We start from the raw sequence: 112,698 nt of genomic DNA on the forward strand, positions 1-112,698 counted from the left end.
CCCCCGGACGGACGTACCGTTCCGCCGGGCGCGGGTAGATCTCCGAGCCACGGGGCCCGGGTGCGGGGTCGCCGGCCGTCGCCGGACGGACTCGGCCCCGTCACCGGGGCCGGGCCGTCTCAGTCGTTGAGGTGCTGGCGGAGATAGGACTCGACCTGGTCCAGGGCCACGCGCTCCTGGGCCATCGAGTCGCGCTCGCGGATGGTCACCGCCTGGTCGTCGAGGGTGTCGAAGTCGACGGTGATGCAGAACGGCGTGCCGATCTCGTCCTGGCGGCGGTAGCGGCGGCCGATCGCGCCCGCGTCGTCGAACTCGACGTTCCACCGGCGGCGGAGCTGGGCCGCCAGGTCCTTGGCCTTGGGCGACAGGTCCGCGTTGCGCGAGAGCGGGAGCACCGCGACCTTGACCGGCGCGAGGCGGTGGTCGAGGCGCATGACCGTGCGCTTCTCCATGACGCCCTTGGCGTTGGGCGCCTCGTCCTCGGTGTAGGCGTCGATCAGGAACGTGAGCGTGGCCCGGTCGACACCGGCGGCCGGCTCGATCACGTACGGCACGTAGCGCTCGCCGCTGTCCTGCTCGAAGAAGCTGAGGTCGGTGCCGGAGGCCTTGCCGTGCGCGGTCAGGTCGAAGTCGGTGCGGTTGGCGACGCCCTCCAGCTCACCCCACTCGGTGCCGGTGAAGTTGAAGCGGTACTCGATGTCGACGGTCCGCTTGGAGTAGTGGGAGAGCTTGTCCTTGGGGTGCTCGTACAGGCGCAGGTTGTCCTTGGTGATGCCCAGGTCGGTGTACCAGCGGAAGCGCTCGTCGATCCAGTACTGGTGCCACTCCTCGTCGCTGCCCGGCTTGACGAAGAACTCCATCTCCATCTGCTCGAACTCGCGGGTGCGGAAGATGAAGTTGCCCGGCGTGATCTCGTTGCGGAACGACTTGCCGATCTGGCCGATGCCGAACGGGATCTTCTTGCGCGCCGACTGCTGCACGTTGAGGTAGTTGATGAAGATGCCCTGGGCGGTCTCCGGCCGGAGATAGGCCAGGCCCGACTCGTCCTCGACCGCGCCGAGGTAGGTCTTGAGCAGGCCGCTGAACTGCTTGGGCGCGGTGAAGGCGCCCTTGTTGCCGCAGTTGGGGCAGGTGATCTCGGCCAGGCCGCCCGCCGGGGGCTTCCCGTGTTTTTCGGCGTACGCCTCTTCGAGGTGGTCGGCGCGGTAGCGCTTGTGGCAGGACTGGCACTCGGTCAGCGGGTCGGTGAAGGTCTCCACGTGGCCGCTGGCCTGCCACACCTCACGGGCCAGGATCACCGAGGAGTCGAGGCCGACGACGTCGTCACGCCCCTGCACCACGGTCTTCCACCACTGCCGCTTCACGTTGTTCTTGAGCTCCACACCCAGCGGGCCGTAGTCCCACGACGCGCGCAGGCCGCCGTAGATCTCGCTGGAGGGGTAGACAAGACCACGTCGCTTGGCGAGGCTGACGATGGTGTCCATGATGTCCGTGCGGCGTGCCATAAGGGAAAATCTCCATCCGGCTGGAGGTCGGCGAGGAAGTGATGGAGCCTCCAGCTTAGGGGAGACGGGCCGTCCGGACATTCGCATGACCCATCCCGCCCACCTCCCCGGGCAAACCTTGCCCGCTGCCGGGCGCCGCGTCCGGCCCTTGGCTGCCCGAGCCTCCCGCCTCCCCGCCGGGCAGGGCTCCGGCCGCTCCCGGAGGGGAGCACCGGCTCCCCGCCGGGGCGGAGCCGCCGCACGGCCTCAGGGACGGGCGACGTCCTCGAAGGCGCTGGACTCGTTGATCATGAGGGTCATCAGCGGATACATCGCCATCCGTGCCGCGCCCAGCGCCCTGCGGTAGAACCCGGCCCCCTGCCACTCGCTCACCAGGACCCACAGCTCCGGTTCGTCCACCGACCTCGACACCCGGCCGCGAAGATAGCCGGGCTGCCCGGCGAGCGTGTCCACGATCTCGTGGGCCCGGACCAGGAACTCCTCGGCCTGGGCCGGTGGCACCGAGTAACGGATGAGAGCGAGCATCCGCCCAGCATGCCATGCCGGCCCCATGCCGGCCCCACGCCCGCCCCCGGCCCGTTCCCGCCCCGTTCCGGCCTCGCCCCCAGCCCCGCCCCCCGTCCCCGGACCCGTCCCCGGCACGTTGCCGGCGAGTTGCCGGCGAGCTGCCGCCAGGAGCGGGGATACGGCGTCACGCCGGGGGTGTGTCGTCCGCGGGCACCGGCGCGTTAGGCTCGGCCCGTGGCCGACAAGCGCGGGGAACGTCCCGTACACCCTCTGGCGCAGTCCCGTCCCCAGCGGAGCAAGCGCCCGCTGCCCCCGGGCGAGCAGTTCTTCACGCCGGGGGCGACCGGACTGCGGCAGAAGGTCGAACAGCGCAGCGCGGCCCCGCTCGTCTTCCTCTTCCGGCTTCCCCGGTGGATCGCCCCGGTGCTGCTGGTGGTGCTGATGCTGGCCGGCTTCGCCGTGTCCTCCTTCTGGGGCGGGATCGCCGTGCTCCCGGTGATCGGTTTCGTCGGCTGGCTCGCCTACATGTCCTGGCCGTCCCTGGGCACCGGGGGCCGGCTCATGCGCGTCGCGCTGCTCACCTTCCTGATCCTGCTGGCCGCCGACCGCTTCGGCGCCTTCTGAGACCACCCTCCCCCGAGCGTCTCCCCGAGGCCGTTCCCACCCCCGCACCGGCCGTCCCGTCCGCCTGTCGCCGCCCCCGCCCCCGTCGGCGATCTTTCGCGCACGGGCGTTTTCCCGGCGATTTTGACAACCATTTTCATTTACCGGCATACTGTCGGCATGATGTCCGAGTCCTCCCGACGTATATACATACGTAACGCCAGCCTGGTCGCGTCCGCCGCCTTCCTCGCCGCCACCACCGCGTGCGGCGCCGAGGCCGGTTCGACAGGCTCCGCCACCGGCGGCTCGTCCGGGGGGGCACCGAGCGTTTCCGCGGACGGGAAGCCCGGCGTCACCGCGGCCATGTACCCCCTGCAGTGGCTCGCCGAGAAGGTCGCGGGCGCCGACGCGGCCGTCACCGGCCTGACCGAGCCCGGTGTCGAGCCGCACGACCTGGAGCTGTCCCCCGCCCAGGTCGCCGGGCTGTCGGAGACCAGGCTCGTCGTCTACATCAAGGGCGTCCAGCCCGCCGTGGACGAGGCCGTCGAGCAGCACGCCGCCGATCGCGGCTTCGACGTGGCCACCTCGGTCACGACCCTCCCGGCCACCGAGGAGGAGCACGCCGAGGAGGAGGGACACGCGGAGGAGGAGGGACACGAGGGCGAGGAGCACGCCCACGAGGTCGAGTACGACCCGCACCTCTGGCTCGACCCGTCCCGCTTCGCGACGGTCGCCAAGCAGCTCGGCGAGAAGCTCGCCGCCGTCGACCCCGCGCACGCGTCGGCCTACCGCAGCCGTGCCGCCCTGGCCGCGACCGATCTCACCACGCTGGACGGCGAGCTGACCAAGGGCCTGGCCACCTGCGCCTCGCGGTCGATCGTCACCAACCACTCCGCGTTCGGCTACCTCGCCGGCCGCTACAAGCTCCAGCAGATCGGCATCAGCGGCCTCGACCCCGACGCCGAGCCCTCGCCCGCCCGCCTCGCAGAGGTGGCAAAAGTGGCGAAGGAGCAGAAAGTAACTACCATTTTCACCGAGACTCTCGTCAGCCCCAAGGTCGCCGAGATCCTCGCCCAGGAAGTCGGCGCGAAGACGGCGGTTCTCGACCCGGTCGAGAGCCGGCCGGAAAGCGGCGACTACCTGTCCGCAATGCGCCAGAACCTCACCACCCTCCAGGCGGCGCTCCGCTGCTCGTAAAGGTCTCACGTGACGTCCAGCACAACGGTTTTCACCATGAACGGCGGCCAGGTCGACCTGGACCGCCGTCCGGTGCTTCGCGGGATCGACCTGTCCGTGGAGCCAGGGGAGGCGGTGGCGGTGCTCGGCGCGAACGGGTCGGGGAAGTCCACCCTCGTCCGCGCCCTGCTCGGCCTCGTCCCCCTGTCCGCCGGCCGGACCCTGCTGTACGGCAGGCCCCCCGCCCGTTTCCGCGAATGGTGGCGGATCGGCTACGTCCCCCAGCGGCTCTCGGTGGGCGGCGGCGTGCCGACCACGATCCGCGAGGTCGTCGCCTCCGGCCGGATCTCCCGGCAACGGCGCCTGCGGCCGACCGGCGCGGCCGACCGCGAGGCGACCATGAGGGCGCTGGAGACGGTCGGCCTGGCCCACCGGGCCGGTGACCCGGTGCAGGCCCTGTCCGGCGGGCAGCAGCAGCGGGTGCTGATCGCCCGCGCCCTCGCCGGTGAGCCCGACACGTTCGTCATGGACGAGCCGACCGCGGGCGTCGACTCCGAGAGCCAGCACCTCCTGGCCGAGACCCTGTCCCTGCTGGTCGAGCAGGGCAAGACGGTCCTGCTGGTCGCGCACGAGCTGGGCCCCCTGGAGTCGCTGATCACCCGGGCGGTGGTCCTGCGGCACGGGTCCGTCTGCCACGACGGCCCCCCGCCGCGGGCGGTCGGCACGCACGCGCTGCCCGGCCACGACCACGTGCACCCGCACGCCGCGCAGGTGCCCGCGGGCCCGCTCGACTGGAGGCCCACGTCGTGATCGAGCTTCTGCGGTTCGACTTCATGCAGCGGGCGCTGATCGCCGCCCTGCTGGTCGGCCTGGCCGCCCCCGCGATCGGCACGTTCATGGTCCAGCGACGCCTGGCCCTGCTGGGGGACGGCATCGGGCACGTCGCCCTCACCGGGGTGGCGCTGGGCTTCCTCACCGGGACCGCCCCGGTGCTGACGGCCGTGCTGGTCTCGGTGCTCGGCGCCGTGGCCATCGAGCTGGTCCGCGCCCGCGGCAGGACCAGCGGGGACGTGGCGCTCGCGCTGCTGTTCTACGGCGGCATCGCCGGGGGCGTCCTGCTCATCTCGCTGGCGCCCGGCGGCAGCAACGCCACGCTGATGTCGTACCTGTTCGGGTCGATCAGCAGCGTCTCCGTCCAGGACGTGTGGGTGATCGTCGTGCTGGCGGTGGCGGTGCTCGCCGTGGTGGCCGTCTTCGGGCGGGAGCTGTACGTGCTCTGCCAGGACGAGGAGGTGGCCAAGGCCGCCGGCCTGCCGGTCCGCTTCCTCAGCCTGCTGATCGCCGTCACGGCCGCGCTGACCGTGGTGATCGCCATGCGGGTCGTCGGCCTGCTCCTGGTCAGCGCCCTGATGGTGGTGCCCGTGGCGACCAGCCAGCAGCTCACCCGGGGGTTCATGAGCACGATGCTCCTCTCCATGCTCTTCGGTATGATCTCCACGGTCGGCGGCCTGACCTCCTCCTTCTACGTCGAGGTCCCTCCGGGTGCGATCATTGTGATCGTCGCCCTGGTGGGATTCGTCCTCGCCCTCGGGCTCGGTAGATTCGTACGCCGAAGCCGACCTCAGGAGTCCAGCCCATGAGCAACAGACGTGATGCCGTCCACGCGGTCCTCCGCCGGAGCGAGGGCTTCCGCAGCGCGCAGGACGTCTACGCGGAGATGCGCGCGGAAGGCGCCAAGATCGGACTGACCACCGTCTACCGGGCACTGCAGGCGCTCGCCGACACCGGTCACGTGGACATGCTGAGGACCGACGACGGCGAGTCGGTCTACCGGGCCTGCGCCAGCGGTGACCACCACCACCACCTCGTCTGCCGCACCTGCGGCCGTACGGTCGAGGTGGCCGGTCCCGCGGTGGAGCGCTGGGCCGAGACGATCGGCTCCGAGCACGGTTTCACCGACGTCACCCACACGGTGGAGATCTTCGGTACGTGTGCCTCCTGCGCGGCCGCCGTCACCGCCACGCCGGCCCGGGCGTCGAGCCGCGCCTGACCCCGCCCGCCCCCTCCCCCGCCCCGTCGCACGCCCCCGTGCCCGCCCGCGCGCGGGGGCGTGCGACAGGGCGGGCGGGGACGAGAGGTACGGTGCGGCGGGCACGGGCGCGCACGGAGCGTGCCGGGTGCGGCACGCCGGGTGCGGGCGAAGCCGGGCCCGCGAGAGGGCGCCACGGGTCCGCCGGGGGGATACGCTTCCGACACGGCGAGACGCCGTACGCGTTCTCACACCGCAACCCGCCTTCTACTGGAGTCAACATGCCATTCGGACATGACATGGTGCACTCACTCGCCACCGCGGTCGATCTTGTCAACACCTCCCCCGCCACCGGGGGGCGGGACACCCTGGCCGACCTGCGAGAGCTCGGCGACTTCGTGGCACGCTGCGACATCAGCGGGGTCGGTGAGGTGAACGCCACCGATCTCGCCGAGGTGCGCGCCCTGCGCGAGGCCTTCCACAAGGTCTTCACCGCCCCCGACCAGCCCACCGCGGTCATCCGGCTGAACACCCTGCTCAGCGGGACCCGGATCACCCCGCGCCTGACCGAGCACGACGGTCACGCCCTGCACGTCCACTACTTCGCGCCGGACGCCGCGCTTCACGAGCACCTCGCGGCCGACATCGGGGTCGCCCTGGCACACCTGCTGGTCGAGGGGGAGTGGGAACGCCTGCGCACCTGCTCGGCCCCGGACTGCGACCACGTCTTCGTGGACGAGTCCCGTAACCGCTCCAGGGTCTACTGCGACAGCCGCACCTGCGGCAACCGGATGCACGTCGCCGCCTACCGGGCGCGGCGACGGGTCTGACGACGCGCCGCGGCCTACGGGGCCCGGGTTCCCGGCAGGTCGCGGGGCCCGTCGTCGGGCACGACGTTGGGCACGGCGCCGCCGTACCTGCGGTCGCGCTTGGCGTAGGTCTCGCAGGCCTCCCACAGGTCACGGCGGTCGAAGTCGGGCCAGAGCCGGTTGAGGAAGACCATCTCGGCGTACGCCGTCTGCCAGATCAGGAAGTTGGAGATGCGCTGCTCTCCCGAGGAGCGCACGAACAGGTCCACGTCGGGGATCTGCGGCTCGTCCAGGTAGCGGGCGAAGGTCTCCTCCCTCACCCGGCCCGGCTTGACCCGCCCGTCGGCGATGTCCTGGGCCAGGCGCAGCGCGGCGTCGACGATCTCGGCGCGGCCGCCGTAGTTGACGCAGAACTGCAGGGTCAGCGTGGAGTTGCGCTCGGTCATCTCCTCGGCGTCGCGCAGCTCCTGGATCACGCTCCGCCACAGCCGCCCGGGGCGGCCCGCCCAGCGGACCCGTACCCCCATGGCGTGCAGCTCGTCCCTGCGGCGGCGGATCACGTCGCGGTTGAAGCCCATCAGGAAGCGGACCTCGTCCGGGGAGCGCTTCCAGTTCTCCGTGGAGAAGGCGTAGGCCGACAGGTAGGGGATGCCGAGCTCGATCGCGCCCTCGACCACGTCGAAGAGCGAGGCCTCGCCCGCCTTGTGGCCCTCGGTGCGGGGCAGGCCCCGCTGCTTGGCCCACCTGCCGTTGCCGTCCATCACGATCGCCACGTGCCGGGGCACGAGGCCCGGGGGGATCGGGGGCGGGACGGCGCCGGAGGGGTGGGGGACGGGCGGGCGGACGTTCACGTGACGGGCTCCCTCTCTACGTGTCGAAGAGAGCGTATGCCGTGTTCGAGGTGCCACTGGAGATAGGCGGCGACCAGGCCGCTGCACTCGGCGCGGTGCCGGCCGCGGGAGGCGTCCGCGGTGGACCAGTCGCCCCGCAGCAGCGCCGCCATCAGGGCCAGGGTCTCCGCCTCGGGCACGGCCGCGCCCGCGGGGCGGCAGGTCCCGCACACCACGCCGCCCGCCACGATGGCGAAGGCCCGCACCGTGACGGCCCTGCACCGGGCGCAGGCCTCCAGGGCGGGGGCGTAGCCGGCCACGGCCAGGGAGCGCAGGAAGTAGGCGTCCAGCACGAGCCTGGCCTCGTGCTCCCCCGAGCCGAGCGTGCGCAGGCCGCCGACGAGCAGCAGGAACTGGCGCAGCGCCGGCTCCTTCTCCCCCATGATCAGGCGGTCCGCGGTCTCCAGCATCGCGGTGCCGGCCGTGTAGCGCGGGTAGTCGGTCACCAGCGGCCCGCCGTAGGAGCGGATGGTCTCGGCCTGGGTGATCACGTCGAGCGTGCGGCCGGTGTGCAGCTGGAGATCGACGTGGGTGAACGGTTCGAGACGGGCGCCGAATCGTGACATGGTGCGCCGGACGCCCTTGGCGACTCCACGGATCTTGCCCGTCCGCCGGGTCAGCACGGTGACGATGCGGTCGGCCTCTCCCAGCTTGTGGGTGCGCAGCACGATGCCGTCATCACGGTACAGACTCACCCGCACAGTGTAGTGGGGCCGCAGAGGCGGCAGAGGTGGAAGCATGGGTGAACGACACGGTCGGATCACCGGTGCGTGTTGTTCACCCAAAACTCACTAAACTTTGGCCCCTGGCGAAATGCCACCCCCGGTACACCGCCTCACACCCGTCTCCGCACGAAAGGGTGCCATGCCCCGCGTGGTCCTGCTGGGCTCATCGCCCGGCCCCGACGCCGTTCCCGGTCAGGCGACGCCCGCCGCCCTGACCCTGCCCGCGCTGCCCGGCTGCCCCACGGTGATCGGCAAGCTGCACGGCCAGCTCGCCTCGCTCGACCCCGACCCGGTCACCGTCGTCCGCGCCGGCGACGCCGCCGCCCACCGCGGGTTCCCCGGCCGCCTGGTGGAGACCTCCGACCTGGCCGGCGACCTGCGCGCCATCGCCGACGCGGTCGAGGGCGCCACCGAGAACCTGCTCTTCCTGCCGGCGAACGCGCTGATCCACGACGAGCTGATCTACCAGATCACCAAGTCCAAGCGCGGCGCCCTGGCCCTGATCACCAAGGAGCCCAGGGAGGAGGACGAGAACGGCGACACCGTCGTGGCCGACGTCCCGATCGAGGAGGCTCAGCCGGAGATCGGCGACCGGTGGCTGGAGGGCCTGCCCGTCCGGGTCCGCGCCCGCAGGTCCCGCGTCATCTCGGTGGGCTCGGCCTTCCACGCGGTGACCCGGCCCAACGCCGTCCTGCTCGGCCCGCTGCACCTGCACCACAAGCACGCGCCGGTGCTGGCCGAGGCCGCCCGCGAGCTGGCCGACATGGCGCACCTGCTGGGCCCCGAGGACGACCTGGTCCAGCTCCTGGTGCTGGGCCTGGTGCGCAAGGGCGTCTCGGTCGGCATCCGGGGCCGCCGCGACCTGTTCTTCCGCCGGGTGACCGACCCCGAGCAGGCCGCCGAGGCGGTGGCCGAGATGTCCACCTTCGACGAGGACCGGGCCCGGCTGAACAACGCGGTCAAGGGCGCCGACGGCTTCTTCACCACCTACTTCGTCAGCACCTACTCCCGGTTCATCGCCCGCTGGGCGGCCCGCAGGGGGCTGACCCCCAACCAGGTCACGCTGATCTCGATCGCCCTGGGCGTGGCGGCGGCGCTCTGCTTCGCCGTCGGCGAGCGGGTCTGGATGGTCACGGGCGGCGTGCTGATCTACTTCGCGTTCGTGTTCGACTGCGTGGACGGCCAGGTCGCGCGGTACGCCCGCAAGTTCGGCGTCCTCGGGGCGTGGCTGGACGCCACCTTCGACCGGTTCAAGGAGTACGTGGTCTTCGCCGGCCTCGCGGTCGGCGCGGCGGTCTCCGGGGTGGGCGACGTCTGGACGCTGGCGCTGATCGCGATCGGCCTGCAGTCCGTCAAGCACCTGCTGGACTTCTCCTACGGCGCGGCGAACCGGCGCAAGGCCCCCTCCCCGCTGCCGTCGGTGTCGCTGTCGGTCAGCGCCGACACCGGCCTGCGCCAGGCCCTGGAGCAGCGCAAGAGCGCCCAGGTCGGCGCGGTCCGCAGCCTGCTGAGGATGTGGGGCAGGGCCGGCAGGTACCGGGCCGTGCACTGGGCCAGGAAGATGATCGTGTTCCCCATCGGTGAGCGGTTCGCCGCCATCGCGATCGTCAGCGCCCTGTTCGACGCCAGGATCACCTTCCTGACCCTGATCATCTGGGGCGGCATCGGCGCCGCCTACTCGCTCACCGGACGCCTGATGAGGTCTTTCGCATGATCACCCAGCCACAGACCGTCCCCGTCCCGGACCCGTACGAGGAGCGGCTGCGCATGCAGACCGCGCGGCTGCTCGCCTACCGCGACGACGGCCCGCTGGTGACGCTGCTGCGCGGCAGGGTCGGGCCCGGCCTGCCCGCGGTGCCCGCCGCGCTCGCCGCCCTGGTCGCGATCGTCGCCATGGCGCTGGCCGGGATCCTCGACGACGGGCCGATCCTGCTCGTCCCGGTGCTGGTCATGATCGTCCTGGTGCTGCCCACCGCCGCCCGCGACCACCTGGGCAGGCTCGACTGGCTGGTGCCGCCGCTGATCCGCGGGACCGAGTTCCTCACGATCATCCTGATCGGCCTGGCGGCCGACGCCCCCAAGTGGCTGCTGTACGTGCTGATCTACGTGATCGGCTACCACACCTACGACACGGTGTACCGGACGCGGCAGAGCATCTGGCCGGCCGCCTGGGTGTTCAAGGCGGGCCTGGGCTGGGAGCTGCGCCTGCTGATCATCGGTGTCGGGGCGGCGCTGGGCGTGCTGACGTGGGTGCTGGCCGCGCTCACGCTCTACCTGGGCGTGCTGTTCGCGATCGAGAGCATCACGAGCTGGGTCGGCCTGGACAAGCAGACCGCGCTCGCCCAGGCGGGCGACGACCTGGAGGCCTCCCCCGAGGAGGCGCAGGAGCAGGCCACCGGCGAGGCCGAGCAGACCTGACCCCCGCACCCCGTGCCTCGTGAGGGCCGCCGGACGGATCATCCGCCCGGCGGCCCTCGTCGTCTCCGGGACCGGTGCCCGTACGGCCCGGCCGGGGAAGGCCGGTGTCCCCTCCCCGGCCGGTGTCGCACGGCCCCGCCGGGGGAGGCCGTGTCCCCCCTGCCCCCTGCCCCCTCCGTGCCCCGTCCCGGCCCGGTGCCGCACGGCCCGGAGCCCGTTGGCTGTATACAGGTCTGCGTGGAACTGGACAGGCTTGATCGCGACATCATCGGGGCGCTCGTCGAGGACGCCCGCGCCACGTACGCGGAGATCGGGCAGCGGGTGGGTCTGTCGGCGTCGGCGGTGAAGCGGCGGGTGGACCGGTTGCGCGAGACCGGGGCCATCACCGGTTTCACCGCCCGGGTGGAGCCCGCGGCGCTCGGCTGGACCACCGAGGCGTACGTGGAGCTGTTCTGCGCGGGCAAGACCTCCCCGTCGGAGATCGGGGTGGCGCTCGGCCGCCATCCCGAGGTGGTGTCGGCGTGCACGATCACCGGTGAGGCCGACGCGCTGCTGCACATCAGGGCCACCGACGTGCGGCACGTGGAGAGGGTGATCGAGCGCATCGCCGCCGAGCCGTTCGTGGTGCGGACCAAGAGCTCCATCGTGCTCTCCCGGCTGATCGAGGCGCCCCTGGTGACCTCGCGCGGCGAGCCGTTCCTGGGCCCGCACAACGAATCGACGTTCTTCACCTGACAGACGCGGCAAAACTGTGCCGTAACGCAAGAACGACCCCTTGGCCTGCGGTAACGCCCTTCCTAGGCTGATGACGCCGCCGCCGGGAATCCGGCGGCGCCCGCCACCACGACCTTTCGTAACGGGGTTACCGATGACGAGGCATTACCTGATGTGCCGACCGGACCACTTCGCGGTCGAGTACGCGATCAATCCGTGGATGCACCCGGAGGCCGGTGCGGACCGGGAGGTCGCGATCAGGCAGTGGGAGACGCTCAGGAGCGTCTACCTCGACCTCGGGCACCGTGTCAGCCTCGTCGAGCCGGTGGAGGGCCTGCCGGACATGGTCTTCTCCGCCAACGGCGCGCTGGTCGTGGACGGGCGGGTGTACGGGGCGCGGTTCGCCTACCCCCAGCGCGAGGCCGAGGGGCCGGCGTACCTGAGGTGGTTCACCGAGAACGGTTACGACCGGGTGCACGAGGCGGCCTTCGTCAACGAGGGCGAGGGCGACTTCCTCACCCTCGACCACCTGGTGCTGGCCGGCACCGGCTTCCGGACCAACATCACCGCCCACAAGGAGGCGCAGGAGTTCCTGGGCCGGCCGGTGGTGACGCTGCAGCTCGTGGACCCGAGGTTCTACCACCTGGACACGGCGCTCTTCCCGCTGGACGGGCACAACGTCGCCTACTTCCCGGGGGCCTTCTCCCCGGGGAGCCGCGAGGTCCTGGAGAACCTCTTCCCCGACGCCGTCCTGGCGAGCGAGGACGACGCCCTCACGTTCGGCCTCAACTCGGTCAGCGACGGGGTCAACGTCGTGATCAGCTCCGAGTCCGGCGGCCTGCAGCTCGAGCTCAAGCGCCGGGGCTTCGAGGTCGTCCCGGTGGACCTGTCGGAGCTGCGCAAGGCCGGCGGCGGGCCCAAGTGCTGCACGCTGGAGATCAGGGAGCGCGTCGCGGGCGCGACGGTCCCGAGCCCGGAAGGGGTGGACGCATGACCGGCACGGACGAGTTCATCGAGCTGAGCGAGCGCCGCAGCGCGCACAACTACCACCCCCTGCCCGTCGTGATCAGCGAGGCGCACGGCGCCTGGGTCGTCGACGTGGAGGGCCGGCGCTTCCTCGACTGCCTGTCGGGCTACTCGTCGCTGAACTTCGGGCACGGCAACGAAAAGATCATCGAGGCCGCGCGGGAGCAGCTCTCCCGGCTCACCCTCACCAGCCGCGCCTTCTTCCACGACCGGTTCGCCGCCTTCGCCGCGGGCCTGGGCGACCTCACCGGCAAGGACATGGTCCTGCCGATGAACACCGGCGCCGAGGCCGTGGAGACCGCGATCAAGGTGGCCCGCAAGTGGGGGTACGAGGTCAAGGGCGTGAGGCCCGACCGGGCCAACATCATCGTGATGGAGGACAACTTCCACGGCCGCACCACCACGATCGTCGGCTTCTCCACCGACCCCGACGCCCGCGGCGGCTTCGGCCCGTACACCCCGGGCTTCCGGATCGTGAAGTACGGCTCGATCGAGGCGGTCCGCGAGGCGATCGACGCCGACACGGTCGCGGTGCTGCTGGAGCCCATCCAGGGCGAGGCCGGGGTGCTTGTCCCGCCGGACGGCTACCTCACCCAGGTCCGCGAGCTGTGCACCGCGGAGAACGTCCTGATGATCGCCGACGAGATCCAGTCCGGTCTCGGCCGTACCGGCGAGACCTTCGCCTGCGACCACGAGGGCGTCGTCCCCGACGTCTACGTGCTGGGCAAGGCGCTGGGCGGCGGCGTGGTCCCGGTCTCGGCGATCACCGCGAACGAGGACGTGCTCGGCGTGATCGGCCCCGGCCAGCACGGCTCCACCTTCGGCGGCAACCCGCTGGCCTGCGCGGTCGCGAGCACGGTCGTCGAGATGCTCGCCACCGGCGAGTACCAGGCCCGCGCCAGGGAGCTCGGCGCGGTCATGCACGAGGAGCTGGGCGCCCTGGTCGGCCACGGCGTGGTGGCCGTGCGCGGGCGCGGCCTGTGGGCCGGCGTCGACATCGACCCGACGCTGGCGAGCGGGCGGGAGGTCTCCGAGGCGCTGATGGCCCACGGTGTGCTGGCCAAGGACACCCACGGCTCGACCGTCCGCCTCGCCCCGCCGCTCGTGATCTCCGAGGACGACCTGCGCTGGGCGGTCGGCAGGCTCGGCGCGGTCCTGGAGGAGCTCGCGCGCTGATCCCCGGGCGCCCCTCCGCACCCCGGGCGCCCTCCGGCACTCCCCCGGGGTCCCCTCCGACACCTTCCGGGCACGCTCGGGCGCCCGGTTCCGTACCGGGCGCCTCCTGGTGGCGCGGAAGCCGCCCCGGGGGCGCGCCCGGTCACCTCGCGGCGCGTCCCACCCGGTGGGGCTCCGCCTCGCGGGGAGTGGTCTCCTCCAGCTCCACCGTGGTGATCTCGGTGATCTCGGTGCCGGTGGCGGTGTCCCAGCGGACCGAGACCGGGGAGGTGTCCAGCAGGAGGACGGCCACCGCGTTGGAGAACCACGGGCCGTTGGTGATCCGCCACTTGAACGGGGGACGGGGGATCCTCGCCAGCTTGGAGAGCACCCGGCCGATCAGGCTGGCGACGCCGAACTGGGCGATGATGTTGGCGAACCGGAGGGTGCGGCTCAGCGGGTTGCGGATCGGGGAGCAGACGAGCTGGTGGATGGGCAGGTCGACGGCCTTGGCGACGTAGGAGTAGTGCACGTCGCCGGAGAGCATGATCACCGGCTTGCCGAGCCCCGCGAGCAGCTTGGACAGGTCCTCGAAGGAGCGGCGGAAGGCCGCCCAGTGCTCCAGGTCCACGGCCTGGCGCAGCATCTCCGACACGCGCGCCACGGGCCTGCCCCAGGCGCCCTGGGCCAGGGCCTCGTTCCAGTTCTGGATGTGGTGGATGCCGGCGGGCAGCAGGAACGGCACCGACGAGCCGATCACGAAGCGCTCCGCGCCCTCCCTGGCGAGCTGCTCGGTGAGCCACTCCCACTCCACCGGGTCGAGCATGCGCCGGTCGGAGGGGTCGAGCTGCCGGGAGCAGCGGGAGTCGAGCATGATCAGGCGGGTGGACCCGAGGTCGCGGGCGTAGCTCCACCGGCTGTCGGCGGGCACGTCGTAGGCGTGCTCGGCGAACGCGTCGAGGATCTCGGCCCCGTCCCCCTCGGCCGCGCACACCTTGCTGAGCACCTCGTCCGTGGCGCGCTCGTCCGGTGACATGTTGCCCAGGTGCTGGTAGACCCAGTAGGCGCCGAGCCCGGCGACCACCCGGTGCCGCCACCACGAGACCTTCTCCATCGCCGTACGCCAGGAGATGGAGGTGTTGAAGTCGTCGCGCAGGTCGTGGTCGTCGAAGATCATCGCGGTGGGCACGGTGGAGAGGATCCAGCGGATCTCCGGGTCGGTCCACGCGATCCGGTACAGCTCGGCGTACTCCTCGAAGTCGGCGATCTCCTTCTTGGGATCGGTGTCCCTGCGGTTCGCGATGAACTCCAGCATCTCCGAGGACGGCTCGTCGGCGTAGACCTGGTCGCCCAGGAGCAGCACCATGTCGGGCCAGCGCTCCTCGGGGGCGTCCATCAGCGTGCACCCGTACGCGCGCAGCACGTCCACCCCGTGGGAGATCGTGTGCAGGGTGTCGTGCGGCACGCTGGTCCGGCAGGAGCTGAACATCACCTTCTGCGGCCCGTCGGGGCCGAGCAGGCGGATCCGGCTCGGCGGGTGGTCCGGCAGCGGCCAGACCGGCCTCTCGTCCAGGCGCACCTCGTAGGTCCCGCCGTCGCGGACGTCCACGATCGCGTAGTGGTGACCGTGGACGGTGAACGTCCGGGCCTGCGAACGCACACCGGCGACCTCGACCGTCACCTGACAGGGCTCGCTCGTCTCCATCCACACCGACGCGCTCGTCTCGTCGACGTAGCGCAGCATCGGCCCGACCACAAGTTCCGGCACGTTCATCCCCTCAGTCACCACGGGACGGCAGGCGCCCCTCGTCGAGCCCTGCCGGATCTGCGCGTTCCTCCCCGATTGCCCTGAGGCGCCGGTCGATAACAACGTATCTCCGGACGGGGGGTCGCGACGCGCCCGGGGAGCGGTCACGAAGGCGGAACACGACCCGTCACCCCTCACCGATCGTCGCCCCGGCCCGGCCCCGCCGCCGGACGGCCGGATGGACGTCGCCCAGGGGCCTCCGGGTGCACCACCACACTACCCGCGACCTGGCGAAGAGTGGCATCCGCTCCATCTCCCCCCACACACCCGCAAGATCACGTCATTGGGACGACACGTCACCTCCACGCCGACTTTAACTACTTTTGGGCGTTTTGTCCTTTTCATCCGTTTCTTTCGGTTTTTTAGCGGTATGGCACTAGGGAGACAACAGGGGGAGAAAAAAGAATGATTACCAAAGAGCAGATCCCGATGGTGATCGACCACCAGCTCTACGACTCGGAGGGGCAGAAGGTCGGCGAGGTCAAGCACGTCTACCTCGACGACAGCACCGGAAAGCCCGAATGGCTGTGCGTGAAGACCGGGCTGTTCGGGATGAAGGAGACGTTCGTCCCGATCCAGAGGGCGTCCCTGGTCGGCGACCACGTGGAGGTCGAGTACGACAAGGCCCGTATCAAGGACGCCCCCAACGTCGACGTCGAGTCCGGCGGGCACCTGTCACAGGAGGAGGAGCGCAGGCTCTACGAGTACTACGGCGTGAGCTGGGGCGGGAACGGCGGCCCCGGCATGGGCGACAGGAGCCACGCGGGCATGCGGGGAGGCACCGGACGCGGTGACACGATGTCCGGCTCGCAGGGACGCGCCGGACGCGCCCCCGTTCCCGGCCCTCCGGGAGGCACCCGGCGCGGCGGCGAGAACACGATGAACCGCCCGCAGGGGCGGAGCGGGCACGGCGACGACGCGATGACCCGTTCCGAGGAGAAGCTCGACGTCGGCACCGAGTCCCACGAGACGGGACGGGCGCGGCTGCGCAAGTACGTGGTCACCGAGGAGGAGCAGGTCACCGTACCGGTCACCCGCGAGGAGGTGCGCATCGAGCGGGAGCCCGTCACCGACGCCAACCGGGCCGACGCGATGAGCGGTTCCGACATCACCGAGGCCGAGCACGAGGTCACCCTGCACGCCGAGCGGCCGGTGGTCACCACCGAGGCCGTGCCGGTCGAGCAGATCAGGATGAGCAAGGAGCAGGTCACCGAGCAGGAGAGGGTCTCGGGGAAGGTCCGCAAGGAGCGTGTCGAGGTCGACCTCGACGGCGAGGGGGACGGCCGGCCGGGCCGCGACCACTGACGCCGCCGCCGTCCCGGGCCAGGCACCCGGGACGGCGCGCCACGGCCCCGGGCCACCGGAACCCGTCCGGGCTCAGGCCGCCGGTCCGCCCGCGTGGCGCGCACCCTCCCCGGCGCGGTCCCGCTCACGGCCGGCCGCGACGGCCGCCTCGAGTTCGGCCGGGCCGGGCGGGCGGGCTCCGGCCCGCCCGCAGGTCAGGGCCCCCGCCGTCACCGCGCGGCGGATCAGGCGTTCCAGGGTCTCCCGATCGGCGGGCAACCGGGGTCGCCCGTCGTGGAGAAGGCCCGCCAGGAGGGACGCCTGGAAGGCGTCGCCCGCGCCGATGGTGTCGACGACCCGGACCGGCGGGGACGGGACCGACGTCTCCGTCCCGGCCATGAAGACGTGCGCCCCCTCGGCCCCGTCGGTCAGCACGACGAGGCCGGGGCCCAGGCCGAGCAGGTCGCGTGCCGCCGCGGACGGGGAGCGTCCCGGATACAGCCAGGCCAGGTCCTCCGCGCTGGCCTTGACCACGTCGGCGACGGCGGCGGACCTCTCGGCCGAGGCGCGGTAGGCCGCCCGGTCGGCCAGGACACGGGGGCGGACGTTGAGGTCGACCGCGACCATGCCGGCGGGACGCGACCGGAACGCCGCGCACGTCTCGTGGACGCGGCTCGCGCCGGGTTCCACCGCGATCGCCAGGGAGCCGGTGGCCAGCAGCGTCGTCTCCCCGGGGACCGGCAGGTCCAGCGGGTCCCAGGAGGCGAGGAAGTCGTAGTCGGCTCCCCCGGTCGCGGCGTCGATGTGGGCCAGGGCCAGCGCGGTGCGTCCCGAGGCCGACCGCGCCCGCACCACCGGCAGGCCGGAGGCGCCGAGGTACTCGGCGACCAGGGCGCCGGGCACGTCGTCGCCCCAGCAGGTCAGGAGGGTCGTGGGGACGCCGAGCCGGTGCAACCCGACCGCGAGGTTGGCGGGGCTGCCTCCGGCCAGCGGCGTGACGACGGCCGCGTCGGAGCGCCATACGAGGTCGACGAGGGTCTCGCCGATCACCGTGACCGTCATGACGCGCGCCCCGCTTCCCCGGACTCGTCCCGGACCCCCAGTGTGCCCGGGTCCGGGGCCCCCACACGACAGGACACCGAGGGCGCCGGCCGTCAGGTCGCGGCGGCGACGATGTCCTCGCAGATCGCGTGGGTGGCCAGGGCGTCGCCCGCGTCCACGACGACGCCCGAGCGGACCGCGTCGAGGAACTCGTGACAGGCCTGCTCGATGCCCCGCTGCCGGGAGACCGGGATCCAGTCGCCCCGCCGGGTCAGCGTCTCGCCGCCGGAGCGGCCGGGGGAGTGGTCGACCACCTCGGCCAGGTTGACCACCCGCCGCTTGGTGCCGCCGCCCATCACCTCCACGACCTCCTCGGCCGAGCCGCTCATCCTACTCATGATCCCGAAGGCGGTGAAGCCGTTCCCGGAGAGCTCCAGCGTCACGTGCTCCAGCAGCCCGTCCCCGACCCGGACGCGGATGCCGGTCCGTTCGACCTCGCCCGGCACCAGGAACCTGAGGGTGTCCACGACGTGGATGAAGTCGTCGTAGACGACCGTCCGCGGGTCGGCCCGGTGACGGGCACGGTGTTTCTGCATCACCACCAGGTCGCGGGGAAGGTCCCGCAGGGCGGCGTAGCCCGGTGCCCGGCGCCGGTTGAAGCCGACGAACAGCGACCGCCCGCACTCCCGGGCCAGCCGCACCAGGCGCTCGCACTCGGCGAGGGTGGAGGCGATCGGCTTGTCCAGGTAGACGTGGACCCCCGCGCGCAGCAGCGGCTCGACGACCTCCGGGTGCGCCGCGGTCGCCGCGTGGACGAAGGCCGCCTCGACGCCCGCGCCGAGCACCTCCTCCACCGAGGAGAACCGCGGCCAGATCCGGTAGGCGTCGCCGAGCAGGTCGAGCCTGGCCCGGTCGCGGGTGCACAGGTGCAGCTCCAGGCCCGGCGTGGCGCCGAGGACGGGCAGGTACGCCTTCTCCGCGATGTCCCCCAGGCCGATGACAGCGATCCTCATGCTCCGAGCGTACGGCGCGCGGCCTACGCCGCGACGGCAAGGCGCTCGCGCCACCATGCGAGCGTCGCGGACAGCGCCTCGTCCATCGGGGTCGGCTCGATCCCGAACGCCTCCCGGGTGGCGGTGGAGTCCAGGACGAACGGGCGGACGAACTGGTAGCGCAGCTCCTCCAGCTCCCTGAGCATCGGCGAGAAGACACCGGCGGCGCGCAGCAGCACGTGGGGCACGGCCCGCACCCCCGGGTCGCGGACCCCGGCGAGCGCGCACAGGCGCGCGGCGACCTCGCGTGCCGTCATCGGCCCGTTCGTCGGGACGTGCCACGCGCGGCCCCAGGCGCGCTCCCCCTCGCCCGCCGCGACCAGGGTCCGCGCGACGTCGGGCACGTAGGTCCAGCTGTGCGGCTGGGAGGGGTCCCCGGCGAAGCGGACGGGCCTGCCCGACAGCAGCGCGGGGACGAACCTCTCCCCCAGGTGCGACTGGTCGAGGCAGCCGGGGCCGAAGTAGTCCGAGCCGCGCACCTCGGTGACCCTGGACCGGCCCGCCTCGTGCGAGGCCAGGGCCTCGCGCCACACCCGGGCCCGGATCCCGCCCTTGACGCTGGGCGCCTCCAGCGGGTCGTCCTCCCTCATCGGCCGGTCGGGGGCCGCGTAGACGTAGAGGTTGCCGAGGATGACGTACCCCGCGCCGGTGGTCTCGGCGGCTCCCAGCATCGACGCGGCGAGCGGCGGCCAGTCGCGCGCCCACTCGTGGTAGCGCGGGTTGACGCAGTTGTAGAGGACCGAGGCGCCCCGGGTCAGGGCGGTCAGCCGCTCGCGGTCGCTCACGTCCGCGGCGACCCTGCGGACGCCCGGCAGGTCGGGCCCGGAGCCCGAACGGCTGAGGAGGACGACCTCGTGCCCCTGCCCGGCCAGCAGCCGGGCGACCTGCGAGCCGACCTGACCGGCTCCGGCGATGACGTGCTTGGCCATGATCTTCTTCCTCCACCGATCGTCGACGTGCCGGCTCCGGAGGGAACCGGCCGGCTCCCCGGGCGGGAAGACCGCCAGAGATTACCGTTCCGTTCTGTGAGCAATGCTCTCTCATGAGAGCATCGATCGTCAAGAGCAGTGCTCTCATTTATTTCAGGTGCTCTGATAAAGTCGGGGCATGAGTTCGAGCCTCACCGCACGAGAGAGGGTCAGAGCCGAGCTGACCCGCGAGATCGCCGACGTCGCCCGCAGGCAACTGGCCGTCGACGGCGCCGGCGGCCTGTCCCTGCGCGCCGTCGCCCGCGAGATGGGCATGGCCTCCTCGGCGGTCTACCGCTACTTCCCCTCCAGGGACGACCTGCTCACGACCCTGATCATCGACGGTTACAACGCCCTCGGCGAGGCCGTGGAGAACGCCGACGCGGCCGTCCCGCACGACGACCACGCGGGCCGGTGGATGGCGGTCTGCCACGCCGTACGGGACTGGGCGCTGGCCCACCCGCACGAGTACGCCCTGCTGTACGGCTCCCCCGTCCCCGGCTACAAGGCGCCGCAGGACACCGTCCCCGCCGCGGTCCGCGACACCGTCGTCTACGGCCGGATCGTCTCCGACGCCCACCGGGCCGGAGCCCTGAACCCCCCGGACGCCCACCACCCGCCCGTCCCCGCGTCCTTCGCCGACGACGCGGCGCGCGTGCGCGCGATCATGCCCGGCGTCCCCGACGACGTGATCGTCCGCGGCCTGATCGCCTGGACCGGCCTGTTCGGGTGGGTCAGCTTCGAGATGTTCGGCCAGTTCGCCCACACGATCCTCGACCCCGCGGCCGCCTTCGACCACGCCATGCGCTGCCAGGCCCGCACGGTGGGGCTGTCCGCGTAGGACGTCGTAATACGTCTCATAACTCCTGACACACCACCGGTGATCTGGCGGAGATGCCGGCGCAGATGTCCCAGAGCGAGGCGCCGCTGGAGATCACCGGCAGGCACCTCGCACGGCTCGTCTACTCCTGCCGATGAGTCGAACCGGCTCACGGCTGCCGCGCCGGCTCTCTGAGCACCTCCGTGAGGGCCGAGATGTTCTGGTCGCCGTAGCCCGCCTCAACCGCCCGCCTCACCAGGTCATGGAGCGGGGCGAGCCAGGCCGTGTCGACGTTCGTCTCCCTGGCCAGGTCATCGTCGTGGGCCGCCCCCGCCAGGAAGAGGTTCACCGAGGAGACGGCGTCGGTGTAGTCACCGCTGTCGATCTCCTTGGCGTAGACCGGCAGCAGGGATTTGATCATGTCCAGCCACTTGCCGGAGAAGCGCGCCATCGTGCTCACCTCCAGCCCGCGCGCCTGGACCGCGGCGGCGCCCTGGAAGAAGCCGACGAGAGCCGGCAGCAGCATGGCACCCACCGCCATCTCGTACAGGGCGGCCAGGTCGGCCTCGTCGCCGAGGTGGACGGTGTCGCCGCCCAGCACCCTCAGGGTCGTCCCGAACTCCTCGAAGACCGTCTTGTCACCGCTGTAGTACAGCAGGGTGTCCGGCGCTCCCACGGCCGAGGGCACGTTCTTGACCGCGCCGGCCAGGAACCGGGCGCCGTGGTCGATGGCCCAGGCGGCCGTCTCGCGGGCGCCGGCGGGGGAACCGCTGTTGAGGGTGACCAGGGCCCGTCCATGCAGCGACGCGGCGGCGGGCCGCAGTGCCAGCCGGGTGTCATCGAAGGCGGTCAGGCAGGTGATGACCAGGGGACTCGCCGTCACCGCGCCCTCAATGGCCTCCGCATGCCTGGCTCCCATGGCGATGAGGGGCGCGGCTCTGGCGGCGGTTCTGTTCCAGACGGTGGTCGGGTGTCCGGCCTTGACGAAGGCCTCGGCCAGTGCCGTGCCCATCGAGCCCAGTCCGATGACGGTCACGGGTGTCATGTTCTTTGCAGTCATGTGCCTACTCCAGCCAGAGAGATAAGGAGACGGGCGCGCTGTCCTGGAAACCGTTGTGGTCTGACGCGGGCCTGGTTCATGCTGGCCGGAGCGCCTGCATTCCCTCAAGTACCTACATTTTTGCCGGGTACTGACATAAGTGTAAGTATGGGTTGGTGAAGGAGACGAAGAAGCGGACGTTCACCTGCGGTCTCGACGCTGCCATCGCCGTCATGGGGGGCAAGTGGAAGGGACTGATCCTGTTCGCGCTCCAGGAGGGTCCCCTGCGCTTCGGGGAGCTGCGGCGCGCGGTACCCGGCATCAGCGAGCGGGTGCTGATCCTGCAGTTGCGGGAGATGGAAACCACCGGGCTGCTGCATCGTGAGGTCTATCACCAGGTCCCGCCGAAGGTGGAGTACTCGCTCACCGAGTTTGGCCATTCGCTCAACACCGCGATGGCACCGCTCGGGGAGTGGGGCGAGGAGCACGTCGAGCGCATCGAGGCCATCCCGTGGGGCCAGGTGGGGTGAACTGGCGCGGATGGATCGGCAGCAGGCGGACGGATACGGCCAAGGTCATTGTTTTAGGAGTCGTTAGTACGACGTAGTACGTCACGATGTCATCGCGACCGGTAACGTCTCTTCACCTGTCGGGATAAACGAGGTGAATCTGCTCTCAACGAGCACCCAGAGGCGAGAGGCGCTCCCGACTCCATGGTGGACAGCCCCATTCACGGCGAAGGCGTGACGGTACGCGCCCTTTTCGAGCGGAACTCCTTCGCCCTGGACTACTACCAGCGGGAATACACCTGGACGCGGCACGAGGTCGGCACGCTCATCGACGACCTGGCCCAGAAGTTCCTCGACCAGTGGGACATACTGCACGATCGCGACGAGGTCGGCCACTACGCGCCGTACTTCCTCGGCCCGTACGTCTACCACGAGAGCGGCGGCCGCACCTTCCTGGTGGACGGCCAGCAGCGGGTCACCACCCTGCACCTGGTGCTGATCTATCTCCGCCAGCTCCTGCTCGACCAGGACATGGGGATCTACGCCAGCGAGCTGGAGCGGCTCACCTACACCGCGCGGCACGGGAAGCGGAGCTTCAAGGTCGGCGGCCCCGAGGAGCTCGCCCGCGCGCGACTGCTCAACTCCCTGGTCGGCGACTGGAACGGCCTGGCCGGGTTCACCCTGCCCGACGACGCCCACGTCTCGGTCCGCAACCTGCACGACCGCAGCAGGGAGATCGACGGGGAGTTCCCCGAGGTGCTGCGCGGCGAGGCCCTGGTGCCCTTCGTCCGCTGGCTGCTCGACAGGGTCTGCCTCGTCGGCATCCGGGCCCTCGGCCAGGAGAACGGCCGCGAGATCTTCGTCTCGATGAACGACCGGGGGCTCCGGCTCAACCACGTGGACCTGCTCAAGGGCCACCTGTTCCGCCGGGTCGGCCCCCAGGCGCGCAAGGAGCTGGGCGAGGCGTGGGCCGGCATGCTCGCCCGCCTGACCACCGCGGACACCGACTCCCCCGAGACCGGCACGCCCAGCGCCTACGTCCGCTCGTTCCTGCTGGCGCGGTACGCGCAGTTCGACGACACCTCCGCCGGCGCCGCCCCCGCGGGTCCCGCCTCCACCGACGCGGCCGAGATCGGGCGGGCGGCCCACGAGTGGATCCTGCGCAACGACCTCCAGCTCGGCCTCGGGCACCCGGCCGGGGCACGGGACTTCGTCCGCAGGCTCACCGACACCTCGAAGCGCTACTGCGAGCTGCTCGGCGCCCGCCGGAGGTACCGGCCCGACCTGGCCTCGGTGTACTTCAACGGCCACAACGGCATCGACGACCAGTTCACGCTGCTGCTCTGCGTCGTCTCCCCCGACGATCCCGACGAGACGTTCGCCCGCAAGTGCTCGATGGTCGCCTCGTTCCTCGACCTCGTCTACGTGCGCAGGTGCGTCAACAACCTGCCGGTGCAGCGCCGCGACCTCGACGAGATCATCCACCGGCTGATCCCCCTCCTGCGCATCTGCCGGACGGTCGAGGACGTCGCGGTCGTCCTCGGCCGGGAGACGTCCCTGCTGGAGTACGACTTCCGGGAACTGGCCACCTTCGGGATGCGGGCCAACAACCGCCGCCTGGTCCGCTACCTGCTCTCCCGCATGACCGCCCACGTGCAGCGGGCGTGCGAGGGCGGGGACCACGAGTACGGCTTCCTGCGGGGGGCGCGCGACTACGAGATCGAGCACGTCTGGGCCAACCGCTTCGAGCGCCACCGGGACGACGTGGAGACCCGGGCGGAGTTCTACATCCGGCGCAACCGCCTCGGCGCCCTGCTGCTGCTCCCCAAGTCCGTCAACGCGAGCTTCCGGGACGACCCCTACGAGAAGAAGGTCGAGCACTACTACGCCGAGAACCGGCTCGCGGCCTCCCTGCACCCCAAGAGCCGCCGGCGCAACACGCCGTTCACCCACTACCTGCGGGAGTCCGGCCTGGAGCGGGCGTTCCGGCCCTGCGAGACGTTCGGCGTGCCCGAGATCGAGCGCCGCCAGCACCTCTACCGATTGCTCTGCGAGGAGGTCTGGAACCCGGCCCGGCTCGGCTTCCGCCTGCCCGCGATCGACCTGCCGGCCCCCGCCCCGGAGCCGTCCGCGTCACGCCGCCGCTACGGCGTCGAGCTCGTCGACCTGATCAGGGTCGGCCTGGTCGCGCCCAACACCAAGATCTTCCGTACCGTCAAGGGCGAGATCCACTTCGCCACGGTCGAGGAGGACGGGAGGATCAGGGTGGCGGCGACGGGCCAGGCGTACCACTCCCTGTCCGCCGCCGGCATCGCGGTCGCCGGGACGAAGGCGTGCGCGGGCTGGGACGTCTGGCGCGTCGAACGCGAGGGAGCCGTGATACCCCTGAAACGCCTCCGCGAGGAGGCCCTCACCCGCGGCCTGATCCCCCGCTCCTGACACGAGAGATCTCTCCGGCCACCTTCACGTTCTTCCCGGTCACCGGAGAGGATCGCTCTTCTCCAAAGAGGCCGAGCGCGTCGATCAGCTCGTCCCGCGGGCTTTCATCGTCAAGCTCACCCGACCGAACAGCCAGGTCGAGATCCCCGGTAATTTTCGCCTTGTCCAAATTGTGTCGAGGTGACCGAGGTGTCAGGTGGTCGTAAAGGTGTTCGCGACGGCAAGAACCCGTCCGGCCCGGTGTCGGTGTTCACCTCCGCCGAACGGGCGGCCTTCGCCGGCGGGGTGAAGCGGGACGAGTTCGGCTGAGTTCCGCTCTCGTCAATGCCCTGACCTTCACCTCCTTGAATGGATTGATCGGCTTTAGGCGTCAATCACTAACATGCCCTGGATGCCGACCATTAGTGAATCGCCGCGACGGACCCGGGGACGCCTTGAATGGCTCGACGCCCTGCGTGGCGTCGCCGCCATGGCCGTGGTCTTCACGCACACGTTCAAGCCGTTGCTGCCCGAGGCCCGATTACCGGTCAAGGAGGTCATCGAACCGGGTTGGTACGGGGTGATGGTCTTCTTCCTGGTCAGCGGTTACATCGTGCCCGCGTCGCTGGAACGGCGCGGCAGCGTGCGGGCCTTCTGGACATCGCGCGTCTTCCGGTTGTACCCCCTGTTCGGCGTGTGCGTGGCGGGCACGGTGCTGCTGGTCACGGTGATGGGCTGGGAGGGCCTGCACATCTGGTGGAGTGCGCGACCGGCCTCCCTGGCGCTGGGGCACCTGACGATGCTGCAGAACCTGCTGTCCATGCCGAACCTGGTCAACGTGCTGTGGACGCTCTCCTACGAGATGGCCTTCTACCTGCTGCTGACCGCGATGTTCGTCCTCGGTGTGAACCGAGGGAGTGGTCCCGCTGGCCGGGATCTGGCTGGCCCGGGACGAGTTCGGCGTCCAGACGGCCACGGCCGCCGCGTGGCTCACCTTCGCCGCCGGGATGGCGCTGCGGCACCGCCGGGTGCCGCGGGCCCTGACATGGCTGGGCCTGGTGAGCTACTCGATCTACCTGCTCCACCCGCTGCTCATGGAGAGCGTCGAACGCCTCTGGCCCGACCCCCTGGCCGTGCCGCTGGGGGCGCGGCTGGTGGCCCTGGCGGGTGTGGTGGGGGCACTGCTCGGGCTCAGCGCGCTGACCTGGCGCTTCGTGGAGGCCCCGGCGCAACGGCTCGGCAGGCGGCTGGCGTCACGGACGGACGAGGCGGGGACGCCCCTCTCCGATCGACAGCCGTGACCCCTGGTCATCCGGGTCATCCGGGACGGCACGGCCTCCTCCTGTCCGGGGAAACCGTGCCGTCCCGGCCGAGGGTGACCCGGCGCGGGCAGGGTGCCCGCCCGCGAACCCTCGTCCTACTTCGTGAACGTCTTGCGGATGACGCCCCGGAGGACCTCGCCGGGCCGCTGCTGCTCCCCGTGCAGGGAGGTCAGGACGAGAAGCGTCCCGGTGACGGCCGGGAGGACCCACTGCATGACGCGCAACTGCTGCTGTGCCTTGGCGACGTCCTGCGGGGTCTCCTTCTCGGGCTTCACCCCGCTCTCCACCGGCACGTCGCCCGCGCTCTCCAGCTTGGTGCCGAGCGCCCCGCTGTAGGCGGTCGCGGCCAGCGCCGCGAGGGTCAGCGCCCCCTTGACCGTGGTGCTCGCCCCCACCCCCTTCTGGTGCGCCACCCGGTTGCTGTTGGCCGCGAGCAGGCCGACGGCACCGACCAGGTGCATGCCGATGGTCAGGGCGTTCACCGGCTTCCACCGCATCCAGCCGGAGTTGGCAACCCGCAGCCGCTCGTTCCTGTCGCTGACCACGCCGGAGGCGCCGTTGAGGCCCACCGCGCCCATCAGCGAGCCCCCGAACCACGCGGCCAGTCCGACGTCGTGCATCGCCCGCACGACGGTATTGCGTTTCATGCGTTTCCCCCTCGTCACACGTGTTCTTTCGCGATCTCTATGGTGGATATCGCGCTGTTACCACCGTGATGGGAGTTAGCTACCCGAATCTGCTCATGCGATCCGCTGATGCACCGATGCGCAGATCAAGGTTGTGGCTGTGACCGGTCAGGAACCGGTGAAACCCGAGCGGGACGCCCGGGACCGCGCTCAGGAGGGGAGCTCGCCCGCGAAGACGTGATCGTCCAGGAACGGGTTGCGGAACTTGCCCGCCGGGTCGAGGCCGGCGGCCAGCTTCCGGAAGTCGGGCAGCCGCTCGTACAGCGAGGCCAGGCGGTCGGGGGGCGTGAGGAAGAGCTTGCCCCAGTGCGGGCGGGCCTCGAACGGCTCCAGCGCCTCCTCGACCACGGCGAGCACCCGGCGCACCGCCGGCCAGTCCTGCTTCCAGGTGAAGTGGACGGCGACGACGTCCCGGCCGTAGGAGGGGCTCAGCCAGAGGGCGTCCGCGGCGACGGTGCGGATCTCCGAGATCTGCAGGACCGGGGCCACCGTCTCCCTGATCCCGTCCAGCGCGCGCAACGCGTCGAGCGCGTACCGGCGCGGCAGGAGGTACTCCGACTGGAGCTCCTCCCCGCTGCTCGGCGTGAACCCCAGGCGGAAGTGCGGCAGCCGGTCGTACCAGGGGCCGGGCACGCCCATCTGGGCGGTGCAGTTGACCGCGGACATGTCCGGCAGGGGGTGCCGGTCGGCCGGGGCCGCCACGGCGCCGAGCCAGCGCGGCGAGGGCTCCCACGCGCCGGGGTCGTCGTCACGCCGTTTCACCCACACCTGGTCGATCACGGGGCCGTTCCACCCGGTGAACATGCTCACGCTGTACGCGGCCGAGGTGATCTCCTCGAAGTGCTCCTCCAGGGCGGCCCAGGGCAGGTTCTCGTAGACGTACTGGCGCACCTCGAAGGCGGGGACGACGTCGAGGACCACCCGGGTGACGATGCCGAGGGCGCCGAGCCCGACGACCGCGCCGGCGAAGCGGTCGCCGTCCCGCTCCCGGTCGAGGAAGGTGATCTCGCCGTCCGCGGTGACCAGTTCCAGGCCGGCCACCGCCGTGGCCAGGTTGCCGTTGGCGTCGCCGGAGCCGTGCGTGGCCGTGGCGCAGGCGCCCGCGACCGAGATGTGCGGCAGCGATCCGAGGTTGTGCAACGCGTACCCCTCGCCGTGCAGCCACCGGCTCAGCTCGCCGTACCGCACGCCGGCGCCGACCGTGACGGTGCCGCGCGCCGGGTCGAGCTCCGGGGCGCCGGGCAGGTCCTCCAGGGAGACGAGGTCCCCGCCGGGACGGTCGGCGATCTCGTTGAAGGAGTGCCGGGTGCCGAGTGCCCGGACGGCGTCGCTCGAGGCGACCAGCTCCTGGAGCCGCTCGACGTCGGCGGGACGGTGGAACCGCGCCGCCCCGTAGGTGATGTTGCCCGCCCAGTTCGTCGGCCGCCCGGTCACGATGTGCCCCTCTTTTGACTCCCGCCAGGCTATGCGCGACCGGCCGGTGACGCGAGCGCGGGGGTGCCTCGGGCGCGTGTGACCGGAGAAGGCCCCGGTAGGAGGGACGCCCCCGCGGGAGGCCCCGGCGGGACGCCTCCGAGGACGCTCAGCGCCGGCGTGCCGCGCACTCGATGCAGGTGCGCGCGATCGGGCGTGCCCGCAGGCGCTCCGGCGCGATGGGCCGCCCGCAGCCGTCGCACACGCCGTAGGTGCCCCGGCGGAGCCGCTCGGTCATCTCGTCGAGATCGCCGAGGTGGGCGCGGGCCCGGTCCAGCATGGACCGCAGGTGGGAGCGCTCGAAGGCTATCGTCGCCCCCTCGGGGTCGTGCTCGTCGTCGTTGGCCACCATCGCCGAGGCGGCGACGAGATCGTCCCAGTCGCGCGTCAGCGCCGCGATCTGGGCGATCGTGCTCTCCCGGTCGGCGGCCAGGAGGTCGCCTATGGCCGCCCGGTCCGAGGGCGGCAGCGCCGACGCGGAAGGAGGTTCCTCCGTCACCGTCTCACCCCCGTCCCGATCCCGATGCCCGTCCCGGTTCCGACGCCCGTCCGGCTCCCGGCCCGGAGTGCCCCGGTCCCGGCGGGAAAGCCGCTCACCTGCGACTCCCTCCAGGCTACGGCCTTCCGGGAGCCGTCATCCCGCCGCGGGAGTGAGCCCGCGCTCGAAGACGGCCCGCTGCTCGTCGAGGTAGGCGGCGTCCCCGAGGTACTGAAGGTGGTGCCCGTCGGCCAGGTGACCCGCGAACGCCGCGTTGCCGGCGGCGGCCTGGGTCCGCATGAAGTCCACCAGGGCGTGCAGGCGGGCGATGACGGTGTCGACCAGACCGGCGCGGCCCGCGGCGTCGAGCCCGTAGTGATCGCAGAACAGGCGGGCGCGGCGGGCCTGCTCCGCCGCCGTGCCGAAGCCGTCGGTGTTGGCGGGCGCGGTGGTGGGGGCCCAGCGGTAGACGGCGTAGGCGACGTCCCAGAGCCGGGGGCCGGGGTGAGCGGTGTCGAAGTCGATGATCCCGACCACCCTGTCACCGTCGAGGACGCAGTTGTGCGGGGCGTAGTCGCCGTGGCAGATCACCTCGACGGGCTCGCGGGCGGGCAGCATCCAGCCGCCGGTCACGTCCCGGGCGTGTTCCACGGTGGTGTCGTGGTAGGAGCGCAGCAGCTCGGCGGCGCTCCTCAGCGCCTCCTCGGAGGCGGCCGCCGGGGTGACCGGATAGTTGCCGACCTCGCCCGGCAGGAAGTCCAGGATCTCGAAGCCGTCGCCGGTCGTTCCGTGGACCCCGGGCGACGCCGTGAAGCCCCGCGTCCGCAGGTGCCGCAGGAGGCCGTGCACCGCGGGTGACCACGGTCCGGTCGGACGTCGCACGGTCGTGCCGATCCTCACCACCTCGTTGACGCCGCCGCCGGTCAGAACCTCTCGATCGGACATCCGCCGCCTTCCCCCGTGTCTCGCTCCCCGCGTACACGGACGATTCTGCGGCAATCGGACCGATCACGCCGGATGTTCTCGCCTGCCCTTCGCGGAGAAGGCCACCGTGGCGGCGAGGACGCCCCGCCGCCACGACGGCCCGATCACCGGCGAGCGGACGCTAGAAGGCGAAGACCGCTCCGGTCGCCGCGTACATCTCGCACTTGTTGCTGAACGTCCTGGAGTAGCGGATGTAGCGGCCGTTCCAGGTGCCGGTCGCGGTCGCCGTCACGGCGTCGTAGTACTGCGGGCACCCCCGCCACGGGAGCCGGATGGAGCCCGGGTTCCCACCGGCGAGGCTCAGCACCCCGCACGCCTCGGCCGCGCGAGGATGCGTGCCGTAGATCGGCGCGCACCCGAGCCGGGCGCGCCGTGTCCTGCCCATCTCCGAGACCGTCAGCGCCAGCTCCCTGCGGTACGGCCCGACGACCGGTCCCACCGGCGGGACGAAGGGCGGGACGACCACGGGCGGGGTCGGACGCGGCGGCCACGGGTTGGGACGCGGAGGCCACGGCGGCCTCGGGCGCGGCGGGGTCGGCTGGCCCCACGTCGGCCCCGGGTCGGGACGGGGCGGCCACGGCCTGGGCGGCGGCGGGGGCGGAGGCGCCGGACGCACCCACGTCGGCCCCGGATTCGGACGAGGCGGCCACGGCCCGGGCGGTTCCGGAGTCGGGGGCTCCGGACGCACCCACGTCGGCCCCGGATCCGGACGGGGCGGCCACGGCCTGGGCGGCGGCGGCGGGGGCGGGGGCGGGGGAACGGGCCGCACCCACGGGTCCTCGGAGACCGGCGTCCCCGGGGCGGGGCGCGGTGGCCACGGCCTGGGCGGCGGCGGGACCTGGACCGTCGACGGGCCGGCGGGCCGGGCGGCCGGTGAGCCGTCCCCGTCACCCGCCGGTTGCGCGTCCGCGACGGCCGTGCCGCCCAGGAAAAGGAACCCGGCGGCGGCCAGGCCAACAACACATCTCATTAATTCCCCCGATAGTACGAATATCGTAAATAACCGAAGTGAGAATTCGGATTGTCCGGGGGGAGAGATCCAGGCCTGAACTGCGAAGATGTTACGCCGGAGACGTGGGGATGTCTCGCAGTGACTCACCACGGAACACAACGAACCAGTCGATCGTCAGAGCCGTGGCCGATTCAAGTGGAAAACGCCCCGGCCGCGCTCGCGCGGTTCTCGCGGTGAGCGCGGCCGGGTGAGCCACATCATGTCCGAGGGCGGTCACCCGGTGCGGCACGGCAGATCATGTCGTACGCGGCACCGGGCCGCCGGGGCACCGGGGTCCGGGCGGGACCGTGCGGGCGGACCTAGCCCCGGCCGGCGCGGTTGACCGCGGAGATGACGGCCTTGAGCGCGGCGGCCGTGGTGTTGGCGTCGATGCCGGCGCCCCACAGGGTCCGGCCGCCGATCTCGCACTCGACGTAGGAGGCGGCCTTGGCGTCGGTGCCGGAGCTCATGGCGTGCTCGGCGTAGTCGAGGACGCGCACGCCGACGCCGATCGTGGTCAGCGCGTCGCAGAACGCGGAGATCGGGCCGTTGCCGACCCCCTCGACCTCGCGGATCTCGCCGTCGACGCGCAGGTCGGCGCCGATGGCGTCCTTCCCGTCGCCCCGGGAGGCGGTGCGGTGGGCCAGCAGGCCCAGCCGGCCCCACGGGGCGGCCGGGTTGGGCAGGTACTCGTCGGTGAAGACCTCCCACATCTGCGCCGCGTTCACCTCGCCGCCGAGCGCGTCGGTGCGGGCCTGGACGGCGCGGGAGAACTCGATCTGCAGGCGCCGCGGCAGGTCCAGGTGGTGGTCGGCCTTCATGATGTAGGCGACGCCGCCCTTGCCGGACTGGCTGTTGACCCGGATGACCGCCTCGTAGGTGCGGCCGATGTCCTTGGGGTCGATCGGCAGGTACGGGACGGCCCAGGCGAACTCGTCGACCGGCACGCCCGCCGCCTTCGCGTCGCGCTCCAGGTGCTCGAAGCCCTTCTTGATGGCGTCCTGGTGGGAGCCGGAGAAGGCGGTGTAGACCAGCTCGCCGCCCCAGGGGTGGCGCGGGTGGACCGGCAGCTGGTTGCAGTACTCGGTGACCCGGCGGACCTCGTCGATGTCGGAGAGGTCGATCTCCGGGTCCACCCCCTGGGAGAACAGGTTCATGCCCAGCGTGACCAGGCAGACGTTGCCGGTGCGCTCGCCGTTGCCGAACAGGCAGCCCTCGATCCGGTCCGCCCCGGCCATGTAGCCCAGCTCGGCGGCGGCGACGGCGGTGCCGCGGTCGTTGTGGGGGTGCAGGGAGAGCACGATCGAGTCGCGGTAGGCCAGGTTGCGGTGCATCCACTCGATCTGGTCGGCGTAGACGTTGGGCGTGGCCATCTCGACGGTGGCGGGCAGGTTGACGATCACCTTGCGGTCGGGCGTGGGCTGCCAGACGTCGTTGACGGCGTCGCAGACCTCCACCGCGTACTCCAGCTCGGTGCCGGTGAAGGACTCCGGGGAGTACTGGAAGTAGATCTCCGTGCCCTCCAGGTCGTCGGCCAGCTTCTTGCAGAGCCTGGCGCCCTCGACCGCGATCGCGGTGATGCCCTCGCGGTCCTGGCCGAAGACGACGCGGCGCTGGAGGGTGGAGGTGGAGTTGTACAGGTGGACGATGGCCTGCCCGGCGCCGCGTACCGACTCGAAGGTCCGCTCGATCAGCTCGGCCCTGGCCTGGGTCAGGACCTGGATCACCACGTCGTCGGGGATCAGGTCCTCTTCGACGATCTTCCGTACGAAGTCGAAGTCGGTCTGGGAGGCGGCGGGGAAGCCGACCTCGATCTCCTTGTAACCCATCCTGACCAGCAGCTCGAACATCTTGAGCTTGCGCTGGGGGTCCATCGGGTCGATCAGCGCCTGGTTCCCGTCGCGCAGGTCGACGGCGCACCAGCGCGGGGCCCGGTCGATGACCTTGTCGGGCCAGGTGCGGTCGGTCAGCCTGATCGGCTCGAAGGGCTGATAGCGCCTGAACGGCATGGGGCTGGGTTGCTGCTGCGGGTACATGCAATGGCTCCTCGACTGGGAAAACAATCGTGGCCGACGCGCATGGCTCGCTCCGCGACGAGGGAGCCGGCCTCTACAGGCCCTCGTCGCGGCAGCTAAGAAGCAGGCCGCGCAGCATGCACAGCACGTTAGCAGACGGTCCCGAATGCCTGGACATCGATCTCACCAGGCAAGACGGGTGATTCTCCCCGAATCCCCGTAGCGGCCGGGACCTGGGCCGATGCGGCCTTTTTCCGATCGGATACAGTCCGAAGGGACGCCGACAGGGACAGTACGGGGGGTACGGCCATGAAGGACGGCGACATTCTCGCCCATATCAACGAGCTCATCGCCGAGGAGAAGGAACTCCGGCAGAGACTCTCCGCGCACTCCATCTCCTCCGGCGAGGAGAACACCCGGATCAGGCATCTGGAGGAGGCCCTCGACCAGGCGTGGGACCTGCTCAGGCAGCGCCGGGCCCGCCGCGAGTTCGGCGAGGACCCGGACACCGCGGCCCCCCGCCCGGTCGACGAGGTCGAGGACTACCGCCAGTGACCTGATCCGGCGGCGCTCCGGCGGGGAGCGACGGGCGGGGAGCGACGGGCGGGGAGAGGCCCCGGAGCCATCCCGTGGCCCTGCGAAGGTCCGGGAGACGGTCCGGCCGAAGGTCACGCGCGGCGCCCCCGGAGCCGCGCGTGACCTTCGGCCGGAAGATCAGAAGATGGCCGCCGTACCGGTGGGGTTGCCCAGCCACGGTGTGCCGTAGGCGTAGTGCCCGCCGGTGGTGGAGACCATCACGTATCCGTGGGTTCCGTCCGTCCGGTAGCTCACGTCGGAGATCTCACCGGTGACTCCCCCCGGGGAGCCGCCCAGGTACGGGGCGTTGCCGTAGGCGTAGACCTGGCCGGCCTTGCTGACCATCACGTACCCCTGGCCGTCGCGCGTGGGCGACATGGCGACGACGGCACGGCTGAACCCGGTCGGGCTGCCGCCCAGGTACTGGGCGTTGCCGTAGGCGTAGACCTGGCCGGCGGAGGTGAGCAGCCAGTAACCGCCCCCGTCCGGCGTCATCTCCACGTCGACGAACCTGCCCGCGTAGCCGGTCGGGCTGCCGCCCCGGTAGGCGGCCGAGCCGTACGCGTAGACCTGACCGCCCGCGCTCATCATGACGTACCCCTGGTCGTCGGGCATCGCGGCCATGGCGACGATCTCCTGCTGGTAACCGGTGGGGCTGCCGCCCCTGTACGGGGCGTTCCCGTACGCGTAGACCTGGCCCGCGGAGCTCAGCAGCCAGTAACCGCCCCCGTTCGAGGTGACCTTGGCATCGACGAAGCGGCCGGAGTAGCCGGTGGGGGAGCCTCCGTGGTAGCCGCCGTTCCAGGCGTAGACCTGGCCGGTGCTGGAGACGTCGGTGTAGGAGTTCGGGCCGGTGACGTGGACGCCGCCGCCGTTGGCCACGGCCTCCGGTGTGGAGGGGGCGCCGATGCTGATCGAGGTCGGGGTGAGGCCCGTGATGGACGTGCCTCGGCCGGCGTTGGCGGGGCACTGCATCACGCCGTTCCTGCGGATCTCGAAGTGGACGTGCAGGCCCGTCGAGCTGCCGTTGACGGCGGTGTGGCCGATGAGCTGGCCGCGGGTGACCGTGGCGCCGTTGGGGACCAGCGGGCTGGTCGGCGACTCGGCCAGATGCGCGTAGCGGGTCGACCAGCCGCCGGGGTGGACGACGTCCAGGTAGTTGCCGTACCCGCCCGGGTCCACGGGTCTCCAGGCGACGGTGCCGTCGTAGGAGGCGTGGACGGGTGTGGAGGGGGTGCGGGCGATGTCGACGCCCGCGTGCGTGTGCGTGGGACGTGACTCGCCGCAGGCGCCGCTGACGACGCCGTTCGCCGGCCACCACAGGTAGCCGTCCGGGGCCGCGTGCGCCGGCGCCGTGACGGCCGTCATGGCCCAGGAGAGGGCGAGCGCGATCGCGAGGACAACGGCCTTTCGCAACCGGGTCAGGCTCCGGCGGGAGCGGGCCGCCGCTGAATCCGATCTCTCCGGGAACCCGGGAAATCCGGTGTCGGTCATCGGGTGACTCCTTCGGGAGGTGCCGCGGCGGGGCGCGGCGAGGGGACGTGTTGACGAAGGGGGCGGGAGGGCGGGCCGTGGCGGGCGGGCCTCGAGGGACCGGCCGTGGCCGCGGTCCGCCCCGGGCACCGGCGGGGGTGCCCCTGTGGTGCCGGGCGGGAGTGTCAGGCGCGTTCCCAGATGGCGACCCAGTCGATCTGGACGTTGCCCTTCGCGGTGTCGGCCGGCCCGGTGGGGGTCGTCTCGGTCTGCAGCACCCAGTGCATGGGCCGGTTCGGGATGAACGCGGTGTTCGTGCTGGTGCCGATGGTGGTTCCGTCCAGGAGGAACCGCACCGACTGGGGGGTCCATTCGATGACGGCGGTGTGCCATCCGCCGTAGGTGGCGGTGGTGGGGAAGGGGTCCTGGTCCCGGGGGGCGCCCCGGTGGTGCATGAACGCCTCGATGCGGCCGTTCAGGTTTCCCTCCGGGAAGTCGATCTCCCCGTCGGACCAGTTGTCGGAGTCCGGCCACAGCAGCCAGGCCGTCTTGTAACCGGCCACGGCGTCGGCGCGGAAGCGCACCGCGTAGCGGCCGTAGGTCAGCCCGTGGTAGGCGTTGGCGTGCCCGGGGATGATCGGCAGCGGCGCCGAGACGAGGTGCCTGCCGCCCTCGGTGCGCAGGTGCATGTTCATCACGCCGTTGCCGACGCTGATCACTTTCCTGGGGTCGTACCAGCCGTTGCCGGAGGTCTCGGAGCCGTTGTCGTAGGCGGTCCACCTGCTCGCCACCGCGGCGGGGAAGCTTCCCAGCGGTACGGGGGTGGCGAAGTCGTCGGTGAAGACCTGTCGCCATCCGGTCAGGTCACCCTTGGGCATGGCCTGTCCGGAGGGGTCGGGCGTGCCGGCGGGCACCTGCCAGAGCTGTGCCGGGCCGGCGTCGCAGGTGTGGACCCAGATCGGGTTCCCGTCGGCGGTGCCGGCGTTCTTGGAGGCCAGGCAGAGGCCGGAGTGGACGTTGACGAGGGTGCCGTTCGGCCGGGGGGTCCAGATCTGGGCCGGGCCGCCGTCGCAGGCGTACAGCCATACCGGGGTGGTCGAGACGGTGCCGGCGCCCTTGACCGCCAGGCAGTGATCGCCCTGTACCCGGATCGTGCCGTCGCCGGGCAGGGTCCACCGCTGCTGGGCGGCGCCGTTGCAGGTCCACAGGACGATCGGGTTGCCGTTGGCGGTGCTGCCGGTGGCGTTGTCCAGGCATTTGCCGGCGATGCCCTTGACCGGGCCGGGCACCGTGGCCGCGTGAGCGCCGGACGGTACGGCCGTCGCCGTCGCCGTCGCCACGAGTACCGCGGTCACCGCGGCGAGCCTTTTCCAGTGCGTCGCTCTTCCCATGAGGTCTCCTTCTCCTCCGTCGTCGGCGTACTGCCTCAGAGATTCCGGAAACCCCGGCCCGCGCGGAACCGGTCAACGTCCCGCGTAACGTTTCAGCCCCTTCGCCTTCACGGATACGGCCCGATGTGGAACGTTTCATGAAGTGGGTAACCGGCCGATCACAGGGAGGGAACATGAGCCAGGAGGTACCTCGCCGCCGTAGCCCCGGTCAGCTCGGAGATCTACCGGCGGATGTTCCCCCGGCGCGTGCGGCCTTGATCCAGGAGATGCGCAGGGGGCGGGAGAAGGCGAATCTGAGCCTGAACGACCTCGCCCGGGAGATGTTCTCCTCCAAGGCGACCGTGAGCCGCTGGCTCAACGCCCGAGCCCTGCCGGACGAGAAGCAGGTGATCCGCTGGGCCGAGCTGTGCGGCACCGAGGTGCCGCGCATGACGGACCTGTGGCGGCGGGCGCACGCCCTGGAGCCCTCCGCCGCGCTCCGGGACGCGCCCGCCCCGCCGGAGCCGAGGAGGGGTCGCGGGAGGACGGCGGTGATCCTCTCGATCACCCTTCTGGCGTGCGTCGCCGGGATCTCGATCGCGGTCTGGACGAAACGCTCCACCACGCCGCCGTGTGCGGTGGACTATCCGGTGTCGCTTCACGTGCCGCCGCAGAGCGGAGAGGTCATGGACGTCACGGCCGAGGTGAAATGCGGGCTGGCACCGGACCGGAAATACCTCGTCGTCGAGGAGGTCCCCAATGTCGATCCTCGAAACCCGCACCCGGCGTATTACGTCAAGTCCCAGATCCTCAAGACCCGGATCGGGGAATCCTCCGTGGCCCGCCTCGTTTTGAAGGAACCCGTCGGGATGCGCGCCAAGTTCTACGTCATCAGCGTGGACGCCGCCGGCGAACGGCAGATGGAGCAGAACCACATCGTCGACAACGGCCTGCTGAACCTGCCCGACGGCACCCGGCAGGAGTCACCGGTGAGCTGGCATGTCAAGGCGTGGCAGTGAGGGCCTCCCGCGCTCCCGGCCGGTGCGCCGTCCCGGCGGGTCCTGCCGGGACGGCCCCCTGTACGGTTCCGCGGTATGGAACGAGAAGTGGTGGATCAGGGACGTACCGGCTCATCCTCGGGGATGAGCGATCCTTTGCACGAGCGTGACCAGGCGGCGGCCGCGCTGGACGCGGTGGCCCGGGCCGCGGGCCCCTACCTCGACTCCCTCGACGACCGCCCGGTCCACGACCACGGGGCCGACGATCTCCTCGACCTGCTCGACCATCCGCTTCCCGAGCACGGCGAGGGCACCCTGGACACCGTCCGGCGGCTGCTGCACGTCGGCACCGGCGCGGCCACGCACTCCTCGGGGCCCCGGTTCTTCCACCTCATCGTCGGCGGTTCGACCCCGGCGGCCCAGGCCGGCGACTGGACGGCCACGCTGCTCGACCAGGTCGGGGGGCTCTGGCTGACCTCGCCGTTCGCCACCCGGGCGGAGACCGTCGTGCTGGGGTGGCTGAAGGAGCTGTTCGGCCTGCCGTCGTCGTACGGCGCGGTGCTGACGCCCAGCGCCACGTTCGCCAACCTCACCGGCCTGGCCTGCGCCCGGCAGTGGTGGGGCGAGAGGCACGGCGCCGACGTGACGGCCGACGGGCTGGCGGGGTTGCCGAGGATGCCCGTGCTGGCCGGGGGGTACCTCCACCCGAGCAGCCGCAAGGCGCTGCAGATCCTCGGCTGCGGGCGCGACGCCGCGCGGATCCTGGCCGCGGACGAGACCGGGCGGGTCGACCTGGCGGCCATGGACCGGGCGCTCGGCGAGATCGACGGCCCGGCGGTGATCGTCGCGAACGCGGGCGAGGTGAACACCGGGGACTTCGACCCCATCGCCGACCTGGCCGACCTGGCCGAGCGGCACGGCGCCTGGCTGCACGTGGACGGGGCCTTCGGGCTGTTCGCGGCGGCCTCACCGCGCCTGTCGCACCTGGTCGAGGGGGTCGAGCGGGCCGACTCGGTGGCCTCCGACGGGCACAAGTGGCTGAACGTGCCCTATGAGAGCGGGTTCGCCTTCGTCCGCGAGCCGGAGCTGATGGGCAGGTCGTTCGGCGCGTGGGGCGCCGCCTACCTGCCCTCCGGGAACGATCCGCACGTCAACTACAACATGCTGGGGCCGGAGTCCTCCCGGCGGGCGCGGGCGCTGCCCATCTGGGCGACCCTGCGGGCGTACGGCAGGCAGGGCTACCGGCAGATGGTCGAGCGCCATCACGGCCTGGCCCTGCGGCTCGGCGCGGTCGTCGAGGAGGCCGACGACCTGGAACTGCTGGCTCCGGTACGGCTGTCCGTGGTCTGCTTCCGCTACCGGCCGCCGGGGGTGCCCGAGGAGGAGCTGGACGCGCTGAACGCGTGGATCGGCGCGGAGCTGCTTGCCGACGGCCGCGTCTACGCCGGGACCACGACCTACCGGGGGGTCACGGCGCTGCGCCCGGCCATCTTCAACTGGCGCACCACCGAGACCGACGTGGACCTGCTGATCTCGATCATCCGGGAGATCATCGCCCGCCGCCCGGTCTGAGCTCGGGCCCGTCCACCCCGGGCCGGTCACCGGCCGGCTCGGGCCGGTCACCGGCCGGTTTCGTCCCGCTCCCGCCCGGTTCCGTCCCGCCCCCGCCCGGCTCGGCCGCGTCCGGAGCCGGGCGGCCCTGGCAGCGCGGGTCGGCCGGCGCCCGGGTCGAGGCCGGGGCCGGGGCGAGCCAGGAGATCACGCTCTGCTCGACGTACCAGCCGTGCAGGTTCACCCACGTCCTGGGCACCTCCCCGGGGTCGGGGCAGAGCACCTTCGACCGCAACCGGTCGTTGCGGACGAAGCTCACCGCGCCGTCGCGGCGCAGCACCGTGGACATCTGGTCGTCGGTGGCGACCAGGTGGCCGACCACCACCTCGGTGGAGCCCTCCCCCTCGATCTGCACGGCGACCAGCGGCAGGATCGGCGCCCGCATCACGACCACCCCGACCAGGAGCGGCGTGAGCACCGCCATCGCGATCGCGATGCCGTGGGTCAGCACCCGCGCGGGCGCCGACGGCACCGGGCCGGTCAGCAGCGCCGCCAGGCCCGGGGGGAGCGTCAGCAGCAGCGCGGTCGCCACGTCCCGCTGCGTGAACGCGGCGGCGATGGCCGGCCACAGCAGCACGTACGACAGCGCCCCGGCGACCACGGGCAGCCCGTAGCAGACCGCGGCGCGCAGCCCGGCGTGGTCGGGGAAGCGGTCGCGCACGGTCAGGCCCGCCAGCGCGAGCGAGAGCATCATCAGGGTCGGCAGGAAGCGCAACTGCCAGGTGCACACGCCCACCACGACGGTCAGGACCACCACCCATCCGGGCAGCCGCCGCGCCGAGCGCACCAGCCACGAGGAGCGGCCCGTGCTGATCCAGTGGAGGGTGCCGAGCAGCCTGCCGCCGACGCAGGCGACGGGCAGCACCCACATCGTGGTCAGCAGGACCGCGCTCAGCAGGCCCAGCGGGCTGATCGTCTGCACGAGCAGCAGCAGCGTCTGGGTGTCCTGCCTGCTGGCGTACCAGAGGCGCATCACCAGCAGGACGATCGGGAAGACCGGCAGCAGCGTGAGGAACCACTCCTGGTTCCTCGGCGCCTCCCTGGTCCGTGCCCCGGCCCGCACGGTCCGCGCGTCGGTCTTCAACGGGAGGGGCAGTCCTGGACGGGAAGGGTCCGCTCCCACGGCCAGCGGCGCACCGCGGGCGGCAGGGCGCACGGCTGCTCGGCCTGGGCCACGTTCACCCGGGGGCTGGCCGACAGCAGCGGGTCGATGTGGTCGCGGTACGCGTCCTCCCAGCGCCGGTCCTGCGGGTCGGCGTAGGAGCGGTAGAGCGAGAGGTCGACCAGGGTGCGCAGGGCCGCGTTGGCCCCGGCGTTGACCGCCCACATCTCGGTCTTCTCCAGCGCGATGTCGTGGTGGCGCAGCTTCCCGCCGGAGGCGGCGACGAACCCGGCCAGCAGGGCCGCGTCGGTGGTCACCGCGTCGTAGTCCCCGCTCTCCAGGCCGCTCACGCAGTCGCTGATCAGGTTCTTGCCGGTGACGACGGCCCTCGTCGCCCTGGCCAGCTCGCCCTCGGAGGTGGAGGTGCCGAGCGTGCAGACCTTCTTGCCCCCGAGCTGGCCCAGGGAGGTGATCGAGCCCGGGTACTCGGACCTGGTCACCACCGACTGCTCGGTGAACAGGTAGGGGGTGGAGAAGCCGACCGAGGGGTCGGCCTTGCGGGAGGGGGTCACGCTGAAGGTCGCGACCACCAGGTCGACCTTGACGAACCGGCCGTTGTCGTCCTGGGCCTGCATGCGCGCCCTGTCCTCGGTCTCGATCGCCAGGAACTCCACCTGGTCGGGCAGGTAGCCCAGATCGGCCGCGATCATGTAGGCGATGTCGATGTCGAAGCCCGCGAAGACGCGCCTGCCGGTCCGCTCCTGCAGGGCGATGCCCGGGGTGTCGACCTTCACGCCGATCCGGATCCTGTCCCGCTCGAACAGGCCCGCCTTCTCCCGCAGCTCGGCCTCGGTGGGAGGCCCGTTCACCCAGGCCACGGACGCGGCGACCACGGCGGCTGCGACGACCAGCGCGATCCAGGCGACCAGCCGGAAACGGCGGAAGCGGCGGACCCGGGGCGGGGGGCCGGCGTACCCCCCCTCCGGGGCGCCGGGATCGCCCGGGTCGCCGTGGGCGGCGTGGTCGTCACGGTCGCCGGGCGCGCCGTGAGTGCCACCGGCGAGGTGCTCGCGGTCGTCGTCACCGGATCGGACGGTGCGATCGGGCCCGGCGCCCCCCGGCACCGCCGCCCGCCGGCCCGGCCGGCGGCCGAGCCGGCGCTCACGCCCTCCCCCGTCCGCAGGTCCCTGTGCCATCACACCCCCGGACTCCCTTTTCCGAGTAGGTTATGCCGCCGTCATGCGCGGTGGGAGCTCCTTCACCAAGAAGAGATCAAATGCCCTTTTTCCGGGTGGAGAACGGTGAGAAATTCCCGGGAGGGGATCGGGAGAACCCCGGGGGAACCCCCGGACCGGGCCGGGAGGAATCCCCCGGACCGGGGTCGCGGGAAAGGCGCGGCTCAGACGGCGAGAAGGCGGTGAATCCCCTCCTCGCGCAGTTCCGCGGCCTCACCGGAATGGACGACGTGCCCGGCGTCGAGAATGACGAACCGGTCGGCCAGCCGCAGTGCCAGGTCCAGGTACTGCTCGACCAGCAGGATCGACAGCCCCGTCGCGTGCAGCCGCTCGATCGCCTCCTCGATCTCGATGACGATCGACGGCTGGATGCCCTCGGTGGGCTCGTCCAGGATGAGCAGCTTCGGCCGGGTGACCAGGGCCCTGGCGATGGCGAGCTGCTGCTGCTGGCCGCCGGACAGGAACCCGGCGCGCCGCCTGAGCAGCGGCTTGAGCCGGGGGAAGGTCTCCAGTGCCTCCTCCAGCGCCTCCCTGGGCCCCCTGGCGGCCTCCAGCGTCACCTGGAGGTTGTCGAGCACGCTGAGCTGCGGGAAGGTCTCGTGTCCCTGGGGGACGTACGCCATGCCGAGGCGCACCCGCTCGTGCGGCGGCAGGCGCGTCACGTCGCGGCCCTCGAACAGCACCGTGCCCGCGGTGGCGGGCAGCACGCCCGTCACGGTGTTGAGCAGGGTGGTCTTGCCCACCCCGTTGCGGCCCATCACGCACATGAGCCGTCCGGGTTCGACCTCCAGGGACACCCCGAACAAAACCCGGGCCCTGCCGTACCCGGCGTCAAGTTCCCGTACCGACAGCATCGCTCCGCCTCCTTCCCAGGTAGACCTCCTGCACGCGCGGGTCGTCGCGGACCTCGTCCACCGACCCCTCGACCAGCACCCTGCCCTCGTGCAGGACGGTGACCTGCGAGGCGTACCTGCGCAGGAACTCCATGTCGTGCTCGATGACGATCACCGTGTGGTCGTTCGCCACGGACGTCAGGAGCTCGCCGGTGCGTTCCCGCTCGTCCTTGGACATCCCGGCCACCGGCTCGTCCAGCAGGAGCAACCTGGGGCGCTGGGTGAGCAGCATGCCGATCTCCAGCCACTGCCGCTGGCCGTGGGAGAGCACCCCGGCCGGGCGTCCGGCCAGGTCCTTCAGCCCGGTGGTCTCCAGTGCCTCGGCGACGGCGTCCGGCACGCCACGCCCGCGCCGGGCCAGCGACCAGAGCGGGCGGCGGAAGGAGGCGGCCAGGTCGAGGTTCTCCGCCACGGTGAGCTCCTCGAAGACCACCGAGGTCTGGAAGGTCCGCCCGACGCCGAGCCGGACGATCCTGTGCTCGCGCAGGCCGGCCAGGTCTCGGCCGTCGAAGACGACCTCGCCGGTGGTGGGCCGGGTCAGGCCGGTGATCACGTCGATGAGCGTCGTCTTGCCGGCGCCGTTGGGGCCGATGAGGAAGCGCAGCTCCCCCTCCCGCACGGTCAGGTCGACGCCGTCGATGGCCCGGAAGCCGTCGAAGACCACGCTCAGCCCGCGTACCTCCAGCATCGGGCTCATCGGACCTCCTCCATGATCCTGCCGCCGGGGACGTCCGCGGGCGGGGCGGCCGGGGCCGGTGGGCGCTTCGAGCGCCGGGCCAGGGCGTCGCGGGCCGAGGACGCCAGGCCCCAGATCCCCCGCGGCGCCAGCGTCATGACCAGGATGAACAGCGCGCCCTGCAGGTAGAGCCAGCCGTCGGCGAACTGCTCGCTGAAGGTCGTCTTGGCGTACCCCATGACGACGGCGCCGAGGACCGCCCCGGCCAGGGCGTACCTGCCGCCCACCGCGACGGCGACGACGAGTTCCAGGGAGGGCACCACGCCCAGCAGCGCGGGCGAGATGATGCCGACGACCGGGACGAACAGCGCCCCGGCGAGCCCTGCCATGCCCGCCGACAGCGCGAAGACGACGGTCTTGACCAGGGCCGGGTCGTAGCCGAGGAACCTGACGCGGTCCTCGCCGTCCCTGATCGCGACGAGCAGCCGCCCGAAGCGGCTGTTCACCAGGTGGCGGGCGCCCAGGTAGAGCAGGCCGGTGACGACGGCGACCACGACGTACAGGCCGCGCTGGGTGGAGTCGGCGGCCAGGTCCTGGCCGAACAGGTCGTAGAAGTTGGTCAGGCCGTTGGTTCCGCCGGTCAGGCCCTGCTGGCCGATGAGCAGGATGACGAACGCGGCGGCGAGCGCCTGGGTGAGGATCGCGAAGTAGGCGCCGCGCACCCGCTGGCGGAAGACCAGCAGGCCCAGCGCGGTGGCGATCAGCATCGGCCCGAGCACGACCATGACCAGCGCGAACACCGGGTTGGCGAACGGCTTCCACAGGGCGGGGAGCTGCTCGACGCCGCTCCAGACCATGAAGTCGGGCAGATCGCCCCGGGCGTCCACCAGCTTCAGGTGCATGCCCATGGCGTAGCCGCCGAGGCCGAAGAAGACGCCCTGGCCCAGGACGAGCATGCCGCCCTGGCCCCAGGCCAGGCCGATGCCCAGGGCGACGATCGCGAAGCAGAGGTACTTGGCCAGCAGGCCGAGGCGGAAGGGCTCCAGCAGGAGCGGCGCGACGACCAGGGCCGCGACGGCCACCGCCGCGAAGACCCCCGGCCCCCTGAGGCGTGCGAGATTCACGTGAGTGCCCTCGATCGGAGTACGAACAGGCCCTGCGGCCTGAACTGGAGGAAGGCGATGACGGCGGCGAACACGACGACCTTCGCCAGGCTGGCGTCGGTCCAGAACTCGGCGTAGGAGTTGAGCAGCCCGAGCCCGGCGGCGGCGATCACGGCGCCGCGGAGCTGGCCGAGCCCTCCGGCGACGACCACCAGGAAGGCGTCGACGATGTAGTAGGTGCCCAGGGCCGGCCCGACCGGGCCGATGAGGGTGAGGGCCACCCCGGCGACCCCGGCCAGGCCGGAGCCGATGAAGAACGTGCGCCGGTCCACGCGCGCGGTGTCGATGCCGCTGACCGCGGCGAGCTGCCGGTTCTGCATCACGGCCTGCATCCGGCGGCCCTGGCCGGTGCGGTTCATGTACGCCCAGACGCCGACCACGGTGGCGATCGCCAGGCCGAAGATGAACAGCCGGTTGTAGGGCAGGGACGCGATGCCGCCCTGCAGCCAGGCGGGCGCCTGGACCTGCACGTTGGGCGCCCCGAACAGGTCGCGGGCCAGTTGCTGGAGCACCAGGCTGACGCCCCAGGTGAGCAGCAGGGTGTCGAGCGGGCGGCCGTAGAAGTGCCGGATCGCGAGCCGTTCCAGGACGAGCCCCATCAGCCCGGCGACCAGGAAGGCCACGGGCAGTGCGACGATCACGGCCGTCCGGCCGGTGAGGTCCTGGAGCAGGTAGGCGGTGTACGCGCCGGCCATGATGAACTCGCCGTGGGCCATGTTGATCACGCCCATCTGGCCGAACGTGAACGTCAGGCCGATGGCGATGAGCAGCAGCACGGCGCCGATGGACAGGCCGATCGGGAGCTGGTTGAGAAACGCCTCCACCGGGAGGTCCCCTTCCTGCGGGTGTCTGGCTCCGGGCCGGGCCGGGCCGCGTCCGTGCCGTCCCGTACCGCCGCGGTGGGTGCGGCACGGCGGTACGGTGCGGGACGGGCGCGTCACGGTGCTGTCCGTGATCCGGTCACGGCCCGGTCCGGAGCCGGTCTGTGGGGTCAGCCGTCGGCCAGACCGCTCGCCCAGGGATAGCCCTTGAGGTAGGGGTCGGGCTTGATCGGCTCACCCGAGTTCCAGACCTCCTTGATGAGGCCGTCGGGCTGGATCACGCCGATCCGGGCCGTCTTGTACATGTGCTGGTTCTCGCCGTCGATGGTGACCAGGCCCTCGGGGCGCTCCAGGGCGATGCCTCCGGCGGCCTTCCTGACGGCCTCGACCTCGACGGTGCCGGCCTTCTTTGCGGCCGCGGCCCACAGGTGGACGGCGTTGTAGCCGGCCTCCATCGGGTCGGAGGTGACCTTGTCGGCGCCGTACTTGGCCTTGAAGGCGGCGACGAACTTCTCGTTCGCCGGGGTCTCGGTGGTCTGGTAGTAGTTCCAGGCGACCGGGTGGCCGGCGATGTTGTCGACGCCGATGCCCTTGACCTCCTCCTCGGCGACGCTCACCGAGAGCACGGGCATGTCCTTCGCGGTGACCCCGGCGCTGGCGAGCTGCTTGAAGAAGGCGACGTTGCTGTCGCCGTTGAGGGTGTTGAAGACGGCGTCGGGCCTGGCCTGGACGACCTTGTTGGTCAGCGTGCTGTACTCGGTGTGGCCCAGCGGGGTGTACTCCTCGCCGAGCACCTCCATCCCGTTCGCGGCCGCGTACGCCTTGATGATCTTGTTCGCGGTGCGCGGGAAGACGTAGTCGCTGCCGACCAGGAAGATCTTCTTCTTGCCCTGCTCCCTGAGGTAGTCCAGACCCGGGATGATCTGCTGGTTGGTGGTGGCGCCGGTGTAGAAGATGTACGGCGAGCTCTCCAGGCCCTCGTACTGCACCGGGTACCACAGCAGGGCCTTGCCGCGCTCGAAGACCGGGAGCATCGCCTTGCGGCTGGCCGAGGTCCACCCGCCGAAGGTGACGGCGACCTTGTCCTGGCGGATGAGCTTGGTGGCCTTCTCCGCGAAGGTGGGCCAGTCGGACGCGCCGTCCTCCACCACCGGGATCAGCTTCTTGCCGAGCACTCCCCCGGCGGCGTTGATCTCCTCGACGGCGAGCAGCTCGGCGTCCCTGACCGTCACCTCGCTGATGGCCATGGTGCCGCTCAGCGAGTGCAGGATGCCGACCTTGATGCCGTCCGCCCCCGCGCCGCCGACGGAGGCGGCGTTCGTCCCGGCGGGGGCTTCACCGCCACAGGCGGTCAGGGCTGTGGCCAGCGCCGCGGCGATCGCCGCGGAACGCCATGCTGTGTTCCTCATTGACTGTTCCTCCTTGCCGGTACGGCCCCGCACCGATCTATCTGCCGCCAAGGTGACCGAGTGAGGTTTCCCGGTGAGTTCACGATTGTTAATTGCGGATGGCCGGGATTTCACCGTCGTGACAGGAGATGGCGGCGCGCGATTCACCGCTCCCGCTCCACCGGTCACGCCATTTCGTGATATCTACGTCGAAAGACACCCGAGGACCTTCCACGATGGGCTTCCGGCGGTCGGTTCCACCCGGTCCGGACCGCTCCCGCCACCTGGAAACCGGCACGACATCGACGTGCAACACCGTGGAAACCACCGGTTCCTATGGTCCGGGAATGCGGCTCACACCACACGAGCAGGAACGCCTGCTCATCCACGTCGCCGCCGGGGTCGCCCGTGACCGCAGGTCACGGGGCCTCCGGCTCAACCACCCCGAGGCCACCGCGATCATCGCGTCCTTCCTGATGGAGGGGGCCAGGGACGGTCGCAGCGTCGCCGAGCTGATGGAGACGGGCCGTACGGTGCTCTCCCGCGACGACGTCATGGAGGGGGTGCCCGAGATGCTGGCCTCGGTGCAGATCGAGGCCACCTTCCCCGACGGCACCAAGCTCGTCACCGTCCACCAGCCGATCCCGTGAACCCCGGCCGACCCTGTGAGGCCCCCGTGAACCCCGGCCGACCCCGTGAATCCCGGCCGATCCCGTGAACCCGAGAAACGGTGAGTCCCGATGAGACCCGGTGAGATCCTGTACGGCGACGCGCCCGTCCCGCTGAACCCGGGCCGCGAGCGGATCGTCGTCCGCGTCGTCAACGTCGCCGACCGGCCGATCCAGGTCGGCTCGCACTACCACTTCGCCGCCTGCAACCCCGGCCTGGAGTTCGACCGGCGGGCCGCCTGGGGCACCCGCCTGGACGTACCGGCCGGAACCGCGGTGCGCTTCGAGCCCGGCGTGGAGCGCGACGTGACCCTGGTGCCGATCGGCGGATCGCGGATCGTCCCCGGCCTCCGGCCCGAGTGGGCCGGACCTCTCGACGGGAGCCCTCGTGTTCGTTGAACGATCCCGCTACGCCGCGCTCTACGGCCCCACCGTCGGGGACCGGATCAGGCTGGCCGACACCGATCTGCTCGTCGAGGTCACCGAGGACCTGTCGATGGGTCCCGCCGGGGCCGGCGACGAGGCCGTGTTCGGCGGCGGCAAGGTGATCCGGGAGTCGATGGGGCAGGCCAGGACCACCCGGGCGGAGGGCTCGCCCGACCTGGTGATCACCGGTGCGGTGGTCCTGGACCACTGGGGCGTGGTCAAGGCCGACATCGGGATCAGGGACGGGCGCGTCGTCGCCCTCGGCAAGGCCGGGAACCCCGACACCATGGACGGCGTCCACCCCGACCTGGTCATCGGCCCCTCGACGGAGATCCTCGCGGGCAACGGGAAGATCGTGACCGCCGGGGCCATCGACTCCCACGTCCACCTGATCTGCCCGCAGATCCTCGACGAGGCCCTCGCCGCGGGCGTCACGACCGTCGTGGGCGGCGGCACCGGGCCCGCCGAGGGCACCAAGGCCACCACCGTCACCGGCACCTGGTACCTGGCCCGGATGCTGGAGTCGCTCGACTCCTACCCGGTCAACGTCGCGCTGCTGGGCAAGGGCAACACGGTCAGCCGCGAGGGGCTGCTCGAACAGCTCCGCGCCGGCGCGTCGGGCTTCAAGCTGCACGAGGACTGGGGAACCACCCCGGCCGCCATCGACGCCTGCCTGTCGGTCGCCGACGCCACCGGCACCCAGGTCACGATCCACACCGACACCCTCAACGAGGCCGGGTTCGTGGAGTCGACGCTGGACGCCATCGGCGGGCGGATGATCCACGCCTACCACACCGAGGGCGCCGGGGGCGGTCACGCGCCGGACATCATCCGGGTCGCCTCCTACGGCAACATCCTGCCGTCCTCGACGAACCCGACCCGCCCGCACACCGTCAACACGCTCGACGAGCACCTCGACATGCTGATGGTCTGCCACCACCTCAACCCGTCCATCCCCGAGGACCTGGCCTTCGCCGAGTCCCGGATCCGGCCCTCCACGATGGCCGCCGAGGACGTCCTGCACGACATGGGCGCGATCTCGATGATCGGCTCGGACTCGCAGGCGATGGGCAGGGTGGGCGAGACGATCATCCGGACCTGGCAGACCGCGCACGTGATGAAGCGCCGCCGGGGCGCGCTGCCCGGCGACGGCCCCGCCGACAACCTCCGTGCCCGGCGCTACGTCGCCAAGTACACGATCTGCCCGGCCGTGGCCCACGGCCTGGACGGCGAGGTCGGCTCGGTGGAGCCGGGCAAGCTGGCCGACCTGGTCCTGTGGGACCCGGCGTTCTTCGGCGTCAAGCCGGACCTGGTGGTCAAGGGCGGCGTCATCGCCTACGCCCAGATGGGCGACGCCAACGCCTCCATCCCGACCCCGCAGCCGGTGATGCCGCGCCCGATGTTCGGCGCGGCCCCGGTCACCGCCGCGGCCACGTCGGTCCACTTCGTCGCCCCGATGGCGATCGAGGACGGCCTCGCCGACCGCCTGGCCGTACGCAGGCGCCTGCTGCCGGTGGGCGACGTGCGCCGGCGGGGCAAGGAGAGCATGCCGCTCAACGACGCCATGCCCAGGATCGACGTGGACCCCGACACCTTCGCGGTCAGCGTCGACGGCGACCTGATCGAACCCGCCCCGGCGGAGACCCTGCCGATGACCCAGCGCTACTTCCTGTTCTGACCGCCCTCCTCGATCGTCCCGCCGCCTTCGACCGTCCCGTCGTCCCCCACCACCCGTCCTGCCCGATCGTCACCGCTCCGTCCGGCCGCGAAGGAGGCCCCGGCACATGAACGCCGCCCTGCTGCTCCTGGCCGACTCCCGGTTGCCCGCGGGAGGCCACGGGCACTCCGGAGGGGTGGAGGAGGCCGTCAGGATCGGCGCGATCCAGGACCTCCCCGGCCTGGCCGCCTTCCTGCGGGGCCGCCTGGCCACCGCGGGCCTGGTGACGGCCGCCCTGGCCGCCGCGGCCTGCGAGTACGCCGCCGTTCCCGGCGCGTTCGCGGACGGTGCCGGATGGGCGCGGCTGGACGCCGAGGCCGACGCCAGGATCTCCTCGCCCGCGCAGCGGGAGGCGAGCCGCACCCAGGGCAGGTTGCTGTTGCGGACCTCGCGGAGGATCTGGCCGTCACCGGTGCTCGACGCGCAGGCCCGGGCCGTACCGCAGGGGGTCCATCATCCCCTCGCGCTCGGCGCGGTGGCGGCGGTGGCCGGATGCTCCCCCGCCGAGGCCGCCCTCGCGGCGGCGTACACCTCGGTCACCGCGCCCGCCACCGCGGCCGTCCGCCTGCTCGGCCTCGACCCCGTCGCCGTCCACCGGCTGCTCGCCGACCTCGCCCCGGCCCTGGAACGGGTCTCGGCCGGCGTCCCGGCCGCTCCCACCCTCCCGACCGGCCCGACCGGCCCGACCGGTTCCGGCGGCTCGGCCCGTCGTGCCGGCTCGACCGCCCCTGAAAGCCCCGGGCACCCCGAGGACCCCGAGGGCTGGGAGGCGTTGCCCGCGCACGCCGCCCCCGCCCTCGACCTGCTCGCCGAACGCCATGTCCGCGCGGATCTACGGCTTTTCGTCTCCTGACGACCACCTGGAAGGACGGTGACCCCCGTGGGCGCCAACCATGACGACCACCACCACGCGGCCGACCCGCACGGCCGTGCCCTGCGCCTGGGGATCGGAGGCCCCGTCGGCAGCGGCAAGACCGCTCTGACCGCGGCGCTGTGCCGCACCCTGGGCCCGACCATGCGCCTGGGCGTGGTGACCAACGACATCTACACCACCGAGGACGCCGACTTCCTGCGCAGGGCGGGCGTGCTGGACCCGGAGAGGATCACCGCCGTGCAGACGGGCTGCTGCCCGCACACCGCGATCCGCGACGACATCGCCGCCAACCTGGACGCGGTGGAGACCCTGGAGGAGCGGTTCGGCCCCCTGGACCTGGTGATCGTGGAGAGCGGCGGCGACAACCTCACGGCCACCTTCAGCCGGGGCCTCGCCGACCGGCAGATCTTCGTGCTGGACGTGTCCGGCGGCGACAAGGTCCCCCGCAAGGGCGGCCCCGGCGTGACCACGGCCGACCTGCTGGTGGTCAACAAGACCGACCTGGCCTCGATGGTCGGCGCCGACCTGACGGTCATGTCACGCGACGCGGCGGCCGTACGGGAGGGCAGGCCCGTGCTGTTCACGTCGATCAGGGAGGACCCGAACGCGTACGCGGTCTCCGAATGGGTCAGCGGCCTCGTCGAGTCCTGGGCCCACGACCACTCCCACGCCTGATCCGGTGACCGATCCCGAGCCGGTCACCGGCCCCGCCCCGGCAGAACACCCGGGGCGGTCGGAGCGACCCGTCCCGCCGGAGCGGCCCGTCGCGTCAGGACGGCCCGGGCGGCGGTCGATGAGGGCGCGCGCGGCGATCGCCACCGAACGCGCCGCCGACGGCCGCACCGTTCTGGCCGTCATGCGATCCAGCCCTCCCCTGACGGTACGGACGACCGCGCCGGGCCGGGTGCACCTGGTCTCCACCGCGGCGGGTCCACTGGGCGGGGACGATCTGGCCCTCGACATCGAGGTCGCGCCGGGCACCGCGCTGGAGGTGCGGTCGGTGGCGAGCACGCTGGTCCTTCCCGGCACCACGGGGGCCGAGTCCCTGATGACGGTCACCGCCAGGGTCGGCGCCGGCGCCTCGCTGGTCTTCGCCCCCGAACCGACGGTGCTCGCGGCGGGCTCCCTGCACCGGCTGGTCGTCCGGCTGGAGCTGGCCGGGGACGCGCGGGTGCGCTGGCGCGAGGAGATCGTCTTCGGCCGGTACGGCGAGCGGCCCGGCCGCTGTCACTCGCGCTTCGACGCCGTGCTCGGCGGGGCTCCGCTGCTCCGGCAGGAGTTCGTGGTGGGCGACCCGGAGATCGACGGCAGCTCCGCCGTCTACGGTGACGCCCGCTGCGTGGGCAGCACCCTGATCACCGGGAGGGCACCGGAGACCGTGGTCGGGGACGGCTGGGCCGTGCTCCCACTGGCCGGTCCCGGCACCCTGGTCTCCGCCCTCGGCCGGGACGCGGTCGAGCTGCGCAGACGGCTGGAGGACGGCGAGGACGCGGCCACCGCCCCCGGCGGACCCGGCGACCCGCTGAACCCGCTGAAGCCGGTGAACGCGGTGATCCGCTGAACGCGACGACCCGGTGAGCACGAACCGGCACCACCGGGGCAGGCCGGGAGCGCCGGCGGACCCTCAGTCGTAGAAGCCCAGGCGGCGGAGCTGCTTGGGGTCGCGCTGCCAGTCCTTGGCGACGCTGATCCGCAGGTCGAGGTAGACGCGGGTGCCGAGAAGCGCCTCGATCTGGGCGCGGGCGCGGCTGCCGACGTCCTTGAGCCGCGACCCCTTGTGCCCGATCACGATGGCCTTCTGGGACGGCCGCTCGACGAACATGTGCGCGTAGATGTCCAGCAGGTCGTCGCGCCCCTCCCGGGGCAGCATCTCGTCGACGACGACCGCGATGGAGTGCGGAAGCTCGTCACGGACGCCCTCCAGCGCCGCCTCGCGGATCAGCTCACCCACCAGGACCTGCTCGGGCTCGTCGGTGAGCTGTCCCCCCTCGTACAGGGGAGGGCTCTGCGGGAGGCGGCGGACCAGCACGTCGGCCAGCACGTCGAGCTGCTCACCCGACTGCGCCGAGACCGGGACGATGTCGTCGAACTCGGCGAGCCGGGAGACCGCGAGCAGCTGCTCGGCGATCTGCTCGCGGGTCGCCAGGTCGCACTTGGTGACCACGGCGACCACCGGGGTCTTCTTGACGCCCGCGAGCTTCTCCGCGATGAACCGGTCGCCCTTGCCGACGGGTTCGTTCGCGGGCACGCAGAAGCCGATCACGTCGACCTCGGTGAGGGTGGAGAGCACCAGGCTGTCCAGCCGCTCGCCCAGGAGCGTGCGGGGCCGGTGCAGACCCGGCGTGTCGACGATGATGAGCTGGGAGTCGGGGCGGTGCACGATCCCGCGGATGGCCCGGCGGGTCGTCTGGGGCTTGGAGGAGGTGATCGCCACCTTCGTGCCGACCAACGCGTTCATCAGCGTGGACTTGCCGACATTGGGCCGGCCGACGAAGCAGGCGAAACCGGCATGGAAATCAACAGCTGAGGAACTCACACCGTCCATTGTCCCCGATGACGGACTCAGCTCTGACGCGGCGTTCCGTCGGGACCCGCCACCAGCAGGGTCCGGCCGCCGAGCTCGCGGACCAGCCGGCTGTCGGCGTCGGAGGGGCCCTCACCGGCGGTGACCAGGGCGGCGGCCTCCAGCGACTCCGCTCCGCCGGACACGGCCATCGCCACGGCGACCTGGAGCGCCGACAGCGTCAGGGACGGCAGCGCCACGTTGGTCGCCGAGTAGGTTCTGCCGGTCTCGTCCCGTACGGCCGCGCCCTCGGCGGCGCCGTTGCGGGCGCGGGCCGAACGGGCCAGCACGATGATCTTCTTGTCCTCGGGGTCGAGGGTCGCGTCGCTCACGGAACAAGGGTATTCAGCCCCCGGCGTCCGGGCGACACGGGACCGCCGATCCGGGTCGGGCGGCCCCGCGACCCACGGGGATCAGGCCACGACCTCGTCGACCAGCAGGCCGGCCAGCTGCCGGGTGCGCGCGGCGTCGACGTCCCGGACCCCGGCGTGTACCAGGGAGACCAGGGTGCGGCCGCTGAGGGCGAAGACCAGGTGGATCTCGTAGGGGTAGCCGTTCAGCCTGCCGCTCAGTCTCCTGGCCTGGATCCCGCCGTCGATCCCCTCCAGGTCCAGGTCGGAGACGCGCAGGGCGGTGCTCCTGCCCGCCGTCCGGGCGCGCGCCACCGGGCAGTCGCCCAGCGCCTCGACGAGCGCGCCGAAGTGGCCCGCGGCGTCGTCGCCCCGGTAGGAGGCCAGCGCGAACCCGGCCAGTTCCCCGAGCCCGTCACCCTGGTAGGCCACGGCCGCCCGCGCTCCCGGCGCGTGTTCCGGCGGCCTGCCGCCGGCGGCGTCGAGGACGAGCCTGCAGTCCTCGTCGACCGGCTGGAACGGGGCCTGCCAGCCGTCACGCGGGCGGGCCGAGAAGCCCTCCGGCAGGTCGCGGACCTCGTCGAGCAGTCCGCGCAGCCGTCTCAGCTCCGCCGCGCCGTCACCGGCCCCGTCGGCGCCGTCCTGTCCCTGACCGGCACACCCGGTCACCATCCCCGACAAAAGGCTATATATGACTATAAAAGACGCAACAATCGTCCCCCGCGCCATGACCGTTCCCCCGAATGTCATGTACGGGGCGTATCCGTCCCCGTCGACCCGCTTTCTTCCCCGTCGGCAAAAGCGGCAATCATCTAGAAACGCCTAAGGGTGTCCTCAACCGCATTTCACGGTCGAGAACACCCTCAAGCGAGCAGCGCAGGGCAGCCTCGGAGCCCTGCGCGGCTCTTCTCCCCCGGGGCCGTCCCCGGCGCCACGAACCCCTCCGGGCGCCGGTACGTCCCCACCGACTCCCGCGCGACCGGGTGCCGTACGCGAAGCATCGCGCGACGCACTTGCAGAACGGTTGTCATCGGCTTGAGAACCGCGGCGCGCTCCCGTGGCACGCGCCCCCGGAACGCCCCCGGCCACGGACCGAGGGGCCCGGACGCGTCACGGGCCCGGACGCGTCACGGGCTCAGGCACGTCACGGGCTCGGGCACGCCACACCGGGCGCGTCACAGTCCGGGCGCGTCACAGTCCGGGCGCGCGCAGGCACGGGCCCGGGCGGGTCACTGGTCGGCGGGAGCCGGGACCGCGTCGTCCTCCGCGTCGGCGGGCACGAACCTGGTGACCAGGACGGTGCCGATCCTGTTGCGCCGGCCGGCCAGGCTCTCGGCCGTCAGGCTGAGCCCCCCGACCACGGCCTGGGAGCCCGCGATCGGCACCCTGCCCAGCGCGTGCGCCAGCAGGCCGCCGACGGTCTCGACGTCGTCGACCTCCAGCTCGATGCCGAACAGGTCCTCCAGGTCGCCGACGGGAAGCCTGGCGGTCACCCGGACCGCGCCGTCCTCCAGCGGCTCGACCCGGGGCGCCTCCTGGTCGTACTCGTCGGCGATCTCCCCGACGATCTCCTCCAGGATGTCCTCGATCGTGACCAGGCCGGCCGTGCCGCCGTACTCGTCGATGACGATGGCCTGGTGGATCTGCCGGGCCTGCATCTCGCGCAGCAACTGGTCGATGGGCTTGCTCTCCGGCACGTAGGTGGCCGGGCGCATCAGCGACTCCACCGGTTCGGCGCGGCCCTCGTCGCCGGTGTCCTGCACCCGGCGTGCGATGTCCTTGAGGTAGGCGATGCCGATGACGTCGTCCTCGTTCTCGCCGACCACCGGGATCCGGGAGAAACCGCTGCGCAGGGCCAGTGAGAGCGCCTGGTTCAGCGTCTTGCCGCGCTCGATGAACACCATGTCCGTACGGGGCACCATGACCTCGCGGACCAGCGTGTCCCCCAGCTCGAAGACCGAGTGGATCATCTCCCGCTCGTCGGGCTCGATGACCCTGCGCTCCTCGGCCAGGTCGACCAGGTCGCGCAGCTCGGCCTCGGAGGTGAACGGCCCCTCGCGGAAGCCCTTACCGGGCGTCACGGCGTTGCCGAGCAGGATCAGCAGCTTGGGCAGGGGGCCGAAGATCCGGGTCAGGCCGTACACCAGGGGCGCGCTGGCGAGCGCGATCGGCTCGGCGTGCTGGCGGCCCAGGGTGCGCGGCGAGACCCCGACGATCACGTAACTGACGACGATCATGACGGCCGCGGCCGCGGTGTAGGCCCAGCCCCGGTCGCCGAGCCAGTCGATGAAGAGCAGCGTGGCGATCACCGTGGCGACCAGCTCGCAGCTCAGCCGGAGCAGCAGCAGCAGGTTCAGGTAGCGCGGCGGGTCGGCGACGATGGTCTGCAGGCGCCCCGCGCCCCGCCGCCCCTCGCGGACGAACTCCTCCGCGCGGACCCGTGAGATGCGGGTCAGGGCCGTCTCCGCGCTGGCGATCAGCCCGCCGACCACGACGAGCACGACGGCCGAGAACAACCACCCGTTGGCGAGGTTCACCGCTGGGGGCGCACCTCCCGCCATGACTCGAGGATCTCTCCCTGCAGGGAGAACATCTCCTTGTGCTCCTCGGGCTCGGCGTGGTCGTAGCCGAGCAGGTGCAGGATGCCGTGCGTGCACAGCAGCTCCAGCTCGGCCTCGGTGCCGTGACCGGCCTCGGCCCCCTGCTTGGCGGCCACCTGCGGGCAGAGCACCACGTCTCCCAGCAGCGCCGGGTCGGTGGGCGCGTCGCCCTCCTGCCGGGCGCCCGCGCCCGGGCCGGGGCGCAGCTCGTCCATGGGGAAGGCGAGCACGTCCGTGGGCCCGGGCTCGCCCATCCACTGCTCGTGCAGCACGGACATGGCCTCCTCGTCGACCACCAGGATCGACAGCTCGGCCAGCGGGTTGATGCCCATCCGCTCCAGCACGTACCCGGCCAGCGAGACGACGAGCCCCTCGTCGATCTCGACGCCGGACTCGTTGTTGACCTCGACGCTCATCGGCCGTCTCCCGCCGCGTGACCGCCGCCTGTCGTCGTGCCGGCCGCCGTTCCGGTCGTCATGCCGGCCGTCGCGCCGGGCGCGCCCGCGCTCACGTCCGTTCCCGGGGACGCTGCTTGCCGGCCACGCCCTTGATCTGCTGCGGCGTGTTCTGGCGCTGTGCCTCGTCGTAGCGCCCGTAGGCGTCCACGATGTCGCCCACCAGCTTGTGCCGCACCACGTCGGCGCTGGTCAGGCGGGAGAAGTGGATGTCGGGGATGTCGTCGAGGATGTCCTGGACGACTCGCAGACCGCTCTGCGTGCCCCCGGGCAGGTCGACCTGGGTGACGTCACCGGTGACGACGATCTTCGAGTTGAAGCCCAGCCGGGTCAGGAACATCTTCATCTGCTCCGCCGAGGTGTTCTGCGCCTCGTCCAGGATGATGTAGGCGTCGTTGAGCGTACGGCCGCGCATGTAGGCCAGGGGCGCGACCTCGATCGTGCCCGCGGCCATCAGCCTGGGGATCGAGTCGGGGTCGAGCATGTCGTGCAGCGCGTCGTACAGCGGCCGGAGATAGGGGTCGATCTTCTCGTACAGCGTGCCGGGCAGGAAGCCCAGCCGCTCGCCCGCCTCCACCGCCGGGCGGGTGAGGATGATCCGGTTGACCTTCTTCTCCTGGAGGGCCTTCACGGCCTTCGCCATGGCGAGGTAGGTCTTGCCGGTGCCCGCCGGGCCGATCCCGAAGACGATGGTGAACCGGTCGATCGCGTCGACGTAGCGCTTCTGGTTCACGGTCTTCGGGCGGATGGTGCGCCCCCGCGAGGAGATGATGTCGAGCGAGAGCACCTCGGCGGGACGGTCGGAGGTCATGCGCAGCATGGCGATGCTGCGCTCGACCGCGTCCGCCGTGAGCTGCGCGCCTCCCTGGACGAGCTCGGACATCTCCTCGAAGAGCCGCACCACGGTGCTGCTCTCCTCGGGACTTCCGGTGATCGTGATCTCGTTGCCCCGGACATGGATGTCGGCGCGGAAGGCGCCCTCGATGACACGCAACAGCTCGTCGCGCGAGCCCAGGAGGCTGACCATCGACTGACCGTCCGGAATCACCACCTTCGCCTGGGTGCGGCTGGAGCCCCTGGACTTGGACGGTGTTCTGCTGGAATCGTTTGTCTCGGACATGAGCGGGCCTTACGGCCTGTTCGCCTCCAGATATAGGCGCGGAACTTCACCGCCATGGTATCCGCCCCCGCGACGATCGCGGCTACCGGTTTTCAGCCGGGCGGCCAGTTCAGCCCGCGCCCGCCGATCACGTGTCCGTGCACGTGGAAGACGGTCTGGCCGGCCTCGGGGCCGGTGTTGAACACCAGCCGGTAGCCGGTCTCGGCGACCCCCTCCCGCAGGGCGACCTCGTGCGCGGCGGCGAGGACCTCCTCGGCCAGGCCGCCACCGGCGGCGGCCAGGGCCGCGACGGTCGGGTGGTGGTCCCTGGGGATCACCAGCACGTGGGTCGGCGCCTGGGGGTTGACGTCGCGGAAGGCCAGGGTGCGGTCCGTCTCGTGGACGATCTGCGCGGGGATCTCCCCGGCCACGATCCGGCAGAAAAGGCAGTCGGCTTCGCTCACCATGCAGGCACCTTACCGCCGAGGACGTTGTGAATCGGTGATGGTTCCGGTCCGCAAACAAAGATCCACCCGGATATGGTGGATGTGCAAAACTTCAACCACGACAGCCCTTTGCGCGCAGCACCATATGGCCGCCTGGCGAGGACACGACTGGGTCATGCCCCCTAATGAACCGGAAGAGCGTAAACCCTCTGGGAAGGCCAAGCGTCCCACTGATGTGACCACCGAGACCCTCGTGGCCGACAGGTCGCTCGGGGCGGTGCCCGTCGGATGGGATGCCGACATGGCCGTTACCGCGCTCTACAGCGCGCACTACCGGTCCCTTGTCCGGCTCGCCGTCCTGCTCGTCCGCGACATGGCAACCGCGGAGGAGGTCGTGCAGGACGCGTTCGTCGCCATCCATGGCGCCTGGCGTCGCCTGCGCGACACCGACAAGGCACTGGCCTACCTGCGACAGTCGGTCGTGAACCGATCACGTTCGGTGCTTCGGCACCGGGCGGTCGTCGAGAAGTACGCGCCCAAGGGCATGCCCGACGCGCCGAGCGCGGAGAACGGCGCGATCGGCGAGTTCGAGCGTTCCGCCGTCATCGAGGCGCTCCGCGGGCTGCCCGCACGCCAGCGGGAGGCCCTTGTCCTGCGTTACTACGGAGATCTGTCCGAGGCTCAGATCGCCCACGCGATGGGCATCAGCAAGGGCGCGGTCAAGAGCCACACGGCTCGCGGCATGGCCGCCCTACGAACCTCACTGGAGCAACTGTCATGACCGACTCCCCGGATGAGTACGGCGAACTGCTTCGCCGTGCGCTCAGCGCGGAGGCGAACTCGGTCGTTCCCTCCCCGGACGGGCTGGAGATCATTCGCGCCCGCATCGAGCGGCGCGGGATCCGCGGGCTGATGTGGTGGCGCGCCGGGGTCTCCGTCGCGGGCGCCGTCCTCGTCGCGTCCACCGTCGTCATGGTGGTGCCCGAGATCCGCGAGCGGGTGATCCCCTCGGTGGACGCCGGGAAGAAGATCAACTTCACCGAGTCGCCCCCGCCGGACGGATCGGCCACCTCCCGTCCCCCGGCCCCCCCGACGCCGGGCCCCTCGAACCCGGCTCCGCTCCCGATCGTCTCCCGGCCGGGGACGGACACGTCCGCGCCGGAGCCCACGTCCTCCAGGAGCGCCCCGGCGAACCCGAGGCCGTCCACCAGGCCGACCTCCGCGACGGCGGCGGCCAGGCCGACGCCGACGCCCCCGTGCCCCACCCCGCTGGAGGGCGAGCCCGTCGAGGCCGACGAGACCCCCGAGTGGTGCGAGGAGGCGACGTCCACGCCGTCGAGACCGGCGACGCCCACGCAGAGCCCCTGCTCGGCCGAGGACTGCACGCCGACCAGCGAGGTGTCGCCCCCGCCGCCGCCGACCGAGGCGGTCACGCCCGCGCCGACGCCGACCGGCACCTGAGCCGCCGCCCGGGGTTCCGGGGCCACGGCGAGGGTTCCCCGCCCGGGGCTTCGGAGAGCCACCGGGGCGGGTTCGGTCCGGAAGGCTCCGGGGAGCCGCCTGCGAGGGACGGGCGGCGCGGGGGTTCGCGGGAGCCCACGGCGAGGACTCGGCTCCCCCGAGGGGGTTCACAGGGGGTGTACGGTCACCCCGGAGGGACGCCGCCCCCGGGAGTCACCAGCGGCCGCTGCGGGTCTGGAGCACCGCCGCCGCCACGACCCCGGCCGTCGAGGTGCGCAGCACCGTCGGGCCGAGCAGGGCCGGTGAGGCGCCGGCCTCCCGGAAAGCCGTGATCTCCTCCGGGGAGATCCCGCCCTCCGGGCCGACCACCACGACGATGTCGCCCCCGTCCGGGAGCGGCAGGCCCGACAGCGGGGAGGCGGCCTCCTCGTGAAGGACGACGCCCAGCTCCGCCGCCGACAGCAGGCCGGCGACCGTGGCGGTGGTCGCCGGCTCCGCCACCCGGGGCAGGTGGAAGCGGCGGGACTGCTTGCCCGCCTCGCGGGCGGTGGAGCGCCAGCGGGCCAGCGCCTTGGCCGCGCGCTCCCCCTTCCACTGGGTGACGCACCTGGCGGCGGCCCAGGGGACGATCACGTCGACGCCGGCCTCCGTCATCATCTCCACGGCCAGCTCTCCCCTGTCGCCCTTGGGCAGCCCCTGGACGACGACCAGCCGCGGTGCGGGGGCCGGCAGGTCGTGACGGCGCAGCACCCGGACCCGGAGCGATTCCTTCCCGGCCTCGGCCACCACGCACTCGGCGACGGAGCCCTCCCCGTCGGTCAGGTCGAGCCGCTCCCCCGCCCGCAGCCGCCTCACGGCCGCCGCGTGGCGCCCCTCGGGGCCGCAGAGCGTGAACTCCGCCCCGGCCGCCCCGGCCAGGTCGGCCAGCTCGGCCCGCTCGGCCAGGAAGACCGGAACGGTCATGGGACACCGGGCCGGGTCACCGGGCGGGTCATCGTCCGGGTCATCGTCCGGGTCAATGTCCGGGGCATCGTCAGCGGCCGTTGAAGGCGTCCCGCAGGCGGGAGAAGAAGCTCTGCTGGCCGGGGGCGAACTTACCCGGCGGGCGCTCCTCGCCCCGGAGCCTGGCGAGCTCCTTCAAGAGCTCCTCCTGGGCCGCGTCGAGCCGGGTGGGGGTCTCGACGTTGACGTGGATCAGCAGGTCACCGCGGCCGCTCTCGTTCAGGCGCTGCACGCCCCGCCCGTAGAGCGGGATCGTCTGCCCCGACTGGGTGCCCGGCCGGATGTCCAGCTCCTCGGCGCCGTCCAGCGTCTCCATGGTCAGGATGGTGCCGAGCGCCGCCGCGGCCATCGGGATCTGCACGGTGCAGTGCAGGTCGTCGCCACGCCGCTCGAAGGTCTCGTGGGGGCGCTCGACGATCTCCAGGAACAGGTCTCCGGGCGGGCCGCCGCCGGGACCGATCTCACCCTCGCCGGCGAGCTGGATGTGGGTGCCGTCCTCGACGCCGGCCGGGATACGGACCTTGATGGTCCGCCGGGTACGGACCCGGCCGTCGCCCGAGCACTCCTGGCAGGGGTTGCGGATGATCGAGCCGAAGCCTCCGCACTGGGGGCAGGGGCGGGAGGTCATGACCTGCCCCAGGAAGGAGCGGGTCACCTGGGAGACCTCGCCTCGTCCGTGACACATGTCACAGGTGTCGGGGTGGGTCCCGGCCGCGGCCCCGGAGCCGGTGCAGACCTCGCAGATCACCGCGGTGTCGACGACCAGCTCGCGGGTCGTGCCGAAGCCCGACTCCTGCAGGTCGAGCTCCACGCGGATGGTGGCGTTGCGCCCGCGGCGGGCGCGCGAGCGCGGCCCCCGCCCCCCTCCGGCGCCGGCGGCGCCGAAGAAGGCGTCCATGATGTCGCTGAACGGGAACCCCGCGCCGAAGCCTCCGGCTCCGGGGCCACCCGAGGCGAACGGATCGGCGCCCATGTCGTACATCTGCCGCTTGCTGGAGTCCGACAGCACCTCGTAGGCCTGCGTGATCTCCTTGAAGCGCTCCTGGGTCGCAGGGTCGGGGTTGACGTCGGGATGCAGCTCTCGCGCCAGGCGGCGGTACGCCTTCTTGATCTCTTCCGCACTGGCGTCACGGCGCACCCCGAGGGTGCCGTAGTAGTCGCTCTTAGCCACTTTTCGTTGACCTCTTAGGATGCAGCCAGGATCTGGCTGACGTAGCGTGCCACCGCGCGCACCGCGCCCATCGTGACCGGGTAGTCCATACGCGTCGGGCCCAGCACACCGAGCCGGGCCAGTTGCTTGTCCCCAGAACCGTATCCGGCGGCGACGATGGACGTGCCCTGGAGTCCGGTATAGGGGTTCTCCGAGCCGATCCGCACGGTCAGCGCCGACAGGTCGGAGGTCTCGCCGAGCAGCCGCATGAGCACGACCTGCTCCTCCAGGGCCTCCAGCACGTCGCGGAGGCCGACGGTGAAGTCGGCTCCCGCCAGGTTGGCGGCCCCGGCAAAAACGATCTTCTCGTCGTGCCTCTCCACCAGGGACTCCAGCAGCACCGACAGGATCGTGGCCGCGAGCGGCCGGTCCTCGGGCGACAGCCGCTCGGGCAGATCGGCGACCCTGTCGGGGACGCCGCTGAGCCCGCACCCGTCGAGCGAGGTGTTGAGCACCGCCCGCAGGTGGGCCACCCGCTGCTCGTCGGCGACCTCGGGCAGCTCGACCACCCGCTGCTCGACCCGGCCGGTGTTGGTGATCAGCACGAACATCAGCCGGCGCTCGCTCAGCGGCACCAGCTCGACGTGGCGGACCGCCGAGTTGGTCAGCGTCGGGTACTGCACCACGGCGACCTGCCGGGTGAGCTGGGCCAGCAGCCGCACCGTCCGCATGACGACGTCGTCGATGTCCACGGCCCCGGCGAGGAAGCTCTCGATGGCCCTGCGCTCCGCGCTGGAGAGGGGCTTGACCTGGGAGAGCCGGTCGACGAAGAGCCGGTAGCCCTTGTCGGTGGGGACCCGGCCGGCGCTGGTGTGGGGCTGGGCGATGTATCCCTGCTCCTCCAGCACGGCCATGTCGTTGCGGATCGTCGCCGGCGAGACCCCCAGGTTGTGCCGGTCCGCCAGCGCCTTGGAACCCACCGGCTCGTTGGTGGACACGTAGTCCTCGACGATGGCGCGTAGCACGGCGAGCTTCCGGTCGTCGACCAACGTGGTCACCTCCCTGCCTGCGTCCTCTGGGAGACACGAGGCCTGGCACTCTGTGTTCCCGAGTGCCAAGTGTACGGCCCCCGCGCGAAAGGTGCGATAAGCAAGACCTGTGGACGGTCCCGCCCGTCGTCGTCGGGTCAACGGCTATCGCGACCCAAGCCGCAACCATCACAATCCGTATATGTCCAAAGATTTTGGTTCTTTCCCGGAGGGCGCCGGCGGTGACCCCGGTCACGGCGCGTCCCCGCAGTACGGTCAGCCCGACCGGCAGACATATGGCCAGCCCGGCCCGCAGCAGTACGGCCAGCCAGGCCAGTACGGCCAGCCCGGACACCCCGGATATCCCGGTCAGCCCGGTCAGCCCGGTCCTCAGCAGTACGGCCAGCCAGGCGGGCAGCCGTACGGCCAGCCCGGTCAGCCCGGTCAGCCCGGTCAGCCCGGTCAGCCCGGTCAGCCCGGTCAGCCCGGACACCCCGGTCAGCAGCCCTACTACCAGGGCGGGCAGGGCCACTCGCCGTACCAGGGCGGCCCGCAGCCCTACCAGGGTGCCCCTCCCCCCGGCTACGGGCCCCCCGGGTACGGCCTCCCGCCGGGAGCGCCGTCCGCGGGGAAGATCAAGCCCGGTGTCGGGTGGATCGTGGGGGCCTGGCTGATCGCCCTGGCCTGTGTCGTCGTCGGGATCGCCGGGCTCGTCTCCGGTCTCTCCGGCGCGGTCGACGCCGCCCCCAAGACGTCGTTCCTTCCCGGGCAGGTGACGACGGTCAGGCTCGACCCGGCCGAGAGCCCGGCCATCTACGTCTTCACGGCCGGTCCCAGGCGCTTCACGTGCGGGATCACGGGCGGCGCCGGTCCCGCCCGCCTGCAGGAGCCGGCCGGGCGGACGCTCATCACGGGGACCAACGGGGTGCGCTGGGAGCTCGGCCTGCGGGTGGGCGTGGACAGGGCGGGCGACTACCAGGTCACCTGCAACGCCGACAGGGCCGCAGGCGTCAGGTTCGGTGTGGGCCGGGAGGTCGCCGCCGGAGCGGTGGTGGGCGGGGTGGTCACCCTGATCGGGGTTCCCGCCCTCGGCATCCTGCTGGCCGTCGTCGTGACGATCGTCGTGCTGGGCAAGCGCAAGGGCGCCCGCAGGCGCCGGCAGGCCGAGGCGAGCCAGGCCGCGGCGGCGGGACAGTGGGCGCCGGGACCGTACGGCGGGTGACGGCGGTGTTTGCTAGCGTCCCACGTGATCTGTGGCGAGAGAGGGTGGGCGGTCGCTGATGTACGAGCGTGACGTTCTGGCGGAAGACTGGCGGCGCCCCCGCCGGGGGACGATCCCCCAGGTCCCCGCCGACCTCGACCTGGTCGTCGAGGACGCCGACGGCGGCTTCTGCGGCGCGGTGGTGGCCTGCGACAAGGAGGCCGTCACCCTGGAGGACCGGTTCGGGCGCCGGCGGGTGTTCCCGCTGGAGCCGGCCGCGTTCCTGCTGGAGGGCAAGGTGGTGACCCTGGTGCGACCGGCCGCCGCGCCGCGCGGCCCGAGGCGGAGCGCCTCGGGGTCCATCGCGGTGGAGGGGCTGCGGGCCCAGGTCGCCAGGGAGAGCCGGATCTACGTCGAGGGCGTGCACGACGCCGCCCTCGTGGAGAAGGTCTGGGGTCACGACCTGCGGGTCGAGGGCGTGGTCGTGGAGTACCTGGAGGGGGTCGACCACCTGCCCTCCATCGTCGAGGAGTTCGCTCCCGGCCCCGGCCGTCGGCTGGGGGTGCTGGTCGACCACCTGGTCCCCGGCTCCAAGGAGAGCCGGATCGCCGCCCGGATCGCCTCGCCGCACGTGCTGGTCGTCGGGCACCCCTTCGTGGACGTCTGGCAGGCGGTCAGGCCGCAGGTGCTCAGGATCCCCTCCTGGCCCTCGGTGCCGCGCGGGACGCCCTGGAAGGAGGGCGTCGTCGCCGCGCTGGGCTGGAACGTGGAGACCGGCGAGGCGTGGCGCCGCATCCTCGGGTCGGTCACGACCTACGCCGATCTGGAGCCCGCGCTGCTGGGACCGGTCGAGGAGCTGATCGACTTCGTGACGGACCCAGGCGAGGGCGAGCGGGCCGGAGCACCCGGGCGGGCGTGAAGGGCCCCGGCCGCTCACCGCGGGGCCGGCCGGCAAGACCCGGGCGCCCCGGGTGCCCTGGGTGCCACGGACCGCCCGCCCGGAGGTGACACGGCGCCCCGGGGGGCGTGAGCGCCCGCCCGAGGGGCGGCCGTCGCGCCGGGGCCGGGTCGGACCTCAGGTCAGATCAGGTCAGATCAGGTCAGGTCAGGTCAGGTCGCGGACGAGCGCGTCGGCCAGCAGGCGGCCGCGCAGGGTGAGCACCGCCCTCCCCGCCTTGAACGGTTCCACCTCCAGCAGGCCGTCGCCGAGCGCGCGGGCCACCACGACAGGACGTTCCAGCTCGCCGAGAGGGAACCCCCGGGAGAGCCGCAGCTCCAGCATCAGCCGCTCCACCGCCCGGTCCCGCGGGCCCAGCACCTCGCGCGCGTGCGCCGGGGAGGCGCCCGAGGCCAGGCGCCGCGCGTAGGCGGCCGGGTGCTTGACGTTCCACCAGCGGGTGCCCCCGACATGGCTGTGCGCCCCCGGACCGACGCCCCACCAGTCGCCGCCGGTCCAGTAGAGCAGGTTGTGCCGGCAGCGCCCGGCCTCGGAGGTCGCCCAGTTGGACACCTCGTACCACGTGAACCCCGCCTCGGCCAGCATGGCGTCGGCGATCAGGTAGCGGTCGGCGGCCACGTCGTCGTCGGGCATCGGGAGCTCGCCGCGCCTGATCCTGGCCGCCAGCCTCGTCCCGTCCTCGACGATCAGCGAGTACGCCGAGACGTGGTCGGGCCCCGCCTCGATCGCGGCGGCCAGCGACGCGCGCCAGTCGTCGTCGCTCTCGCCGGGGGTTCCGTAGATCAGGTCGAGGTTGACGTGCTCGAACCCCGCCTGCCTGGCCTCCCGTACGGCGTGGGCGGCACGGCCGGGGGTGTGGCGGCGGTCGAGCACCCGCAGCACGTGCTCGCGGGCGCTCTGCATCCCGAAGCTCATCCGGTTGAAGCCGCCGGCGCGCAACCGGGCCAGGTAGGCGGGGTCCACGGACTCGGGGTTGGCCTCGGTGCTCACCTCGGCCCCGGGGGCGAGGCCGAACTCCTCCTCGATCACCGCCAGGACGCGCACCAGGTCCTCGGCGGGCAGGAGGGTCGGGGTGCCCCCGCCGAAGAACACCGTCTCGACCGGCAGGGACACGGACCCGAGGACGGCCCGCGCCCGCCGCACCTCGTCGACGGCGGTGTCCGCGTAGTCCCTCTGCGAGGCGCCGGGCCCGAGCTCGGACGCCGTGTAGGTGTTGAAATCGCAGTAGCCGCACCGGGTCACGCAGAAGGGGACGTGGACGTAGAAGCCGAAGGGCCGCTCGCCGAGCCCGGCGAGCGCGCTCTGCGGCAGCTCGCCCGAGGCGGGCACCGGATCACCGTCGGGAAGTGTGGATGGCACGCCCCAAGTCTGCCGTCCCCCTCCCGATGCCCGGTACGTCCGGGCGGCGCCACCGCGCCGGGGCACCGGGGGAACACGCTCGGCCACCGCGCGGACACCGCGCGGCGGGTCGCCCGGGGTCAGATCTCGTGATCGTCCCGTTCCGGCAGGCCGTACCGGCGGGCGAGGGGGTTCCACAGCTTGAGGAAACCGCGCTTGGCCGTGGTCGCCTCCTCGGAGAGGGCGAGGCCCCGGCGGTAGTCGTCGTCGCCGCTCCAGGCGCGGTCGCAGCCGACGTCCTGGCGGACGGCCCAGGACAGGAAGGCCTCGTCCGCCTCGAAGGAGGCGGTCAGGGCGCGGGTCAGGCGTTCCTTGACCTCCTGTCCGCCGTCGAGCGCCCCGGTGCCCAGCGCGTTGACCTGGATCACCTGCTCGCGCCGGGAGGCGGTGATCCGCTGGAGCGCCGCCAGCCCGCCCGCGGTGTCCTCGCAGGAGCGGAGCCCCTCCAGGGCGGCGCCCAGGCCCGACCGGGAGCCGCCGCTGTCGGCGAGCAACGCGTCCAGCACCCTGGCCTGCGCCTTCGCCTCCTCGGGGCCGCCGTGGGGGCGTCCCGCCACGGGAGCGCCGATCTCGGCCTCGGCGCGGGCACCGGTCATCGCGACCGGCACGCCGCCGGTCCCGGGCGGACCGTCGCGGCGCGGGACGAGCCAGGCGGCTCCGGCCGCGACCGACGCCGCGGTGACCAGCGCGGCCACCGTGACCACGGGCCACACCCGGCGGTCGGCGGGGGGTGTGCGGCGGGCGCCCCGCTCCGGGCGGGGCGCCCAGCCGCCGGGTTCGGGCGTCCGGGCCCGGTCGGCCGTGTTCCCGGCCGTTTGTCCGCCCGCGTGATCGGACGCGTGCCCGCTCCCCTGCCCATTCGTGTGCCCATTCGTGTGCCCGGTCGTGTGCCCGGATGTGTGCCCGGTCGCGTGGCCGCCCGTGTGCAGGTGCCGCTCCTCCCGGGGGAGGTGCTGCTGCCAGTCGGCCGGATCCTGCCGCCACTCCTCGGGCGGGATGCGGGCACCCCCCGTGGAGCCGGACGACGAGGGCCGGGCGGGCGGGTGCGGGGCCGCCGGCGCCCCGCACCGGGGGCACCGGCGCAGCCCTTCCATCGGGGCGCCACATCGGTTGCAGAACGCCTGCTGCTCCATGCCTTACAACGGTAGTCGAGAGATCCGGCCCGCACCTGTCAAAACGCCGCTCACCGTTGACGCCCCGATCGCCCAGGTCTACGATCCGGTGAAACTTAAAGGAAAGTTTCCTATAAGTTACTTCCCAATCAGTGGAGAAGCCCGTGCAGAGACTCCTCCGGCACATGATCGCGGCGGTTCTCGCCGCGGGTCTCGCGGCGGTCGCCGCGCCCGTCCCGGCCAACGCGCACGCCCAGGCCACCCAGGAGAGCGGTGACCGCTTCAAGCGGGTCGCGTACTTCATCCAGTGGGGCGTCTACGGACGCAACTACCACGTCAAGGACATGGACACCAGCGGCGCCGCCGCCAAGCTGACCCACGTCAACTACGCCTTCGGCTTCGTCAACCCCGAGGGGGACTGCTACTCCGCCGACCCGTGGGCCGACTGGCAGCGTCCGGTCCCCGCCGAGCAGAGCGTGGACGGCGTCGCAGACGTCGAGGGACAGGCACTGAGCGGCAACCTCAACCAGCTCAGGAAGCTCAAGGCCAAGCATCCCGGCCTCAAGGCGCTGATCTCCCTCGGCGGCTGGACCGGCTCGAAGTACTTCTCCGACGCCGTGCTCACCCCCGAGGGCCGTGCCCGGCTGGCCTCCTCCTGCATCGACCTGTGGCTGAAGGGCAACCTGCCCGGCGCCGCCCCCGGCGCGGGCGCCGGCGTGTTCGACGGCATCGACCTGGACTGGGAGTGGCCCGGCTCCTCCGGCAACGACGGCAACGTCATCCGTCCCGAGGACAAGCGGAACTTCACCCTGTTCGTCACCGAGCTACGCCGCCAGATGAACGGGTTCGACCGGCGCAGCGAGCTGACCGCCTTCCTGCCCGCCGCCGCCGCGAAGATCGACGCCGGCTTCGAGGTGCGCGACGTCTTCAAGCAGCTCGACTTCGCCACCGTCCAGGGCTATGACCTGCACGGCCCCTGGGAGACCGTCACCGGCCACAACGGCAACCTGTTCAACGACCGGCGCGACCCGAACCCGGTGAAGTACAGCGTGGACCAGACCGTCCGCGACTACCTGAAGCGCGGCGCGCCCGCCCGGAAGCTCGTGGTGGGCGTGCCCGCGTACGGCCAGGGCTGGACCGGCGTCACCGGCGGCAGGAACGGCCTGTACGGCACCTCCACCGGCCCCGCCCCCGGCACCTTCGCCGCCGGCACCGAGGACTACAAGATCCTGGTGAACAAGCCGGGCAAGCGCTACCGCGACCTGCTGACCGGGTCCGTCTGGCTCTACGACGGCAACGAGTTCTGGTCCTACGACGACCCGGCCTCGCTGGTGCAGAAGGCGGCCTACATCCGCCTGAAGGGCCTGGGCGGATCGATGATGTGGTCCATCGACCAGGACGATGCCAAGGCCTCGCTCACCACGGCGCTCTACCGCGTCCTGCGCTGACGCGCCCCTCTCACCCGCTTCTGCGGGAGGGGCCGTACGGGATCTCGGATCCCGTACGGCCCCGTCCGCCGTCTCCGCGCGACCAGGAGACGGCCGTTACTTCTTGGGCGCCGAGGACTCGGTGGAGAGGGCGGCCACGAACGCCTCCTGGGGCACCTCGACGCGTCCGACCATCTTCATCCGCTTCTTGCCCTCCTTCTGCTTCTCCAGCAGCTTGCGCTTACGGGAGATGTCGCCGCCGTAGCACTTGGCGAGGACGTCCTTGCGGATGGCGCGGATGTTCTCACGGGCGATGACCCGGGCGCCGATGGCCGCCTGGATGGGCACCTCGAACTGCTGCCTGGGGATGAGCTCGCGCAGCTTCTTGGCCATCTCGACGCCGTAGGCGTACGACTTGTCCCGGTGCACGATGGCGCTGAAGGCGTCGACGGCCTCACCCTGGAGCAGGATGTCGACCTTGACCAGGTCGGACTCCTGCTCGCCCGAGGGCTCGTAGTCCAGCGAGGCGTACCCGCGGGTGCGGGACTTGAGCTGGTCGAAGAAGTCGAAGATGATCTCGCCGAGCGGCATGGTGTAACGGATCTCGACCCTGTCCTCGGACAGGTAGTCCATCCCCTGCAGGTTGCCCCGGCGGTTCTGGCAGAGCTCCATGATCGCGCCGATGAACTCCGAGGGGACCAGCACGGTCGTCTTCACCATCGGCTCGTAGACCTTCTCCACCTTGCCGGTGGGGAACTCCGAGGGGTTGGTGACGACGACCTCCTTGCCGTCCTCCATGATCACCCGATAGACCACGTTGGGCGCGGTGGAGATGAGCGAGAGGTTGAACTCCCGCTCCAGCCGCTCGCGGACGATCTCCATGTGGAGCAGGCCCAGGAAGCCGCAGCGGAAGCCGAAGCCCAGCGCCGCGGAGGTCTCGGGCTCGTAGTCCAGGGCGGCGTCGTTGAGCTGGAGCTTGTCCAGGGCCTCGCGGAGCTCGGGGTAGTCGTCGCCGTCGATCGGGTACAGGCCCGAGAAGACCATGGGCTTGGGGTGCTCGTAGCCGCTGAGCGCCTTCAGCGCCGGCCGCGTCACCGAGGTCACGGTGTCGCCGACCCGGGACTGGCGGACGTCCTTCACACCGGTGATCAGGTAGCCCACCTCGCCGACGCCCAGACCCTGGTCGGCGATCTTCGGCTCGGGCGAGATGACGCCGATCTCCAGCGTCTCGTGGGCCGCGGTGGTGGACATCATCAGGATGCGCTCGCGCTTGCCCAGGTGGCCGTCCATGACCCGGACGTAGGTGATCACGCCGCGGTAGGTGTCGTACACCGAGTCGAAGATCAGCGCGCGGGCGGGCGCGTCGGCGTCGCCGACCGGGGCCGGGACCTTGTCGACCACGTGGTCCAGCAGCTCGCGGACGCCCACGCCGGTCTTGCCGGAGACCCGCAGCACGTCCTCGGGCTCGCAGCCGATGAGGTGGCAGATCTCGGCGGCGTACTTCTCCGGCTGGGCCGCGGGCAGGTCGATCTTGTTGAGCACCGGGATGATCGTCATGTCGTTGTTCATGGCCAGGTAGAGGTTGGCCAGGGTCTGCGCCTCGATCCCCTGCGCGGCGTCGACCAGCAGGATCGCGCCCTCGCACGCCTGCAGGGACCGGGAGACCTCGTAGGTGAAGTCGACGTGCCCGGGAGTGTCGATCATGTTGAGCACGTAGTCGGTCTCACCGACCTTCCACGGCAGCCTGACGGCCTGCGACTTGATCGTGATGCCGCGCTCGCGCTCGATGTCCATCCGGTCGAGGTACTGGGCCCGCATGGAACGGGCGTCGACCACCCCGGTGATCTGCAGCATGCGATCGGCCAGGGTCGACTTGCCATGGTCGATATGGGCGATGATGCAGAAGTTGCGGAGCACAGCGGGGTCGGTCTGGCCAGGCTGAATGCGCACCGGGGTCCGTTTCAACAGATTGATGACGATCATACGGCTGGCATGCCAGCCGTCTTCCATGGTGACATGTCCGGGTGATTGCCCGGACCAGAGCACGGCGCGGCCTGCGGTTTCTCGCTACGGTGGCGGCCCTGCTCCTTGCGCTTCCCGGGGTGGCCGTGGCCACCCTCACCCTGCAGTTTACCGGGACCCCGGCCCGCTGGGCCAAGACGACCGGTCACGACGCCCTCTGGCTCGGTCACGCCTGGGTCGACGGCCGCAAGACGGCCCGGGACGTGCGGGCGCTCGCCGCCCGGCTCCGCAGGACCGGGATCAGGGACGTGTACGTCCACTCCGGCCCGTTCGAACGCGACGGGACGCTCTCCGCCGCCAAGCACCCCAAGGCGGCCGACTTCCTGAGGTGGTGGCGCAAGGAGTCGCCCAGGATCAGGGTCTCGGCCTGGCTCGGCCAGAAGGTCAACGGCGTCCTGGACCTCGACGACGCGGCCTCCCGGCAGCGCGTGCTGGAGGGCGCGCGGGCGATCAGGGCGCTCGGCTTCGACGGCGTCCACTACAACTTCGAGCCGATCGGCGACGGCGACACCAGTTTCCTCGACCTGCTCGTCAGGACCCGCGCGATCCTGGGCGACGGCCTGCTGTCCACCTCGACCCCGCAGATCGAGCCGTTCCCGCTCGTCCGCCCGGTCGCGCGGGCCGTCATGGGCCACGACAAGTACTGGTCGCCCGGCTACTTCGGCCAGGTCGTCAAGCTCGTCGACCAGGTGGCGATCATGACCTACGACTCCTACCTTCCCTACCCGGCCGTCTACGGCGGCTACGTCGTGCGGCAGTCCTCGCTGGCGCTGGGGCTCGTCCCGGCGGACAAGACGCTGCTGATCGGCGCCCCGGCCTACCACGACCACGGCGTCTCCTGGGCCGACTCCGCCGAGAGCGTGGAGAAGGCGGCCCGGGGCGCCCGGCTGGCGCTGACCACGTACGGAAAGCCGCGCGAACGGTTCGGGCTGGCGCTGTACGTGGACTTCGCGGCCACCAAGGAGGACTGGGCGGAGTACGACCGGTTCTGGTTCAAGCCGTGAGGATCACGGCGATCGTGGTCCGAGCCGCCGTGACCACACGCTAAACTGATCAGGCATCCCTCTGCCTGGCCTGTCGATTTGAGCGACGACCTCGGCAGTTGGTAGCCTAGTCAACTGCGTGTGGCGCGCCCTCTCTGCCCGCGCGCCCCATCCAACGACATTCACCGAGGCTTCTTCGTGGCGAACATCAAGTCCCAGATCAAGCGCAACCGGCAGAACGAGAAGGCCCGGCTGCGCAACAAGGCTGTCAAGTCTTCCCTGAAGACGGCCATCCGCAAGTTCCGCGAGGCCGCCGACCAGGGCAACATCGACGACGCGGTCGCGCTTCAGCGCGCCGCCGCCCGCCAGCTGGACAAGGCCGCCAGCAAGGGCGTCATCCACAAGAACCAGGCCGCCAACCGCAAGTCGGCGATCGCCCAGCGCGCCGCCGCCCTGTCGACGGCCGCCAAGTAGTCCCAGTAGTCTCAAGGTTCCGCGAACGCCGCACTCCGTCCGGGGTGTGGCGTTTCTGCGTTCCAGGGCGTTCTCGCGGCCACCTTCCGGCTCACGCCGCCCCGGGCGGGCCCGCCCGCATCGTTCCTCTAACGCCCGGTGCGGTTGGCGACCACGGTCTGGACCATGTGCTCCAGCGCGTACGCGGGGTCGGTGCCACCGCCCTTCACCTGGGCGTCGGCGGTGGCGGCGGCCTGGATCGCCCGGGCGAGCCCCTCCGGCCCCCAGCCGTTCAGCTGCCGCTGGACCCGTTCGATCTTCCAGGGCGGCATGCCGAGCCTTCCGGCGAGCTGGGCGCCCCGCAGGTTCCTGGGGGCGCCGCCCACCTTCGCCAGCGAGCGCAGACCCCCGGCGAGCGCGCTCACCAGCAGGACCGGGGCCGTCCCCGTCGACAGGGCCCAGCGCAACTGCTCCAGGGCGTCGCCCAGGCGTCCCTCGACGGCCGAGTCGGCCACGGTGAACCCGCTGACCTCGGCCCTGCCCCGGTGGTAGCGCGCGACGGCGGCCTCGTCGATCGTCTTGCCGGGGGTGTCGAAGGCGAGCTGGCTGCAGGCGGCGGCGAGCTCGCGCAGGTCGTTGCCGACCGCGTCGAGCAGCGCGGCGGCGGCGTCGGCCCCGATGGTGCGCCCGGCCCGCTTCAGCTCCGCCTTGACGAACGCCAGCCGCTCGGCCGGCTTGGTCACCTTGGCGACCGGGACCACCCGTGCCCCGGCCTTCCTGACCCCGTCGACGAGTGCCTTGCCCTTCACTCCCCCGGGATGGACGAGGACGAGCACGGTCTCCTCGGCCGGACGGGCGGCGTACGAGACGACCTCGGTGATGACGTCCTTGACGAGATCCTGGGCCGAACGGATGACCACCACGGACCTCTCGCCGAACAGCGAGGGCGAGGTCATGCGGGTGAGTTCTCCGGGCTCCACCTTGGCACCGGGAAGGTCGTGCACCTCGGCGGTCGGATCGGCCGCCCTGGCGGCCGAGGTCACCTCGCCGACCGCGCGGTCGGCCAGCAGTTCCTCGTCGCCGAGTATCAGGATCACCGGTGCCGGATCGGTTGCCGCCATGCCGAGCAGCATGCCACGTATCCGCGACGGTCGGCCAACGCATGACGTCCTCCCGGCCCCCAAGGACCGGGATTCCCCGGGTCGCCGCCGCGCTCACGGTCGTCCGGCACGCTCACGGTCGTCCGCCGCGCTCACGGTCGTCCGCCACACTCACGGTCGTCCGGCGCGTCAAGTCGTTCGCAATCGGAATGCAGGCGCCCCGGGGCACCCTGGTGACATCGAAGGAGGTGAGAACCATGACAAACTCCACCATTCGCCGTCACGCCTGCCCCCGCTGCGGAACGGCCCTCGACGAGGGGCCGATCATGTACCGCTGCGCACGCTGCAGCCGGTCGGTCTACGCCGCCGACGTGGACACCGAGTTCCGCCACCCGACCGGCCCCCAGGCCTGATCCACACCGGCCACCCGGGCCGGACGCCCGACCTGTGACGATCACCAGGTCGGGCGCCCTCCCCGCTACGACCATCCGGGGCAGGTGCTCGACCCGCCCGCACGTCGCACCGCCCCCGCCGGTCAGGCGTTCGCCGGCGCCTCCTTCCAGGCGTCGGCCCATCCGCCCTGCACCATGGTCTGGAAGACCCACCTGCCGCCCGACTTCACCAGCAGGTCCGCGTAGCGCATCCCGTACGTGTGGCCGTTCGTCGTCACCGTCGCATCGGTGATCACGATGACCAGGTTCGCGGTCAGGAAGTGCGGCGTGCGGACCGAACGCATCTCGATCTCGCCCTGCTCCCCCCCTCCCATGACCTCGGCCATGGTGCTCGTGAACCGCTCCCTCGTCCAGCGCGCGGCCAGGCCGTCGCCGTCGGGGCCGTCGGTCACCACGTTGAGCGGGAACATCGCCATGTCCGCCATCCGCTCGACGTCGACCTTCGCGCTGTGCGCGTCGTACAGGGCGAACCACTCCTCGACGCTCTGCCGGTCCTCTGCGGTCGGCGTGAAGGCACCGCCACCGAATGGGGATCCCTGAACTTCCGACATCTGCCTGCTCCTTCGTCGACGACACCTGGCGGGCCCCGGCGGCCGTTGCCACCGCAAGAGGGCCGTCCGGTGACACGCCATTAATCGTACATCATACCGTACGACGTACGGTTCATCTGCCGAACGGTCGCCGCGGTGATCGACGGTCGACGACGCGCCTCTTCGCCGGTCTCGCCGATGACGAGCGAAGAGACCTGACCGGACCGGCGGGCACGCGAGGTTCGGAGGACTCGCGAGGTTCGGAGGACTCGGAAAAGGCTCTGACGGCCCGGCCCTCGTCGCCGGGTCCGCGTGCCTCCGGACGACGACCGCCGGCGCTCCGTCGTGGACCACCACCGCCAGATCCCCCGACTGGTCCGTCCGGTAGACGCGCGCGCCGAGCCGGTGCAGCGCGGCCAGGGTGGACGGCGCCGGATGCCCGTAGTCGTTGCCCGCGCCTACGCTGATCAGTGCGGCACGAGCCCCGACCGCCGCGAAGAAGGCCGGGTCGTACCTGCCCGATCCGTGGTGGGGGACCTTGAGGATGTCGGCGGGGGGCAGGCCACGCCGGAGCAGGTCCGCCTGGGCCTCGGTCTCGATGTCGCCACTGAGCAGGGCCGACCCCGCGGCCCAGCGGACGTGCACCACGACGCTCGCGTTGTTGACGGCCGCCCCCTCTCCTGCACCGGGCGGAGCCCTCTCGGCCTCCGGGCCGATGACGGTGAGCTCGGAGGGCCCGAACCGCCAGCTCGCTCCCGGTGCCGCCGCCCACTCGGTCACCCGGCGACGAGCGGACCCCTCACCCACGTGGTGAAGCCCGCCGCCCGCCCCCGCCCCCTCGCCCTCCGCGGCACCGTGCGGTGTCACCACCACCGCTCCGACCTCGCGCCCGCGGAAGACACCGTCGATTCCTCCCGTGTGATCGAAGTGCGGGTGGGTGAGGATGACCAGGGGCACCTGCGTGACCCCCACGGAACGAAGGCAGCGGTTCATGCTCACCGGATCGGGCCCGGCGTCCACCACGACGGCCCGCCCGGGCCCGGCGGCCACCAGCAGGCCGTCTCCCTGCCCGACGTCACAGGCCACCAGCAACCAGCCCGGCGGCGGCCAGCGGGCCACGATCGGGGTGACCAGTGTCGCGGCGAGGACCAGCCCGGCGACGGCCGCCAGGGCGATCCCGCGGGATCGCCGGCGTCGGAGGACCGGCACGGCGAGCGGGACGGCGACCGCCAGCAGGAGTAACCCGGCGACCCCGCCCGGCCACGGGATCGTGCCCGGCGAGACCACCGCGGCGCGCTCCGCCACCTCGACGATCCATCCGGTGGCCAGCCCGGCGGGCCGGACCAGCAACCGGGCCGTCTCCAGGTGCAGGGGAGCGATCAACGCGACCACGAAGCCGATCAGGGTGGCGGGGGCGACGGCGGGACCCGCGAGCAGGTTGGCCGGCACCGCGACCGGCGTGAGCTGCCCCGACATCAGGATCAGCACGGGAGTGACGGCCGCCTGCGCCGCGGCCGCCACCGCGGTCGCCTCGGCGAGCCATCGGGGCAGGTGGGCCGCGAGCCGGTCACGCCAGCGCGGGGCCAGGACCAGGATGCCCGCCGTGGCGGAGACCGAGAGGGCGAAGCCGTAGGACCGGGCCAGGTCCGGCACGAAGAAGACCAGGCCGAGGACGGTCGCCGACAGGGCGGTGACACCGTCGCGGGAACGGCCCGTGCCCAGGGCGGCGGCGGCGACCCCACCCATCAGAAGCGCCCGGAGCACGCTGGGCGAGGGCCGGGCGACGACCGCGAAGGCGACCATGGCCGTCGACGCCAGCACCGCCCGCACCGCGAGCGGCAGCCCGGCCGCCCTGGCCAGTGCCACCGCCGCTCCCGCCACGACGGCGAGGTTCGCCCCCGAGACGGCGAGCAGGTGACTCAGGCCCGCCGTCTTGAAGTCGGCTCTGACCTGCTCCTGCATCCGGGACACGTCACCGACCACCAGGCCCGGCAGCAGCCCGCGCTGCTCCGGCGGCAGCACATCGGCGGCATCCCGCAACCCCGCCCTGATCGCCCCGGCGGCGCGCTGCTCCCACGAGGGACCGCCCAGCATCCGCGGCGCCCCTCTGACCAGCACCACGGCGGCGAGCAGCTCACCGGGATCGGCCGGCCCGAAACGCCCCCTGATCCCGACCCGCTGGCCGGGCAGCAGCGGCCGCCATTCGGCACCGGAGACGAACAGCAGCACCGAGGCCCTCACTCTCACCCGCCCCTCCCCCGCTCCGACCGACTCGACCCGGGCGGGCACCACGAAGCTCTCCCGCCGGAACGGCCCCGCGGACCTCGGCAACTCGCGTGGATCGTCCGTCGTCACCACCTCCGCCACGGCCGACGCGTGCCTTCCGGCGAGCTCCGCCACCGGCCCCGTACCGGCCGCGTGCACCCGGAAGGCGACCGATCCCGCCACCGCGGCCGCGCACCCCAGGACCGCGATCAGTGCGTTCCCCCGGCCCGCCGTCCTGCCGGCGCGGGACAGAACGGCCGCGGCCCCCGCCCCCGCGGCCAGGAGGACGGCCGTCGCGGCCCCGGTCGCGGCCGGGTGGCCCAGCAGGACGAGCGCGGTCACCCAGGAGGCGACCGCGGGCAGGACCAGATGCGCGCCGTACGGAGAACGCCCCTGCCTTCGGGCTTCGGGGCTCTCGGCGGCGGAGGCCGCGGTGACCGACATGGCGGCCGCGGTGGACGACATGGCGGTCGCGGCGACCGGCGTGACGGTCGCGCACCGGGACACCAGCCAGGACGTCGCCCGGAGGACGGGCCGGAAGACGGAGAGGACGGACGGGAGGGCGAACCGGCGCGCGGACCGGGGAAAGGACCGGGGAACGAGTCGTCGTGTGGTGCGGGCGGCGGGCCGGGGCTCGGTCGCCGTACGACGTGGGCGGCGGTTCACACCCGGACCTTGTCCCGCATCTCCGCGTACTTGCGGTCCCCGATGCCGCTCACGTCGCGGAGTTCCTCCACGGCGCGGAAACCCCCGTGGGCGTCCCGGTACTCCGTGATGCGCCGGGCGAGCACCTCGCCGACGCCCGGCAGCAGTTCGAGTTGTTCGGGCGTGGCCGCGTTCAGATCGACCACGGCGGAGCCGGGATCCGTCGGGGCCGCAGGAGGTGCCCCCGTCACCGTGATGGGGTGACTCGGAGCGCCGACGACGATCTGCTCGCCGTCCACGAGCCTGCGCGCCAGGTTGAGCGACCCCGTGGTGGCCGGCCCGCGGGCGCCTCCGGCCGCCCGGACCGCGTCGGCGACCCGGGAGCCGGCGGGCAGTGTGATCACCCCGGGGCGACGGATCTTGCCGGTCACGTGGACGGTCAGCTCCGCGACCGGGGCGGAGGGCACCCTCGCGCCCCCTGGAGCACCGGCAGCACCGGCAGCACCGGCAGCACCGGCAGCACCGGCAGCACTCGGGACACCGGGGGCACCGGGGGCACGGAGCGGGGCGCCCGAGATCGGCACCGGCGGCGTCAGGGGCTCGGGCTCTGGGCGGGACCACCAGGCGTAGACACCGCCCACGAGGGTGGCCGTCACCGCGACGAGCAGCAGCAGGCGCAGCCCCGCCCGGCCGGGACCGAGCGCCGGCGCCTGGGTGGCCACGGCCTTTCTGAGCGCTTCGAAGGAGGGGGGAACCGGCGCCCAGCTCGTCCGCGCGGCGGGCTCGGCTTGGGGAACGGACCGGTCCTGCGGATCCCGCCGGTCCGGCCGGGACGCGCCGGTTCGGCCGGCCGGCCCGTGCCCGGGGAGCGGGTCACCGGTCGTGGCCGCTCTCTCCCTCTCACCGGGCGGGGGGTGGGGGGCGTCGGCACGGGTCGGAGCGACCTGCCCGGAGGCGGAGAAGGGCTCGACGGGTCGGAAAGGTGGAGGCGGGTCGGTGAGAGCGTTCGATCGGGGGCGGCCGGTCGATCGAGGGTGATCGGCTGAGCCGGTGGGATCGGCTTGCCGAGGACGATCGGTCTGCCGAGGGGGGTCGACCGGTTGAAGGTGATCCGCCCGGTGGGGCGGGGAGGGCGGGCGAAGCGGGAAGGACGGGCCGGGTGAGGTGGGCGGGTGGGCTGGACGGTGTCGAGGGAGCCCCGGGACGGGTGATCCATGCCCCGTCAGCGTCCGCAGCCGTGACTCGGCCCGGAAGCGCTCGATGTTCTGACCTGTGGTCCGCACCCGCAGGACGGTACGGCGGTGGTGCCGGAGGCCGTCGTGGCGAACGGGATTCTGGGGATAACGGGATGCCGGGGATGACGCGGGGACGGTGAGGCGGGCCGCGGACGGCGGCCCCTGACAGGCCGGGGAACCGCGCCGGGGAACCGCGCCCAGGAATCGCGCCCAGGAATCGCGCCGGAAGACCGGGACCGGAGCACCGCGCCGGAGGACCGGGGATGCCCGGGGCGCGTCAGGGGAGCCGGGGGCTCCGGGACCGGGCGTCACCCGCGGGGGGCGACGGCGAGACGGTGATGCCGAGCATGCCGGGCCCGACGTGGGCCCCGATGACCGGCCCGACCTCGACGACGGTGAGGCGGGTCAGGGCGGGCAGCCGGCGGGACAGGCGCGCGGCCAGTGTCCCGGCCCGGGCCGCGGCCCCGAGATGCTGGACGGCGATCTCCGCCGGAGCGTCCCCCGCCGCCGTGACGGCCAGGTCTTCGAGACGGCCGATGGCGCGGGCCGCCGTACGGACCTTCTCCAGGGGGACGATCGTCCCGTCGGAGATGTGCAGGATCGGCTTGATCATCAGAGCCGAGCCCAGAAGGGTGGCCGCCGCCCCGATCCGGCCTCCCCTGCGCAGGTACTCCAGCGTGTCGACGTAGAAGAAGCTGCGGGCCGACTCCGCCGTGCGGCGGGCGGCGTCCGCCACCTCCGAGCGTGCCGCGCCCGCGACGGCGGCAGCGGCGGCGGCGAGGACGGGGAATCCCAGCCCCATGGCGATGGATCGGCTGTCGACGACATCGACCGGGATCGGGGAGTCCTCGGCTCCCGCGCGTGCGGCCTCGACCGTGCCCGACATCTCCGACGACAGGTGGACCGAGACGACGGCGGTCGCCCCGCCGGCCGCCGCCTCGCGGTAGGCCTCGGCGAAACGATGCGGCGCGGGCCTGGAGGTGGTCACCGGAACCCACTCCCTGAGCGCCTCGCCCACGCTCACACCGTCGATCTGCGCGATGTCGTCGAACGGCCTGCCTCCGACCACCACCTGGAGGGGCACCACCCTGATCCCCAGACGGGAGATCTCCTGGGGCGGCAGGTAGGCGGTGGAGTCGGTGACGACGGTGACCGGTGGTGACATGTCCCGAAGTTACCCGGAGGAGGTCACACGAAGGAGACGGGGCCGCAGGTGAAGCGTGGACGCGGACGACGGAAGGCCGGCCCCGCCCGGCGGACGGCCGGACGTGGAGCGGGGACGGCGGACGTGGGAGGTGCGGAGGGCGGGGACTACTGGACGGGGGTGCCGCCGCGCCAGACCTTGCGGGGCTTGAGCCCGAAGGCCCAGGCGAAGGCGCCCTCGTGGTCGGCGTCCCACTGGACGATGTCGGCCAGGCGCCCGGGGGCGAGCACGCCGCGGTCCGGCGCGCCGAGGACGGTGGCGCCTCCGAGCGTGGCGGCGCGCAGGGCGTCGCCGACGCTCATGCCGAAGGCCGCCACGGCGAGGCTGATGACCAGCGACATCGAGGTGATGCCGCAGTGGCCCGGGTTGTGGTCGCTGCCGAGGGCCACGGTGACCCCCTGGGCGAGCATCCGGCGGACCGGGGGCAGGCTGCCTCGCTGCAGGGCCGTTCCCGGGCACACCACGGCGGGGACGCCGTAGCGGGCCAGGATGGAGATGTCCTCGTCGGTGGTGTGGTGGAGCAGGTCGGCGGAGGCGCAGCCGAGTTCCGCGGCGAGCTGGACGGCGCCGCGCCGGGTGTAGGCGCCCGCGTGCACGCGCGGCAGCAGGCCCACGTTGCGCCCGGAGGCCAGGACCCAGCGGGCCTCCTCGGCGGTGAAGTGACCCTCGTCGCAGTAGACGTCGACGCCGTTGGCCCCCGCCGCGGCCGCGTCGGCGCACCAGGCGCCGACCGCCTCGACGTAGTCGCGCTGGCGTCCGAAGTACTCGGGCGGGACGACGTGCGCGGCCATGAAGGTCACGTGCACGCGCGGCATCATCGGCTCCTTCTCCAGCTCGCGCAGGAGCCGCACGTCGGCCAGCTCCCCGTCGCGGGTGAGGTGGTAGCCGGTCTTGGCCTCGACGGTGGTGGTGCCGTTGAGCAGCCATTCGCGGAGCCGCTCGCGGACGCCGTTGCAGAGCGTCCAGGGGTCGGTCCCCCGGGTGACGGTGACGGTGGAACCGATCCCGCCGCCCGCCGCGGTGATCGCGGACGGGGTGGAGCCGCCGGAGCGCATCGCCATCTCGGCGTAGCGGTTGCCCGCGTAGACGGGATGGGTGTGCGCGTCGATCAGGCCGGGGGTGACCAGGGCGCCGCCCAGGTTCTCGACGTGGTCGACGTCGACGATGTCGTCGACGACGCCGGGCACGCTCTGGGGCAGGTCGGCGGCGCGGCCGATCCAGGCGATCCGGTCGTTGTGCACGAGGATCGCCGCGTTGCTGAACACATCGTTCCCGGTCCAGAGCCGGCCGATGTTGGTCAGAAGGCGGACCGTCATCGCATCACCGCCTTGTGTTCGGGGGAGGACACCCGGTGGGGGACCGCACCCGGGCGGGCCGCGCCGCCGTGGACGCTGCCGGGCACCGTGCCCTTCGAGCCCGCTGTGAGTCCGGACGGCATCGGGGGTCTCCTGCTCTCATCCGCATACCAGTGGTGCGGTGACAGTATCGTCAGGATCATGATCGGGCGATTTCAGTTCAGTTACGTTATTTCACAAGTCAGCCCGCTGTACAGGCTAATTGGGAAGAACGCCGCTTCGCCGCGAGGGCGCCTCGCCCGCGGGCATGGCGACCGGACCCGGCGCTGAGCACCTTTCCACAGCTCAGACTACTTCCTCATCCTGCGTAACAGTAGTCACCGGAGCAACTTGCGTCATAACATCTCGCTGGATTTGCCTTATGGTAGCAATCCAAACCTTGGCCGACCACTGTCGCCTTTGCGAATTTTGTACGGTTTGAGGCTTCCCCAGTGCATCCCACATCCGCCCTCCGGCGCAAGTACCGCCATTGAAACGGTCTCGCCGATCCCACTAAGGTGTGTCGCCGTCGACCGGGCCCCGCGCTCCGGCCGGAGCGCGGGCAGCACGCCGTCACCCCGGCGTCGCCCCGGCCGGTCCGGGCCGGCCCGGGCCACCGAAGCGGTCGCGGCATCCCGCGAGCCCCCGCCCGCCTCACGGAAGCGGCCACCGGCGGAACGCTCCCTGTAACCTTTCGAACGAGTTGTCTACAGGTAGCGACGCAGGGAGTTCTCTTGTCCGTCCACGCGGACGCCGGTCGGCGTCGCATCGAGGAACTTTTTCAGGAACACCAGGACCGTGTCTTCAAGCGCTGGCTCGAGGTCGCCGGTTCGTCGGCGGGTGGCCAGTCGGACCGCGTCGAGCTGAACGACCAGCTCCGCGAGCTCTACGGTGCGGTGCGCCGGTCGTTCGAGGACTCGGGCGACCTCAGCGACCTGCGCGGCCTGCTGGCCGAGCTCTCGCGCACGCGCGCCCGCCAAGGGTTCACCCCCACCGAGACCGCGCTCCTGGTGTTCGGCCTGAAGGAGGCGCTCTACGAGACCGTCGAGGAGGACGGCTCCCCCGAGGCCATGCGAGGTTTCATCTGGTTCTCCCGGGTAATCGACGACCTCGGGCTCTTCACCATGGAGAGCTACGCGTCGGCCAGGGAGAAGATCATCATCGATCAGGCGGAGCAGCTCCTGGAGCTCTCCACCCCGGTGGTCAAGCTGTGGGAGGGCATCGTCGCGGTGCCGCTCGTCGGCACGCTCGACTCGGCCAGGACCCAGGTCGTCATGGAGAAGCTGCTGCAGACGCTCGTCGACACCGGTTCCGAGCACGCGGTGATCGACATCACCGGCGTGCCCGCCGTGGACACCGAGGTCGCCCAGCACCTGCTCAAGACCGTGGTCGCGGCCCGGTTGATGGGCGCCGAGTGCGTCATCTCCGGCATCCGCCCCCAGATCGCCCACACCATCGTCACCCTGGGCATCGAGTTCGGCGACATCGTGACCAAGGCCACCCTCGCCGACGCGCTGGCCCACACGCTGCGCGCGAGCGGTGTCACGTTCACCAAGGGCGGGACCTCCCGCATCGCCGTACGGACGGTGGAGGCCTGATGGATCGCGTTCCCATTCTCAAGCTCGGCGACATCCTGATCGTCTCCATCCAGATCGACCTGCAGGACCTGAGCGTGCTCGCGCTCCAGGAGGACCTGTCGGAGAAGGTCGTCGAGACCGGCGCGCGCGGGGTGATCATCGACATCACCGCCGTGGAGATCGTCGACTCCTTCATCGGCCGGATGCTGGCCACCATCGCGGCGATCTCGCGGATGCTCGACGCCGAGACGATCGTCGTGGGCATGCGGCCCGCGGTGGCGATCACCCTCGTCGAGCTCGGCCTCTCGCTCGGCGGGGTGCGCACCGCGCTCAACCTGGAGAAGGGTGTCGCGATGCTGAACCAGCTCGAGGGTTCCCAGGCCGCGGCGGCCTCCCTGTGACGAGCGCCGAGGACCTTCCCATCAACGTCAACGGCGACGTCGTGCTGGTCCGCCAGCACGTCAGGACCGTCGCCGTGAAGGTGGGACTCTCGCTGGTCGACCAGACCAAGGTGGTGACCGCGGCCAGCGAGCTGGCCCGCAACGCCCTCGTCTACGCCGGGGGCGGCCAGGTGCGGGTCGAGGTCGTCCACAAGGGGATGCGGCAGGGCCTGCGGATGACCTTCAGCGACAACGGGCCCGGCATCCCCGACATCGAGCAGGCGCTGACCGACGGGTGGACCACCGGTGGCGGCCTCGGTCTGGGCCTGAGCGGTTCACGCCGCCTGGTCGACGAGTTCGCCCTGGAATCGACTCCCGGTGAGGGCACGCTGATCACGGTGACGAAATGGGCACGCTGATCCGTTCCCGGCACGACGTCTGGGTCAGGGCCGAGGACGCCAGCGCCATCGGCGCGCTCCGCCGCAGCGCGGTGGCGCTCGCCGAGAGCAGGGGGTTCGGCGAGGAGGACACCGGCCGGGTGGCGGTCGCGGTCAGCGAGGCCGCCTCCAACCTGGTCAAGCACGCCGTCGAGGGGGTCATGCTGATCCGGCCCCACCCGGAGCTGGACTCGGCGATCGAGGTCCTCGCGATCGACAAGGGCCCGGGGATGCGCGACGTCTCGCGCGCCCTGCGCGACGGCTACTCCACGACGGGCACCCTGGGCATCGGGCTGGGCGGCATCGCCCGCATGGCCAGCGGGTACGAGGTGCACTCCGTGCTCGGCCGCGGCACCGTGCTCGGCATGTACTTCACCGCCCACGGCGCCGAGCGGCCCCCGTCCCGGGTGAGCGGCCTGACCCGCCCGATCGGCGAGGAGAGCGTCTGCGGCGACGCCTTCGTGATCACCGAGGCGGGCCCGGTGACGACCGTGATGCTCTGCGACGGTCTCGGCCACGGCCCCGCGGCCGCCCAGGCCTCCTCCGAGGCGGTACGGCTCTTCCTGCTGCACTCCGAGCACCCCCCGCTCACCGTCCTGGAACGCGTCCACCTCGGCCTCGGCCACACCAGGGGCGGCGCGGTGGCCGTGGCCCGCGTCGACGGGGCGACGGGCACGGTGAGCTTCGCCGGCCTGGGCAACGTCTCCGCGTGGATCGTCCACGGCGACGGCCGCCAGGGCATGATCTCGGTGCCGGGCATCGCCGGGCACAAGGCCAGGACGCTGCGCCAGTACGAGTACACGGCGCCGAGACACGGCGTGGTCCTGCTGCACTCCGACGGGTTGTCCGAACGCTGGGACATCACCAACTATCCCGGGCTCGTCGCCCGGCCGCCCTCCGTCGTCGCGGGTACGCTGCTGCGCGAGGCGGGCACCCGTAGGGACGACGCCTGTGTGGTCGTCGTCAGGCCCGGCGTATGAACGGGGACGAGTTGATCCGGATCCTCGTCAAGGACGACCAGGACGTCTTCGCCATGCGCAAGCTCGGCCGCGAGGTGGCCGAGAGCGTCGGCCTGGAGACCCAGGACCAGATCCGGGTGGCCACCGCGCTGAGCGAGATCGGCCGGGAGCTGCTGGAGGCGGGCACCGGCGCCTCGTTCGCCTTCCGCCTGGGGCAGGACGCCCTGACGGTCACGATCGAGTTCTCCGCCACCACCGACTTCCGTCCCGCCGACGGCGTCACGCTGGCGGGGCGCCTGGTGGACCTCATCGAACTCGATCCCGCCGAGGGAAGAATAAGCATGGTCAAACGGCTCCCGCAGGGCCGGACGCCGAGGCGCTCGGCCGAGGAGATCCGCGCGGGTCTCGCCGCCGTGACGCCCACCACGGCCCTGGAGGAGCTGCGCCGGCAGAACCGCGAGCTCGCCGAGACCCTGCAGGAGGTCCTGCAGCTCAACACCGAGCTGCAGGAGACCAACCAGGGTGTGCTCGCGCTGTACAACCAGCTCTCCGAGGAGCTGGAGGAGACCAACCGCGGCGTCGTGGCGCTGTACGCCGAGCTGGACGAGAAGTCCGCGCAGCTACGGGCCGCGGGCGAGGCCAAGAACAGGTTCTGGGCCACGGTCAGCCACGAGCTGCGCACCCCGCTGAACTCGATCATCGGTCTGGTGCGCCTGCTGGTCGGCCCCGGCGGGGAGCCCCTGGCCGAGGAGCAGCTCCACCAGATCGACCTGATCGGCTCCTCGGCGCAGACCCTGCTGGCGCTGGTGAGCGAGCTGCTCGACATGGCCAAGGCCGAGGCCGGCCGGCTCGTCCCCCAGCCCACCGTGGTCGACCTGGTGGCGCTGGTCGAGCGGCTGCGGATGACCCTGCACCCCACCACCGGCAACGACGCCGTGAGGCTCACCGTGGAGGTCACGCGGGCGCCCGGGGAGATGCTGGTGGACGAGGTGATGCTCACCCGCATCCTGCGCAACCTGCTCTCCAACGCGCTGAAGTTCACCGAACGGGGCGAGGTCAGGCTGGAGGCCGCGCTCGACGCCGTCACCCACACCGTGGTCTTCACCGTGACCGACACCGGGATCGGCGTGCCCGAGGAGCACCTGGAGCGCGTCTTCGAGGAGTTCTTCCAGGTTCCCGGGCCGATCCAGGTGCGCAGCAAGGGGACCGGCCTGGGCCTGCCGTACGCCCGCCGGCTGGCCGAGGCGCTCGGCGGCACGCTGCACCTGGCCAGCGTCCCCGGCTCCGGCACCACCGCCACGCTCAGGCTGCCCTACCGGCACGGCAGCACGCCCGTGGTCGGCCGGGTGCTCGTCGTGGACGACGACGACGAGTTCCGCGCCACGGTGCGGCGGATGCTCACCGGCGTCGCCGAGCACATCGACGAGGCCTCCGACGGGCTGATGGCCCTGGAGGTGATGGGCGAGCACCCGCCCGACCTGGCGCTGGTCGACCTGCTGATGCCCCGCCTCGACGGCAGCGCGCTGATGGCGCGGATGTCGGACGACGAGCGGCTGCGCGAGGTCCCGGTGATCATCGTGACCGTCGCCACGTCCTACCAGGTGCCGGAGAGGACGCGCATGGTGGTCTCCAAGCAGGGGCTCCGCCGTGACATCCTGCTGGGGGCGATCGAGAGTGTTCTCGGGCGGGCCGGTGAGTGAGGACGGGGCGACGGTGCTCGTCGTCGACGACACGCCGACCAAGCTGTACATCCTCTCGAGCTGGCTGCGCCGCTCGGGGCACCGCGTCGTGCAGGCGACCGGCGGCATGGAGGCGCTCGCCAAGGTCAGGGAGCTCCTGCCGGACCTGGTCGTGCTCGACGTGCGACTGCCCGACATCAGCGGGTACGAGGTCTGCGAGCAGATCAAGGCGGACGCGTCGACCTCCTCGATACCGGTCATCCAGATCTCCGGGGCCGCGATCACCCCCGCCGACCGGGCCCAGGGGCTCGAACGCGGCGCGGACGCCTACCTGGCCGAACCGGTCGAGCCGGACGAGTTCGCCGCGACGGTCGCGGCGACGCTGCGCTACTACCGCGCCCGCAAGCGCGCCGAGCTCATGGCCAAGCGGCTGGCCGCCCTCACCGAGGTGACGCTCTCGATGAACTCCGCCGAGACGTTCGACGAGCTCCTCAGCACGGCCGTCGAGGGGACCGTCCGCATCCTGGGCAGGCAGGCCGGCACGCTGGCCCTGCCGCCGGACGGCCGGACCCGCAGGTTCGCCGCCCTGCCCCCGGAGGGCCGCATCGTGGCGAAGGTCGCGGCGCCCGACACGCTGTCCCGGCTGAGCGCGATGTCCCTGGGCAACGCCGCCGGCACCGAGGTCTTCACCGTCCCCGTCGCCGAGTGGATGGAGCTGATGCCGGACGCGACGATCGACGCCGACGTCTCGGCCGTGGTGTGCCGCACCAAGCTGGGCAGGCCCCCGGTCTACCTGGGCGTGGAGGGCGCGCCGTCGCTGGACTCCGACGAGTCCAACGTGCTGCGCCAGCTCGGCCAGGCCCTCGCCCTGGCCGTGGACGCGCTGCGCGCCTACGCCGAGGAGCACGCCATCGCCCTCACCCTGCAGCGCAGCCTGCTGCCGTCGCGGATCCCCGAGATCGGCGGGCTCTCGATCAGCTGGCGGTACCAGCCCGCGGTCGACAACGTCGAGGTCGGCGGCGACTTCTACGAGGTCCTGCGGATGGGTCACCGGGTGCTCATCGCCATCGGCGACGTCCAGGGACACTCCCTGCTGGCCGCCACCGTGATGGCGGAGCTGCGCCACGCGCTGCGCGCCTCGGTCATCGGCACCTCGGACCTCGGCGCGTCCATGGCGCTGCTCAACGAGGTGCTGCGGCGCTACCACCCCGGAATGACCGCCACGGTGTGCCTGCTGCTGCTCGACCCGGCGACCGGGGAGATGGAACTCTCCAACGCCGGCCACATCCCGCCCCTGTTCATCGGCGACGGTCACTCCCATTACCACCGCCTGGGCAACCTGCTGCTGGGCGTGGCCCAGGAGACCTACCGGGTCGACCGCGTGCAGGTGCCCGCGGGCAGCTCGGTGCTGATGTTCACCGACGGGCTCATCGAGGACCGCGACAAGCTGCTCGACGAGAGCCTGGAGATCGTACGGCGGCTGGCCGAGGAGCCGCGGGAGGACCTGGAGGTCTTCTGCGACCGGCTGATCGAACGCTTCGGCGCCCGCGAGGACGACGTGGCGCTGGTGATGTTCCGGCGCGACACCTGATATTGAAACAGGTTCTATTTTCGTTCTAGGCTCCGTTGATGGTCTACAGAGTCATGCAGTGGGGCACAGGGAACGTCGGCCGTAACACGCTCGCCGGGATCCGCGCCCGGCCCGATCTGGAACTCGTCGGCTGTTACGTGTTCTCGCCGGACAAGCGGGGCCGGGACGCGGGTGTCCTGGCGGGGCTCTCGCCAATGGGGGTGGCGGCGAGCGGCGACGCCGAGGCGTTGCTGGCGCTGCGGCCCGACTGCGTCGTCTACACCGCGATGGCCGACACGCGCGTCTTCGAGACCCTGGACGAGCTGGGGACGATCCTGCGCGCGGGGGTCAACGTGGTGTCCAGCGGCCCGGTCCCGCTGCAGTTCCCCGACGGCTCGCTGGACGCCCCGGTGCGCGAGGCGGCGCGGGAGGGCGGGACGTCGATCTGGGTCAACGGGATCGATCCGGGCTTCGCCAACGACTGGCTGCCGCTCGCGCTGACCGGTATCAGCGAGCGGATCGACGAGGTCCGGTGCGCGGAGGTGCTCAACTACGCCACCTACCATCAGCCCACCGTGTTGTTCGACGTCATGGGGTTCGGCGGCGACCTGGACGACGTGCCGCCGCTGCTGCGGCCGGGCGTGCTCACCATGGCCTGGGGAGGGGTGGTGCGGCAGATCGCCGCCGGGCTGGAGGTGACCCTCGACGCGATCGAGGAGTTCCACGTCAGGCTGCCCGCGCCCGAGCGTTTCCGGATCTCGGCCGGCACGATCGAGCGGGGCACCGCGGCGGCCCTGCGGTTCGAGGTCAGGGGCGTGCGGGACGGCCGGGCGGTGATCGTGCTCGAACACGTCACCCGCCTCCGGGACGACCTGGCCCCGGACTGGCCGCGGCCGGCCGGGGCGGGATGCTACCGGGTCACGGTCCGCGGGGAGCCCGACTACACCCTTGACCTGCGGCTGCTCGGCTCCGACGGCGACCACAACACCGCCGGCCTCAAGGCGACCGCGATGCGCCTGGTGAACGCGGTGCCCACGGTCGTCGAGGCCCCGCCCGGCCTGCTGACCGCGCTGGACCTGCCGCTGATCACCGGGCGCGGACTGCTGCGCTGAGCCGCCGGCTCCACCACCGCTCCGCCGGTCCGCCGCCGCTCCGCCGCCGGCCCGCGCTGTCACCCGGACGCGGCCCGTCACGCCGGACGCGCCGGGGGCGTGTGCCCCGGCGCGTCAGGCGTGCTCAGGCGTGCTCAGGCGTGCTCAGGCGACGGTCTCGACCGGCTTGGCGCTCTTCTCCAGTTCGGCGAAGAGACCGGGCAGCACCCTGGCGTGCAGGACGGTGCCGTCCCCGGTGTGCTCGACGTCCAGCACCTCGCCCTCCCGGTGCGCCCGGGAGATCAGGTCGCCGCGCTCGTACGGCACCAGCAGCTTGACCTCCTGGTCGAAGCGGGGCAGTTCCCGCTCGATCACGGCCCGCAGCTCCTCGATCCCGGCGCCGGTGCGGGCCGAGACCACCACGGTGTGCTTCTCCCGCGCGGTCAGCCTGGCCAGCACCACCGGGTCGGCGGCGTCGGCCTTGTTGATGACCACGATCTCCGGGATGTCACGGGCGTCCTCGATGTCGCCGATCACCTCGCGTACCGCGGCGAGCTGCGACTCGGGGTCGGGGTGCGAGCCGTCGACCACGTGCAGGATCAGGTCGGCGTCGCCGACCTCCTCCAGGGTCGAGCGGAACGCCTCCACGAGCTGGTGCGGCAGGTGCCGGACGAACCCGACGGTGTCGGCCAGCGTGTACAGGCGGCCGTCAGGCGTGTGCGCCCTGCGGACCGTCGGGTCCAGGGTGGCGAACAGGGCGTCCTCCACCAGCACCCCCGCGCCGGTCAGCCGGTTCAGCAGCGAGGACTTGCCGGCGTTGGTGTACCCGGCGATGGCCACGGCCGGCACCTCGCGCTGCACGCGCCTCGACCGCTTGGTCACGCGGGCGGTGGTCATCTCGCCGATCTGGCGGCGCAGCTTGGCCATCCGCTCGCGGATCCGCCGCCGGTCCAGCTCGATCTTGGTCTCACCGGGGCCACGACCGCCCATGCCGACGCCGCCGGCCGCGCGGCCGCCGACCTGGCGGGACAGGTTGCCGCCCCAGCCTCGCAGGCGCGGCAGCAGGTAGTTGAGCTGGGCGAGCTCGACCTGCGCCTTGCCCTCGCGGCTCTTGGCGTGCTGGGCGAAGATGTCGAGGATCAGCATGGTCCGGTCGATGACCTTGACCTTGACGATCTCCTCGAGCTGGCGGAGCTGGCCGGGGCTCAGCTCCCCGTCGCACACCACCGTGTCGGCGCCGGTGGCGGAGACGATGTCGGCGAGTTCCTGGGCCTTGCCGGAACCGATGTAGGTCGCAGTGTCGGGCTTCTGGCGGCGCTGGATGACGCCCTCCAGAACCTCTGAACCCGCGGTCTCGGCCAGGAGCTTGAGCTCCAGGAGGGAGTTCTCGGCGTCGATCGCCGTACCGGAGGTCCAGACGCCGACCAGGACGACCCGCTCAAGCCTCAGCTGGCGGTATTCGACCTCGGTGACGTCTTCCAGCTCCGTGGAGAGGCCCGCCACCCGGCGCAGGGCCTGGCGGTCGGCCAGGTCCAGATCCCCGGTGTCGAGAAGGTCGTCGAATCGGTCGATGTCCAGCGGCTCACGAGTGTCTATGTCGTCGCTCCGTTCAGATGGTCGTTCCGTGGGCGTTCTCTCCCTGTGAGGAACGCTCGTATAGGTGAACGCCCGAACACCCCGGGTCTCTTCCCCCCGATGGTGCCACGGGAACCTCTCCGTCATCACCTGGTTATCCGCTGCTTCGTCCGGGGTCCGGCAGGAGCGCGACGGGGCCGGGTGGCCCCGGTCTCAGGGGAGCAGGACCCCGGCGTCGCCGGAGCCGGTCCTGACCGTGATCCTGCGGGACGAGGAGGGGTCCCTGGTCACCTCGACGGTGGTCTCCCCGGAGCCGGTCTCGCTGGTCACGTTGTAGCCGCCCGCGGGGACGTGGGCCGCGACGTCGCCCGAACCGGCCTCGATCTCCACGCTGTCGGGCGCGACGGTGAACCTCGCCTCGACGTCCCCGGATCCGGCCTCGGCGGCGAAACGCTTGGAGCCCAGGCCGGCCGCCTCGATGTCCCCGGACCCGGCCACCGCCTTCACCTGCCCGGTCAGCCCGCGCAGCGTGATGGTGCCCGACCCGGCGTCGAGGTCGGCCGACACCCCGCGCGGGACCTCGACCTTGTAGTCGACCGAGCAGCTGTGCCCGTCACACCGGTAGCGCAGGGTGAGCGTGCCACCGTTCACGGGGTGCTCGGTGGCCGGTCTGTCACCGCGCCAGTGGACGGTCTCGGTCACGTGGACGCCGGAGCGGTCCGACTCGGTCACCACGATGTCCCCCGAGCCGGAGTCGACGTTCAGGGCCTTCACGTCTCCGGCCACGTCGTAGGAGACGACGTCCTGCTGGCGCTCGCGGAAATCCAGGGCGAACTCGCACCCGGAGAGCACGAACACCGACCCCAGGAGCGCTCCGGCGACGAGTGTGTTCCTCTTCATGGGGGCAATCCTCGGCTTTCCGGGAGGTCTCGCCTCCCCTCGCACCGTCCGCTCCCCCGTTCCGCCGAGGGCGCCGATCCGGCTGATCCAACTCTGGCCCGGGACGGGCGCCGAAGCTATCGGGGTATCCCCCGGCTCTCCCCTGAGGATCCGCCCTGAGACGGCTCCCCGCGAGGGTTTTCCGGTCTCTCCCCCGACGTTCTCCGGTGTTTCCCGGGGACCCCCTCGCGCCCGCCGCGTGCCCCGCCGCGTGCCCCGCCGCGTGCCCCACCGCGTGCCCCACCCCGCCTTTGACCGGTTCGGGAGCCGTCGCATACGCTGGTTTCCACATTTCAGAATTACTTTTCCATGATATGGAAAATGCGGAAAGAGGGCTCATGAACGGTGTTGAGATCGGCGGTCCCTCACAGGAGCGCTTCGACGAGATCCTCACGCCGGAGGCGCTGGCCTTCCTGGCCACCCTCCAGCGCGAGTTCGACGGACGACGGCTGGAGCTGCTCAAGGCCCGCCAGGACAGGCAGGCCGAGCTCTCGGCGGGCGCCACCCTCGACTTCCTGCCCTCGACCAGGCACGTGCGCGAGTCCGAGTGGCACGTCGCCCCGCCCGCGCCCGGACTGGTGGACCGCCGAGTGGAGATCACCGGCCCGGTCGACCGGAAGATGACGATCAACGCGCTGAACTCCGGCGCCAAGGTCTGGCTGGCCGACTTCGAGGACGCCAACTCCCCCACCTGGGAGAACACCGTCGGCGGCCAGCTCAACCTGCGCGACGCGCTCGACCGGACCATCGACTTCACCGCCGGTGAGAAGACCTACACCCTCAAGCCGGACGCCGAGCTGGCCACCGTCGTGGTCCGTCCCCGCGGATGGCACCTGGACGAGAAGCACCTCACCCTCGACGGCGCCCCGCTGTCGGCGTCCCTGGTCGACTTCGGCCTCTACTTCTTCCACTCGGCACAGCGGCAGATGGCCAAGGGCAAGGGTCCCTACTTCTACCTGCCCAAGATCGAGTCCCACCTGGAGGCCCGCCTCTGGAACGACGTCTTCGTCCGGGCGCAGGAACTGCTGGACATCCCCCGGGGCACGATCCGGGCGACCGTGCTCATCGAGACCTACCCTGCCGCGTTCGAGATGGAGGAGATCCTCTACGAGCTCCGCGAGCACTCGGCCGGCCTCAACGCGGGCCGCTGGGACTACCTGTTCAGCGTGATCAAGAAGTTCCGCACCCGCGGCCGGGAGTTCCTGCTGCCCGAGCGGAACGCGGTGACGATGACCGCCCCGTTCATGCGCGCCTACACCGAGCTCCTGGTCAGCACCTGCCACCGGCGCGGCGCCCACGCCATCGGCGGGATGGCCGCCTTCATCCCCTCCCGCCGCGACCCCGAGGTCAACCGCGTCGCGCTGGAGAAGGTCACCGCGGACAAGACCCGCGAGTCCGGCGACGGCTTCGACGGCTCCTGGGTGGCCCACCCCGACCTGGTGCCCGTCTGCCGCGACGTCTTCGACGCGGTCCTGGGGGACCGGCCCAACCAGCTCGACCGCCTGCGCGAGGACGTCACCGTCTCCGCCGCCGACCTGCTCGCGGTCTCCAAGACCCCCGGTGACATCACCGAGGCCGGACTGCGCAACAACGTGGACGTGGCGCTGCGCTACCTGGCCGCCTGGATGGGCGGGCAGGGCGCGGTGGCCATCCACAACCTGATGGAGGACGCGGCCACGGCCGAGATCTCCCGTTCCCAGATCTGGCAGTGGATCCACAACGGCATCGAGCTGTCCGACACCGGGGCCGTGGTGACCAGGGAGCTGGTCGAGCGGATCATCGACGAGGAGCTCGCCGGGATCGCGGCGGAGCCCGGCTACGACGAGGCCCGCTACGCGCAGGCCACCGCGCTGTTCAAGGAGGTCGCGCTGGACGACGCGTTCGCGGAGTTCCTTACCCTCCCGGCTTATGCGCGTATGCCGTGACATGACCGATCCGACGGTGAGGAATCCTCATCCCCGGGGCGGGATTCCTCACTCCGGACGACCGGCGCCGACGGGTGCGGCCACCCGGCCCAGTGGATACTTTGCGTGCATGACCGATGACAGGAACGGCGAGGAAACGGGCCGTGGCGACTACGGAGCGTTGCTCGACGCCGTCAAACGCGAGATCGCGGGCAGCCGGGGGCGGGTGGCCCTGCTCACCACCGACGCGGAACTGATCCGGCAGTACTGGCGGATCGGACGTCACCTCCTCGACCGGCAGCCGGACGACGAATGGGGCCGGCAGGTGGCCCCCCGGCTCTCGGCCGACCTGCGCGCCGCGTTCCCCGAGGCCATGGGGTACTCGCGGACCAACCTGCTCTACATGCGGGCCTTCGCGGCGGCCTGGCCCGACTCTGTGCCGAGGACGGGACGGCCTATACCGTGGGGGCACCACATCGTTCTGCTGGACATGCTGGACACCCGGTCGACGAGGGAGTTCTACGCCCGCAGGACCGCCGAGGAGGGATGGGCCAGGGGGGTCCTCATCACGATGATCAAAGGCCGGCTGCACCTGCGCCTGGGGCGCTCTCCCCGCGGCGGCGGGCGGAGCGCGCCGTCGGCCGACTGCCGGTCCCTGCAGCGGGCGCCCGCCGAGTCCCGGCCCCCGGGCCCCTCGGGACCTCCCGCTCTCCCGGCCCCGCCGGCCCCGCCGGTCCCCGAGGACGAGGCCCCCGGGCCGGGCCGGAGCACCGGCGCCCACGCGCGGCGCGAGAATTCGAGACGGGGATGACGGTCCCGATCGGCCGGCGGGGACCGGGCGGCGAGCGCGGCGGTGCCGCCCCCGTCGCGGATCCCCCCTGACGCCGGAGGAGAGACGATGCCAGAAGCGACGCCAAGACCGGGGACGGTGCCGGGAACGGTGCCGGGGACGGTGCCCCGGGCGCGACCGGTGGACCTGGACGAGCCGGTCCGCAGGTTCGCCGAGCTCCTCGGCCCCGGGTCGGTGATCACCGATCCGGTGCGGCTGCGCACCTACGAGTGCGACGGGCTGACCCACCACCGGGTCACCCCAGGCGTCGTGGTGCTGCCGGAAAGCGCCGAGCAGGTCGCCGCCGTGGTGCGGATCTGCAACGAGTACGGCCTGCCGTTCGTGGCCAGGGGCGCCGGGACCGGGCTGTCGGGCGGGGCCCTGCCCCGATCCGACGGGGTACTGGTCGTCACCTCGAAGATGCGGCGGATCCTCTCGATCGACCTGCCGAACCGGCGGGCCACGGTGGAGCCGGGGGTCACCAACCTGGCGATCACCGAGGCGGTGCGCGACCGGGGCCGCTACTACGCGCCCGACCCCTCCAGCCAGCAGGTCTGCACGATCGGCGGGAACGTGGCCGAGAACTCCGGCGGCGCGCACTGCCTCAAGTACGGCTTCACCGTCAACCACGTGATCGGCCTGGAGATCGTCACCCCCGACGGCGACCTCGTCGAACTCTCCGAGGCCGACCCCGGCTACGACCTGCTGGGGGCGTTCGTCGGCTCGGAGGGCACCCTCGGCATCGCGACCAAGGTCGTCGTCCGGCTGAGCCGCCTCCCGGAGACCGTCACGACGCTGCTCGCGGCGTTCACCGACATCGAGGGGGGCGGGCGGGCGGTGTCGGCGATCATCGGCGGCGGCATCGTGCCGGCCGCGATCGAGATGATGGACGCGCTCGCCGTCGAGGCGGCCGAGGCGGCCGTGGCGTGCGCCTACCCCGAGGGCGCCGGCGCGGTGCTCATCGTGGAGCTGGACGGCCCCGCCGAGGAGGTCGCGCACCAGTTCGCCGAGGTCGTGCGCATCTGCCGGGACAGCGGCGCGTTCGAGCTGCGGGTGGCCGACGACCCGGCGGAGCGGGCCGCGATCTGGCGGGGCCGCAAGTCGGCGTTCGCCGCGGTGGGCCGGATCAGCCCCGCCTACATCGTGCAGGACGGCGTCGTGCCCAGGACCGCGCTGCCCGGGGTGCTGGCCGGCATCGACGCCCTCTCGGCGGAGTACGGCATCCGGGTGGCGAACGTCTTCCACGCCGGCGACGGCAACCTGCACCCGCTGGTGCTCTTCGACGACGCCGAGCCCGGCGCGGCCGAGCGGGCGGAGGCCGTCTCGGGCAGGATCCTCGACCTGTGCATCGAGCACGGCGGCTCCATCACCGGCGAGCACGGCGTGGGCGTCGACAAGTCCCGGTACATGACGAGGATGTTCTCGGGCGACGACCTCGACACCATGCAGCTGGTGCGCTGCGCCTTCGACCCGCGCGGCCTGTCGAACCCGGGCAAGATCTTCCCGACCCCCCGGCTCTGCGGTGAGGTGCCCGGGGTGCGCAAGGGCGCCCACTCGCTGGTCGAGTCCGGACGGGCGGAGCAGTTCTGATGGGATCGCCACGGGAGACGCCGGAGGCGCTGAAGGCGCCGGAGGCGCTGGAGGCGCTGCGCGGGACGGGTGTGACGATCAGGAACGCCGGCCCCGACGACGCGGTGGGCGGCGTTCCGCCGCGCTGGGTGGCCCTGCCGGAGAGCACCGCCGAGGTCGCCGCGCTGATGCGCGTGTCGGCCGCGCACGACCTGGCCGTGGTCTGCGCGGGCGAGGGCACCAGGCTCGACCGGGGCGCTCCCCCGGAACGCTGTGACCTGCTGCTCGACACCTGCTGCCTGCTGCTCGGCGACGGGTCCGGCGTCGAGCACTCCTTCGGGGACCTGGTGGCGCGGACCGGCGCGGGGATGCCGCTGGACGCCCTGGCCGCCGTGCTCGCGCGCGCCGGGCAGGAACTGGCCCTGGACGGCGTCCGGCGTGACGGCGTCGTCGGCGGGACGGTGGGCGGCACGCTCGCCACCGGGGACGCCGGCCCTCGCAGGTTCCGCCACGGCACCCCCCGGGACCTGCTGATCGGCGTCACCGTCGTGCTCGCCGACGGCACGGTCGCCGTCTCGGGCGGGAACGTCGTCAAGAACGTCGCCGGCTACGACCTGGGCAAGCTCTTCACCGGCTCGTACGGCACGCTGGGCGTCATCACCGAGGCCGTCTTCCGCCTGCACCCGCTCTCTGCGGACCGCCGCTGGGCCGGCGTCTCCCCGCCCGCCGCCGCGCTGCCCGCGCTGGTCGCCGAGCTCGCGTCCTCCCAGGCCGAGCCGAGCGCGATCGAGCTGGACTGGCCCGATCCGGCCGGCGGCGCGCCCACCGTGTGCGTGCTCCTGGAAGGGGTCGCCGCCGGCGCCCGTGCCGAGGCGCTGCGCGCGTCGATGGACGCGTACGGGACGGCGTGGGTCTCCTCGGACGCCCCGGCCTGGTGGGGGGAGTCACCGGGCGAGGAGGTGCTCGCCGAGGTGCGGGTGCCTCCCGCCGCCGCCTACCCGGCGCTGCACGCGGTCGCCGCCCGCGGGCTGCCGGTGAGCGTGCGCGGCTCGGTGGCCTCGGCGGTCCTGCGCCTCGCCCTCCCTCCCGGGACGGGCGAGGCCGAGTTCACCGGGTTCGTGACGGGCGTGCGCGAGGACCTCGCGTCTCTCGGCGGCGGGCTCACCGTGCTCGCCGCGCCGCCGGAGCTCGCCCGGGAGGTCGACCGGTGGGGCCCGTCGGGCGCGCTGGGGCTGATGCGCCGGGTCAAGGAACGGTTCGACCCCGGCCGGAGGATGTCCCCCGGCCGGTTCGTGGGAGGGATCTGATGGACCCGGAGCTCATCAACGACTGCGTGCACTGCGGGTTCTGCCTGCCCTCGTGCCCGACGTACGTCCTGTGGGGCGAGGAGATGGACTCCCCGCGCGGCCGGATCCACCTGATGAGGCAGCACGTGGAGGGCACGCCGCTGACGCCGGAGATGGCCGGGCACTTCGACGCGTGCCTGGGCTGCATGGCGTGCGTGCCGGCCTGCCCGTCCGGGGTGCGCTACGACCGGCTGATCGAGCAGACCCGGGCCGAGGTGGAGCGGACGCACGTGCGCGAGCCGGACGACCGGGCACTGCGGGCGCTGGTCTTCCAGCTCTTCCCCTACCCCCGGCGGCTGCGGGCGATGCGGCTGCCGCTGCGGCTGAGCGCCGGCCTGCGCCGCGCCGTCGCCCCCCGGCTGCGGCGGATCAACCCGTCCCTGGCGGCGATGGCCGAGCTCGCTCCACCGCCCGCCGCCCGGGTGCGGCTGCCGTCCAGGGTCACGGCGCGGGGCCGGCGCAGGGCGACGGTCGGCATGCTCACCGGGTGCGTGCAGGGGGAGTTCTTCCCCCGGGTCAACGCCGCCACCGCCCGGGTGCTCGCGATGGAGGGGTGCGACGTCGTGATCCCCCCGGGCCAGGGCTGCTGCGGGGCGCTGTCGCTGCACTCGGGCCGGGACCGGCAGGCGCTGCGGCTGGCCAGGCGGACGGTCGCCGCCTTCGAGCGGGCCGGCGTCGACACGATCGTGGTCAACGCCGCCGGCTGCGGGTCGACGATGAAGGACTACGCCGAGATCCTCGCGGAGGCGGCCGGTCCCGGCGGCGACGGGTGGGCCGACCGGGCGCGGGCCGTCAGGACCGTCGATCTGGCCGAGTACCTCGCCGAGCTGGGGCCGGTGGCCGAGCGGCACCCGCTCCGGCTCACCGTGGCCTACCACGACGCCTGCCACCTGGCCCACGCGCAGGGGGTACGGTCCCAGCCGCGCGCGCTGCTGGCGGGCATCCCCGGCCTGGAGCTGAGGGAGATCGCCGAGTCGGCGATCTGCTGCGGGTCGGCCGGGACGTACAACATCTTCCAGCCGGAGGCCGCCGCCGAGCTGGGTGACCGCAAGGCCGGGCGGGTGCTGGAGACCGGCGCCGACCTGCTGGTCTCGGCCAACCCCGGCTGCACCATGCAGATCGCCTCGGCGATCCGCCGCCGGGGGGCCTCCCCGGTCCCGACGGCGCACACCGCCCAGGTGCTCGACGCCTCCCTGCGCGGGCTCGCGGGGGTGCCGTGAGCGCGGTGCAGTCGGTCGACCGTGCCCTGGACGTGCTGGAGGCGCTGGCCGAGCGGGGCGGGGAGGCCGGCCTCTCGGAGATCGCGGCCAGGACCGGCCTGCCGTACGGGACGATCCACCGGCTGCTGCGCACGCTGCTGGCGCGGGGGTACGTGCGCCAGGAGTCGGACCGCCGCTACGCCCTGGGCGGCGCGCTGGTCCGCCTCGGCGGGGTGGCCGAGCGCATGGTCGCGGTGTGGGCGCAGCCCTACCTGGCGAAGCTGGTCGAGCTGTCGGGCGAGACGGCGAACCTGGCGGTGATGGAGGGCGACTTCGTGGTGTACGTCGCCCAGGTGTCCTCGCCCAGGAGGCTGCGGATGTTCGCCGAGGTCGGCAGGAGGGTGCTGCCGCACAGCACCGCGGTGGGCAAGGCGCTGATGGCCGACCGGCCCGACGCCGAGGTGGCGTCCCTGGTCGGGCGGACCGGCATGCCGAGAAGGACCGCCAACACGATCACCGACCTGCCGGGGATGCTCGCCGAGCTGGAGCGGGTCCGGCGCCAGGGGTACGCGATGGACCTGGGCGAGGAGGAGATCGGCGTGCACTGCCTGGCGGTGGGCGTGCACGACGGGTCGCGGACGGTCGCCGCGCTGTCGGTGTCCGGCCCGGCCGAGCGGATCTCCGCGCTCGACCTGGGGGACCTCGCCGGGGACATGCGCGCGATGGCGCGCGAGTTCGGCTCCGGACTCGGCCCCGCCGCGATCTCCGCCGGCGGCGGGACCGGCTGACGCCCCGGGGTCAGCGCCCCTGCGGCGGGGTGATGTTGAGGTTGCTGCCCTGCGGCACCGGGACCACGCTGACCTGCCCCTTCTGGATGGCCTGCCAGAGCACGGCCCCCTGCGGGCCGAGGACCTTGACCAGATCCTTGATCGACTCGATCTCGGTGCGGACCTTGGCGTTGCGCTGGGTCTGCGCGACGTTCTCCGCCTTGGCCGCCTGCTCGGAGGCCAGGGCGTCGACCAGCGTGTCCGGCGGCTCGGGCTTCTGGATGGTCAGCGAGATGTCCCCGCACCGCCCGCTGCCCGCGTAGTTCTGGTTGCAGAAGTAGTCGCCGCCGGACGTCTCCTTGATGAACTCCCGGGCGAGCTCGCCCACCCGCGTCTCCCAGGCCTGCTTCACCTTGGGGTCGTTGAACAGGCCGCGCCACTCGAACTCCTGCGAGGCGGCGTCCATGGCCCGGTCCAGCGGAACCCTCAGGTAGATGTTGAGCATCCGCCGCCAGCCGCCGGACTCCCCCTCGTCGTAGTAGGCGCCGAACTTCAGCCCGATCTTCTCGTGGAAGGTCTGCAGCGTCCTGCAGTCGGTGTTCAGCGTGAACGTCGCCACCCCGGAGACCGTCATCTCGACGTTGTCCTTCGACACCACCGACAGCGGCTTGGACTCGGCGCCGTCCGCCCCGGAGAAGTCGAAGGTCCGCTGGCCGAACGGGTAGGAGAAGCCCCGGTCTCCGGGGCCGAGCAGCGTGGCGCCGCTGGAGGGGTTGATGCACTTCTCGAACTTGATCGCCTCGAAGGTGCCTCCGGCGTAGTGCAGGACGACCTCGTCGGGCTGGGTGCTGACCCGGGAGCACGCGCTGAGCATGAATCCGGAGACCACCAGCAGGACGGCCACGAGGATCGCCCCCTTCAGCAGTGGCCGCCGGTTGACCCCGGCCTTCTGAGCGCTCATCGTTTCTCCCTTTACACCCGTTTCAGGAGTGGAAGCCTAGTGTCGCGGGGCCATGACCGGCGCCACCGCGTCGGTCGTCGACGGCTCGCTCGGGGCTTCGGCGCTCTCCGCGTCACGGCACCGTCCGGCGTCCCGCCGACCGGGCACGGGCGCTCGCGGGGCGGGTGCCGGTGCTCACGGGACGGGCGCCGGCGACCGGACCCGTCCGGCCGGACCGGGCCCGGTCCGAGGAGCGGTCAGCCGCGGGCGCGGTGGGTGGGAGAGCCGTCGGCCGCGCAGTACACCTCGACCTTGATCTCCCGCTCCTCCGACTCGAACTCGACGTAGGCCCGGCTCGCGGGGCCGCGTTCGACGTCGTCGGCCTGGAATCCCTGGGCCGGACTCCAGGACCGGAGCGTGACCAGGGCGTTCTGGCACCGGGCGATGACCCGTCCGCCCGGTGTGTCGAGCACGCCGCTCCTGCCGGCGGACACGCTGGGGGCGGCGGACGCGGTGGGCCCGGTGGGACCGGTGGCGGTGGGGGCGGCGGACGCGGTGGGTGCCTGGGTGACGGTCACCGTGACGGTCGGCGCGGGAGCGGGCCCCGTGGGCGGCGTGCCGGGGCTCGCGGTGGAGGCGGGCGCCGACGGGGCGGCCGGGGCGGTCCTCGACGGGGCGCCGGAGGTGGAGGCGGGAGCGGGAGGGGCGCCGGGCCGGGAGGAGGCCAGGACGAGGGCCTCGTCGACCTCGGCGGCCGAGAGCGGCCGCAGGCCGGTGTCCGTCAACGGCTCGCCGAGCCGGTCGATCACGGCCACCCCCGCCCCGATGGCGAGGAGGCCGGTGACCAGCCAGCCGGTCACGGCCAGAAGGAGACGCCTGCGCATGCGCCCAGCCTGCCACCTTCGGCGATAAGACGAGGTTAAGGAGTCGCTAACCGGCTTCCGGCTCCGCCAGGAAGGGGACTAACGTGGCGGCAAATGTCGAACGTGCTGCTCATCGAGGACGACGCCGCGATCCGTACCTCTCTCACCCGGGGCCTGCGCGACCGCGGTCATGCCGTGTCGTCCGCCTCGGCCGCCCTCGACGGCCTGCGGCTGGCCGTCGAGGAACGTCCCGACCTGGTCGTGCTCGACCTCGGCCTGCCCGACCTGGACGGGGCGGACCTGTTGCGGATGCTCCGCGCGGTCAGCCGGGTCCCGGTGATCGTGGCGACCGCGCGGGACGGTGACGCCGAGATGGTCCGGCTGCTGGACGCGGGCGCGGACGACTACGTGGTCAAGCCGTTCAGCGCGGCCCAGCTCGACGCCCGCATCCGGGCGGTGCTGCGGCGGGCCGCGGGCGAGGACCGGGCCGACAGCTCGGTCACCGTCGGGGGGCTGCGGATCGACCCGCGCTCCCGGGAGGCGACCCTGGACGGGACCGCGCTGGACCTCAGCCCCCGGGAGTTCGACCTGCTGCACTACCTGGCCGCCCGTCCCGGCGAGGTCGTCACCAAGCGCGAGCTGCTCACCCACGTCTGGCAGATCCCCTACGGGGGCGCCGACAAGACGGTGGACGTCCACCTGTCGTGGTTGCGCCGCAAGCTGGGCGAGACCTCCCAGGAACCGCGCTACCTGCACACCGTCAGGGGGGTCGGCGTGCGGCTGGCCGCTCCGGCATGAGGCGCTGGCTGACCCTGCTGGTCGCGGCGACCACCTCCCTGGTGCTGATCGCGCTGCTGGTCCCGCTGGCGCTCCTGGTCCGCACGGTGGCGGCGGGCGCGGCGGTCGGCGAGGCCGAGAGCGAGGCCCAGTCGGTCGCGGTGGCGGTCGGCGCGGTGGACGCCGAGACCCTGTGGCTCACCGTCGAGCAGGCCGCGCACCCGGTCACCGTCTTCCTCCCCGGCGGTCAGGTCGTGGGCGTTCCCGCGCCGCGCTCGGCCGCCGTGGAGCTGGCCTCGCTGGGGCGCAGCGTCACCGCCGCCGCGCCCGGCGGCCGGGAGATCCTGGTCGCGGTCCAGGGCGTGGCCTCCGGCGGCACCGCGGTGGTCCGCGTCTTCCTGGACGACGACCGGCTGACCAGGGGGGTGTTCCAGGTCTGGGCCGGGCTCGCCGCGCTCGGCCTGGCCCTGGTCGTGCTGGGCGTCCTGGTCGGCGACCGGCTGGCCCGCGCGGTGATCAGGCCGATCACCGCGCTCGCGGGGGTGTCGCACCGCCTGGCCTCCGGTGACCTGTCGGCCAGGACCGTGCCCCAGGGCCCGGCCGAGGTGCACGCGGTCGGGGTCGCCCTCAACCACCTGGCCGAGCGGATCACCGGCCTGCTGGCCGAGGAACGGGAGGGCGTCGCCGACCTGTCGCACCGCCTGCGGACGCCGCTGACCGGGCTGAGGCTGGAGGCCGAGTCGCTGACCGACCCGGAGGAGTCGGCCAGGATCGAGGCGCGGGTGGACGCCCTGGAGCGCGCCGTGACCTCGGTGATCACCGAGGCGAGGCGGCGGGCGCGCGGCCGGGCCGAGTGCGACGCGGCGGCGGTGACCGGCGCCAGGGTCGCGTTCTGGTCGGTGCTGGCCGAGGACCAGTCGCGGGACTTCACGCTCGATCTCGCGCCCGGCCCGCTTCCGGTCGGCGTCGCCGAGGACGATCTGGCCGCCTGCGTGGACGCGCTGCTGGGCAACGTCTTCGCGCACACCCCCGAGGGGGTGTCGTTCTCCGTACGGCTGGAGGCGGCCCGGGGCGGCGCGCTGCTTGCCGTCTCCGACGACGGGCCGGGTTTCGCCACGTCCGACCCGTCGAGGCGCGGCGAGAGCGGGGCCGACTCGACCGGGCTCGGCCTGGACATCGCCCGCCGCACGGCCGAGTCGGCGGGCGGCTCGCTCTCGCTGGGGACCTCCGGGCGGGGCGGGGCGGAGGTGGTGCTGTTCCTGCCGGCCGGGAACGCCGGGGAGCGGACGACCGGCCCGGCTCCGGGGGAACGGCCCGGCGGCCCGGCTCCCGGGGAACGACCGGTCAGCCAGGCTCCCGGGGAACGGCCGGCCGGTCCGGGTCCCGCGGGAGGAGGTTCATCACCATGATCACGCCGTGTGGCTCCTGGTCGTCGGCGTGCAGCGGGGAGAGCTCGACCCCGATCCTGGCGGGCCGCCCCCTGCGGTTCACCCCGTCCACGACGACGCTCTCGCGGTGGCCGTTACCGGAGGCGGACCCGTTCTGCACCGTTCCCTGCATCCGGGAGAGGATCTCCTCGACGGGCAGGCCGATGTCCAGGGCGACCAGCCGGCAGCCGACCGCCTCGTCGGCGCGCAGGCCCCACAGCTCCTCCGCCCCCGGGCTCCAGACCAGCACCCGCAGCTCGGTGTCGACCACGGCCACGGCGTCGCCGAGGCTGCGCACCACCGAGGAGACCAGGACGGTGGCGCGCTTGAGCTCGTCGCTGCGCGCGTTCAGGGTGTCGTTGATCTGCTGGAGCTCGTCGTTGGTGGACTGCAGCTCCTCGTTCATCGTCTCCAGTTCCTCGTTGGTGGACTGCAGCTCCTCGTTCGTGGTCTCCAGTTCCTCGTTCGTGGACTGCAGCTCCTCGTTGGTCGTCTCCATCTCCTCGTTGGTCGACTGCAGCTCCTCGTAGGCGTGCTCCAGCTCCCGGTTCGTCTGCTCCAGCCGGTCGCGGAGCTGCCGGTAGCGCGTCACGTCGTGGAAGTTGACGCCCACGCCCACCAGCTCGCCGCCCGGATCCGTCAGGGGCACGACGGCGATGTCGAAGTAGCTGGTCTCGGGCGCGTTCGGCCGGTGCCAGGCCACGTCCTGCAGTTCGGCGACGCGCAGGTCCAGCTCCACCTGCTCGATCACCGAGCGGAGCTCGACCGGCCGGTAGGACACCTCCAGGTCCTGGAACGGCCGACCGATGTCGCGGGCGTTGAGGTTGAACAGCCGCTCGGCGCGCGTGTTCGCCAGCGCGAGGTTGCGGGAGCGGTCCAGCGCGATCTGCGCGACCGGGCCGCTGGCCAGCGCCGCCGCCTGCAGCACCGTGTGCCGCACGTACGGGCGGGCCGGCGCGGTGCCCGTGCCGGCCGCCCAGGTGGCGCGGTCGGCGGCCGGCGGAGCGCCGATCTTCTTGAACAGCCTCATCCTGAGGTTGACCGGCTCGAACCTGTCGCCGTGGTTGAGCAGCATCTCGGCCTTGCCCAGGAAGAGGTAGCCGGGGTCGGAGAGCGCGAAGTGGAAGCGGCGGACGATGCTGAGCTGGGTCTCGCCGTTGAAGTACATCAGCGTGTTGCGGGCCAGCAGCAGGTCGACGCGGGAGATCGGCGCGTCGCGCGTGAGGTCGTTGCGCCCGAAGATCAGCTGGCGGCGCAGGTCGCGCCGGAACGCGAACCCGGTCTCCACGGCCTCGAAGTAGGTCTCGCGCATCCCGTCGGGCAGCTCGGCGAGCTGGCGCTCGGAGTAGACGGCCGTGCGCGCCGTCTGCAGGGCCTTCTGGTCCAGGTCGGTGGCGTAGATCTTGACCCGCTCGCGGAACTCGTCGACGCCGAGCTCCTCGGCCAGCACCATCGCGAGGCTGTAGGCCTCCTCGCCGGTGGCGCAGCCCGCGCTCCACACCCGGATCCCCGCGCCCGGCGCCTTGCTCGCCAGCAGGGAGGGGACCACGCTCTCCCGGAGCGTCTGCCAGGCGGCCGGATCGCGGAAGAAGGCGGTGACGTTGATCAGCAGGCTGTCGAAGAGCCGGTTGAACTCCTCCGGCTCCAGCTCCAGATAATCACGGTATTCACCGTAATCATGGAGCTTGAGCGCTTCCAGTCGCCTGCTGATACGGCGCATAAGGGTGGTGCGCTTATACCCCGTGAAGTCGAAGCCGCGCGTTTCCTTCAGCATGAGGAGCAGGTCGTCGAATTCACGTTCGTCATCGGGCGTCACGGTGTCAGCCTAGGCCCGTCACGGGCCGCTCCGTGAAACAAGGTCGTCACCGGTGCCGTCGATGCGGTTCTGGAGCATCCGCATCGTCTCCAGTGCCTTCCCGGTCTCCTCGGCGTCCCGCCGCAGCCGCCGCGACGAGTGGTTCCTGCCCTTCGACTCGGCGCGCTCGACCATGCGGCCGAGCAGCCGCAACCGCTCCTCCAGCCGCAGGATCGCCGTCCACAGGGCCCGCTCCACGGCCTCGGCCTGGCCCGCGGCCAGCCCCTGCGGGGACCACGCGTGGCCCACCCGGCACCCGTAGTACGTCTCGGGCCCGGCCGCCGTCTCGTACACCGGGCCACCGCACTCGGGGCAGCTCAGCGCGGTGAGGTCCCCCTCGTGCGCCTCGCTCCCCCCGGTGAGCAGGTAGCGGGCGACGTCCCTCTCGACGGCCGCGTCCCTGGCCGGGCCCTCGGCGACGGGGGTGAGGCTCTGCCGCACGAGCCATGCGGCGATCTCCTTCACGGGGAGGCTCTCCGCGCTCCCCGCCGCGGCCAGGGCGGCGCGGGGCATCCCGTCGAACGTGCTCTCCAGCGGGTCCTGGACGGCGACCGCGCCGCCGTGACGCTCCACGACCGAGCTCCCCCTCGCGCCGTCGTCGAGCGTGCCGCTCAGCACGACGGCGAGCGTGCGGGAGCCTCCCTCCAGCGCCGCGCTGAGGAACAACGGGTCCGCGGCCGGGCGGTGCCCGTTGTACCGGGGGCCGCGCACCAGCCTGACCGCCCCCTCCTTGACCAGCAGGTGCCGGTCGGGAGGCGCCACGTGGACGTGGCCGTGACGCAGGCGCTCCCCGTCCCTGGCCGGGGTGACCGGCAGGGGCCCGGCCCGGTCGAGGATGCCGGCGAGCGCGCTCTCACCCCGCGCCGGCAGGTGGAGCACCACCAGGACGGCGGCGGCGAGATCGGCGGGAAGCTCCGCCATCAGGGCGCGCAGCGCCTCCACCCCGCCCGCCGAGGCGGCGACCACGACCAGGTCACGTCCATGCGAAACTGCCATGTTCGGCCTCTATCCAGTCGAGGCCCATTCATACTGGAGGCCGGAGAATTATCGGCGGAGCCGTGAAAACCCCCGTGAAGGGTATGGCCACTATATGGACATGTCGGTCTATGTCATTCATCAGTATGGCGACACGGCTCTGGTCGCCGTGCTGGGTGAAATGGACGCCTTCAACTACCGGCTCCTGGAGTCGGAGCTGGAGTCCCTGATGGTGGGGGGTACGCGGCACATCCTGGTGGACGCCGGCGAGCTGCTCTTCTGCGACGTCAGCGGGGCCCGGGCCCTGGAACGGGTGCACCGGAGTCTCCGCGCGGCCGGAGGGGAGCTGTTCGTCGTCCCCTCCCCGGCCGTGGTGCGGCTGTTCACCGTGCTCTGGGGAGCGCAGGAGCCCGGCCACCCGGGCCTGGTGACCAGCTTCGGGCTGGGCGAGCTCTCCGGCGTCCCGGCACTCCCCGCCCGGCATGTCCCGAGGCTGCGCCGTATCGGTGCCGGGCGCCGCGGGCGAAGGGGCTCGGTCCCGCTCGTCGGAGCCGTCTCGCCGGAGGCGCCCGGCGCCCGGACGGGCTCCCCGGTTCCGGCCTCCCCTGCCGCCCGGACCGCACGGGTCGTCCGGGAGGGCGTCACACCCGCGCGGGACGCGCCGGCCCTCGCGGGCGAGGTCGCGAGGTCCTCGGGCGCCGGGCGCGCGCCGCACCCCGCGCTGGAGCGGTCGGCGCGCCTGAGACGGGAGGCGGCGGCGCGCCTGGAGACGCTGCACCACCGCACCCGGGCGACCTGCGCGAAACTGGCCGAGATGCACGACCTCCGACTCACCCTGCACGCCGGGCTGGACACCCATGTCGCGGTACGCGCCGCGGTGCGAACGGCCTGCGACGATCACGCCCGATGGATGAGGGAGGGCAGGGCGTACCTCCTCCCCCTCCCGTCCACGACCGGAACCCCGGCGGGAGCGGTGACCGCGGCGGGGACGGCCTCGGGAGCGGGGACGGGAGTGGGGGCGGCGACCGGTCCGAGGACGGGGGGCGGGTCCAGGACGGAGGCGGGGAAGGCCGCCGGGGCCGACACCCGCTGAGCCGGCGCCGCCGGGCCACGGCACGCCGACGCCCGGCCCGGGTTACCGGGGGCCGGAGCGGAAAGCATGGTGTCATGGCCACCGACGCCGGGTCCCGCGACAGCCACGACCCCGACCACCCGCACGGATCGTCCGGTGAACCGTCGGGCGGTTCTTCCGGCGGGCCGCCGGACGGGAGCGGCGGTCGAGGCGAGCGGGGCGGGTCGCCCGAGCCGGGCGAACGAGGCGACCGGGGCGGGCTCCCCGAGCGGAGCGACCGGGGCGAGCGTGCCCGCGAACGCATCGAACAGGCCGCCGAGCGGGGCGAGCAGGCCGCGCGGCGCCGGTACGAGCTCGCCGACGGCGCCACCCCCGCGTCCGGCGCCGAGCGGGCGGTTCACGCCGACGCCCGGCTGGAACAGGCACGCTCACGGGCCGAGCGGGCCGGAGAACGCGCGGTGGCCGGTTACCGGTCCGCCGCGCGAGCGCACAGGGACGCGGCCGTCGGCCACGAACGGGCGGCGGCGGTGGGGAGCGGGGACGCCGAGGACCACCGGCTCCGGGCGCTCGAACACCTCCGTCAGGCCGCCGCCGACGAGCACCGGGCGACCATGGCCGAGCAGACCGGCCCGGCCGCACGCACCGACGCTCCCAGACCCCCCGGACCTCCCGAGCGCCCCGACGGACCCGAACACCTCGAGGTCACCGAAGGCCCCGAAGGTCCCGAAGGCCGGGGACGGAGCGCCTCCTGAGGACGTCAGGCGCGACCGCGGCCGGTCAGCAGGACTTGAGCACGCCCTCCATGGCGTCCTTCTCCGCGGACGTCACCCAGAGGCTGTACTTGATCTTCACGCGGATCTGGCGTTCGACGTAGGGGCATCGGTAGGCACGGCGCGGCGGCAGCCAGGTCGCCGCGTCCCCGGCACCCTTCTGGCTGTTCAGCGGCCCGTCCACGGCCAGCAGGTTCAGCGGGTCGTTGGCCAGCTCCCTGCGCTTGGACGCGCTCAACTGCTGGGCGCCCTTCTGCCACGCGTCGGCGAGCGCGATCACGTGGTCGATCTGCACCGCCATGCTGGTCCTGGTGCCGCGTTCGAACTTGATGGTCTTGCCGCTGTAGGGGTCCTCCAGGACGCCGGACTGCACGACGCAGCCGTCCTCGCCCCTCTTGAAGACCTCTTCCTTCAGGTCGCGCACGAGGATGTCGTTGCGGGTGTCGCAGCCGTTCCTGTCGACGTCCGACCACGCCGGGCCGAACTTGTCGCGGTCGAACCCGGTCATCGGGGCGCGACCCTTGACCTCGAGCTTCCTCAGGTCCTTGAGGGTCGCGGACGCGGACTCACCGCCGCCGCCGGAGGAGCCCGCCTTCTCGTCGGTCCCCCCCGCCATCGGGCCACAGCCCGCGATCACGAACCCGGCCGTCGCGACGGCCACACCCCGTACCAGCGCAGCCCGCACCATGCCACCCCTCACCCGTGCTCACCACCTCTGAAGTGGCAAATTATCCCAGATCCCGGCTCTTAACCGTAAAAGCGTCATGCTCTCACTGCCAATGCGAAAAGCCCCGGCCTGTCTCATGGGGCCTTTTTCCTCATCCTCGATGTGACCTGGCCTTATGTCCAGAAAGGAGAGGGGGCGAGAACACCGGTCGAATGGATTTTCACGGAGCGTTGCCATCGACCCGTCAAAGCGGAGGTGCTCTAATGGCAAAGAACACTCACACAGGGTGAGTGAACGAACACGCAGAGGATTCGCATGAGTGAGATCTCGGCGCGTCATCCCCACCTCGCGCGAGCCGTGACCGGGCTCGCCGTCGCCGTGACCGTCCTGCTGCCGACCTGCGGGGCCGCCTCCGCCGCGGTCCACAGCCGGGCGGCCGATGCCCGCCGGCCCGGGGTGACCCCGCTCCCGGCCGGCTCGGCGTGCCCGTCCAACAGCCTCTGCCTCTACCGTGACCACGGTTTCGGCGGACCGGCCTACAGCGTCCCCGCCGGCTACCCGGTCGACCTGAACGAGCTGTGGATGCCGGGCGGGACGACCGGCACCGCCGCCGACAGCGTCTCGTCCTGGTTCAACAACACCGGCTACACCGTCTCGCTGATCGACCACGCGAGCACGAACCGCGCGCTCCAGCCCGGCCACCCGCTGGAGGAACCGCCCGAGACCGACGACACCGCCGACGCCGTCGACTGGCTCTCCTGACGCCCGCCGGCACCGTCCCCTTCCTCCCGCCGGCCGGGCGGCGAGAGGAAGGCCCCGGGTCGCGAGAGGCCCCGGGTCGCGACAGATCCCGGACCGCGAGAGGCTCGGGGCGCCGGATCAGGTGATCGCGGCGCGTCAGGTGATCAGGATGCCGCCGTCGACCGGGATCACCGCACCGGTGACGTACGAGGCGGCGTCCGAGGCGAGAAAGATCGCGGTGGCGACGAGCTCGGCCGGGTCGCCGGCGCGCTTCATCAGCACCCGGTGCTCCAGTTGCCAGGCCATGTACTCCTTGGCGTACTGCTCGGTCATCTCCGAGGCGAAGAACCCGGGCTCGACGCAGTTGACCCGGATGCCCCGGCGGCCCGTCCACTGCTGGGCGAGGTCGCGGGTGAGGCCGACGACCCCGGCCTTGGAGGCGCTGTAGGCGGCCTGCGGCAGCCCGGCGGTCGTCTCCCCCAGCACGCTGCCGACGTTGACGATGGAGGAACCGGGCTTCATGACCCTGGCGCAGGCCTGCGCCATCCAGTAGGTGCCGTGCAGGTTGATCTCCACCACCTGGCGGAACTGCTCGGGGGTCTCCTTGAGCGCCGGGACCGCCGTGCCGACACCGGCGTTGTTGATCAGAACGTCCACCCCGCCCAGCTCGGAGACCGCCGCGGCCACCAGCGCCTGGCAGTCCTCCGGCACGGTCACGTCGGTGACGACGGCCAGGCATCGCCTGCCGGTCTCCTCGACCAACGCCCGGGTCTCCTCCAGGCGATCCTTGCGGCGCGCGCCGATCACGATGTCCGCGCCGGCCTCGGCCAGGCCTCGCGCGAACGCGACGCCGAGCCCCGAGGAGGCACCCGTGACGATCGCGACCTTGCCGTCCAGACGGAAGCGCTCCAGCATCCCGTTCCTCCCTCACCGACCCAATGTGCCGAATGAGATTCTAGAGGCTGGCGTCCGGCCCGTCCGTGAGGGGACCCTCACGGACGGGCCGGACGCGAAACGGGTGGGAGCCGGCCGGGTACGGCGGCGACGCGTACGAGGACGCGCGCGTGCCCGCGATCCGCTACAGCCCGTACTCCTTGGTGATCCGCTCGTGCCGCTCCACCTCGACGTCGACGGTCCTGGCCAGGTCGAGCCAGGCCAGCGGGTGGACCCAGCGCTCGGTGGCATCGTCCAGCAGTGCGTCGACCTCGACCGGACTGGTGTCCGGCGGGACCGCGATCCAGCCGAACACGCCGGGCAGCCGCTCACCCGAGGTCGGGTGGCTGACCGTGTAGTCGTCGTCGCTGTAGACCCACATCGGCCAGCCGCGCTCGGCCAGGACCTCGTTGAACTCGGTCCAGTCGGCCTGGCTGGGGGCGGCGCCGTCGAAGAACCAGCTCGTGTACCCGCCGGGACGGAGCATGCTGACCGCGGCGAAGGGCGGGACGAAGTTCTCCTGCTCCTCGGGGGTCTCCGGGATCGGCTCCAGCAGCTGCGGCTCGAACACGACCAGGTCCCCGGCGTTGTACTCCATGCCGGGGGGCTGCGGGATGGCCAGGCGCGCGGTCGCGGGACCGGTGCGCACGCTCAGCACCTGGCGCTGGCTGCCGTCGGGAGCGGGAAGGATGATGCGCACCAGGCCCATCTCCTCCTCGATCGGCCCCTCGGTCGACTGGATCGGCATACCGATCTTGGCGGCGCCCAGGCGTACGGTCTCCCAGTCCTCGGCGGCCGAGGCCATGACGACCATCCGCCAGACGTCCTGCTGCTCGATCTCCTCGGAGTCGACGAGGTCACGCAGGATGCTCGCGCCCTTGGCGTTGTCGCCGAGCTGCTGCACGGACGCGGACCACAGGCGAGCCGCCTCGATGCCGGCACCCGCGCCGGCCGCCGCCTCACCCTCGGCCGCGGCCTGCTCCCAGCGCTCACGCGCGGTGTGCAGGCGGCCCAGGGCCATGTGACGCTGCGCGGCGGGAAGCCGCTCGGCCATCTGCTCCAGGCGCTCGTCCTGGCGGGCCTCGATCAGCAGGCTGCTGAGGTACGCCGAGTCCTGCGGGTCGGCGTTCTCGATGTCACCGGACTCGACCAGCATGGACCAGTAGATGTCGGCGCCCTTGGCCGGGTAGCCGAGGAAACCCAGCGTGGTGGTGTGGCGCCGGGTCGCCTCCAGGTCCCGGCCCGACAGCGGGGCCAGCCAGCCCACCCAGCGCTCCGGGTCGGCGTTGAATCCGTCCGCGGCGTCGAAGTAGCCGACCAGCTCCGCCTCCGGCCCGGGGGCCGGGAGCGGGGTGGCCTCGTCGGCGGCGGCGCGCAGCGCGGCGATCCGCTCCGCCACGTCGCCGGGGCTCTTGAGCTCCCCGGCCGCCGAATCGGCCAGGTCGGCCAGGAGCCGGGCCTGCCAGACGCCCTGGCGGGCGACGGCCAGCTCGCCGGCGATGAGCGCCAGCTCGACCCTGGCCCGGTAGCCGCCCATCATGGCGAAGTAGTCGATCCACTGCTTGAGCACCCGGCCGAGCTGCCAGGTGTTGGTGATCTGGGCCGATCCGGCCAGCAGGCGGATGGCGTGCGACCACTCGACCCAGACCCGGGGGTGGTCCCCGACCACGTCGAGGTCGGGCAGCGCGTCGACCGCCTCCTGCACCCGGCCGAGGGTGGCGAGCACGAGCGCGCGGAGCACGCCCTCGCGGTGGGCCTTGGCCACCGGGTCGTCGGGCTTGAAACCGGCCGCGGCGTCGAGCGCGGTGAGCGCGTCCTCGGCGCGGCCCGCGGCGAGCAGCGCACGGGCCGAGGCCGCTCCCAGCTCCCAGCTCGCCTCGCGTCCCGCGCCGCCCAGCGTCTCCACGGCGGTCTCGGCGTGCAGGACGGCCTCCTGGACGCGTCCCGCGTCGATCAGTGCCGCCACGTGGTGCTCGGCCACGGCGGAGAAGGCCGGGGAGGCGGGCTCGACGTCCAGCGCGGTGAGCGCGGCCAGCCGCTCGTCGGCGTAGCCGGGCCCGTCGGTGTTCGCCCGCGCGATGGCCAGCGCCACGACGGCGCCGGGGGTGGCCGGGCACTCGCGGACGTCCTCACGAGCGGTGAACTCGACGAGCGTCTCGGCGTCGGCCAGCGCGACCGCCCCCTGCGCGCGGTCGCCCACGCGGCCGATCAGGTGCCAGTAGCGGGCGTAGAACTCCAGCCAGGGCAGTTGCAGGTTCTCCGCCTGCTGCGCGATCGCGGGCGCGAGCACGTCGAGCTGCGCGTAACGGCCCTCCAGAGCCTGCGCGGGAACATCTCCGATCGCCATGGCCAGACCGGTGTTACCTGCTTCGTGCAGTTGCCGCTGGGTGTCGCCGACCCAGGCCCAGATGTCCACGTCCATGGGACGTCAGTCTGCCAGGTCGGGAAGGATGCCCCAAACGACATGGCCTCCCGGACGCCCGGCGAGGCCGGTCCGGGTCTCGCCGCAGACCCGCCGCAGACCCTCCGGAGTTCCACCGGAGCCCGGCCCGAGTCCCGACGGAACCCGCCCGGAGTCCCGCCGGGCCGGTGACGCGCTCCCGGCGGCGCGGCCTCGGGGCGCGGCCGGCGGCGGTGTCCGGCGGCCGGAGATGTGTCCACATCCGGTCACGATCCACGGTCCCGCCAGGAGCCGGGGACGGGCGGACCCAGAGGAAGGGCTCACCGGCCGGGGACGACCCGGGTCCGGAGGGCGAACGCGCCGGTCGGGGCCGGGGGGCTCAGAGGGTGAGCTCGCCGGAGGCGACCAGGACGGCGGGGCCGGCCAGGTAGCTGGTGTCCTCGTCGAGGGTGACGGTGACGGTGCCGCCCGGTATCTCGACCGCCCAGGTGCCGGTGCTCTCACCGGCCAGCCGTGCCGCGGCCACGGCCGAGGCGACCGCGCCGGTCCCGCAGGAGCGTGTCTCCCCCGAGCCGCGCTCGAAGACCCGCATGACGACGCGGCGTGGACCGACCGGGTTGAGCAGCTCGACGTTGACCCCGGAGGGGAACACCTCGGGGTCGAACGCGGGCGCGCCGCTCAGGTCGAGCTGCGCCACCGGGTCGCCGATGACGCAGGCCAGGTGCGGGTTGCCCATGTCGACGTGGAGCCCCTCGTACCCGCGGCCCGCCACGGTCGCCCGGCTCGTCCCCAGCACCCGGGGCGGGCCCATGTCCACGGTCACGTCACCGGTCTCCGCCAGCCGTACGCGCCGGATCCCGCCGCGGGTGGCGACGGCGAACTCCCCCGGCTCGGCCAGCCCCGCGTCGACGAGGTAGCGGGCGAAGACCCGCGTCCCGTTGCCGCACATCTCGGCGATGCCGCCGTCGGCGTTGCGGTAGTCCATGAACCACTCGGCCTCGGCCGCCTGGGCGGACACCTCCGGGCTGAGCTTCGTCCGCGTCACGCGCAGCACGCCGTCCGCGCCGATCCCGGCGCGGCGGTCGCACACCGCCGCCACGAACGCGGCGGACAGCTCCAGCTCACCGTCCGGGTCGGGGAGGATGACGAAGTCGTTCTCGGTACCGTGCCCCTTCACGAATCGCATACCCCGACTCTATCGGGGTCCCTCCACGGACCCGCCGCCCCGGCGGGCCACCCCGGCGGGCCACCGTACCCGTGGAGGGGCCGGACGTCTCGGCGGCCGTGCCCCGGACGGCGTCCTGGTCAGCCGCGGATCGCGGCGAGCGCGCGGCCCAGCAGGTCGGGATCGCGCTGCGGCAGCCAGATCACCCGGGGATCGCGGCGGAACCACGACTCCTGGCGGCGGACGAACCTGCGCGTCGCCCGGATCGTCTCCTGCCGGGCCTCCTCCTCGGTGCACTCCCCGCCGAGGAAGCGCAGCACCTGCGCGTAGCCCAGGGCCCGGCTGGCCGTACGTCCCCCGGCGAGCCCGCGGGCGGCGAGCTC

Annotated in this window: 105 protein-coding genes and 1 pseudogene (1 of these 106 only partly in view); 53 read left to right on the plus strand and 53 right to left on the minus strand. The window is 72.2% G+C overall.

All coding sequences use genetic code 11. The annotated features are described in order from the left end of the window. Positions 1–119: 119 nt before the first annotated feature. Entirely contained in the window at positions 120–1,505 is a 1,386-nt protein-coding gene (locus AB0G16_RS10435) for a glycine--tRNA ligase (RefSeq protein ID WP_362801813.1), read from the minus strand. Positions 1,506–1,751: 246 nt separating this feature from the next. Beyond that, positions 1,752–2,030, minus strand: coding sequence for an antibiotic biosynthesis monooxygenase family protein (locus AB0G16_RS10440; protein WP_362801816.1), 279 nt, complete (start codon positions 2,028–2,030; stop codon positions 1,752–1,754). A 216-nt stretch (positions 2,031–2,246) separates the two neighbouring features. Between AB0G16_RS10440 and AB0G16_RS10445 the strand changes: the two genes are divergently transcribed. The 6 genes from AB0G16_RS10445 to AB0G16_RS10470 all read left to right on the plus strand — a co-directional run bounded on the left by AB0G16_RS10445 (position 2,247) and on the right by AB0G16_RS10470 (position 6,650). Continuing rightward, positions 2,247–2,636: a DUF6703 family protein gene (locus AB0G16_RS10445; protein WP_362801819.1), complete on the plus strand. Its 390-nt coding sequence runs from the start codon at positions 2,247–2,249 to the stop codon at positions 2,634–2,636. 159 nt (positions 2,637–2,795) lie between these two features. Then, complete coding sequence (locus AB0G16_RS10450) at positions 2,796–3,812, plus strand: metal ABC transporter substrate-binding protein (protein ID WP_362801822.1); 1,017 nt, start codon at positions 2,796–2,798, stop codon at positions 3,810–3,812. A 36-nt stretch (positions 3,813–3,848) separates the two neighbouring features. Then, entirely contained in the window at positions 3,849–4,601 is a 753-nt protein-coding gene (locus AB0G16_RS10455) for a metal ABC transporter ATP-binding protein (protein ID WP_362802249.1), read from the plus strand. Beyond that, positions 4,598–5,431: a metal ABC transporter permease gene (locus AB0G16_RS10460; protein WP_362801825.1), complete on the plus strand. Its 834-nt coding sequence runs from the start codon at positions 4,598–4,600 to the stop codon at positions 5,429–5,431. Before AB0G16_RS10455 ends, AB0G16_RS10460 begins: the two co-directional genes overlap by 4 nt. After that, entirely contained in the window at positions 5,428–5,841 is a 414-nt protein-coding gene (locus AB0G16_RS10465) for a transcriptional repressor (RefSeq protein WP_362801828.1), read from the plus strand. Before AB0G16_RS10460 ends, AB0G16_RS10465 begins: the two co-directional genes overlap by 4 nt. A 260-nt stretch (positions 5,842–6,101) precedes the next feature. Continuing rightward, complete coding sequence (locus tag AB0G16_RS10470; RefSeq protein ID WP_362801831.1) at positions 6,102–6,650, plus strand: CGNR zinc finger domain-containing protein; 549 nt, start codon at positions 6,102–6,104, stop codon at positions 6,648–6,650. Positions 6,651–6,664: 14 nt separating this feature from the next. On the opposite strand, the gene AB0G16_RS10475 is transcribed toward AB0G16_RS10470, so the two are convergent. Beyond that, positions 6,665–7,480 carry an isoprenyl transferase gene (locus AB0G16_RS10475; RefSeq protein WP_362801834.1) on the minus strand — a complete coding sequence of 272 codons (816 nt, stop codon included), beginning with the start codon at positions 7,478–7,480 and terminating at the stop codon, positions 6,665–6,667. Beyond that, positions 7,477–8,214, minus strand: coding sequence for a DNA repair protein RecO (recO, locus tag AB0G16_RS10480; protein ID WP_362801837.1), 738 nt, complete (start codon positions 8,212–8,214; stop codon positions 7,477–7,479). The genes AB0G16_RS10475 and recO overlap by 4 nt, the downstream gene beginning before the upstream one ends. A gap of 169 nt (positions 8,215–8,383) precedes the next feature. Between recO and AB0G16_RS10485 the strand changes: the two genes are divergently transcribed. From AB0G16_RS10485 to rocD, 5 genes are all read left to right on the plus strand, one after another. Continuing rightward, positions 8,384–9,958: a CDP-alcohol phosphatidyltransferase family protein gene (locus AB0G16_RS10485; protein ID WP_362801840.1), complete on the plus strand. Its 1,575-nt coding sequence runs from the start codon at positions 8,384–8,386 to the stop codon at positions 9,956–9,958. After that, entirely contained in the window at positions 9,955–10,662 is a 708-nt protein-coding gene (locus AB0G16_RS10490; RefSeq protein WP_362801843.1) for a DUF5941 domain-containing protein, read from the plus strand. The genes AB0G16_RS10485 and AB0G16_RS10490 overlap by 4 nt, the downstream gene beginning before the upstream one ends. A gap of 237 nt (positions 10,663–10,899) precedes the next feature. Further along, positions 10,900–11,397, plus strand: a complete 498-nt coding sequence (locus tag AB0G16_RS10495) for an Lrp/AsnC family transcriptional regulator (RefSeq protein WP_362801846.1) — start codon at positions 10,900–10,902, stop codon at positions 11,395–11,397. A 133-nt stretch (positions 11,398–11,530) separates the two neighbouring features. Further along, positions 11,531–12,370, plus strand: a complete 840-nt coding sequence (ddaH, locus tag AB0G16_RS10500; RefSeq protein WP_362801849.1) for a dimethylargininase — start codon at positions 11,531–11,533, stop codon at positions 12,368–12,370. Next, the gene (rocD, locus tag AB0G16_RS10505; RefSeq protein WP_362801852.1) at positions 12,367–13,578 is read left to right on the plus strand and encodes an ornithine--oxo-acid transaminase; all 1,212 of its coding nucleotides are present in this window, start codon (positions 12,367–12,369) and stop codon (positions 13,576–13,578) included. Before ddaH ends, rocD begins: the two co-directional genes overlap by 4 nt. Before the next feature lie 142 nt (positions 13,579–13,720). Here rocD and AB0G16_RS10510 read toward each other — a convergent pair whose 3' ends face one another. Further along, positions 13,721–15,325: an alkaline phosphatase D family protein gene (locus tag AB0G16_RS10510; RefSeq protein ID WP_362801855.1), complete on the minus strand. Its 1,605-nt coding sequence runs from the start codon at positions 15,323–15,325 to the stop codon at positions 13,721–13,723. A 444-nt stretch (positions 15,326–15,769) separates the two neighbouring features. Here AB0G16_RS10510 and AB0G16_RS10515 point away from each other — a divergent pair, with 444 nt between their 5' ends. Further along, entirely contained in the window at positions 15,770–16,669 is a 900-nt protein-coding gene (locus AB0G16_RS10515) for a PRC and DUF2382 domain-containing protein (RefSeq protein WP_362801858.1), read from the plus strand. Positions 16,670–16,741: 72 nt separating this feature from the next. On the opposite strand, the gene AB0G16_RS10520 is transcribed toward AB0G16_RS10515, so the two are convergent. The 3 genes from AB0G16_RS10520 to AB0G16_RS10530 form a co-directional block, all read right to left on the minus strand. Then, positions 16,742–17,710 (minus strand): carbohydrate kinase, encoded by a 969-nt coding sequence (locus tag AB0G16_RS10520; protein ID WP_362801861.1) that lies wholly within the window; start codon positions 17,708–17,710, stop codon positions 16,742–16,744. A 92-nt stretch (positions 17,711–17,802) separates the two neighbouring features. Then, positions 17,803–18,702: a Gfo/Idh/MocA family oxidoreductase gene (locus tag AB0G16_RS10525; protein WP_362801863.1), complete on the minus strand. Its 900-nt coding sequence runs from the start codon at positions 18,700–18,702 to the stop codon at positions 17,803–17,805. A 23-nt stretch (positions 18,703–18,725) separates the two neighbouring features. Then, on the minus strand, positions 18,726–19,670 hold the full coding sequence (locus tag AB0G16_RS10530) for an NAD-dependent epimerase/dehydratase family protein (RefSeq protein ID WP_362801866.1): 945 nt from the start codon (positions 19,668–19,670) through the stop codon (positions 18,726–18,728). Positions 19,671–19,848: 178 nt separating this feature from the next. Between AB0G16_RS10530 and AB0G16_RS10535 the strand changes: the two genes are divergently transcribed. Beyond that, a complete protein-coding gene (locus AB0G16_RS10535) occupies positions 19,849–20,550 on the plus strand; it encodes a TetR/AcrR family transcriptional regulator (RefSeq protein WP_362801869.1) in 702 nt (233 codons plus the stop codon). Between the two features lie 148 nt (positions 20,551–20,698). Here the strand turns inward: AB0G16_RS10535 and AB0G16_RS10540 are convergent, their stop codons facing one another. After that, positions 20,699–21,574 (minus strand): NAD(P)-binding domain-containing protein, encoded by an 876-nt coding sequence (locus tag AB0G16_RS10540; protein ID WP_362802252.1) that lies wholly within the window; start codon positions 21,572–21,574, stop codon positions 20,699–20,701. A gap of 170 nt (positions 21,575–21,744) precedes the next feature. On the opposite strand from AB0G16_RS10540, the gene AB0G16_RS10545 reads away from it, so the two are divergent. The 5 genes and pseudogenes from AB0G16_RS10545 to AB0G16_RS10565 all read left to right on the plus strand — a co-directional run bounded on the left by AB0G16_RS10545 (position 21,745) and on the right by AB0G16_RS10565 (position 25,796). After that, positions 21,745–22,098 (plus strand): helix-turn-helix domain-containing protein, encoded by a 354-nt coding sequence (locus tag AB0G16_RS10545; RefSeq protein ID WP_362801872.1) that lies wholly within the window; start codon positions 21,745–21,747, stop codon positions 22,096–22,098. A 213-nt stretch (positions 22,099–22,311) separates the two neighbouring features. Beyond that, positions 22,312–24,516: a DUF262 domain-containing protein gene (locus tag AB0G16_RS10550; RefSeq protein WP_362801875.1), complete on the plus strand. Its 2,205-nt coding sequence runs from the start codon at positions 22,312–22,314 to the stop codon at positions 24,514–24,516. Between the two features lie 180 nt (positions 24,517–24,696). Next, a complete protein-coding gene (locus tag AB0G16_RS10555; RefSeq protein WP_362801878.1) occupies positions 24,697–24,825 on the plus strand; it encodes a DUF397 domain-containing protein in 129 nt (42 codons plus the stop codon). A 160-nt stretch (positions 24,826–24,985) separates the two neighbouring features. Then, positions 24,986–25,327: pseudogene (locus AB0G16_RS10560) on the plus strand (acyltransferase family protein); the annotation flags it as partial. 85 nt (positions 25,328–25,412) lie between these two features. Continuing rightward, on the plus strand, positions 25,413–25,796 hold the full coding sequence (locus tag AB0G16_RS10565; RefSeq protein ID WP_362801880.1) for a hypothetical protein: 384 nt from the start codon (positions 25,413–25,415) through the stop codon (positions 25,794–25,796). A gap of 116 nt (positions 25,797–25,912) precedes the next feature. Here AB0G16_RS10565 and AB0G16_RS10570 read toward each other — a convergent pair whose 3' ends face one another. From AB0G16_RS10570 to leuA, 6 genes are all read right to left on the minus strand, one after another. Beyond that, positions 25,913–26,464: a hypothetical protein gene (locus AB0G16_RS10570; protein WP_362801883.1), complete on the minus strand. Its 552-nt coding sequence runs from the start codon at positions 26,462–26,464 to the stop codon at positions 25,913–25,915. Between the two features lie 189 nt (positions 26,465–26,653). Then, positions 26,654–27,937 carry an FAD-binding protein gene (locus AB0G16_RS10575; protein WP_362801886.1) on the minus strand — a complete coding sequence of 428 codons (1,284 nt, stop codon included), beginning with the start codon at positions 27,935–27,937 and terminating at the stop codon, positions 26,654–26,656. Between the two features lie 148 nt (positions 27,938–28,085). After that, a complete protein-coding gene (locus AB0G16_RS10580) occupies positions 28,086–28,475 on the minus strand; it encodes a TraR/DksA C4-type zinc finger protein (protein ID WP_362801889.1) in 390 nt (129 codons plus the stop codon). A 135-nt stretch (positions 28,476–28,610) separates the two neighbouring features. Beyond that, positions 28,611–29,399, minus strand: a complete 789-nt coding sequence (locus tag AB0G16_RS10585; protein ID WP_362801892.1) for an aminoglycoside phosphotransferase family protein — start codon at positions 29,397–29,399, stop codon at positions 28,611–28,613. Between the two features lie 160 nt (positions 29,400–29,559). Next, on the minus strand, positions 29,560–29,904 hold the full coding sequence (locus AB0G16_RS10590; RefSeq protein ID WP_362801894.1) for an SSI family serine proteinase inhibitor: 345 nt from the start codon (positions 29,902–29,904) through the stop codon (positions 29,560–29,562). Between the two features lie 845 nt (positions 29,905–30,749). Continuing rightward, positions 30,750–32,465 (minus strand): 2-isopropylmalate synthase, encoded by a 1,716-nt coding sequence (leuA, locus tag AB0G16_RS10595; protein ID WP_362801897.1) that lies wholly within the window; start codon positions 32,463–32,465, stop codon positions 30,750–30,752. Between the two features lie 288 nt (positions 32,466–32,753). Between leuA and AB0G16_RS10600 the strand changes: the two genes are divergently transcribed. Next, positions 32,754–32,999 carry a DUF2630 family protein gene (locus tag AB0G16_RS10600; RefSeq protein WP_362801900.1) on the plus strand — a complete coding sequence of 82 codons (246 nt, stop codon included), beginning with the start codon at positions 32,754–32,756 and terminating at the stop codon, positions 32,997–32,999. A 159-nt stretch (positions 33,000–33,158) separates the two neighbouring features. Here AB0G16_RS10600 and AB0G16_RS10605 read toward each other — a convergent pair whose 3' ends face one another. Beyond that, a complete protein-coding gene (locus tag AB0G16_RS10605; protein WP_362801903.1) occupies positions 33,159–34,436 on the minus strand; it encodes a M23 family metallopeptidase in 1,278 nt (425 codons plus the stop codon). Positions 34,437–34,678: 242 nt separating this feature from the next. Next, a complete protein-coding gene (locus tag AB0G16_RS10610; RefSeq protein WP_362801906.1) occupies positions 34,679–35,884 on the minus strand; it encodes a ricin-type beta-trefoil lectin domain protein in 1,206 nt (401 codons plus the stop codon). A 254-nt stretch (positions 35,885–36,138) separates the two neighbouring features. Here AB0G16_RS10610 and AB0G16_RS10615 point away from each other — a divergent pair, with 254 nt between their 5' ends. Together AB0G16_RS10615 and AB0G16_RS10620 are read left to right on the plus strand one after the other, a co-directional pair. Continuing rightward, complete coding sequence (locus tag AB0G16_RS10615) at positions 36,139–36,882, plus strand: helix-turn-helix transcriptional regulator (RefSeq protein ID WP_362801910.1); 744 nt, start codon at positions 36,139–36,141, stop codon at positions 36,880–36,882. Between the two features lie 123 nt (positions 36,883–37,005). Then, positions 37,006–38,433 (plus strand): pyridoxal-dependent decarboxylase, encoded by a 1,428-nt coding sequence (locus AB0G16_RS10620; protein ID WP_362801913.1) that lies wholly within the window; start codon positions 37,006–37,008, stop codon positions 38,431–38,433. Here AB0G16_RS10620 and AB0G16_RS10625 read toward each other — a convergent pair. The 7 genes from AB0G16_RS10625 to urtA form a co-directional block, all read right to left on the minus strand. Beyond that, positions 38,411–39,556 (minus strand): hypothetical protein, encoded by a 1,146-nt coding sequence (locus AB0G16_RS10625; protein WP_362801916.1) that lies wholly within the window; start codon positions 39,554–39,556, stop codon positions 38,411–38,413. The two genes, AB0G16_RS10620 and AB0G16_RS10625, sit on opposite strands and share 23 nt — an antisense overlap. Then, positions 39,553–40,770 (minus strand): transporter substrate-binding domain-containing protein, encoded by a 1,218-nt coding sequence (locus AB0G16_RS10630; protein WP_362801919.1) that lies wholly within the window; start codon positions 40,768–40,770, stop codon positions 39,553–39,555. The genes AB0G16_RS10625 and AB0G16_RS10630 overlap by 4 nt, the downstream gene beginning before the upstream one ends. A 203-nt stretch (positions 40,771–40,973) precedes the next feature. Beyond that, a complete protein-coding gene (urtE, locus tag AB0G16_RS10635) occupies positions 40,974–41,663 on the minus strand; it encodes an urea ABC transporter ATP-binding subunit UrtE (RefSeq protein ID WP_362801922.1) in 690 nt (229 codons plus the stop codon). Next, complete coding sequence (gene urtD / locus AB0G16_RS10640; protein WP_362801925.1) at positions 41,641–42,399, minus strand: urea ABC transporter ATP-binding protein UrtD; 759 nt, start codon at positions 42,397–42,399, stop codon at positions 41,641–41,643. The genes urtE and urtD overlap by 23 nt, the downstream gene beginning before the upstream one ends. Then, the gene (urtC, locus tag AB0G16_RS10645) at positions 42,396–43,502 is read right to left on the minus strand and encodes an urea ABC transporter permease subunit UrtC (protein ID WP_362801928.1); all 1,107 of its coding nucleotides are present in this window, start codon (positions 43,500–43,502) and stop codon (positions 42,396–42,398) included. Before urtC ends, urtD begins: the two co-directional genes overlap by 4 nt. Continuing rightward, positions 43,499–44,365, minus strand: coding sequence for an urea ABC transporter permease subunit UrtB (gene urtB, locus AB0G16_RS10650; RefSeq protein WP_362801931.1), 867 nt, complete (start codon positions 44,363–44,365; stop codon positions 43,499–43,501). The genes urtC and urtB overlap by 4 nt, the downstream gene beginning before the upstream one ends. Before the next feature lie 167 nt (positions 44,366–44,532). Beyond that, positions 44,533–45,771, minus strand: coding sequence for an urea ABC transporter substrate-binding protein (urtA, locus tag AB0G16_RS10655; protein WP_362801934.1), 1,239 nt, complete (start codon positions 45,769–45,771; stop codon positions 44,533–44,535). Between the two features lie 326 nt (positions 45,772–46,097). On the opposite strand from urtA, the gene AB0G16_RS10660 reads away from it, so the two are divergent. From AB0G16_RS10660 to AB0G16_RS10685, 6 genes are all read left to right on the plus strand, one after another. Beyond that, complete coding sequence (locus AB0G16_RS10660) at positions 46,098–46,400, plus strand: urease subunit gamma (RefSeq protein ID WP_362801936.1); 303 nt, start codon at positions 46,098–46,100, stop codon at positions 46,398–46,400. Between the two features lie 90 nt (positions 46,401–46,490). After that, on the plus strand, positions 46,491–46,817 hold the full coding sequence (locus AB0G16_RS10665) for an urease subunit beta (protein WP_362801939.1): 327 nt from the start codon (positions 46,491–46,493) through the stop codon (positions 46,815–46,817). Beyond that, the gene (locus tag AB0G16_RS10670; RefSeq protein ID WP_362801942.1) at positions 46,807–48,522 is read left to right on the plus strand and encodes an urease subunit alpha; all 1,716 of its coding nucleotides are present in this window, start codon (positions 46,807–46,809) and stop codon (positions 48,520–48,522) included. The genes AB0G16_RS10665 and AB0G16_RS10670 overlap by 11 nt, the downstream gene beginning before the upstream one ends. A gap of 106 nt (positions 48,523–48,628) precedes the next feature. After that, positions 48,629–49,414, plus strand: a complete 786-nt coding sequence (locus tag AB0G16_RS10675) for an urease accessory UreF family protein (protein ID WP_362801945.1) — start codon at positions 48,629–48,631, stop codon at positions 49,412–49,414. Positions 49,415–49,441: 27 nt separating this feature from the next. Then, positions 49,442–50,110, plus strand: a complete 669-nt coding sequence (gene ureG, locus AB0G16_RS10680; protein ID WP_362801948.1) for an urease accessory protein UreG — start codon at positions 49,442–49,444, stop codon at positions 50,108–50,110. 118 nt (positions 50,111–50,228) lie between these two features. After that, positions 50,229–50,996 (plus strand): urease accessory protein UreD, encoded by a 768-nt coding sequence (locus AB0G16_RS10685; protein WP_362801951.1) that lies wholly within the window; start codon positions 50,229–50,231, stop codon positions 50,994–50,996. A 63-nt stretch (positions 50,997–51,059) separates the two neighbouring features. Here AB0G16_RS10685 and era read toward each other — a convergent pair whose 3' ends face one another. From era to AB0G16_RS10720, 7 genes are all read right to left on the minus strand, one after another. Further along, on the minus strand, positions 51,060–51,980 hold the full coding sequence (gene era, locus AB0G16_RS10690; RefSeq protein ID WP_362801954.1) for a GTPase Era: 921 nt from the start codon (positions 51,978–51,980) through the stop codon (positions 51,060–51,062). A 17-nt stretch (positions 51,981–51,997) separates the two neighbouring features. Next, a complete protein-coding gene (locus AB0G16_RS10695; RefSeq protein ID WP_362801957.1) occupies positions 51,998–52,330 on the minus strand; it encodes a cytidine deaminase in 333 nt (110 codons plus the stop codon). Positions 52,331–52,411: 81 nt separating this feature from the next. Further along, on the minus strand, positions 52,412–53,020 hold the full coding sequence (locus AB0G16_RS10700; RefSeq protein WP_362801960.1) for a hypothetical protein: 609 nt from the start codon (positions 53,018–53,020) through the stop codon (positions 52,412–52,414). A 557-nt stretch (positions 53,021–53,577) separates the two neighbouring features. Continuing rightward, positions 53,578–54,885 (minus strand): hemolysin family protein, encoded by a 1,308-nt coding sequence (locus AB0G16_RS10705; RefSeq protein WP_362801963.1) that lies wholly within the window; start codon positions 54,883–54,885, stop codon positions 53,578–53,580. Then, a complete protein-coding gene (gene ybeY / locus AB0G16_RS10710; RefSeq protein WP_362801966.1) occupies positions 54,882–55,364 on the minus strand; it encodes an rRNA maturation RNase YbeY in 483 nt (160 codons plus the stop codon). Before ybeY ends, AB0G16_RS10705 begins: the two co-directional genes overlap by 4 nt. Before the next feature lie 91 nt (positions 55,365–55,455). After that, a complete protein-coding gene (locus AB0G16_RS10715) occupies positions 55,456–56,523 on the minus strand; it encodes a PhoH family protein (RefSeq protein WP_362801970.1) in 1,068 nt (355 codons plus the stop codon). A gap of 92 nt (positions 56,524–56,615) precedes the next feature. Then, positions 56,616–56,966: a histidine triad nucleotide-binding protein gene (locus AB0G16_RS10720; RefSeq protein ID WP_362802255.1), complete on the minus strand. Its 351-nt coding sequence runs from the start codon at positions 56,964–56,966 to the stop codon at positions 56,616–56,618. A 283-nt stretch (positions 56,967–57,249) separates the two neighbouring features. On the opposite strand from AB0G16_RS10720, the gene AB0G16_RS10725 reads away from it, so the two are divergent. Then, positions 57,250–57,729 (plus strand): SigE family RNA polymerase sigma factor, encoded by a 480-nt coding sequence (locus tag AB0G16_RS10725; protein WP_043655278.1) that lies wholly within the window; start codon positions 57,250–57,252, stop codon positions 57,727–57,729. Continuing rightward, entirely contained in the window at positions 57,726–58,409 is a 684-nt protein-coding gene (locus AB0G16_RS10730; protein ID WP_362801973.1) for a hypothetical protein, read from the plus strand. Before AB0G16_RS10725 ends, AB0G16_RS10730 begins: the two co-directional genes overlap by 4 nt. A 213-nt stretch (positions 58,410–58,622) precedes the next feature. Here AB0G16_RS10730 and AB0G16_RS10735 read toward each other — a convergent pair whose 3' ends face one another. From AB0G16_RS10735 to hrcA, 3 genes are all read right to left on the minus strand, one after another. Further along, positions 58,623–59,372 (minus strand): 16S rRNA (uracil(1498)-N(3))-methyltransferase, encoded by a 750-nt coding sequence (locus AB0G16_RS10735; protein WP_362801976.1) that lies wholly within the window; start codon positions 59,370–59,372, stop codon positions 58,623–58,625. A gap of 70 nt (positions 59,373–59,442) precedes the next feature. After that, positions 59,443–60,582: a molecular chaperone DnaJ gene (gene dnaJ / locus AB0G16_RS10740; RefSeq protein ID WP_362801978.1), complete on the minus strand. Its 1,140-nt coding sequence runs from the start codon at positions 60,580–60,582 to the stop codon at positions 59,443–59,445. Between the two features lie 14 nt (positions 60,583–60,596). Then, complete coding sequence (hrcA, locus tag AB0G16_RS10745; RefSeq protein WP_362802258.1) at positions 60,597–61,610, minus strand: heat-inducible transcriptional repressor HrcA; 1,014 nt, start codon at positions 61,608–61,610, stop codon at positions 60,597–60,599. A 181-nt stretch (positions 61,611–61,791) separates the two neighbouring features. On the opposite strand from hrcA, the gene AB0G16_RS10750 reads away from it, so the two are divergent. Together AB0G16_RS10750 and AB0G16_RS10755 are read left to right on the plus strand one after the other, a co-directional pair. Next, a complete protein-coding gene (locus tag AB0G16_RS10750; protein ID WP_362801981.1) occupies positions 61,792–62,811 on the plus strand; it encodes a hypothetical protein in 1,020 nt (339 codons plus the stop codon). A gap of 58 nt (positions 62,812–62,869) precedes the next feature. Then, positions 62,870–63,709 (plus strand): DUF3097 domain-containing protein, encoded by an 840-nt coding sequence (locus AB0G16_RS10755; RefSeq protein ID WP_362801983.1) that lies wholly within the window; start codon positions 62,870–62,872, stop codon positions 63,707–63,709. A gap of 186 nt (positions 63,710–63,895) precedes the next feature. Here the strand turns inward: AB0G16_RS10755 and hemW are convergent, their stop codons facing one another. Both hemW and AB0G16_RS10765 read right to left on the minus strand, forming a co-directional pair. Continuing rightward, a complete protein-coding gene (gene hemW / locus AB0G16_RS10760) occupies positions 63,896–65,107 on the minus strand; it encodes a radical SAM family heme chaperone HemW (RefSeq protein WP_362801986.1) in 1,212 nt (403 codons plus the stop codon). Between the two features lie 119 nt (positions 65,108–65,226). Then, entirely contained in the window at positions 65,227–65,850 is a 624-nt protein-coding gene (locus AB0G16_RS10765) for a hypothetical protein (protein WP_362801989.1), read from the minus strand. Between the two features lie 572 nt (positions 65,851–66,422). Here AB0G16_RS10765 and AB0G16_RS10770 point away from each other — a divergent pair. Beyond that, a complete protein-coding gene (locus AB0G16_RS10770; RefSeq protein ID WP_362801992.1) occupies positions 66,423–67,706 on the plus strand; it encodes a glycoside hydrolase family 18 protein in 1,284 nt (427 codons plus the stop codon). Between the two features lie 96 nt (positions 67,707–67,802). On the opposite strand, the gene lepA is transcribed toward AB0G16_RS10770, so the two are convergent. Beyond that, entirely contained in the window at positions 67,803–69,668 is a 1,866-nt protein-coding gene (gene lepA, locus AB0G16_RS10775; RefSeq protein WP_362801995.1) for a translation elongation factor 4, read from the minus strand. Between the two features lie 89 nt (positions 69,669–69,757). Here lepA and AB0G16_RS10780 point away from each other — a divergent pair, with 89 nt between their 5' ends. Together AB0G16_RS10780 and rpsT are read left to right on the plus strand one after the other, a co-directional pair. Further along, on the plus strand, positions 69,758–70,711 hold the full coding sequence (locus tag AB0G16_RS10780) for a hypothetical protein (protein ID WP_362801998.1): 954 nt from the start codon (positions 69,758–69,760) through the stop codon (positions 70,709–70,711). Between the two features lie 177 nt (positions 70,712–70,888). Further along, entirely contained in the window at positions 70,889–71,164 is a 276-nt protein-coding gene (gene rpsT, locus AB0G16_RS10785) for a 30S ribosomal protein S20 (RefSeq protein WP_362802000.1), read from the plus strand. A gap of 128 nt (positions 71,165–71,292) precedes the next feature. Here the strand turns inward: rpsT and holA are convergent, their stop codons facing one another. Beyond that, a complete protein-coding gene (holA, locus tag AB0G16_RS10790) occupies positions 71,293–72,264 on the minus strand; it encodes a DNA polymerase III subunit delta (RefSeq protein WP_362802004.1) in 972 nt (323 codons plus the stop codon). A 236-nt stretch (positions 72,265–72,500) separates the two neighbouring features. Between holA and AB0G16_RS10795 the strand changes: the two genes are divergently transcribed. Continuing rightward, a complete protein-coding gene (locus AB0G16_RS10795) occupies positions 72,501–72,656 on the plus strand; it encodes a hypothetical protein (RefSeq protein ID WP_362802007.1) in 156 nt (51 codons plus the stop codon). 122 nt (positions 72,657–72,778) lie between these two features. Here the strand turns inward: AB0G16_RS10795 and AB0G16_RS10800 are convergent, their stop codons facing one another. From AB0G16_RS10800 to hutI, 4 genes are all read right to left on the minus strand, one after another. Continuing rightward, positions 72,779–75,997: a ComEC/Rec2 family competence protein gene (locus tag AB0G16_RS10800; protein ID WP_362802010.1), complete on the minus strand. Its 3,219-nt coding sequence runs from the start codon at positions 75,995–75,997 to the stop codon at positions 72,779–72,781. A 155-nt stretch (positions 75,998–76,152) separates the two neighbouring features. Further along, positions 76,153–76,857 carry a ComEA family DNA-binding protein gene (locus tag AB0G16_RS10805; RefSeq protein ID WP_362802013.1) on the minus strand — a complete coding sequence of 235 codons (705 nt, stop codon included), beginning with the start codon at positions 76,855–76,857 and terminating at the stop codon, positions 76,153–76,155. 790 nt (positions 76,858–77,647) lie between these two features. Next, positions 77,648–78,535: a DegV family protein gene (locus AB0G16_RS10810; RefSeq protein WP_362802016.1), complete on the minus strand. Its 888-nt coding sequence runs from the start codon at positions 78,533–78,535 to the stop codon at positions 77,648–77,650. Between the two features lie 146 nt (positions 78,536–78,681). After that, positions 78,682–79,890, minus strand: a complete 1,209-nt coding sequence (hutI, locus tag AB0G16_RS10815) for an imidazolonepropionase (RefSeq protein ID WP_362802019.1) — start codon at positions 79,888–79,890, stop codon at positions 78,682–78,684. 752 nt (positions 79,891–80,642) lie between these two features. Here hutI and AB0G16_RS10820 point away from each other — a divergent pair. The 7 genes from AB0G16_RS10820 to AB0G16_RS10850 are packed head-to-tail and all read left to right on the plus strand — an operon-like array spanning position 80,643 to position 87,622. Beyond that, positions 80,643–81,506, plus strand: coding sequence for an STAS domain-containing protein (locus AB0G16_RS10820; RefSeq protein WP_362802022.1), 864 nt, complete (start codon positions 80,643–80,645; stop codon positions 81,504–81,506). Then, entirely contained in the window at positions 81,506–81,886 is a 381-nt protein-coding gene (locus tag AB0G16_RS10825; RefSeq protein ID WP_362802025.1) for an STAS domain-containing protein, read from the plus strand. The genes AB0G16_RS10820 and AB0G16_RS10825 overlap by 1 nt, the downstream gene beginning before the upstream one ends. After that, positions 81,883–82,284: an anti-sigma regulatory factor gene (locus AB0G16_RS10830; protein ID WP_362802028.1), complete on the plus strand. Its 402-nt coding sequence runs from the start codon at positions 81,883–81,885 to the stop codon at positions 82,282–82,284. The genes AB0G16_RS10825 and AB0G16_RS10830 overlap by 4 nt, the downstream gene beginning before the upstream one ends. Then, positions 82,272–83,282, plus strand: coding sequence for an ATP-binding protein (locus AB0G16_RS10835; RefSeq protein ID WP_362802031.1), 1,011 nt, complete (start codon positions 82,272–82,274; stop codon positions 83,280–83,282). Before AB0G16_RS10830 ends, AB0G16_RS10835 begins: the two co-directional genes overlap by 13 nt. After that, positions 83,279–84,961: an ATP-binding protein gene (locus AB0G16_RS10840; RefSeq protein ID WP_362802034.1), complete on the plus strand. Its 1,683-nt coding sequence runs from the start codon at positions 83,279–83,281 to the stop codon at positions 84,959–84,961. The genes AB0G16_RS10835 and AB0G16_RS10840 overlap by 4 nt, the downstream gene beginning before the upstream one ends. Further along, positions 84,954–86,531: a fused response regulator/phosphatase gene (locus tag AB0G16_RS10845; RefSeq protein ID WP_362802037.1), complete on the plus strand. Its 1,578-nt coding sequence runs from the start codon at positions 84,954–84,956 to the stop codon at positions 86,529–86,531. Before AB0G16_RS10840 ends, AB0G16_RS10845 begins: the two co-directional genes overlap by 8 nt. A 38-nt stretch (positions 86,532–86,569) precedes the next feature. Continuing rightward, on the plus strand, positions 86,570–87,622 hold the full coding sequence (locus AB0G16_RS10850; protein ID WP_362802040.1) for a dihydrodipicolinate reductase: 1,053 nt from the start codon (positions 86,570–86,572) through the stop codon (positions 87,620–87,622). 144 nt (positions 87,623–87,766) lie between these two features. Here AB0G16_RS10850 and hflX read toward each other — a convergent pair whose 3' ends face one another. Both hflX and AB0G16_RS10860 read right to left on the minus strand, forming a co-directional pair. Further along, positions 87,767–89,323 (minus strand): GTPase HflX, encoded by a 1,557-nt coding sequence (gene hflX / locus AB0G16_RS10855; protein ID WP_362802043.1) that lies wholly within the window; start codon positions 89,321–89,323, stop codon positions 87,767–87,769. Positions 89,324–89,389: 66 nt separating this feature from the next. Beyond that, a complete protein-coding gene (locus AB0G16_RS10860; protein WP_362802046.1) occupies positions 89,390–90,076 on the minus strand; it encodes a DUF4097 family beta strand repeat-containing protein in 687 nt (228 codons plus the stop codon). Between the two features lie 377 nt (positions 90,077–90,453). Between AB0G16_RS10860 and aceB the strand changes: the two genes are divergently transcribed. The 6 genes from aceB (at position 90,454) to AB0G16_RS10890 (ending at position 97,750) form a co-directional block, all read left to right on the plus strand. Next, positions 90,454–92,040: a malate synthase A gene (gene aceB, locus AB0G16_RS10865; protein WP_362802049.1), complete on the plus strand. Its 1,587-nt coding sequence runs from the start codon at positions 90,454–90,456 to the stop codon at positions 92,038–92,040. Positions 92,041–92,149: 109 nt separating this feature from the next. Then, the gene (locus AB0G16_RS10870) at positions 92,150–92,830 is read left to right on the plus strand and encodes a DUF1016 N-terminal domain-containing protein (protein ID WP_362802053.1); all 681 of its coding nucleotides are present in this window, start codon (positions 92,150–92,152) and stop codon (positions 92,828–92,830) included. A gap of 87 nt (positions 92,831–92,917) precedes the next feature. Beyond that, positions 92,918–94,438: an FAD-linked oxidase C-terminal domain-containing protein gene (locus tag AB0G16_RS10875; RefSeq protein ID WP_362802057.1), complete on the plus strand. Its 1,521-nt coding sequence runs from the start codon at positions 92,918–92,920 to the stop codon at positions 94,436–94,438. Beyond that, the gene (locus AB0G16_RS10880; protein ID WP_362802060.1) at positions 94,438–95,724 is read left to right on the plus strand and encodes an FAD-binding oxidoreductase; all 1,287 of its coding nucleotides are present in this window, start codon (positions 94,438–94,440) and stop codon (positions 95,722–95,724) included. Before AB0G16_RS10875 ends, AB0G16_RS10880 begins: the two co-directional genes overlap by 1 nt. Then, positions 95,724–96,983, plus strand: coding sequence for a heterodisulfide reductase-related iron-sulfur binding cluster (locus tag AB0G16_RS10885; protein WP_362802063.1), 1,260 nt, complete (start codon positions 95,724–95,726; stop codon positions 96,981–96,983). Before AB0G16_RS10880 ends, AB0G16_RS10885 begins: the two co-directional genes overlap by 1 nt. After that, positions 96,980–97,750, plus strand: coding sequence for an IclR family transcriptional regulator (locus AB0G16_RS10890; protein WP_362802066.1), 771 nt, complete (start codon positions 96,980–96,982; stop codon positions 97,748–97,750). The genes AB0G16_RS10885 and AB0G16_RS10890 overlap by 4 nt, the downstream gene beginning before the upstream one ends. A 10-nt stretch (positions 97,751–97,760) precedes the next feature. On the opposite strand, the gene AB0G16_RS10895 is transcribed toward AB0G16_RS10890, so the two are convergent. Both AB0G16_RS10895 and AB0G16_RS10900 read right to left on the minus strand, forming a co-directional pair. Beyond that, on the minus strand, positions 97,761–98,690 hold the full coding sequence (locus AB0G16_RS10895) for a hypothetical protein (RefSeq protein WP_362802069.1): 930 nt from the start codon (positions 98,688–98,690) through the stop codon (positions 97,761–97,763). 236 nt (positions 98,691–98,926) lie between these two features. Next, positions 98,927–99,553 carry a hypothetical protein gene (locus AB0G16_RS10900; RefSeq protein ID WP_362802071.1) on the minus strand — a complete coding sequence of 209 codons (627 nt, stop codon included), beginning with the start codon at positions 99,551–99,553 and terminating at the stop codon, positions 98,927–98,929. A gap of 93 nt (positions 99,554–99,646) precedes the next feature. Here AB0G16_RS10900 and AB0G16_RS10905 point away from each other — a divergent pair, with 93 nt between their 5' ends. Both AB0G16_RS10905 and AB0G16_RS10910 read left to right on the plus strand, forming a co-directional pair. Next, positions 99,647–100,330, plus strand: a complete 684-nt coding sequence (locus AB0G16_RS10905) for a response regulator transcription factor (protein WP_362802073.1) — start codon at positions 99,647–99,649, stop codon at positions 100,328–100,330. Then, entirely contained in the window at positions 100,327–101,718 is a 1,392-nt protein-coding gene (locus tag AB0G16_RS10910) for a HAMP domain-containing sensor histidine kinase (protein ID WP_362802076.1), read from the plus strand. The genes AB0G16_RS10905 and AB0G16_RS10910 overlap by 4 nt, the downstream gene beginning before the upstream one ends. On the opposite strand, the gene AB0G16_RS10915 is transcribed toward AB0G16_RS10910, so the two are convergent. Together AB0G16_RS10915 and AB0G16_RS10920 are read right to left on the minus strand one after the other, a co-directional pair. Next, entirely contained in the window at positions 101,654–103,552 is a 1,899-nt protein-coding gene (locus AB0G16_RS10915) for a CheR family methyltransferase (RefSeq protein WP_362802079.1), read from the minus strand. The genes AB0G16_RS10910 and AB0G16_RS10915 overlap by 65 nt on opposite strands. A gap of 18 nt (positions 103,553–103,570) precedes the next feature. Further along, positions 103,571–104,587 (minus strand): chemotaxis protein CheB, encoded by a 1,017-nt coding sequence (locus AB0G16_RS10920; RefSeq protein ID WP_362802082.1) that lies wholly within the window; start codon positions 104,585–104,587, stop codon positions 103,571–103,573. Between the two features lie 100 nt (positions 104,588–104,687). On the opposite strand from AB0G16_RS10920, the gene AB0G16_RS10925 reads away from it, so the two are divergent. Next, on the plus strand, positions 104,688–105,659 hold the full coding sequence (locus AB0G16_RS10925) for an STAS domain-containing protein (RefSeq protein WP_362802085.1): 972 nt from the start codon (positions 104,688–104,690) through the stop codon (positions 105,657–105,659). A gap of 74 nt (positions 105,660–105,733) precedes the next feature. Continuing rightward, complete coding sequence (locus AB0G16_RS10930) at positions 105,734–106,390, plus strand: hypothetical protein (RefSeq protein WP_362802088.1); 657 nt, start codon at positions 105,734–105,736, stop codon at positions 106,388–106,390. A gap of 25 nt (positions 106,391–106,415) precedes the next feature. Here AB0G16_RS10930 and AB0G16_RS10935 read toward each other — a convergent pair whose 3' ends face one another. Next, entirely contained in the window at positions 106,416–107,096 is a 681-nt protein-coding gene (locus tag AB0G16_RS10935) for an HNH endonuclease family protein (RefSeq protein ID WP_362802091.1), read from the minus strand. A 294-nt stretch (positions 107,097–107,390) separates the two neighbouring features. On the opposite strand from AB0G16_RS10935, the gene AB0G16_RS10940 reads away from it, so the two are divergent. Beyond that, positions 107,391–107,837 carry a peptidase inhibitor family I36 protein gene (locus AB0G16_RS10940; protein ID WP_362802093.1) on the plus strand — a complete coding sequence of 149 codons (447 nt, stop codon included), beginning with the start codon at positions 107,391–107,393 and terminating at the stop codon, positions 107,835–107,837. A 135-nt stretch (positions 107,838–107,972) separates the two neighbouring features. Here AB0G16_RS10940 and AB0G16_RS10945 read toward each other — a convergent pair whose 3' ends face one another. The 4 genes from AB0G16_RS10945 to miaA all read right to left on the minus strand — a co-directional run. Further along, entirely contained in the window at positions 107,973–108,731 is a 759-nt protein-coding gene (locus tag AB0G16_RS10945; protein ID WP_362802096.1) for an SDR family oxidoreductase, read from the minus strand. A 163-nt stretch (positions 108,732–108,894) separates the two neighbouring features. Next, positions 108,895–111,171 (minus strand): tetratricopeptide repeat protein, encoded by a 2,277-nt coding sequence (locus AB0G16_RS10950; protein ID WP_362802099.1) that lies wholly within the window; start codon positions 111,169–111,171, stop codon positions 108,895–108,897. Between the two features lie 358 nt (positions 111,172–111,529). Then, the gene (gene dapF / locus AB0G16_RS10955; RefSeq protein ID WP_362802101.1) at positions 111,530–112,336 is read right to left on the minus strand and encodes a diaminopimelate epimerase; all 807 of its coding nucleotides are present in this window, start codon (positions 112,334–112,336) and stop codon (positions 111,530–111,532) included. 119 nt (positions 112,337–112,455) lie between these two features. Next, a protein-coding gene (gene miaA, locus AB0G16_RS10960; RefSeq protein ID WP_362802104.1) for a tRNA (adenosine(37)-N6)-dimethylallyltransferase MiaA crosses the window boundary here: on the minus strand, positions 112,456–112,698 show its end. 663 nt of this gene lie beyond the right edge of the window; the window shows 243 of its 906 coding nt (coding positions 664–906); its start codon lies off the right edge, out of view; the stop codon is at positions 112,456–112,458.

This window comes from Streptosporangium sp. NPDC023615 (assembly GCF_040640155.1).
Lineage (GTDB): Bacteria > Actinomycetota > Actinomycetes > Streptosporangiales > Streptosporangiaceae > Streptosporangium.

Bases quoted from the DNA above. Each gene is read 5' to 3' on its own strand.
- AB0G16_RS10730 (WP_362801973.1), top strand. From the start codon at position 57,726: ATGACCGACTCCCCGGATGAGTACGGCGAACTGCTTCGCCGTGCGCTC.
- urtD (WP_362801925.1), bottom strand. From the start codon at position 42,399: ATGAGCCCGATGCTGGAGGTACGCGGGCTGAGCGTGGTCTTCGACGGC.
- AB0G16_RS10525 (WP_362801863.1), bottom strand. From the start codon at position 18,702: ATGAGGATCGCTGTCATCGGCCTGGGGGACATCGCGGAGAAGGCGTAC.
- AB0G16_RS10630 (WP_362801919.1), bottom strand. From the start codon at position 40,770: ATGGCACAGGGACCTGCGGACGGGGGAGGGCGTGAGCGCCGGCTCGGC.
- urtA (WP_362801934.1), bottom strand. From the start codon at position 45,771: ATGAGGAACACAGCATGGCGTTCCGCGGCGATCGCCGCGGCGCTGGCC.
- lepA (WP_362801995.1), bottom strand. From the start codon at position 69,668: ATGATCGTCATCAATCTGTTGAAACGGACCCCGGTGCGCATTCAGCCT.
- AB0G16_RS10685 (WP_362801951.1), top strand. From the start codon at position 50,229: ATGAGGGCGCGCGCGGCGATCGCCACCGAACGCGCCGCCGACGGCCGC.
- AB0G16_RS10570 (WP_362801883.1), bottom strand. From the start codon at position 26,464: ATGAAACGCAATACCGTCGTGCGGGCGATGCACGACGTCGGACTGGCC.
- AB0G16_RS10465 (WP_362801828.1), top strand. From the start codon at position 5,428: ATGAGCAACAGACGTGATGCCGTCCACGCGGTCCTCCGCCGGAGCGAG.
- AB0G16_RS10535 (WP_362801869.1), top strand. From the start codon at position 19,849: ATGAGTTCGAGCCTCACCGCACGAGAGAGGGTCAGAGCCGAGCTGACC.
- AB0G16_RS10675 (WP_362801945.1), top strand. From the start codon at position 48,629: ATGAACGCCGCCCTGCTGCTCCTGGCCGACTCCCGGTTGCCCGCGGGA.
- AB0G16_RS10540 (WP_362802252.1), bottom strand. From the start codon at position 21,574: ATGACACCCGTGACCGTCATCGGACTGGGCTCGATGGGCACGGCACTG.
- holA (WP_362802004.1), bottom strand. From the start codon at position 72,264: ATGGCGGCAACCGATCCGGCACCGGTGATCCTGATACTCGGCGACGAG.
- AB0G16_RS10735 (WP_362801976.1), bottom strand. From the start codon at position 59,372: ATGACCGTTCCGGTCTTCCTGGCCGAGCGGGCCGAGCTGGCCGACCTG.
- AB0G16_RS10880 (WP_362802060.1), top strand. From the start codon at position 94,438: ATGGGATCGCCACGGGAGACGCCGGAGGCGCTGAAGGCGCCGGAGGCG.
- AB0G16_RS10925 (WP_362802085.1), top strand. From the start codon at position 104,688: ATGTCGGTCTATGTCATTCATCAGTATGGCGACACGGCTCTGGTCGCC.
- AB0G16_RS10905 (WP_362802073.1), top strand. From the start codon at position 99,647: ATGTCGAACGTGCTGCTCATCGAGGACGACGCCGCGATCCGTACCTCT.
- AB0G16_RS10530 (WP_362801866.1), bottom strand. From the start codon at position 19,670: ATGGCCAAGCACGTCATCGCCGGAGCCGGTCAGGTCGGCTCGCAGGTC.
- AB0G16_RS10440 (WP_362801816.1), bottom strand. From the start codon at position 2,030: ATGCTCGCTCTCATCCGTTACTCGGTGCCACCGGCCCAGGCCGAGGAG.
- AB0G16_RS10750 (WP_362801981.1), top strand. From the start codon at position 61,792: ATGTCCAAAGATTTTGGTTCTTTCCCGGAGGGCGCCGGCGGTGACCCC.
- AB0G16_RS10930 (WP_362802088.1), top strand. From the start codon at position 105,734: ATGGCCACCGACGCCGGGTCCCGCGACAGCCACGACCCCGACCACCCG.
- AB0G16_RS10610 (WP_362801906.1), bottom strand. From the start codon at position 35,884: ATGGGAAGAGCGACGCACTGGAAAAGGCTCGCCGCGGTGACCGCGGTA.
- AB0G16_RS10435 (WP_362801813.1), bottom strand. From the start codon at position 1,505: ATGGCACGCCGCACGGACATCATGGACACCATCGTCAGCCTCGCCAAG.
- AB0G16_RS10895 (WP_362802069.1), bottom strand. From the start codon at position 98,690: ATGAGCGCTCAGAAGGCCGGGGTCAACCGGCGGCCACTGCTGAAGGGG.
- AB0G16_RS10825 (WP_362802025.1), top strand. From the start codon at position 81,506: ATGGATCGCGTTCCCATTCTCAAGCTCGGCGACATCCTGATCGTCTCC.
- AB0G16_RS10850 (WP_362802040.1), top strand. From the start codon at position 86,570: ATGGTCTACAGAGTCATGCAGTGGGGCACAGGGAACGTCGGCCGTAAC.
- AB0G16_RS10810 (WP_362802016.1), bottom strand. From the start codon at position 78,535: ATGTCACCACCGGTCACCGTCGTCACCGACTCCACCGCCTACCTGCCG.
- AB0G16_RS10620 (WP_362801913.1), top strand. From the start codon at position 37,006: ATGAGCGATCCTTTGCACGAGCGTGACCAGGCGGCGGCCGCGCTGGAC.
- AB0G16_RS10910 (WP_362802076.1), top strand. From the start codon at position 100,327: ATGAGGCGCTGGCTGACCCTGCTGGTCGCGGCGACCACCTCCCTGGTG.
- AB0G16_RS10660 (WP_362801936.1), top strand. From the start codon at position 46,098: ATGCGGCTCACACCACACGAGCAGGAACGCCTGCTCATCCACGTCGCC.
- AB0G16_RS10875 (WP_362802057.1), top strand. From the start codon at position 92,918: ATGCCAGAAGCGACGCCAAGACCGGGGACGGTGCCGGGAACGGTGCCG.
- ddaH (WP_362801849.1), top strand. From the start codon at position 11,531: ATGACGAGGCATTACCTGATGTGCCGACCGGACCACTTCGCGGTCGAG.
- AB0G16_RS10950 (WP_362802099.1), bottom strand. From the start codon at position 111,171: ATGGACGTGGACATCTGGGCCTGGGTCGGCGACACCCAGCGGCAACTG.
- AB0G16_RS10885 (WP_362802063.1), top strand. From the start codon at position 95,724: ATGGACCCGGAGCTCATCAACGACTGCGTGCACTGCGGGTTCTGCCTG.
- aceB (WP_362802049.1), top strand. From the start codon at position 90,454: ATGAACGGTGTTGAGATCGGCGGTCCCTCACAGGAGCGCTTCGACGAG.
- hflX (WP_362802043.1), bottom strand. From the start codon at position 89,323: ATGACGGAGAGGTTCCCGTGGCACCATCGGGGGGAAGAGACCCGGGGT.
- ybeY (WP_362801966.1), bottom strand. From the start codon at position 55,364: ATGAGCGTCGAGGTCAACAACGAGTCCGGCGTCGAGATCGACGAGGGG.
- AB0G16_RS10450 (WP_362801822.1), top strand. From the start codon at position 2,796: ATGATGTCCGAGTCCTCCCGACGTATATACATACGTAACGCCAGCCTG.
- AB0G16_RS10485 (WP_362801840.1), top strand. From the start codon at position 8,384: ATGCCCCGCGTGGTCCTGCTGGGCTCATCGCCCGGCCCCGACGCCGTT.
- urtE (WP_362801922.1), bottom strand. From the start codon at position 41,663: ATGCTGTCGGTACGGGAACTTGACGCCGGGTACGGCAGGGCCCGGGTT.
- AB0G16_RS10860 (WP_362802046.1), bottom strand. From the start codon at position 90,076: ATGAAGAGGAACACACTCGTCGCCGGAGCGCTCCTGGGGTCGGTGTTC.
- hutI (WP_362802019.1), bottom strand. From the start codon at position 79,890: ATGACGGTCCGCCTTCTGACCAACATCGGCCGGCTCTGGACCGGGAAC.
- AB0G16_RS10840 (WP_362802034.1), top strand. From the start codon at position 83,279: ATGAACGGGGACGAGTTGATCCGGATCCTCGTCAAGGACGACCAGGAC.
- AB0G16_RS10900 (WP_362802071.1), bottom strand. From the start codon at position 99,553: ATGCGCAGGCGTCTCCTTCTGGCCGTGACCGGCTGGCTGGTCACCGGC.
- AB0G16_RS10755 (WP_362801983.1), top strand. From the start codon at position 62,870: ATGTACGAGCGTGACGTTCTGGCGGAAGACTGGCGGCGCCCCCGCCGG.
- AB0G16_RS10515 (WP_362801858.1), top strand. From the start codon at position 15,770: ATGATTACCAAAGAGCAGATCCCGATGGTGATCGACCACCAGCTCTAC.
- AB0G16_RS10795 (WP_362802007.1), top strand. From the start codon at position 72,501: ATGACAAACTCCACCATTCGCCGTCACGCCTGCCCCCGCTGCGGAACG.
- AB0G16_RS10870 (WP_362802053.1), top strand. From the start codon at position 92,150: ATGACCGATGACAGGAACGGCGAGGAAACGGGCCGTGGCGACTACGGA.
- AB0G16_RS10725 (WP_043655278.1), top strand. From the start codon at position 57,250: ATGGCCGTTACCGCGCTCTACAGCGCGCACTACCGGTCCCTTGTCCGG.
- rocD (WP_362801852.1), top strand. From the start codon at position 12,367: ATGACCGGCACGGACGAGTTCATCGAGCTGAGCGAGCGCCGCAGCGCG.
- AB0G16_RS10520 (WP_362801861.1), bottom strand. From the start codon at position 17,710: ATGACGGTCACGGTGATCGGCGAGACCCTCGTCGACCTCGTATGGCGC.
- AB0G16_RS10585 (WP_362801892.1), bottom strand. From the start codon at position 29,399: ATGTCCGATCGAGAGGTTCTGACCGGCGGCGGCGTCAACGAGGTGGTG.
- AB0G16_RS10600 (WP_362801900.1), top strand. From the start codon at position 32,754: ATGAAGGACGGCGACATTCTCGCCCATATCAACGAGCTCATCGCCGAG.
- AB0G16_RS10715 (WP_362801970.1), bottom strand. From the start codon at position 56,523: ATGTCCGAGACAAACGATTCCAGCAGAACACCGTCCAAGTCCAGGGGC.
- AB0G16_RS10945 (WP_362802096.1), bottom strand. From the start codon at position 108,731: ATGCTGGAGCGCTTCCGTCTGGACGGCAAGGTCGCGATCGTCACGGGT.
- AB0G16_RS10935 (WP_362802091.1), bottom strand. From the start codon at position 107,096: ATGGTGCGGGCTGCGCTGGTACGGGGTGTGGCCGTCGCGACGGCCGGG.
- AB0G16_RS10490 (WP_362801843.1), top strand. From the start codon at position 9,955: ATGATCACCCAGCCACAGACCGTCCCCGTCCCGGACCCGTACGAGGAG.
- AB0G16_RS10470 (WP_362801831.1), top strand. From the start codon at position 6,102: ATGCCATTCGGACATGACATGGTGCACTCACTCGCCACCGCGGTCGAT.
- AB0G16_RS10940 (WP_362802093.1), top strand. From the start codon at position 107,391: ATGAGTGAGATCTCGGCGCGTCATCCCCACCTCGCGCGAGCCGTGACC.
- leuA (WP_362801897.1), bottom strand. From the start codon at position 32,465: ATGTACCCGCAGCAGCAACCCAGCCCCATGCCGTTCAGGCGCTATCAG.
- dapF (WP_362802101.1), bottom strand. From the start codon at position 112,336: ATGCGATTCGTGAAGGGGCACGGTACCGAGAACGACTTCGTCATCCTC.
- AB0G16_RS10700 (WP_362801960.1), bottom strand. From the start codon at position 53,020: ATGGTGACCGGGTGTGCCGGTCAGGGACAGGACGGCGCCGACGGGGCC.
- AB0G16_RS10920 (WP_362802082.1), bottom strand. From the start codon at position 104,587: ATGGCAGTTTCGCATGGACGTGACCTGGTCGTGGTCGCCGCCTCGGCG.
- AB0G16_RS10835 (WP_362802031.1), top strand. From the start codon at position 82,272: ATGGGCACGCTGATCCGTTCCCGGCACGACGTCTGGGTCAGGGCCGAG.
- AB0G16_RS10665 (WP_362801939.1), top strand. From the start codon at position 46,491: ATGAGACCCGGTGAGATCCTGTACGGCGACGCGCCCGTCCCGCTGAAC.
- AB0G16_RS10455 (WP_362802249.1), top strand. From the start codon at position 3,849: ATGAACGGCGGCCAGGTCGACCTGGACCGCCGTCCGGTGCTTCGCGGG.
- era (WP_362801954.1), bottom strand. From the start codon at position 51,980: ATGGACGGTGTGAGTTCCTCAGCTGTTGATTTCCATGCCGGTTTCGCC.